Source organism: Ostreiculturibacter nitratireducens (assembly GCF_032670585.1).
Classification (GTDB): Bacteria; Pseudomonadota; Alphaproteobacteria; order Rhodobacterales; family Rhodobacteraceae; genus Ostreiculturibacter; species Ostreiculturibacter nitratireducens.
The window spans coordinates 276,079-387,729 of the sequence record NZ_JAVQHL010000003.1 but is presented as its reverse complement, the minus strand read 5'-3'; the positions used below and the strand labels follow the sequence as shown (position 1 = coordinate 387,729).

105 protein-coding genes (2 of these 105 cut by a window edge) are annotated in these 111,651 nt (G+C 67.9%); 42 read left to right on the top strand and 63 right to left on the bottom strand.

What is annotated here, in order from left to right:
- Nucleotides 1–93: the 5' portion of a DUF1285 domain-containing protein gene (locus ABCN56_RS16190; RefSeq protein WP_425466114.1), read on the bottom strand. The gene continues 483 nt to the left of window position 1, outside the view; the window shows 93 of its 576 coding nt (coding positions 1–93); its start codon is at nt 91–93; the stop codon falls past the left edge of the window.
- A gap of 84 nt (nt 94–177) precedes the next feature.
- Here ABCN56_RS16190 and ABCN56_RS16185 point away from each other — a divergent pair, with 84 nt between their 5' ends.
- The 4 genes from ABCN56_RS16185 to ABCN56_RS16170 are packed head-to-tail and all read left to right on the top strand — an operon-like array spanning nt 178 to nt 6,946.
- A complete protein-coding gene (locus ABCN56_RS16185; protein ID WP_343081858.1) occupies nt 178–1,203 on the top strand; it encodes an AAA family ATPase in 1,026 nt (341 codons plus the stop codon).
- Nucleotides 1,200–2,087: a DUF58 domain-containing protein gene (locus ABCN56_RS16180; protein WP_343081857.1), complete on the top strand. Its 888-nt coding sequence runs from the start codon at nt 1,200–1,202 to the stop codon at nt 2,085–2,087. Before ABCN56_RS16185 ends, ABCN56_RS16180 begins: the two co-directional genes overlap by 4 nt.
- Complete coding sequence (locus ABCN56_RS16175) at nt 2,087–4,861, top strand: DUF4159 domain-containing protein (RefSeq protein ID WP_343081856.1); 2,775 nt, start codon at nt 2,087–2,089, stop codon at nt 4,859–4,861. The genes ABCN56_RS16180 and ABCN56_RS16175 overlap by 1 nt, the downstream gene beginning before the upstream one ends.
- 3 nt (nt 4,862–4,864) lie before the next feature.
- Nucleotides 4,865–6,946, top strand: coding sequence for a hypothetical protein (locus tag ABCN56_RS16170; RefSeq protein ID WP_343081855.1), 2,082 nt, complete (start codon nt 4,865–4,867; stop codon nt 6,944–6,946).
- Nucleotides 6,947–6,993: 47 nt separating this feature from the next.
- Here ABCN56_RS16170 and ABCN56_RS16165 read toward each other — a convergent pair whose 3' ends face one another.
- Nucleotides 6,994–7,356, bottom strand: coding sequence for a hypothetical protein (locus ABCN56_RS16165; protein ID WP_343081854.1), 363 nt, complete (start codon nt 7,354–7,356; stop codon nt 6,994–6,996).
- Nucleotides 7,357–7,494: 138 nt separating this feature from the next.
- Here ABCN56_RS16165 and ABCN56_RS16160 point away from each other — a divergent pair, with 138 nt between their 5' ends.
- The 5 genes from ABCN56_RS16160 to ABCN56_RS16140 all read left to right on the top strand — a co-directional run bounded on the left by ABCN56_RS16160 (nt 7,495) and on the right by ABCN56_RS16140 (nt 12,848).
- Nucleotides 7,495–8,928, top strand: coding sequence for an FAD-linked oxidase C-terminal domain-containing protein (locus ABCN56_RS16160; protein ID WP_343081853.1), 1,434 nt, complete (start codon nt 7,495–7,497; stop codon nt 8,926–8,928).
- A gap of 60 nt (nt 8,929–8,988) precedes the next feature.
- The gene (gene glcE, locus ABCN56_RS16155; RefSeq protein WP_343081976.1) at nt 8,989–10,098 is read left to right on the top strand and encodes a glycolate oxidase subunit GlcE; all 1,110 of its coding nucleotides are present in this window, start codon (nt 8,989–8,991) and stop codon (nt 10,096–10,098) included.
- A 3-nt stretch (nt 10,099–10,101) separates the two neighbouring features.
- A complete protein-coding gene (gene glcF / locus ABCN56_RS16150; RefSeq protein WP_343081852.1) occupies nt 10,102–11,394 on the top strand; it encodes a glycolate oxidase subunit GlcF in 1,293 nt (430 codons plus the stop codon).
- A gap of 48 nt (nt 11,395–11,442) precedes the next feature.
- Complete coding sequence (locus ABCN56_RS16145; protein WP_343081851.1) at nt 11,443–12,243, top strand: trypsin-like serine peptidase; 801 nt, start codon at nt 11,443–11,445, stop codon at nt 12,241–12,243.
- A 140-nt stretch (nt 12,244–12,383) separates the two neighbouring features.
- Nucleotides 12,384–12,848: an Hsp20 family protein gene (locus ABCN56_RS16140; RefSeq protein ID WP_343081850.1), complete on the top strand. Its 465-nt coding sequence runs from the start codon at nt 12,384–12,386 to the stop codon at nt 12,846–12,848.
- Between the two features lie 64 nt (nt 12,849–12,912).
- Here ABCN56_RS16140 and ABCN56_RS16135 read toward each other — a convergent pair whose 3' ends face one another.
- The 3 genes from ABCN56_RS16135 to ABCN56_RS16125 form a co-directional block, all read right to left on the bottom strand.
- Entirely contained in the window at nt 12,913–14,790 is a 1,878-nt protein-coding gene (locus ABCN56_RS16135) for a vWA domain-containing protein (protein ID WP_425466116.1), read from the bottom strand.
- Between the two features lie 137 nt (nt 14,791–14,927).
- A complete protein-coding gene (locus tag ABCN56_RS16130) occupies nt 14,928–15,467 on the bottom strand; it encodes an RNA polymerase sigma factor (RefSeq protein WP_343081975.1) in 540 nt (179 codons plus the stop codon).
- Nucleotides 15,468–15,564: 97 nt separating this feature from the next.
- Nucleotides 15,565–17,043, bottom strand: a complete 1,479-nt coding sequence (locus ABCN56_RS16125; protein ID WP_343081848.1) for an NAD-dependent succinate-semialdehyde dehydrogenase — start codon at nt 17,041–17,043, stop codon at nt 15,565–15,567.
- Between the two features lie 92 nt (nt 17,044–17,135).
- On the opposite strand from ABCN56_RS16125, the gene ABCN56_RS16120 reads away from it, so the two are divergent.
- On the top strand, nt 17,136–17,924 hold the full coding sequence (locus ABCN56_RS16120; RefSeq protein WP_343081847.1) for an alpha/beta hydrolase: 789 nt from the start codon (nt 17,136–17,138) through the stop codon (nt 17,922–17,924).
- 11 nt (nt 17,925–17,935) lie between these two features.
- On the opposite strand, the gene ABCN56_RS16115 is transcribed toward ABCN56_RS16120, so the two are convergent.
- From ABCN56_RS16115 to ABCN56_RS16075, 9 genes are all read right to left on the bottom strand, one after another.
- The gene (locus tag ABCN56_RS16115) at nt 17,936–18,928 is read right to left on the bottom strand and encodes a P1 family peptidase (protein WP_343081846.1); all 993 of its coding nucleotides are present in this window, start codon (nt 18,926–18,928) and stop codon (nt 17,936–17,938) included.
- A gap of 49 nt (nt 18,929–18,977) precedes the next feature.
- On the bottom strand, nt 18,978–19,715 hold the full coding sequence (locus ABCN56_RS16110; RefSeq protein WP_343081845.1) for an SDR family oxidoreductase: 738 nt from the start codon (nt 19,713–19,715) through the stop codon (nt 18,978–18,980).
- 48 nt (nt 19,716–19,763) lie between these two features.
- Nucleotides 19,764–20,021 carry a hypothetical protein gene (locus tag ABCN56_RS16105; RefSeq protein ID WP_343081844.1) on the bottom strand — a complete coding sequence of 86 codons (258 nt, stop codon included), beginning with the start codon at nt 20,019–20,021 and terminating at the stop codon, nt 19,764–19,766.
- Between the two features lie 2 nt (nt 20,022–20,023).
- Nucleotides 20,024–20,635, bottom strand: coding sequence for a DUF2953 domain-containing protein (locus ABCN56_RS16100; protein WP_343081843.1), 612 nt, complete (start codon nt 20,633–20,635; stop codon nt 20,024–20,026).
- 6 nt (nt 20,636–20,641) lie between these two features.
- Entirely contained in the window at nt 20,642–20,998 is a 357-nt protein-coding gene (locus ABCN56_RS16095; protein ID WP_343081842.1) for a GerW family sporulation protein, read from the bottom strand.
- Between the two features lie 95 nt (nt 20,999–21,093).
- The gene (locus tag ABCN56_RS16090; protein WP_343081841.1) at nt 21,094–22,545 is read right to left on the bottom strand and encodes an aldehyde dehydrogenase family protein; all 1,452 of its coding nucleotides are present in this window, start codon (nt 22,543–22,545) and stop codon (nt 21,094–21,096) included.
- Nucleotides 22,523–24,136: an ABC transporter ATP-binding protein gene (locus ABCN56_RS16085; RefSeq protein ID WP_343081840.1), complete on the bottom strand. Its 1,614-nt coding sequence runs from the start codon at nt 24,134–24,136 to the stop codon at nt 22,523–22,525. The genes ABCN56_RS16090 and ABCN56_RS16085 overlap by 23 nt, the downstream gene beginning before the upstream one ends.
- A complete protein-coding gene (locus ABCN56_RS16080; RefSeq protein WP_343081839.1) occupies nt 24,133–24,945 on the bottom strand; it encodes an ABC transporter permease in 813 nt (270 codons plus the stop codon). The genes ABCN56_RS16085 and ABCN56_RS16080 overlap by 4 nt, the downstream gene beginning before the upstream one ends.
- Nucleotides 24,942–25,889 (bottom strand): ABC transporter permease, encoded by a 948-nt coding sequence (locus ABCN56_RS16075; protein ID WP_343081838.1) that lies wholly within the window; start codon nt 25,887–25,889, stop codon nt 24,942–24,944. The genes ABCN56_RS16080 and ABCN56_RS16075 overlap by 4 nt, the downstream gene beginning before the upstream one ends.
- A 264-nt stretch (nt 25,890–26,153) precedes the next feature.
- Between ABCN56_RS16075 and ABCN56_RS16070 the strand changes: the two genes are divergently transcribed.
- Entirely contained in the window at nt 26,154–27,359 is a 1,206-nt protein-coding gene (locus ABCN56_RS16070) for a M24 family metallopeptidase (RefSeq protein ID WP_343081837.1), read from the top strand.
- 31 nt (nt 27,360–27,390) lie between these two features.
- Here the strand turns inward: ABCN56_RS16070 and ABCN56_RS16065 are convergent, their stop codons facing one another.
- The 8 genes from ABCN56_RS16065 to ABCN56_RS16030 form a co-directional block, all read right to left on the bottom strand.
- Nucleotides 27,391–29,754, bottom strand: coding sequence for an aldehyde dehydrogenase family protein (locus ABCN56_RS16065; RefSeq protein ID WP_343081836.1), 2,364 nt, complete (start codon nt 29,752–29,754; stop codon nt 27,391–27,393).
- A 7-nt stretch (nt 29,755–29,761) separates the two neighbouring features.
- Complete coding sequence (deoC, locus tag ABCN56_RS16060) at nt 29,762–30,733, bottom strand: deoxyribose-phosphate aldolase (RefSeq protein WP_343081835.1); 972 nt, start codon at nt 30,731–30,733, stop codon at nt 29,762–29,764.
- 107 nt (nt 30,734–30,840) lie between these two features.
- Nucleotides 30,841–31,515: a DUF1523 family protein gene (locus ABCN56_RS16055; RefSeq protein WP_343081834.1), complete on the bottom strand. Its 675-nt coding sequence runs from the start codon at nt 31,513–31,515 to the stop codon at nt 30,841–30,843.
- Nucleotides 31,516–31,522: 7 nt separating this feature from the next.
- Nucleotides 31,523–31,801: a hypothetical protein gene (locus ABCN56_RS16050; RefSeq protein WP_343081833.1), complete on the bottom strand. Its 279-nt coding sequence runs from the start codon at nt 31,799–31,801 to the stop codon at nt 31,523–31,525.
- The gene (locus ABCN56_RS16045; RefSeq protein ID WP_343081832.1) at nt 31,798–33,156 is read right to left on the bottom strand and encodes a DUF6638 family protein; all 1,359 of its coding nucleotides are present in this window, start codon (nt 33,154–33,156) and stop codon (nt 31,798–31,800) included. Before ABCN56_RS16045 ends, ABCN56_RS16050 begins: the two co-directional genes overlap by 4 nt.
- Nucleotides 33,153–35,093 (bottom strand): AAA family ATPase, encoded by a 1,941-nt coding sequence (locus ABCN56_RS16040; RefSeq protein ID WP_343081831.1) that lies wholly within the window; start codon nt 35,091–35,093, stop codon nt 33,153–33,155. Before ABCN56_RS16040 ends, ABCN56_RS16045 begins: the two co-directional genes overlap by 4 nt.
- A gap of 99 nt (nt 35,094–35,192) precedes the next feature.
- A complete protein-coding gene (locus ABCN56_RS16035; protein ID WP_343081830.1) occupies nt 35,193–36,323 on the bottom strand; it encodes a hypothetical protein in 1,131 nt (376 codons plus the stop codon).
- On the bottom strand, nt 36,324–37,400 hold the full coding sequence (locus ABCN56_RS16030) for a hypothetical protein (RefSeq protein WP_343081829.1): 1,077 nt from the start codon (nt 37,398–37,400) through the stop codon (nt 36,324–36,326).
- A gap of 150 nt (nt 37,401–37,550) precedes the next feature.
- Here ABCN56_RS16030 and ABCN56_RS16025 point away from each other — a divergent pair, with 150 nt between their 5' ends.
- Entirely contained in the window at nt 37,551–38,834 is a 1,284-nt protein-coding gene (locus ABCN56_RS16025) for an acetylornithine deacetylase/succinyl-diaminopimelate desuccinylase family protein (RefSeq protein ID WP_343081828.1), read from the top strand.
- Nucleotides 38,835–38,844: 10 nt separating this feature from the next.
- Here ABCN56_RS16025 and panC read toward each other — a convergent pair whose 3' ends face one another.
- On the bottom strand, nt 38,845–39,699 hold the full coding sequence (panC, locus tag ABCN56_RS16020) for a pantoate--beta-alanine ligase (RefSeq protein ID WP_425466113.1): 855 nt from the start codon (nt 39,697–39,699) through the stop codon (nt 38,845–38,847).
- The gene (gene panB, locus ABCN56_RS16015; protein WP_343081827.1) at nt 39,696–40,523 is read right to left on the bottom strand and encodes a 3-methyl-2-oxobutanoate hydroxymethyltransferase; all 828 of its coding nucleotides are present in this window, start codon (nt 40,521–40,523) and stop codon (nt 39,696–39,698) included. The genes panC and panB overlap by 4 nt, the downstream gene beginning before the upstream one ends.
- A gap of 182 nt (nt 40,524–40,705) precedes the next feature.
- Between panB and ABCN56_RS16010 the strand changes: the two genes are divergently transcribed.
- Complete coding sequence (locus tag ABCN56_RS16010) at nt 40,706–42,178, top strand: ABC transporter substrate-binding protein (protein ID WP_343081826.1); 1,473 nt, start codon at nt 40,706–40,708, stop codon at nt 42,176–42,178.
- A 74-nt stretch (nt 42,179–42,252) separates the two neighbouring features.
- Entirely contained in the window at nt 42,253–42,594 is a 342-nt protein-coding gene (locus tag ABCN56_RS16005) for a cupin domain-containing protein (RefSeq protein ID WP_343081825.1), read from the top strand.
- Between the two features lie 19 nt (nt 42,595–42,613).
- Here ABCN56_RS16005 and ABCN56_RS16000 read toward each other — a convergent pair whose 3' ends face one another.
- The gene (locus ABCN56_RS16000; protein ID WP_343081824.1) at nt 42,614–43,453 is read right to left on the bottom strand and encodes a L,D-transpeptidase; all 840 of its coding nucleotides are present in this window, start codon (nt 43,451–43,453) and stop codon (nt 42,614–42,616) included.
- 222 nt (nt 43,454–43,675) lie between these two features.
- On the opposite strand from ABCN56_RS16000, the gene ABCN56_RS15995 reads away from it, so the two are divergent.
- Nucleotides 43,676–43,996: a c-type cytochrome gene (locus ABCN56_RS15995; protein WP_343081823.1), complete on the top strand. Its 321-nt coding sequence runs from the start codon at nt 43,676–43,678 to the stop codon at nt 43,994–43,996.
- A 9-nt stretch (nt 43,997–44,005) separates the two neighbouring features.
- Here the strand turns inward: ABCN56_RS15995 and ABCN56_RS15990 are convergent, their stop codons facing one another.
- The 14 genes from ABCN56_RS15990 to ABCN56_RS15925 all read right to left on the bottom strand — a co-directional run bounded on the left by ABCN56_RS15990 (nt 44,006) and on the right by ABCN56_RS15925 (nt 58,060).
- Nucleotides 44,006–44,896, bottom strand: coding sequence for a F0F1 ATP synthase subunit gamma (locus tag ABCN56_RS15990; RefSeq protein WP_343081822.1), 891 nt, complete (start codon nt 44,894–44,896; stop codon nt 44,006–44,008).
- Nucleotides 44,883–46,448, bottom strand: a complete 1,566-nt coding sequence (locus ABCN56_RS15985) for a F0F1 ATP synthase subunit alpha (protein WP_343081821.1) — start codon at nt 46,446–46,448, stop codon at nt 44,883–44,885. Before ABCN56_RS15985 ends, ABCN56_RS15990 begins: the two co-directional genes overlap by 14 nt.
- A gap of 3 nt (nt 46,449–46,451) precedes the next feature.
- Entirely contained in the window at nt 46,452–47,237 is a 786-nt protein-coding gene (locus ABCN56_RS15980; protein WP_343081820.1) for a F0F1 ATP synthase subunit delta, read from the bottom strand.
- Between the two features lie 3 nt (nt 47,238–47,240).
- Nucleotides 47,241–47,531: a F0F1 ATP synthase subunit C gene (locus ABCN56_RS15975; RefSeq protein ID WP_343081819.1), complete on the bottom strand. Its 291-nt coding sequence runs from the start codon at nt 47,529–47,531 to the stop codon at nt 47,241–47,243.
- Complete coding sequence (locus ABCN56_RS15970) at nt 47,524–48,225, bottom strand: F0F1 ATP synthase subunit A (RefSeq protein WP_343081818.1); 702 nt, start codon at nt 48,223–48,225, stop codon at nt 47,524–47,526. The genes ABCN56_RS15975 and ABCN56_RS15970 overlap by 8 nt, the downstream gene beginning before the upstream one ends.
- A 1-nt stretch (nt 48,226) precedes the next feature.
- The gene (locus ABCN56_RS15965) at nt 48,227–48,502 is read right to left on the bottom strand and encodes an N-ATPase subunit AtpR (RefSeq protein ID WP_343081817.1); all 276 of its coding nucleotides are present in this window, start codon (nt 48,500–48,502) and stop codon (nt 48,227–48,229) included.
- On the bottom strand, nt 48,495–48,800 hold the full coding sequence (locus ABCN56_RS15960) for an AtpZ/AtpI family protein (protein WP_343081816.1): 306 nt from the start codon (nt 48,798–48,800) through the stop codon (nt 48,495–48,497). The genes ABCN56_RS15965 and ABCN56_RS15960 overlap by 8 nt, the downstream gene beginning before the upstream one ends.
- On the bottom strand, nt 48,797–49,186 hold the full coding sequence (locus ABCN56_RS15955; RefSeq protein ID WP_343081815.1) for a F0F1 ATP synthase subunit epsilon: 390 nt from the start codon (nt 49,184–49,186) through the stop codon (nt 48,797–48,799). Before ABCN56_RS15955 ends, ABCN56_RS15960 begins: the two co-directional genes overlap by 4 nt.
- Nucleotides 49,183–50,616: a F0F1 ATP synthase subunit beta gene (gene atpD / locus ABCN56_RS15950; RefSeq protein ID WP_343081814.1), complete on the bottom strand. Its 1,434-nt coding sequence runs from the start codon at nt 50,614–50,616 to the stop codon at nt 49,183–49,185. The genes ABCN56_RS15955 and atpD overlap by 4 nt, the downstream gene beginning before the upstream one ends.
- A 76-nt stretch (nt 50,617–50,692) precedes the next feature.
- Nucleotides 50,693–53,038, bottom strand: coding sequence for a heavy metal translocating P-type ATPase (locus ABCN56_RS15945; RefSeq protein ID WP_343081813.1), 2,346 nt, complete (start codon nt 53,036–53,038; stop codon nt 50,693–50,695).
- Nucleotides 53,039–53,081: 43 nt separating this feature from the next.
- On the bottom strand, nt 53,082–54,392 hold the full coding sequence (locus ABCN56_RS15940) for a hemolysin family protein (RefSeq protein ID WP_343081812.1): 1,311 nt from the start codon (nt 54,390–54,392) through the stop codon (nt 53,082–53,084).
- A 72-nt stretch (nt 54,393–54,464) separates the two neighbouring features.
- On the bottom strand, nt 54,465–56,186 hold the full coding sequence (gene polX, locus ABCN56_RS15935) for a DNA polymerase/3'-5' exonuclease PolX (RefSeq protein ID WP_343081811.1): 1,722 nt from the start codon (nt 56,184–56,186) through the stop codon (nt 54,465–54,467).
- A gap of 10 nt (nt 56,187–56,196) precedes the next feature.
- Nucleotides 56,197–57,324 carry a CapA family protein gene (locus ABCN56_RS15930; RefSeq protein WP_343081810.1) on the bottom strand — a complete coding sequence of 376 codons (1,128 nt, stop codon included), beginning with the start codon at nt 57,322–57,324 and terminating at the stop codon, nt 56,197–56,199.
- Nucleotides 57,325–57,409: 85 nt separating this feature from the next.
- Entirely contained in the window at nt 57,410–58,060 is a 651-nt protein-coding gene (locus ABCN56_RS15925) for a dienelactone hydrolase family protein (protein WP_343081809.1), read from the bottom strand.
- 136 nt (nt 58,061–58,196) lie between these two features.
- On the opposite strand from ABCN56_RS15925, the gene ABCN56_RS15920 reads away from it, so the two are divergent.
- Entirely contained in the window at nt 58,197–59,249 is a 1,053-nt protein-coding gene (locus ABCN56_RS15920; RefSeq protein WP_343081808.1) for a hypothetical protein, read from the top strand.
- On the opposite strand, the gene ABCN56_RS15915 is transcribed toward ABCN56_RS15920, so the two are convergent.
- Genes ABCN56_RS15915 through ABCN56_RS15900 form a run of 4 tightly spaced genes read right to left on the bottom strand, consistent with a single transcriptional unit; the run spans nt 59,246 to nt 62,662 of the window.
- A complete protein-coding gene (locus ABCN56_RS15915) occupies nt 59,246–60,229 on the bottom strand; it encodes a ribose-phosphate diphosphokinase (RefSeq protein WP_343081807.1) in 984 nt (327 codons plus the stop codon). The genes ABCN56_RS15920 and ABCN56_RS15915 overlap by 4 nt on opposite strands.
- A 4-nt stretch (nt 60,230–60,233) precedes the next feature.
- Nucleotides 60,234–60,758, bottom strand: a complete 525-nt coding sequence (locus ABCN56_RS15910; protein WP_343081806.1) for a YbhB/YbcL family Raf kinase inhibitor-like protein — start codon at nt 60,756–60,758, stop codon at nt 60,234–60,236.
- Nucleotides 60,759–60,787: 29 nt separating this feature from the next.
- Nucleotides 60,788–62,218, bottom strand: a complete 1,431-nt coding sequence (locus ABCN56_RS15905; RefSeq protein WP_343081805.1) for an RtcB family protein — start codon at nt 62,216–62,218, stop codon at nt 60,788–60,790.
- 12 nt (nt 62,219–62,230) lie between these two features.
- Complete coding sequence (locus ABCN56_RS15900) at nt 62,231–62,662, bottom strand: archease (protein ID WP_343081804.1); 432 nt, start codon at nt 62,660–62,662, stop codon at nt 62,231–62,233.
- Nucleotides 62,663–62,782: 120 nt separating this feature from the next.
- Here ABCN56_RS15900 and ABCN56_RS15895 point away from each other — a divergent pair, with 120 nt between their 5' ends.
- Nucleotides 62,783–63,535: a BON domain-containing protein gene (locus ABCN56_RS15895; RefSeq protein ID WP_343081803.1), complete on the top strand. Its 753-nt coding sequence runs from the start codon at nt 62,783–62,785 to the stop codon at nt 63,533–63,535.
- Nucleotides 63,536–63,544: 9 nt separating this feature from the next.
- Here the strand turns inward: ABCN56_RS15895 and ABCN56_RS15890 are convergent, their stop codons facing one another.
- The 3 genes from ABCN56_RS15890 to ABCN56_RS15880 all read right to left on the bottom strand — a co-directional run bounded on the left by ABCN56_RS15890 (nt 63,545) and on the right by ABCN56_RS15880 (nt 66,667).
- The gene (locus ABCN56_RS15890; RefSeq protein ID WP_343081802.1) at nt 63,545–64,798 is read right to left on the bottom strand and encodes an ABC transporter permease; all 1,254 of its coding nucleotides are present in this window, start codon (nt 64,796–64,798) and stop codon (nt 63,545–63,547) included.
- Nucleotides 64,795–65,601 (bottom strand): taurine ABC transporter ATP-binding protein, encoded by an 807-nt coding sequence (locus ABCN56_RS15885; protein WP_343081801.1) that lies wholly within the window; start codon nt 65,599–65,601, stop codon nt 64,795–64,797. The genes ABCN56_RS15890 and ABCN56_RS15885 overlap by 4 nt, the downstream gene beginning before the upstream one ends.
- 67 nt (nt 65,602–65,668) lie before the next feature.
- Complete coding sequence (locus ABCN56_RS15880; RefSeq protein ID WP_343081800.1) at nt 65,669–66,667, bottom strand: taurine ABC transporter substrate-binding protein; 999 nt, start codon at nt 66,665–66,667, stop codon at nt 65,669–65,671.
- Between the two features lie 273 nt (nt 66,668–66,940).
- Here ABCN56_RS15880 and tpa point away from each other — a divergent pair, with 273 nt between their 5' ends.
- The 9 genes from tpa (at nt 66,941) to ABCN56_RS15835 (ending at nt 78,656) form a co-directional block, all read left to right on the top strand.
- Nucleotides 66,941–68,320 carry a hypotaurine--pyruvate aminotransferase Tpa gene (tpa, locus tag ABCN56_RS15875; protein WP_343081799.1) on the top strand — a complete coding sequence of 460 codons (1,380 nt, stop codon included), beginning with the start codon at nt 66,941–66,943 and terminating at the stop codon, nt 68,318–68,320.
- 132 nt (nt 68,321–68,452) lie between these two features.
- Entirely contained in the window at nt 68,453–69,919 is a 1,467-nt protein-coding gene (gene pdxR, locus ABCN56_RS15870; protein WP_343081798.1) for a MocR-like pyridoxine biosynthesis transcription factor PdxR, read from the top strand.
- Nucleotides 69,920–70,058: 139 nt separating this feature from the next.
- Nucleotides 70,059–71,837, top strand: a complete 1,779-nt coding sequence (gene xsc, locus ABCN56_RS15865) for a sulfoacetaldehyde acetyltransferase (protein ID WP_343081797.1) — start codon at nt 70,059–70,061, stop codon at nt 71,835–71,837.
- A gap of 4 nt (nt 71,838–71,841) precedes the next feature.
- Complete coding sequence (locus tag ABCN56_RS15860) at nt 71,842–72,588, top strand: sulfite exporter TauE/SafE family protein (RefSeq protein ID WP_343081796.1); 747 nt, start codon at nt 71,842–71,844, stop codon at nt 72,586–72,588.
- Nucleotides 72,585–73,748, top strand: coding sequence for an acetate/propionate family kinase (locus ABCN56_RS15855; RefSeq protein WP_343081795.1), 1,164 nt, complete (start codon nt 72,585–72,587; stop codon nt 73,746–73,748). Before ABCN56_RS15860 ends, ABCN56_RS15855 begins: the two co-directional genes overlap by 4 nt.
- A complete protein-coding gene (locus ABCN56_RS15850) occupies nt 73,745–76,528 on the top strand; it encodes a molybdopterin oxidoreductase family protein (RefSeq protein ID WP_343081794.1) in 2,784 nt (927 codons plus the stop codon). The genes ABCN56_RS15855 and ABCN56_RS15850 overlap by 4 nt, the downstream gene beginning before the upstream one ends.
- The gene (locus tag ABCN56_RS15845; protein WP_343081793.1) at nt 76,525–77,262 is read left to right on the top strand and encodes a 4Fe-4S dicluster domain-containing protein; all 738 of its coding nucleotides are present in this window, start codon (nt 76,525–76,527) and stop codon (nt 77,260–77,262) included. The genes ABCN56_RS15850 and ABCN56_RS15845 overlap by 4 nt, the downstream gene beginning before the upstream one ends.
- Nucleotides 77,262–78,128 carry a dimethyl sulfoxide reductase anchor subunit family protein gene (locus ABCN56_RS15840; RefSeq protein WP_343081792.1) on the top strand — a complete coding sequence of 289 codons (867 nt, stop codon included), beginning with the start codon at nt 77,262–77,264 and terminating at the stop codon, nt 78,126–78,128. Before ABCN56_RS15845 ends, ABCN56_RS15840 begins: the two co-directional genes overlap by 1 nt.
- A 285-nt stretch (nt 78,129–78,413) precedes the next feature.
- On the top strand, nt 78,414–78,656 hold the full coding sequence (locus ABCN56_RS15835) for a hypothetical protein (protein ID WP_343081791.1): 243 nt from the start codon (nt 78,414–78,416) through the stop codon (nt 78,654–78,656).
- A 158-nt stretch (nt 78,657–78,814) separates the two neighbouring features.
- On the opposite strand, the gene ABCN56_RS15830 is transcribed toward ABCN56_RS15835, so the two are convergent.
- Nucleotides 78,815–79,780: a LysR family transcriptional regulator gene (locus ABCN56_RS15830; protein ID WP_343081790.1), complete on the bottom strand. Its 966-nt coding sequence runs from the start codon at nt 79,778–79,780 to the stop codon at nt 78,815–78,817.
- A gap of 67 nt (nt 79,781–79,847) precedes the next feature.
- On the opposite strand from ABCN56_RS15830, the gene hisD reads away from it, so the two are divergent.
- From hisD to cuyB, 3 genes are read left to right on the top strand one after another with little or no spacing between them, the layout of a single operon-like run.
- Nucleotides 79,848–81,161, top strand: a complete 1,314-nt coding sequence (hisD, locus tag ABCN56_RS15825) for a histidinol dehydrogenase (protein WP_343081789.1) — start codon at nt 79,848–79,850, stop codon at nt 81,159–81,161.
- Nucleotides 81,158–82,159: a D-cysteate sulfo-lyase gene (gene cuyA, locus ABCN56_RS15820; protein ID WP_343081788.1), complete on the top strand. Its 1,002-nt coding sequence runs from the start codon at nt 81,158–81,160 to the stop codon at nt 82,157–82,159. The genes hisD and cuyA overlap by 4 nt, the downstream gene beginning before the upstream one ends.
- Nucleotides 82,159–82,848: a cysteate racemase gene (cuyB, locus tag ABCN56_RS15815; RefSeq protein WP_343081787.1), complete on the top strand. Its 690-nt coding sequence runs from the start codon at nt 82,159–82,161 to the stop codon at nt 82,846–82,848. The genes cuyA and cuyB overlap by 1 nt, the downstream gene beginning before the upstream one ends.
- Nucleotides 82,849–82,863: 15 nt before the next feature.
- Here cuyB and ABCN56_RS15810 read toward each other — a convergent pair whose 3' ends face one another.
- The 7 genes from ABCN56_RS15810 to ABCN56_RS15780 form a co-directional block, all read right to left on the bottom strand.
- Nucleotides 82,864–83,109: an acyl carrier protein gene (locus tag ABCN56_RS15810; RefSeq protein WP_343081786.1), complete on the bottom strand. Its 246-nt coding sequence runs from the start codon at nt 83,107–83,109 to the stop codon at nt 82,864–82,866.
- Nucleotides 83,106–84,344 (bottom strand): dihydrolipoamide acetyltransferase family protein, encoded by a 1,239-nt coding sequence (locus ABCN56_RS15805; protein WP_343081785.1) that lies wholly within the window; start codon nt 84,342–84,344, stop codon nt 83,106–83,108. Before ABCN56_RS15805 ends, ABCN56_RS15810 begins: the two co-directional genes overlap by 4 nt.
- 3 nt (nt 84,345–84,347) lie before the next feature.
- Entirely contained in the window at nt 84,348–86,348 is a 2,001-nt protein-coding gene (gene pdhA, locus ABCN56_RS15800; protein ID WP_343081784.1) for a pyruvate dehydrogenase (acetyl-transferring) E1 component subunit alpha, read from the bottom strand.
- Nucleotides 86,345–88,093 (bottom strand): acetate--CoA ligase, encoded by a 1,749-nt coding sequence (acsA, locus tag ABCN56_RS15795; protein WP_343081783.1) that lies wholly within the window; start codon nt 88,091–88,093, stop codon nt 86,345–86,347. Before acsA ends, pdhA begins: the two co-directional genes overlap by 4 nt.
- Nucleotides 88,094–88,176: 83 nt before the next feature.
- Nucleotides 88,177–88,374: a heavy-metal-associated domain-containing protein gene (locus tag ABCN56_RS15790; RefSeq protein ID WP_343081782.1), complete on the bottom strand. Its 198-nt coding sequence runs from the start codon at nt 88,372–88,374 to the stop codon at nt 88,177–88,179.
- A gap of 50 nt (nt 88,375–88,424) precedes the next feature.
- Entirely contained in the window at nt 88,425–89,081 is a 657-nt protein-coding gene (locus ABCN56_RS15785; RefSeq protein WP_343081781.1) for a Fe2+-dependent dioxygenase, read from the bottom strand.
- Nucleotides 89,082–89,087: 6 nt separating this feature from the next.
- Nucleotides 89,088–89,897, bottom strand: a complete 810-nt coding sequence (locus ABCN56_RS15780) for a hypothetical protein (protein ID WP_343081780.1) — start codon at nt 89,895–89,897, stop codon at nt 89,088–89,090.
- A gap of 137 nt (nt 89,898–90,034) precedes the next feature.
- Here ABCN56_RS15780 and ABCN56_RS15775 point away from each other — a divergent pair, with 137 nt between their 5' ends.
- Complete coding sequence (locus ABCN56_RS15775) at nt 90,035–90,610, top strand: hypothetical protein (protein WP_343081779.1); 576 nt, start codon at nt 90,035–90,037, stop codon at nt 90,608–90,610.
- A gap of 12 nt (nt 90,611–90,622) precedes the next feature.
- Here the strand turns inward: ABCN56_RS15775 and ABCN56_RS15770 are convergent, their stop codons facing one another.
- Entirely contained in the window at nt 90,623–90,904 is a 282-nt protein-coding gene (locus ABCN56_RS15770) for an acylphosphatase (protein WP_343081778.1), read from the bottom strand.
- Between the two features lie 121 nt (nt 90,905–91,025).
- Between ABCN56_RS15770 and lepA the strand changes: the two genes are divergently transcribed.
- Nucleotides 91,026–92,825 (top strand): translation elongation factor 4, encoded by a 1,800-nt coding sequence (gene lepA / locus ABCN56_RS15765; protein ID WP_343081777.1) that lies wholly within the window; start codon nt 91,026–91,028, stop codon nt 92,823–92,825.
- 82 nt (nt 92,826–92,907) lie between these two features.
- Entirely contained in the window at nt 92,908–93,303 is a 396-nt protein-coding gene (locus ABCN56_RS15760) for a putative zinc-binding protein (RefSeq protein WP_343081776.1), read from the top strand.
- 48 nt (nt 93,304–93,351) lie between these two features.
- Here the strand turns inward: ABCN56_RS15760 and ABCN56_RS15755 are convergent, their stop codons facing one another.
- Nucleotides 93,352–93,498: a hypothetical protein gene (locus ABCN56_RS15755; RefSeq protein ID WP_343081775.1), complete on the bottom strand. Its 147-nt coding sequence runs from the start codon at nt 93,496–93,498 to the stop codon at nt 93,352–93,354.
- Between the two features lie 271 nt (nt 93,499–93,769).
- Here ABCN56_RS15755 and ABCN56_RS15750 point away from each other — a divergent pair, with 271 nt between their 5' ends.
- Entirely contained in the window at nt 93,770–93,949 is a 180-nt protein-coding gene (locus ABCN56_RS15750; protein ID WP_343081774.1) for a hypothetical protein, read from the top strand.
- A gap of 75 nt (nt 93,950–94,024) precedes the next feature.
- Nucleotides 94,025–94,324 carry a hypothetical protein gene (locus ABCN56_RS15745; RefSeq protein ID WP_343081773.1) on the top strand — a complete coding sequence of 100 codons (300 nt, stop codon included), beginning with the start codon at nt 94,025–94,027 and terminating at the stop codon, nt 94,322–94,324.
- Here ABCN56_RS15745 and ABCN56_RS15740 read toward each other — a convergent pair.
- Complete coding sequence (locus tag ABCN56_RS15740) at nt 94,321–95,076, bottom strand: alpha/beta fold hydrolase (protein ID WP_343081772.1); 756 nt, start codon at nt 95,074–95,076, stop codon at nt 94,321–94,323. The genes ABCN56_RS15745 and ABCN56_RS15740 overlap by 4 nt on opposite strands.
- A 116-nt stretch (nt 95,077–95,192) precedes the next feature.
- Between ABCN56_RS15740 and ABCN56_RS15735 the strand changes: the two genes are divergently transcribed.
- Nucleotides 95,193–95,540, top strand: a complete 348-nt coding sequence (locus ABCN56_RS15735; RefSeq protein WP_343081771.1) for a hypothetical protein — start codon at nt 95,193–95,195, stop codon at nt 95,538–95,540.
- 42 nt (nt 95,541–95,582) lie between these two features.
- On the opposite strand, the gene glyA is transcribed toward ABCN56_RS15735, so the two are convergent.
- Together glyA and ABCN56_RS15725 are read right to left on the bottom strand one after the other, a co-directional pair.
- Nucleotides 95,583–96,878, bottom strand: a complete 1,296-nt coding sequence (glyA, locus tag ABCN56_RS15730) for a serine hydroxymethyltransferase (protein ID WP_343081770.1) — start codon at nt 96,876–96,878, stop codon at nt 95,583–95,585.
- 106 nt (nt 96,879–96,984) lie between these two features.
- Complete coding sequence (locus ABCN56_RS15725; RefSeq protein ID WP_343081769.1) at nt 96,985–98,442, bottom strand: multicopper oxidase family protein; 1,458 nt, start codon at nt 98,440–98,442, stop codon at nt 96,985–96,987.
- 114 nt (nt 98,443–98,556) lie between these two features.
- On the opposite strand from ABCN56_RS15725, the gene ABCN56_RS15720 reads away from it, so the two are divergent.
- Nucleotides 98,557–99,345 carry an NAD kinase gene (locus ABCN56_RS15720; RefSeq protein WP_343081768.1) on the top strand — a complete coding sequence of 263 codons (789 nt, stop codon included), beginning with the start codon at nt 98,557–98,559 and terminating at the stop codon, nt 99,343–99,345.
- A 73-nt stretch (nt 99,346–99,418) separates the two neighbouring features.
- Here ABCN56_RS15720 and prpE read toward each other — a convergent pair whose 3' ends face one another.
- Complete coding sequence (prpE, locus tag ABCN56_RS15715; RefSeq protein ID WP_343081767.1) at nt 99,419–101,311, bottom strand: propionate-CoA ligase PrpE; 1,893 nt, start codon at nt 101,309–101,311, stop codon at nt 99,419–99,421.
- A 121-nt stretch (nt 101,312–101,432) separates the two neighbouring features.
- Nucleotides 101,433–103,715, bottom strand: a complete 2,283-nt coding sequence (locus tag ABCN56_RS15710) for an NADP-dependent malic enzyme (RefSeq protein ID WP_343081766.1) — start codon at nt 103,713–103,715, stop codon at nt 101,433–101,435.
- Nucleotides 103,716–103,853: 138 nt separating this feature from the next.
- On the opposite strand from ABCN56_RS15710, the gene ABCN56_RS15705 reads away from it, so the two are divergent.
- Genes ABCN56_RS15705 through upp form a run of 6 tightly spaced genes read left to right on the top strand, consistent with a single transcriptional unit; the run spans nt 103,854 to nt 109,514 of the window.
- Nucleotides 103,854–104,942, top strand: a complete 1,089-nt coding sequence (locus tag ABCN56_RS15705; protein WP_343081765.1) for a cupin domain-containing protein — start codon at nt 103,854–103,856, stop codon at nt 104,940–104,942.
- Between the two features lie 56 nt (nt 104,943–104,998).
- On the top strand, nt 104,999–105,391 hold the full coding sequence (locus tag ABCN56_RS15700) for a cytidine deaminase (RefSeq protein ID WP_343081764.1): 393 nt from the start codon (nt 104,999–105,001) through the stop codon (nt 105,389–105,391).
- Nucleotides 105,391–106,698, top strand: coding sequence for a thymidine phosphorylase (locus ABCN56_RS15695; RefSeq protein WP_343081763.1), 1,308 nt, complete (start codon nt 105,391–105,393; stop codon nt 106,696–106,698). The genes ABCN56_RS15700 and ABCN56_RS15695 overlap by 1 nt, the downstream gene beginning before the upstream one ends.
- Nucleotides 106,698–107,909, top strand: a complete 1,212-nt coding sequence (locus tag ABCN56_RS15690; RefSeq protein ID WP_343081762.1) for a phosphopentomutase — start codon at nt 106,698–106,700, stop codon at nt 107,907–107,909. The genes ABCN56_RS15695 and ABCN56_RS15690 overlap by 1 nt, the downstream gene beginning before the upstream one ends.
- Nucleotides 107,906–108,889 (top strand): adenosine deaminase, encoded by a 984-nt coding sequence (locus ABCN56_RS15685; protein ID WP_343081761.1) that lies wholly within the window; start codon nt 107,906–107,908, stop codon nt 108,887–108,889. Before ABCN56_RS15690 ends, ABCN56_RS15685 begins: the two co-directional genes overlap by 4 nt.
- Entirely contained in the window at nt 108,882–109,514 is a 633-nt protein-coding gene (gene upp, locus ABCN56_RS15680; protein ID WP_343081760.1) for a uracil phosphoribosyltransferase, read from the top strand. The genes ABCN56_RS15685 and upp overlap by 8 nt, the downstream gene beginning before the upstream one ends.
- Nucleotide 109,515: 1 nt before the next feature.
- On the opposite strand, the gene ABCN56_RS15675 is transcribed toward upp, so the two are convergent.
- Nucleotides 109,516–110,538, bottom strand: a complete 1,023-nt coding sequence (locus tag ABCN56_RS15675) for a hypothetical protein (protein WP_343081759.1) — start codon at nt 110,536–110,538, stop codon at nt 109,516–109,518.
- A gap of 84 nt (nt 110,539–110,622) precedes the next feature.
- Nucleotides 110,623–111,651: the 3' portion of an AMP-binding protein gene (locus ABCN56_RS15670; RefSeq protein ID WP_343081758.1), read on the bottom strand. The gene runs 597 nt beyond the window's last position; only the last 1,029 of its 1,626 coding nucleotides appear in the window; the start codon falls outside the window, past its right edge; it ends in the stop codon at nt 110,623–110,625.

The window sequence follows — 111,651 nt, the reverse complement described above, 5'->3', positions numbered from 1 at the left end:
GGGCGGGTTCCAAAGATGTACGGGCGGAGGCCCTTTCTTGCCTGCGGCCTTCGCGGCCGCTGCGAGGTTTTCTGCCGATGGTTTCACGATCATTTGTCCCGGCTCTGTTTTTGCCATTGGTGCCGCGGGGCTTATCTGACTTATGCTCGTGACTATAGCGAGGAAGGAGAGCTTGTCATGGCCGAGATCACCCCGGGCGCCGATGGCGCGGCACTTGTGGCGGAAATCGAGGCGCTGGGCGCGAAGCTCGCCGAGGCGAAGGAATCTATCAACCGCCGCTTCATCGGTCAGGAGCGGGTCGTCGAACTCACCCTCGCCGCGCTGCTCTGTGGCGGCCACGGTCTGCTCGTCGGTCTGCCGGGCCTCGGCAAGACGATGCTCGTCGATACGCTTTCGACGGTGATGGGGCTGAAGTCCAACCGCATCCAGTTCACGCCCGACCTCATGCCGGCTGACATTCTGGGCTCCGAGGTGCTCGAAACGGCCACCGACGGCAGCCGCGCCTTCCGCTTCATCGAGGGCCCGGTCTTCTGCCAGCTTCTGATGGCGGACGAAATCAACCGCGCCTCCCCGCGGACGCAGTCGGCGCTTCTGCAGGCGATGCAGGAACGCGAGGTGACGGTCGCGGGCGTGCACCGCCCTCTCGGCCGTCCCTTCCACGTGCTGGCCACCCAGAACCCGATCGAGCAGGAGGGCACCTATCCCCTTCCCGAGGCGCAGCTTGACCGTTTCCTGGTGCAGATCGATGTCGAGTATCCCGACCGCGGCACCGAGCGTGACATCCTTCTGGCCACGACGGGGGTCGAGGCCGCGACCTCGCACCAGGTCTTCACGGCCGAGGAGCTCATCGCCGCCCAGACCACCATCCGCCGGATGCCGGTGGGCGAGGGAGTCGTGGAACTGATCCTCGACCTCGTGCGTGCCTGCCGACCCGGAGAGGCGGAGGCGAGCGAGCGTGTCGCGCAGAACGTCAGCTGGGGCCCCGGTCCCCGCGCGGCGCAGGCGCTGATGCTGACAGTCCGGGCGCGCGCGCTTCTTGACGGCCGTCTGGCGCCCTCGGCCGAGGACGTCATGGCGCTGGCGCGGCCGGTTCTCACGCACCGCATGGCGCTTTCCTTCGCGGCGCGGGCACGCGGCGAAAGCCTGTCTTCGATCATCGATGTCGTGGCCGAATCCATCACCCGGGTCGAGGCCGCGGCATGAGCGAAGCCGCGCTCCGCCCCACCGGTCTCCGGCGGCGGGCCGAGGAGCTTGCCGCCGCGCTGCCGCCCTTGCTGGTGGCGGCGGAGCACCTCGCGGCGGCGGTGCAACTCGGCGAACACGGCCGGCGGCGCGCCGGGATGGGCGACGAGTTCTGGCAGTTCCGCCCTGCCCATGCGGGCGACGAGGCGCGCATGATCGACTGGCGCCGGTCCGCCCGGGCCGATGTTCATTTCGTGCGCGAAAAGGAATGGCAGGCGGCGCAGTCAGTGCAGATCTGGCTCGACGACGCGCGCTCGATGGAATTCACCGGCGCGAAGGACCGCCCGACGAAGGGCGACCGCGCCCGGCTTCTGGCGCTTGCGCTTTCGGTCCTGATGATCCGCGCGGGGGAGCGCGTGGGCCTTGCCGACGCCTCCGCCCCGCCGCGGCCCGGCGAAGTGCAGCTGATGCGTCTGGCCCAGACCTTCACCGCCCCGCCCGGCGAAGCGGATTTCGGCGCGCCGGTCGCCCGCGCGTTCCTGCCGCATGCCCGCGCCGTCTTCCTGTCGGATTTCCTCGGCGACCCGGCGCCCGTCGAGGCCGCGCTGACCGAGGCTGCGGACCGCGGCGTGAAGGGCGCGCTGGTGCAGATCCTCGATCCGGTCGAGGAGGCATTTCCCTTCGACGGCCGCACGATCTTCGAGAGCATGGCCGGAAGCCTGACCTACGAGACGCGCAAGGCCGGCGATCTCCGCGACCGCTACCTTCAACGCATCGCCGAACGGAAGGACCGGCTGGACCGCCTCGCTCGCGCGACGGGCTGGCTGTTCCTGTGTCACCACACCGGTGACAGCCCGCAATCGGCGCTTCTCTGGCTTTACCGCGCGCTGGAGCGCGTGCGCTGATGTTCGCGCTCGGTCCCATCGGGTTTGCCTCGCCCTGGCTCCTTCTGGGCCTCGTGGCGCTGCCGATCCTGTGGTTCCTCCTGCGCGCCGTCCCGCCCGCTCCGATCCGCCGCCGGTTCCCCGGTGTCGCGCTTCTTCTGGGTTTGAAGGACGAAGAGACCGAGGCCGAGCGGACGCCGTGGTGGCTCCTCCTCCTCCGCATGGCGGCGATCGCGGCGGCGATCATCGGCTTCGCGGGGCCGGTGCTCAACCCCGAGGATGCCGAGGCGGGCGATGGCCCGCTCCTCGTCCTGTTCGACGGAAGCTGGGCCGATGCGCGCGACTGGCAGCGGCGGCAGGACCGCGCGGCTTCGGCGCTGGCGGAGGCGGGCCGCAACGGGCGGCCGGTTGCGGTGCTTTCTCTCGCGGATCTGCCGCCCGAGGCGCCGGTGTTCCAGTCCGCCGAGGCGCAGGCCACCCGTCTGCCCGGGATTTCGCCCAAGCCCTGGGAACCCGACGCGGACGCGCTCGAAGCCTGGATCGGGGCGCTGGGCGACGCGCTGTTCGACACGGTCTGGATCTCCGACGGGCTTGCGCGCGATAGCCGCGCCGTATTGCTGGACGAACTGCGCGACCGGGGCGCGGTCACGGTCTTCGAAAGCGCCCGTGACGTCCGGGCGCTGCGGCCGGCCTCCTACGCCGATGGCAAGGTGAGCGTCGCGGCGCTCCGCGCCCGGGCGGAGGGCTCCGCGGAGGCCGAGGTGACGGCGCATGGCCTTGATCCCCTGGGTATCGAACGGGAACTCGCCCGTGTCCCGGCGGCTTTCGAACCCGGCGCGGTCGAGGCGGCGGCCGAGTTCGACCTGCCGCCGGAACTGAGGAACCGCGTGACCCGTTTCGAGATCGCGGGCGAAGCATCGGCCGGGGCCGTGGCGCTGGCCGACGACGCGCTGAAGCGGCGCGAGGTCGCGTTGATGGCGGGCGCGGCCGACCGCGAGGGGTTGGAGCTTCTCTCGCCCACGCACTACCTTTCCCGCGCGCTCGAACCGACGGCGGACCTGATCGAGGGCACGCTGGCCGACATTCTTCTCGCCGATCCGGACGTCATCGTCTTCGCGGATGTGGCCAAGGTCACGCAGGAGGAAACCGACGCGCTTCTCGAATGGATCGAGGAGGGCGGCCTTCTCGTCCGTTTCGCGGGCCCGCGGCTGGCGTCCTCTGACGTGGGCCGGCAGGGCGAGGACCCGCTGCTGCCGGTCCGCCTGCGCGTCGGCGGGCGTTCGGTCGGAGGCACGATGAGCTGGGGCGAGCCGAAATCGCTGGCCCCGTTCAGCGAGGATTCCCCCTTCTTCGGGCTGCCCGTCCCGGGTGACGTCGCCGTCAGCGCCCAGGTCATGGCGGAACCGGATCCGGAGCTTTCGTCCCGGACGATCGCCGCGCTCGCGGATGGCACGCCCCTCGTCACCCGCCGCGCGCTCGGACAGGGGCAAGTGGTGCTGTTCCACGTTTCGGCCAACGCCGAATGGTCCTCGCTCCCGCTCTCCGGGCTCTTCGTCCAGATGCTCGAGCGTCTCGCCGTCTCCACACGTCCCGCCACGCCTTCCGTCGAGGATCTGCGGGGCACGACCTGGGTCGCGGATCGCGTGCTCGACGGCTTCGGCACGCTCGAGGATGCCGGCGACCTGCCCGGCGTTCCGGGAGAGCGCATCGCGGAGGGGCATATCGGCCCGGATATCCCGCCCGGCCTCTATGCCGAGGGCGACCGGCGGATCGCGGTGAACACCATCGCGCCGGAACGGATCCTGATGCCGGCCAGCTGGCCAGAGGGCGTAAGGGTCGAGGGGCTCGCCGTCTTGCGTGAAATGGCGCTGAAAGGCTGGTTCCTCGGCGCGGCGCTCGCGCTTCTCCTCGCCGACATCATCGCCGCCCTCGCCGTTTCCGGGCGCCTGTCGGGGCCAAGACAGGGGATCGCGGCGCTTCTTCTCGTCGGGCTTCTCATGCCGATGGAAGCGCGGGCGCAGACCGAACCCGATTCCGCAGCGGCCTATGAAATGCAGGCGGCTTCGCAGGTGGCTCTTGCCCATGTCCTGACCGGGGACGCGGAACTCGACCGCGTTGCAGCGGCCGGACTCCGGGGGCTTTCGGACGTGCTGACCGCGCGCACCTCTGTCGAGCCGGGCGCGCCGATCGGCGTCGATCTGGAAACCGATGAGCTTTCCGTCCTGACCTTCCTCTACTGGCCGGTCACGCCTTCGCAGGCCGCGCCCTCGGCCCGCACCTACGCCAAGCTCAACCGCTTCCTGCGTTCGGGTGGCATGATCCTCTTCGACACGCGCGATGCCGACGTGACGGGCTTCGGCGCCGCTTCGGCGAATGGCCAGAAGCTCCAGGCGCTGGCCGCGCCGCTCGACGTCCCGCCGCTGGAGCCGATCCCGTCGGACCACGTGCTGACCCGGACCTTCTACCTTCTCCAGGATTTCCCCGGCCGCCATGTCGGCCGCGCGGTCTGGGCCGAGGCGGCGCCCCCCGATGCGGAACAGGCGGAGGGGATGCCCTTCCGGAACCTCAACGACGGCGTGACGCCGGTGGTGATCGGCGGCAACGACTGGGCTGCGGCCTGGGCAGTGGACGAACGCGGTCTTGCGATGTTCCCGGTCGGGCGGGGCCTCGCCGGCGAGCGGCAACGCGAGATCGCCTACCGCTTCGGCGTGAACCTCATCATGCATGTGCTGACCGGCAACTACAAATCCGACCAGGTCCACGTGCCCGCGCTTCTGGAACGGCTGGGGCAGTAACCGATGAACCAGCACGTGATCTTCGACCCGCTTCTGCCCTGGCCCGTCGTCTGGGCCGCGGCGGGTGTCGCGCTGGTCCTCGTCGCGCTCGCGCTCTGGCGCGGGCTTAGCGGCTGGTGGCTCCGCGCCCTCGCGGCGGTGGCGCTTCTCGCCGCGATCACCCAGCCCTCGCTTCAGACCGAGGATCGCAATCCGCTGTCCGATATCGTCCTTCTCATCGTGGACGAAAGCTCCAGTCAGCGGCTTCCCGGCCGGGAGGAGCAGACGGCCGCAGCCGTCGCCCGTGTCGAGGCGGAAATCGCTGCCCTGCCCAACACGGAGTTGCGGAAGCTCACCGTGCGCGACGGCGCCGAGGATGCGGGAAGCCTTGTCATGACCGCGCTTGCCGAGGCGCTGGCGGAGGAACCTCGCGCCCGGGTCGCGGGCGCGATCCTCGTCACGGACGGCCAGGTTCACGACCTCGACGTGGCGCCCTCCATGCCGGCGCCGCTTCATGTCCTCCTGACCGGGCGCGAAGCCGACTGGGACCGCCGCCTGGTGATCCAGACCGCGCCCGCCTTCGGGATCATCGGGGAGCCCGTCGCCATCCGCCTCATGGTGGAGGAGCAGGGCAACCTGCCGCCCGCCGAGAAGGGGCGCAGCGTGGATCTTTCGATCGCCATCGACGGGGCGGAGCCGAATACATACACGGTGCCGGTCGGGCAGACGTTGGAGCTTCCAGTGACGCTGGATCATGGCGGGCAGAACGTCGTCCAGTTCGGGTTCGAGGCCGCGGACGGGGAACTGACCGACCGCAACAACGCGGCCGTCGTGCAGATCAACGGCGTGCGCGACCGGCTCCGGGTGCTCCTGGTTTCGGGCGAGCCGCACGCGGGCGAGCGGACCTGGCGCAACCTCCTGAAATCCGACGCCTCGGTTGACCTCGTGCATTTCACGATCCTGCGCCCGCCGGAAAAGCAGGATGGGGTTCCGGTCACCGAGCTTTCGCTCATCGCCTTCCCGACGCGCGAACTCTTCGTCGAGAAGATCGAGGAATTCGACCTGATCATCTTCGACCGCTACCGTCTGAGGGGCATCCTGCCTTCGCTCTACCTCAACAACATCCGCGACTACGTGCTGAACGGAGGCGCGGTCCTGATCGCGGCCGGGCCGGAATACGCGACGGTCGAAAGCGTGTTCTATTCCGGGCTGGGCGGGATCCTTCCCGGTGAGCCGACAGGCCGCGTGGTGGAGGAGGGATACAAGCCCGCCATCACTGCCCTTGGCGCCCGCCACCCCGTCACCGAGGGACTCGAGGCATTCGCGCCGGAGCCTGCGGAGGACGGTGCGGAAAGCCCGGGCTGGGGACGCTGGCTCAGGATCGTTGATGTGGACGCGACGCAGGGCAATGTGGTGATGGAAGGGGCCGGGGGCCGGCCGCTCCTGATCCTCGACCGGGCGGGGGAGGGGCGCGTGGCGTTGCTGACCTCTGACCAGGCCTGGCTCTGGACGCGCGGCTATGAGGGTGGCGGCCCGCAGCTCGAGCTTCTGCGCAGGCTCGCACACTGGACGATGAAGGAGCCGGAACTCGAGGAGGAGGCGCTCTTCGCCGACGCCGAGGGCCAGACGCTGAAGATCACCCGCCGCAGCCTCGAGGAAGGCCCGCGTGAGGTCACGATCATCGGCCCCGATGGCGAGCCGGTCATCGTGCCGCTGACGGAAGCCGAGCCCGGCCGCTACGTCGCGGAATGGCCCGCGCCGGATGTCGGGCTGTACCGCCTGACGGATGGCGAGCTTGACCGCGTCATGGCGCTTGGCCCCGCAGCGCCGAAGGAGTTCGAGGAAACGATCGCCAGCGCCGAGAAACTCGCTTCAGTCATCGAGCCCACGAATGGCGGCGATCTGCGCATCGAGGAGGGGCTCCCCGATATCCGCGCTGTCCGTTCGGGTCGGACGGCGGCCGGACGGGGGTGGATCGGCATTACACCGCGCGACTCCTACCTGACTGCGGACATTCGGGTTTCTCCCCTGCTGCCGGCCTGGGCCTTCCTTCTGATCGCGACGGCTCTTGCCGTGGCCGCCTGGCTTCGCGAGGGCCGCCGCTGAGGCGCGTGGCGCGGCGTCCGCGTTTTTTGCCCTGCGGAGTCGGGCGCTTACGGAAGCGTCAGGGTGAAGCGGGCCGGAGCCCAGCCGTCGAGGTTGCATCGCGCGCGGATCGCCACCTCCTTCACGTCTTCCGGGATCGCAATGCCGGAAAGCGCGCGCGTGAAGGGCTGTTCGTCCACATGCGGATGCGCGAGTTCCCTGACCCCGAGACTGGTTCCGTCCGGCGCGAGGACTTCCCAGGCGGAGGCGTAATGGTCCCAGCCGCTGTCGGGGTGCGCGAGCGTCACCTCGATCCGCCAGAGGCCCTGCGCCCCATGCGCGGCCTTCGCCGCCACGACACGCGGCGCGTCCGCGGCCGAGGGGGTGGTGCCGGCGAGCACGAAAGCAAGGGCGGAAATGGCTGACCTCATGCTGCAAACCTTGCATGCATGGCGCGGGTCGTGCAGTCACATTCCTGTGGGACCGATCCGCCCGGCGCTTTTGCTTGCTCGGGGCGGCATTTGGTTATATTTTCTTACCAGTTCTATCGGCTGCGGGAGGATTCCGACATGCAGATGCCCGAACCGGATTCCTCGATCCTCGCGCGCAAGGCGGCGATCGTCGCGCGGCTGCGCGAGGTTCTTCCCGCGGATGCGGTGATCGACGACCCAGCCGAAACGCGCGCCTACGAATGCGACGCGCTGACCGCCTACCGTTGTCCGCCGCTCGCCGCCGTCCTGCCGCGCACGACGGAAGAGGTCGCCGCCGCGCTGAAGGTCTGCCACGAAGAGGGCGTGCCGGTCGTGCCGCGCGGGTCGGGCACTTCGCTCGCCGGCGGTGCGCTGCCCACCGCTGATTCGATCATCCTGGGCGTGGCGCGGCTCAACAGGGTGCTGGAGGTCGACTACGACGACCGCTTCATCCGGGTGCAGTCGGGGCGCACGAACCTTTCCGTCACCGGCGCGGTCGAGGCGGACGGGTTCTTCTACGCGCCCGACCCGTCCTCGCAGCTCGCCTGCGCCATCGCCGGCAATATCGGCATGAACTCGGGTGGCGCGCATTGCCTGAAATACGGGGTGACCACGAACAACCTGCTGGGCGTCACGATGGTCCAGATGGACGGCACTGTCGTGGAGATCGGCGGCGCGCATCTGGACGCGGGCGGGCTTGACCTTCTCGGCGTGATCTGCGGCTCGGAGGGCCAGCTTGGCGTCGTCACCGAGGCGACGCTGCGCATTCTCGCCAAGCCCGAAGGGGCGCGTCCGGTCCTGATCGGGTTCAATTCGAACGAAGTCGCGGGCGAATGCGTGGCCGACATCATCAAGGCCGGCGTCCTTCCCGTCGCGATCGAGTTCATGGACCGTCCCTGCATCCGTGCGACCGAGGATTTCGCGCATGCCGGCTACCCGGACTGTGAGGCGCTCCTGATCATCGAGGTCGAGGGCAGTCCCGAGGAGATCGACGAACAGCTCGGCCTCATCAAGCAGATCGCGGCCAAGCACGACCCGGTCCAGTTGCGCGAAAGCCAGTCCGAGGAGGAATCGAAGAAGATCTGGCTCGGCCGGAAATCTGCCTTCGGGGCGATGGGGCAGATCAACGACTACCTCTGCCTCGATGGTACGATCCCGGTTTCGTCGCTGCCATATGTGCTTCGGCGGATCGGCGAGATGTCGAAGGAATTCGGGCTGGACGTCGCCAACGTCTTCCACGCGGGCGACGGCAACATGCATCCGCTGATCCTCTTCGACGCGAACAAGCCGGGCGACCTCGAGAAATGCGAGGCATTCGGGGCCGAAGTCCTGAAGCTGTGCGTCGAGGTCGGCGGCTGCCTGACCGGGGAACACGGCGTCGGGATCGAGAAGCGCGACCTGATGACCGCGCAGTTCAGCGACGCGGACATGGAGGCGCAGCTGAGGGTCAAGGACGTGTTCGACCCGAAGTGGCTGCTGAACCCGGCGAAGGTCTTCCCGCTGGCCGTGACGGCCCCGCGCCGCGCCGCGTGATCGTCCTTCCACAGCCGCAACCCCAAAGCATCCGAACTAGAACGAAGTGAGAGCCCCTTGCTGACACCCCGCGACGAACAGGAACTGGCCGAGGCGATCGCATCGGCGCGGGAGCCGCTCCGTATCATCGGCGGCGGCACGAGACCCGTCGGGCGGACGGACGCCGCCGCCACGCTCACCACGGCAGACCTCGAGGGCATCACGCTTTACGAGCCGGGCGCGCTGACGGTGGTGGCGCGCGCGGGAACGCCGCTCGCCGAGATCGAGGCGACGCTTGCGGAGGAAGGGCAGCGGCTGCCCTTCGAGCCCGGCGACTGGCGCGCGCTTCTGGGGACCGAGGGAGAGCCCACGATCGGCGGCGCCGTCGCGGCCAACGTCTCCGGCCCGAGGCGTGTCCAGGCGGGTGCCTGCCGCGACAGCCTGATCGGAGTGCGCTTCGTCGATGGCACCGGGACCGTCGTCAAGAACGGTGGCCGGGTGATGAAGAACGTCACGGGCTATGACCTCGTCAAGCTCATGGCCGGAAGCTGGGGCACGCTCGGCGTCCTGACCGAAGTGAGCTTCAAGGTCCTGCCCGCGCCAGAGGCTTCTGCGCTCCTGACCGTCGAGGTGGATGATGCGACAGCCGCCGTCCGGGCGCTGGCGGCGGCACTGACCTCGCCTTGGGACGTCACCGGTGCGGCCTATCTGCCGGGGACCGGCGCGATGGTCCGCATCGAGGGCTTCGCGGCCTCGATCGACTACCGGACGGGCAAGCTCGCCGAACATCTCGCCCCGCATGGCGCGGTGACGGTCGAACGCGACCACATGAACGTGGCGGGCGCCTGGCGCGCGGTGCGCGACGTGGCCCCGTTCCACGGCCGCGCGGGCGACGTTTGGCGGATCTCCGTCAAGCCTTCCGACGCGCCCGCGATCGCGGAACGGCTCGGCGGAGAGCAGGTCTTCGACTGGGGGGGGGGGCTCATCTGGGCGCTTCTGCCCGAGGGCACGGATGCGCGCGCGCGCATCGGCCGGTTCTCCGGACACGCAACCCTCATCCGCGCCTCGGATGAGACGAAGGCGCGCATCGCGGCCTTCCAGCCCGAGCCCGCGCCCCTCGCGAAGATCGCGGCGGGCCTGCGCGCGAAGTTCGATCCGAAGGGCATTCTCAATCCGGGGCTGATGGGCTGACAGATGCAGACGAATTTCAAACCCGAACAGCTCGAGGACCCCGGCATCGCGCGCGCGAACGAGATCCTGCGCGCCTGCGTCCACTGCGGGTTCTGCACCGCGACCTGCCCGACCTACCAGGTTCTCGGGGACGAACTCGATTCCCCGCGCGGGCGCATCTACCTGATCAAGGACATGCTGGAAAACGACCGTCCCGCCGATGCGAAGACGGTGACGCATATCGACCGCTGCCTGTCCTGCCTCGCCTGCATGACGACCTGTCCCTCGGGTGTGCACTACATGCACCTCGTCGATCACGCCCGCGCCCATATCGAGAAGACCTATCGGCGGCCGTGGAAGGACCGCGCGCTGCGCTGGGTGCTGGCCCAGGTGATCCCCTATCCGGGCCGCTTCCGCCTTGCCCTGCTGGGCGCGAAGATCGCCCGCCCGTTTTCGCGCCTGCTGCCGGACGCGCGGCTGCGCGCCATGGTCGCGATGGCGCCGAAGCAGGTTCCGCCCGTCAGCCGCAACGACGATCCGCAGGTCTTCCCGGCGAAGGGAGAACGGCGGATGCGCGTGGCGCTGATGACGGGCTGCGCGCAGAAGGCGCTGAACACCGACATCAACGACGCGACGATCCGGCTCCTCCGCCGCCTCGGCTGCGAGGTCGTGGTCGCGAAGGGCATGGGCTGCTGCGGCGCGCTCACGCACCACATGGGCCGGACGGGCGACAGCCACGCGCAGGCCGAGGCGAACATCCGCGCCTGGATGGCCGAGAAGAACGCCGGCGGGCTCGATGCGATCGTCATCAACACCTCGGGCTGCGGCACGACGGTGAAGGATTACGGGCACATGTTCCGGACCGGCAGCCTCGCGGCCGAGGCGGCGGAAGTGTCGCGGCTCGCCTGCGACATCTCGGAGCTTCTGCAGCGCATCGGCATACCGAAGGGGGACGCGAAGGACCTGACCGTCGCCTATCACGCCGCCTGTTCGCTGCAGCATGGCCAGCAGGTGAAGACCGCGCCGAAGGACCTGCTGAAACAGGTGGGCTTCCGGGTCGTCGAACCGGTGGACAGTCACCTCTGCTGCGGCTCCGCAGGCACCTACAACCTCCTCCAACCGGAGATCTCGGCCGAACTCAAGCAGCGCAAGATCGCGACGCTGGAGATGCGCGACCCTGACCTGATAGCCGCAGGCAACATCGGCTGCATGATGCAGATCGGATCGGGCACTCGGGTCCCCGTCGTCCACACCGTCGAACTCCTCGACTGGGCGACCGGCGGGCCGAAGCCGCGCTCCCTCACACAAGGGCCTTAATCCCGTCAAAACTCCGCGCTAGGATCGTCGGGAAAGAAGGTTCTCACGATGCGCGCGCTCGCCGTCCTGATCGCTCTCCTCTCCGCGTCCGGGGTCATGGCCCAGGACACGAGTCTGCGCGCTCTCACGACCGCCAACGACAGCAAGGGATGGGAGGCGGTCGGAAGGCTCGACATCGCGGGGCGAGCCTTCTGCACGGGCGCGATGATCGCGCCGGACCTCGTTCTGACGGCTGCGCATTGCCTCTACGATCGCGCCTCCGGCGCCCTGATCGATGCCGGAGAGATCGAATTCCTCGCGGGCTGGCGCAATGGCCGCGCCGCCGCGTATCGCGGCGTCCGCCGGGCGATCGCGCATCCGGATTACGAATTCGAGGGGAACGACAAGGTCGACCGCGTTGCCTATGACCTTGCGCTTCTCGAACTCGACCATCCGATCAGGCTGCCCTCCATCCACCCTTTCGAAACCGACACGCGGCCGCGGAAGGGTGAAGACGTTGGTGTCGTTTCCTATGCCTTCGACCGGGCGGAAGCCCCCTCGCTGCAAGAGGCCTGCCGCGTCCTCGCGCGGCAGAGCGGCGTTCTGGTCCTGTCCTGCTCGGTCGATTTCGGATCCTCCGGCGCGCCGGTGTTCACGATCCGCGACGGGGTTCCACGCATCGTATCCGTCGTTTCGGCCAAGGCCGAGATGCATTCGGAACCGGTCTCTCTCGGCGCGGTGATCGCGGACCCGCTCGATGACTTGCGCGCCCTTCTCGCGGTGCCCATGGTTCCGCTGGACGCCGCCCCCCGCGTCCGCCGCTACGGCGAGGGCGCGCCCGCGGGCGGGGCGAAGTTCCTGCGGCCCTGAGCGGCCTGCCGGCGGGCCTTGAAACCCGCAATCCTGCCACCCAAATCAATCTTGCCGGGGCGCCGAATGCGGGCTTCGGCGGTTCAACTGCCCGTCCCTGACAGGGAGGGCGCGAAAACATCGCTCGATGGAGGATGACAATGCGCAATCTTGATTTCTCGCCGCTTTACCGTGCGACCGTCGGCTTCGACCGTCTTGCCGACATGATGGACAGGGTGCTGACCAGCGACGTCGCCCAGCCGACCTATCCCCCCTATAATATCGAAAAGCTCGACGAGAACGCCTACCGCATCTCGATCGCGGTCGCGGGCTTCTCGTCCGATGAACTCAACGTCGAAGTGAAGGAAGGCGCGCTCATCGTCTCGGCCCGCAAGGCTGCGGAGGAAGGCGAGCGGACCTACCTGCACCGCGGCATCGCCACCCGCGCGTTCGAGCGCCGCTTCGCCCTGGCCGACCACATGAAGGTCACGGGTGCCTCCCACGTCGACGGGATGCTCCACATCGATCTCGTGCGCGAAGTGCCCGAAGCGCTGAAGCCGCGCCGGATCGAGATCGCCAATGGCGAAACGATCGAAGCCAAGCCGGTGGAGAAGGCCAAGGCCTGATCCAGCCGCTTGCGGCCAACAGGAAAGGGCGCGCCGTGGGGCGCGCCCTTTTTCGTTCGTTGCGTCACCGCGACAGGCTCTCGGCCAGACGCATCAGCTGGACGGCCTCGGTGCGGTAGCCGAAGGGATCGTCCCCTTTCGCGCCGTTGGCGAGCGCGATGGCCTCGTCCCAGCCCCAGTCGCCGAGATACCTGGCCCCCGTCAGGAGCTGCCCGAACCCCGCCACCGCGATGGCGAAGCGGGCATCCTCGCCGGCAGCTTCCGGCTCCACCGGGATCGGCATCTCGATGAGCTGGCTGACACTGGCGCCCGGCTCCTTGTAGCGGAGTTTCAGGAAGCCAAGCTCCATGTCCTCCGCCGCCAGTTCGGGCTGCGCTTCGGCCGGTTGGTAGCGCAGCGGTTCGTTCAGAACGGCGGGGCTGCCGACCGGCGTCACCTCGTAGATCGCCGTGACGGTATGGCCAGCGCCGATATCGCCGGCGTCCACCTTGTCGTTGTTGAAATCCTCGCGCCGGAGGGCGCGCGTCTCATAGCCGATCAGGCGGTACTCGGCGACGACGGCTGGGTTGAACTCGACCTGCACCTTCACGTCGTTCGCGATCGGGAAGAGCGCGCCGGTCAGCTGGTCCACAAGCACCTTCTGCGCCTCCGACAGCGTGTCGATATAGGCCGCGGTGCCGTTTCCGTTCTGCGCCAGCGCCTGCATCGTCGCGTCGTCCAGGTTGCCCCGTCCGAAGCCCAGAACGGAAAGGTAGGTGCCCGACTTCCGTTTCGTCTCGATGTAGGACTTCAGCGCGTCGGGATCGGAGATGCCGACGTTGAAGTCCCCATCCGTCGCGAGGATCACCCGCGTGACCTCGCCATCGGCCGCCATCCCCTCGGCGACGGCATAGGCCTGTTCCAGGCCCTCCTGCCCGGCGGTAGAGCCGCCGGCCTCCAGCTGGTCGAGCGCGGCCATGATGGCGGCCTGATCGGATGCCGGGGTCGGGGCGAGGACCTGCCCGGCCGATCCCGCATAGGTCACGATCGCCACCTCGTCCTCGGGGCGCAGCTCGCCCAGCATCAGGCGGAAGGACTGCTTCAGCAGCGGCAGCTTGTTCGCGTCCTGCATCGAGCCCGAGGTGTCGATCAGGAACACGAGGTTCAGGGGCGGCCGATCCCCAAGCGCGGGCAAGCGTCCCTGGATGCCGATGTGGACGAGCCGCGTTCCCTCGTTCCAGGGCGTCGGAACAACGCTCACCTTCGGCCGGAACGGCGCATCGTCCGCCTCGGGCGCGGGATAGGCGTAGGGGAAGTAGTTCACCATCTCCTCGACCCGGACGGCATCGGCGGGCGGCAGATAGCCGGCCTTCAGCGAGGAGCGGACGACCGAATAGGACGCCGTGTCCACGTCGATGGAGAAGGTGGAAACCGGTTCCTCGGTCACGGACTTCACGGGGTTCGCGTCTTCGTTCGCGAAGACTTCGGTATTCGGTTCGGCAAGCGCCGGGGCGAAGGCGGCATCGGCCTTCGGTGCGGAACCGATCAGGGTACGGACGTCCATGTCGCTATCCGCCAGAGCACCCGCGCGGCCTTCCGCCATCTTCGCGGCCGGGGCGGCCGGGTCAGGGGCGGGCGCCGGTTCGGCAAGCGTCAGCGTTCGGACATCATCGGCCTGCGCGGCTTCCTCGTCGGCCGGAGCCGTCTGCAGCTCGGGTTCAGCCTGCGAAAGGGCGACTTCCGGGACCGAAGCATCGGCGGCACGCTCCCGCGCCGTCTCCGCCACTTCGGGAACGGCCACGGATCCCGGACGCTCCTTCTGGATCGCGGGCACGACGACGATCAACCCGACGCAGAGCGCCGCGACCGATGCGGTGGCAGTCAGCGCCGGGCGGGAGGTGAGGTTCATGAGCATCTTCAGCACTCCTGTCGGAAACCCCGTCCCTTTCGGACGGTCCGACATGGGACGCGCCTCACCCTCGGATTCTTGGTGCCGGTCGAAACTTTCCATGGCGCGCGCCATCGCGGCGGCCTTCGCGGCCGGATCGGGGTCCGGCGTGGCCGCCTTAAGGGCGGAGCGCAGCTTTTCCAGATCGTCGCTCATGGCATCCCTTCCGCCCGCGCCATCGCGCGGAGCCGCTTCTTCACCTCGCTCATGCGCCAGGCGACCGTTCCCTCCGAGACGCCGAGCACCTCTGCGGCCTCGGCCTGGCTCATCTCCTCCCCAAGTGTCAGGGCGACGGTGTCGCGCAGTTCGGGCGTCAGCGCCCGCATCGCCCCGATGAGCCAGTCCTGCGCCTTGGCGGCCTCCTCCGCTTCGGCGCGCCGGGCGATTTCCCAGTCGCCCCAGCCGTCGGCGGCACGCGTCCGCGCCGCCTGGCGTCGGCGGCGGTCATGCGCCGCGTTCACCGTGACGCGGTAGAGCCAGGTCGTGACCCTTGCCCTTCCGCCAAAGCTCGCAAGCTTCGCGGGCAGGCTCGCGCAGATGTCCTGGGCGAGGTCCTCCGCCTCAGCCCGGTCGCCGGTAAGCCGGAAGGCGAGGCCGAAGATGCGGTCGTAATGCCGGGACAGGAGCGCCGCGAAGGCTTCGCGGTCTCCCTTGGCGGCCGCCTGGGCCAGGTCCTCGTCGGCAGTCTCCATGCGCATGACAGAGACTATGACGTTTCCCGTGCGTCAATCCTTGGCGAGAATCCAAAAAAAAAGCGCGCCGTCATGCACGGCGCGCCTCGCCCTGCCGTCAGACCGACAGGCAGATGTATTTCATCTCCAGATAGTCCTCGACACCGTGGCGGGAGCCTTCCCGGCCGAGGCCCGACTGCTTGACGCCGCCGAAGGGCGCGACCTCGGTCGAGATGAGGCCAGTGTTCACGCCGACCATCCCGTATTCCAGCGCCTCTTGCACGCGGGTGATCCGACCCACGTCGCGGGCATAGAAATAGGAGGCGAGACCGAAGATCGTGTCGTTTGCGTAGCCGATCACCTCTTCCTCGGTCTCGAAACGGAACAGCGGCGCGAGCGGGCCGAAGGTTTCTTCCTGCGACACCTTCATCTCGGGCTTCACGCCGGTCACGACCGTGGGCTCGAAGAACGTGCCGCCAAGCTCGTGCCGCTTGCCGCCGGTCACGACCTGGCCGCCGCCCGCCAGAACGTCGGCGATATGTTCCTCGACCTTCGTCACCGCGCTTTCATTGATGAGCGGCCCGGTCTCCACGCCGGACGTGAGGCCGTCGCCGACGTTGAGCCGCTTCACCGCCGCCGCGAGCTTTTCGGCGAAGGCATCGTAGACGCCGGCCTGGACGTAGATCCGGTTCGCGCAGACACAGGTCTGGCCGTTGTTGCGGAACTTGGAGATCATCGCACCCTCGACCGCCTTGTCGAGGTCCGCGTCGTCGAAGACGATAAAGGGCGCGTTGCCGCCAAGCTCCATCGAGCATTTCATGACCTGGTCCGCCGCCTGGCGGAGCAGGATGCGGCCGACCTCGGTCGAGCCGGTGAAGGTGAGCTTGCGCACCAGCGGGTTCTCGCAGAACTCCTTGCCGATGTCGGAGGAGCGCGACGAGGTGATGACCGACAGGATCCCCTTCGGCAACCCTGCGCGTTCACCCAGAACCGCCATCGCCAGCGCCGAGAGGGGCGTTTCCGCCGCGGGGCGCGCGACGAAGCCGCAGCCCACGGCCAGCGCCGGGCCGGCCTTCCGCGCGATCATCGCGTTCGGGAAGTTCCATGGCGTGATCGAGGCCGCGACGCCGATCGGCTGACGAATGACGGTGATGCGCTTGTCGCGCTGATGGCCCGGAATCGTCTCACCATAGATGCGCTTCGCCTCTTCGCCGAACCACTCGATGAAGGAGGCGCCATAGGCGATCTCGCCCTTCGCCTCGGCCAGCGGCTTGCCCATCTCGGCCGTCAGGATCGTGCCGAGGTCGTCTTGGTTGGCCATCATCAGGTCGTACCAGCGGCGCATGACGGCAGCCCGCTCCTTGCCGGTGCGCGCCGCCCATTCCTTCTGCGCCGCGGCCGCCGCGTCGATCGCGCGGGCCGTTTCGACCCGCGAAAGGTCCGGAACGTGGCAGATAACGTCGCCGCGCGCGGGATTGGTCACGGGGAAGGTCGCCCCGTCGTCGGCATCGACCCATTCGCCGGCGACAAACGCCTTTGTTGCCAGAAGCGAAGGGTCCTTTAATAGACCGGAAAGATTTGTGACGGAATCGAGCATGGGAACCTCCCTCTGACTGGTGCATGATGCAAAGCATGTGACCTCGCGCATGTCCAGCGCGAGGGAAGGGTTGAGGGACCGGAGCAGAACCGATGGACTACGATACAGCCTACGCAAACGCGAAATTCATCCCCGGTGGAGACGCCTATCCGGCGCGCTGGGCCGAAAAGGCGGCCGCCTACCGCGAGAAACTGGGCCAGAGGGCACGGACCGGCCTGCGCTACGGACCTGGCCCCAAGCACTGGTTCGACCTCTTCCTTCCCGATGCGGCGCCCAAGGGGCTCGTCGTCTTCATCCACGGGGGCTACTGGCTGCGCTTTTCGCCCTCGGACTTCTCGCATCTGTCGGCTGGACCCCTCGCCCGCGGCTGGGCGGTCGCGATGCCCGCCTACACGCTGGCCCCCGCCGCGCATATCCCCGAGATCACGATGGAAATCCTCCGCGCCCTCCCCGCGATGGCGGCCGAGGTCGAGGGGCCGATCGTGATCTGCGGCCACTCGGCGGGCGGCCACCTCGCCGCGCGCATGGCCGCGGCGAGCGTTGCGTTGCCCGACAACGTCGCCGGACGACTGCAGCGCGTCGTGCCGATCTCGCCGGTCGGGGACCTCAGGCCCCTGATGCACACGGCGATGAACGCCGACCTCGGCCTCGACGCGGCCGATGCGCTCGCGGAAAGCCCCACGCTCATGCCGCCCCGGCGGGGCGCCCGCGTTCACGTATGGGTCGGCGGGGACGAACGCCCCGCCTTCCTGGATCAGGCCCGCCGTCTCGGCAACGCCTGGGCCTGCCGGGTCACGGTCGAGGCGGGCAAGCACCACTTCGACATCATCGAGGGGCTGGAGGACCCGGAAAGCCCGCTGATGCATGCGCTTCTGCCCTGAGGGGCCGCGTCCTACCGGCTGAACCGCGCGCGCCACGCCGGGACGATGTCGCCTTCCGCCGGTGCCGCCTCGTAGACCGCGCGCGCGATCGCACGGGCGAGACACGAGGCCGCCGCATGGCCCAGCCTGAACGGATCCGTCACAGGGTCCGCGAGCGGTCTTTCCCCGGTTGCCGCCGCAAAAACGAGGTCCCCGTCGAAGGGGGTGTGAGAAGGTACGATCGCGCGCGCCATCCCGTCATGCGCGGCGGTAGCCATCCTTTGCGCCTGGGCCTGCGTCAGAGCCGCATCCGTCGCGACGATGGCTATGGTCGTCGCCTCGCCGAGCCGCTTCTTGGGCTCGGGTTCGAGCCCCGGCACGAAACCGCGCGCCGGCCCGAGCCCGCCAAACTCCGCCCCGAGTTCCCATGGCGCTGCCCAGAATTCCGGCCCGTCGCCCACCGTGACGGACCCCAGCGCGTTGACCGCGACCAGTGCCCCGACCGTGATCCCGCAATCGAGCACTGCCGAGGCCGAGCCGAGGCCGCCCTTCAGCCGGTCCGTCGTCGCGCCGGTTCCCGCCCCCGCCGCCCCCAGCGCGAAATCCGCCGATGCCGCATCGAGGGCCCGCCGCCCGAGAGCCTTGTAAGGGTTTTCCGCCCAGTCCTTCCGGCCTCCGTTGAGCAGGTCGAAGAGGATCGCCCCCGGCACGATCGGCACGAGCTGATCGCCCACCGGGAAACCACGCCCCTCGGCGCGAAGAGCGTCCGCGACCCCGGATGCGGCGTCCAGCCCGAAGGCCGAACCGCCGGAGAGGACCAGCGCATCCACCTCCTGCACCAGCTTGTCGGGGGCCAGGAGGTCCGTCTCGCGCGTGCCGGGCGCACCGCCCATGACATGCACGGCCGACACGAATGGCCGCGCGCCCAGAAGCACGGTGACCCCGGTCCGGATGCCGTGATCCTCGGCATTGCCGACCGTCAGCCCCGCCACGTCGGTGATCAGGTTCCTCGGCCCCGGTCTCATCCTTCCGCCTCCAGAAATCCTTGGAGGGCTCCCACTGCCCCCGGCCCGTTCAGATGCAGCGACCGCCGTCCACTTCCAGCGCGGCGCCCGTGATCATCGACGCCTCGTCCGAACACAGGAACGCCGCCGCATTGCCCATGTCCGCGGGCGTGGAGAACCGGCCGATCGGGATCGTCGCGAGGAACTTCGCCCGCATCTCGGGCGTGTCTTCGCCGAGGAAGGACTTCAGGAGAGGCGTTTCGCCCGCCACGGGACAGAGCGCGTTGACCCTGACCCCGGCAGGGGCAAGTTCCACAGCCATCGTCTTCGTCGCGGTGATCATCCAGCCCTTCGACGCGTTGTACCAGTTCAGCCGCGGCCGGGGCGACAGGCCCGCGGTTGATGCGATGTTGAGGATCGCGCCGCCATGCGCCTTCATGTGCGGGACAAGCGCCCGCGCTGTCAGGTAGACCGATTTGCAGTTGACGGCGAAGACGCGGTCGAAATCCTCTTCGCTGACCTCCTCCATCGGGGCGGGCAGATGGGTTGTGCCGGCGTTGTTCACGAGGATGTCCACCCGCCCGAAGGTTGAAATCGCCTCCCGCGCCATCTCTTCGACGCTCGTCCGGTCGGACACGTCGACGCGCCTCCCGACGCCGCCGACTTCCGACGCAACCGTTTCGGCGGCATCCGCGTTGATGTCCGCGACAACCACCTTCGCGCCTTCCTCTGCGAATTTCCGTACGATCCCGGCGCCAAAGCCCGATCCGCCTCCGGTCACGATGGCCGTCTTTCCTGAAAGTCTCATCGCTGGCCCTCCCGTTTCCCGGACAGCCTGCCGATCACGGGGCGGAACTCAAGGGCGATCTTCGTCCGGGCCCGGCGTCAGCGCGGCGCGGAGGCCCGGAAAAAAGTCCTCCAGCGCATCGAGATCCAGCGGCTCGCCGTTCAGGCCGAAGGCTTGCAGCACCTCGCCCGTCCTGATCAGGACCGCGACGGGTATCTTTCGTGCGTGAAACCGCGCGCCGTGGCCCATCGGCCAACCCTCCGCCTCGCAGTCGCAGAGGACCGCCACCGCATGGCCGCCGAGGGCGACGGGGGGATCGAGGCGCAAGCTCATCGCCCCGCCACGAAGACGGTCCACGCGAAGCGGGCCACCGGCCAGGCCAGCGCCGCGGGCGTGAGGTGCAGCGCCGCCTCGGCCTGGCCGGAGAGGCACGCACGCGAGAAGTCTGGGCGCAGGTTCACCGACATGCGCCGCGAGGGTACGGCGTAGATGACTGGTGTGAGATAACCGTAGAGCCTTCCCGTATCCGCGGGATCGGCCAGTCCGAATTCCCCATCCACCGACAGGCAGTCGATATGGATCCGGCGCAATTCGCCGCTGATCAGGTCTGGCACGGCCCGGAGGATGCGCCGCCCGACACCCGGGCCCCCGGGCATCCGCCAGCCGCGCCGCTTGCGCCGGGCGCGGGGTTCTTCCCTGGCCTCGGTGACCGGCGGCGGTGGTTCCGTTCGCCCGCCGCCGCCAGAAAATCTCAAGGGCGGCGCGACCCCGCCGAAAAGCCGGACCTCGACGCTGATCCGCCCCTGTGCCGCGGAGCCGGTCCGGGCCTCGTCGCCGACCTCGGCCTTCAGCCGGAAATGGACCGGGAGAGCGATCACGCCGATCAGAAGGACGAGGACGGCAGCGACGAGCCCCAGGAACACCCAGAGCAGCGCCGTCATGGCTGATCAGCCGCCCTTCTTGGGCGTTGCCGCCGTCGCGGCCTTGTCGATCGCTTTCGAGGCGGCCTCGCCCAGGACCTGCGCGATCTCGGACACGGCGCCCTGCACGCCTTCGACGCGCGCGCCCTCCTTGTCTATGATGATCGCGCCCAGGGGCTTGATCCCTCCGCCGGCGCCGGCGCCGCCGCTCGTGGCGTTCTTCTCGCCCGTGCCGCCGCCCGCGCCGAAGCCGAAGCCGTAGCTCACGATCGGGATGATCGTCGCTCCATCCTTCTCGATCGGATCGCCCAGCACGTTCTTCGCGTTGAGAAGCCGGTCGAGTTCCTCGACGGTTCCCTTCAAGAGCCGTTCGACATCTTCCATGGCAGCCCCCTCATTCGGATTTCCTGAATGCGAAAAAACCTTCGCAGGTCACGAGCGGGGATGCATTGACGTGCGTCAATGGTGCGGCAGGACGCCTATCCGTGCCGGGCCGCAACCGTCTTCAGGACGGAGAAGCCGTAAAGCGCCTCGAATCCCTTCTCGCGTCCATGGCCCGATTTGCCCACGCCGCCGAAGGGCAGTTCCACGCCTCCGCCCGCGCCGTAATTGTTGATGAACACCTGGCCCGCGCGGATGCGCTTGACCATGCGCATCTGGCGCGCGCCATTCTCCGTCCAGATTCCTGCGACGAGGCCGTAGTCGGTGCCGTTCGCGATCGCCACCGCCTCGTCCTCGTCGTCGAAGGGGATCACGACCTGCGCCGGCCCGAAGATCTCTTCCTGAGCCAGCCGATGGCTCGCGCCGACATCGGCCAGAAGAGCGGGGGCGACGTAATGGCCACCCGCGGGCGCGTCCGCGATCACCTCGCCGCGCGCCGCCACACGCAGGTCGCCCGCGAGCGCGAGGTAGGACTCGACCACCGCCTTCTGCCGTGCCGAGATGAGCGGGCCCACGTCCAGGTCCGCCATCGCGGGCCCGGCCTTCAGCGCCTGGTAGCGCGCGGCCATGTGGTCCACGACCTGGTCGTACCGCGAACGTTCGACGAGGATGCGCGAGGCCGCCGAACAGGTCTGGCCCGCGTTCTGGATGCCTGCGTTGACGAGGAAGGGGAGGGCCGCGTCGAGGTCGGCATCGGCGAAGACGACCTGCGGCGACTTGCCGCCAAGTTCCAGCGTCACGGGGACGATGTTTCGCGCCGCCGCCACCTGGACGAGAGATCCCACGGCAACCGACCCGGTGAAGGAGAGATGCCGGACGCCGGGATGACCCGAAAGCGCCGCGCCCGCCTCTTCGCCGAGGCCCGGGACGACGTTGAGCGCGCCGGGCGGCAGCCCTGCCTCGGTCGCGATCGCGGCGAAGGCCAGCGCGGAGAGCGAGGCTTCCTCCGCCGGTTTCAGGACGCAGGCATTGCCCATGGCAAGCGCCGCGCCGACCGAGCGACCGATGATCTGCATGGGGTAGTTCCAGGGCACGATGTGGCCCGTGACCCCATGCGGCTCGCGCAGCGTGTAGACGGTGTATCCGTCGAGGTAGGGGATCGTTTCCCCCATCACCTTGTCCGCCGCGCCGCCGTAGAATTCCATGTAGCGGGCCAGCGCCAGGGCATCCGCGCGGGCCTGCTTCAGGGGCTTGCCGACGTCGGTCGCTTCGATCCGGGCGAGGTCGTCCGCCCGCTCCAGAACCATCCGCCCGATCCGCGAAAGGACACGCCCGCGTTCCGCCGCCGTCATCCGTCCCCAGTCCCCGGCAAGCGCCGCTTCCGCCGCGGCGACCGCGGCGTCCATGTCGGCGGAGGTTCCCCGTGCGATCGCCCCGATCTCGGACCCCGTCGAGGGGTCCTCGACCGGCAGGGTGTCGCCCGAGGCGGGCGCCACCCATTCGCCCCCGATCAGAACCTTCGCCGAATCAAACCACAGCATCTCGCGCATCCGTTCCTCCGTTCATCCACTCCGCCGGAATCACGGGCGTCGCGGCGATCAGCGTCTTCGTGTAGTCGTGCGCGGGGTCCGCGAAGACCTTCTCCGTCGCGCCCTCTTCCACGATCCTGCCAGCCTTCATCACCATCACCCGGTCGGTGATCGCGCGCACCACGGACAGGTCGTGGCTTATGAAGAGGTAGGCCAGCCCGTGGCTTTCCTGCAAGGCGGCGAGCAGGTCGAGGATCTGCGCCCGCACCCGCACGTCGAGCGCCGAGACCGCCTCGTCCAGCACGATGAGCCTTGGCCGCGCGATCAGCGCCCTCGCGATCGCGATCCGCTGGCGCTGCCCGCCGGAAAACTCGTGGATGTATTTCTGGGCGTCCGTGGCTTCGAGCCCCACTTCCTCCAGCGCTGCGGCGACGCGCGCGCGCCAGTCGGCGGGGCGGCCGGTCAGGTGGTAAGGCTCGGCCACGAGGCGCTCGACCTTCCAGCGGGGGTCGAAGCTGCCATAGGGGTCCTGGAAGACGACCTGCATCGCCGCGCGCAGGTCGTCCGGCATCCGCCGGTCGGCATGGACATCGCGCCCCAGAAGACGGATCCGTCCGCCCTGCACTTCGTCGAGCCCAAGGACAGCGCGCGTCAGCGTCGACTTGCCCGAGCCGGATTCGCCGACAAGGCCAAGGCTTTCGCCCTCGCTGAGCGTGAAGCTCACGCCATCCACGGCGCGCAGTTTCGGGTGCGGCGCGAAGGGCGAGGGGCGCGGCAGAAGGTATTCGCGCACCGCGCCCCGGACCTCAAGAAGCGGCTCGGCGCGGGTCTGCGGCTGCCGCGCCGGGACGTGGGACGAGGCGGCGAAGAGCCGCCGCGTGTAATCATGCCCGCGGGTGCGGAACAGGGCCTCCGTCCGGTCCGCTTCGACGATCCGGCCCTTCCGCATGACCGCCACATGGTCCGCGATCCCCGCCACCACGGCGAGGTCGTGCGTGATGAGCAGCATCGCCATCCGTTCCTCGGCGACGAGCCCCTTCAGGAGGTCGAGGATCTGCGCCTGGGTCGTGACATCGAGCGCGGTCGTCGGTTCGTCCGCGATCAGGAGCCTCGGGCGCAGCGCCACGGCCAGCGCGATCGACACGCGCTGACGCTGGCCGCCGGAAAGCTCGTGCGGGTAGAGCGAGAGCGGGAAGCGTTCCGCCGCGAGGCCCACGCGGTCGAGCTTTTCCCGCGCCACGCGCGCAGCGACGGACCGTGTGGCGCGGCCGTGGACGATCAGCGTCTCCGCCACCTGGTCGCCGATCCGCTGCATCGGGTTGAGCGCGGTCATCGGCTCCTGGAAGATCATGCCGATCTCGGCGCCGCGCACCTTGCACATCGCCTGTTCGGACAATTCCAGAAGATCGCGCCCGCCCATCACCGCCCGGCCCATCACGTCGGATCCGTTCGGCAGAAGCTGCATCAGCGAAAGCGCCGTCAGCGACTTCCCCGAGCCGCTTTCGCCGACGAGGCCGAAGACCTCCCCCTCCTCCATGCGGAAGGAGACATCCGAGAGGATTGGCGTCCCGTGGATCGCGAGTGACAGGTTCTCGACCGACAGAAGTGTCATCGCGCACGCCTCAGCCGGGGGTCCAGGAGATCGCGCAGACCGTCGCCCATCAGGTTGAGCCCGACGACCGTCAGCACGATGGCGAGGCCCGGGAAGATCGCGACATGCGGGGCCAGGGTGACCATGGTCTGCGCCTCGGCCAGCATCCGGCCCCACGACGGGGTCGGGGGCTGCGCGCCGAGGCCGACGTAGGAGAGGCCCGCCTCGGCGAGGATGCCGAGCGAGAACTGGATCGTGCCCTGCACGATCAGGAGGTTGAGGATGTTGGGCAGGATGTGCTCGACCGAGATCAGGGCGCGGCCCTTTCCCGCCACCTGCGCCGCGCGGATGTAGTCGAGCGTCCAGAGCGACAGCGCCCCGCCCCTCGTGACGCGGGCGAAGACCGGGATGTTGAAGATCCCGATGGCGAGGATCGCGTTGACCGCCGAGGGGCCGAAGACGGCTGTGATCAGGATCGCGATGACGAGGGAGGGGAAGGCAAAGACAAGGTCGTTGCCGCGCATTATGACCTCGTCCAGCCAGCCTCCGCGCCGCGCGGCGGCGAGAAGCCCGAGCGGCACGCCGACGCCCATGCCGATCCCGACGGCGACCAGCGCCACGGCGATCGAGGTGCGCGCGCCGACCATCAGCATCGACAGGATGTCGCGCCCGAAATGGTCGGTGCCGAGAAGGTGCGCCGCCGACGGCTCCCGGAGCTTCTCTGCGATGGCGAGCGCGGTCACGTCGTAGGGCGTCCAGACGGCCGAAACCGCCGCTGCCAGAAGCGCCACGCTGGCGAGCGCCGCGCCCAACGCCAGACCACCCCTCATGCCCGCCGCCTCAGCCGCGGGTCGATCGCGGCATAGCCGAGATCGACGAGGAAGGTGACGAGGATCACCGCGAAGACGAGGAGCATCACCACGCTTTCGACCACGATCAGGTCGCGCTGGGTGATGGCCTGGAAGATGAGCCGCCCGAGGCCCGGGATGTAGAACACGTTCTCGATGATGATCGCGCCGGCGAGGAGGAAGGAGAACTGCATCCCGAGGATCGTCAGCACCGGGATCAGCGCGTTGCGGAAGGCGTGCCCGAGGATCGCCTGCCGCCGCGACAGGCCTTTTGCACGGGCGGTGCGGATGTAGTCCTGCCCGAGGGTTTCCAGAAGCGCCGACCTCAGGACGCGGGCGAGGATCGATGCCTGCGGCAGGGCGAGCGCGACGGCCGGCAGGGTCAGCGCAACGAGGCCGGGCCAGAGCCCCGCCTCCCATCCCGGGAAACCGCCGGCCGGAAAGACCTGCCAGCGCACCGCGAGGAGGAGGACGAGAAGCATCGCGAACCAGAAATTCGGCACCGCGATCCCAAGCTGCGTCGCCCCCATGATCCCGAGGTCCGTCGCTGTCCCCCGCCGAGCGGCGGCGATCAGCCCGACGGGCAGGGCGATGATCGTCGAAAGCGCGAGCGCGTAGAGCGTCAGCGGCAGCGACACGGCGAGCCGATCGGCGACGAGGTCCGCGACCGGCACCTTGTAGGTATAGGAAATGCCGAAATCCCCGGTCAGCATCCCGCCCGCCCAGGCGAGGTAACGTTCCGGCGGCGAGCCTTCCAGTCCGAGCGTGTCGCGCAGCGCAGCGACTGTCTCGGGGCTCGCGTTCAGGCCCAGCATGTACGAGGCCGGGTCGCCCGGGACCACCTCGATCACAGCGAAGATGACGAGGCTCGACGCGATCAGGCTGACCGCGAGGGAAAGAAGGCGCCTCAGGAAATAGCGGAGCATCGCGCGGACCCTTTCAGGGCGAGGCTAGACGCGGCGGGGCGGCTGGTCCAGAGGCCGCGCGCGCCGGGACATTTGCGGGACCGCGAAGGGAAGGTGGCTTGCCGGGCGGACGGAAATGCGGCAATCATCCGCTCCGAGCCGCGGCGATGGCGTCGCCGCAGGGGAGGGCGCCTCCCCGCCGCTTGCGGGTTTCCCGCCACCGTCCTGTACGCCGGGACCTTTCGGGGTCCCTGCATGATACGGACCCCAGCAATGAGGTCTGATATGGAACGTCCCGAACAATACCGGTTCCACAACGGCACGAAGGCCGTCCTGCCCTTCGCGGCAGAGGAATACGAGGCGCGGCTTCAGGGCCTGCGCGACATCATGGAGATGCACGAGCTCGACGCGGTCGTGCTCACCTCGATGCACAACGTCGCCTATTACTCGGGCTTCCTCTACTGCACCTTCGGGCGGCCCTATGCCTGTGTCGTGACCAAGACCGACTGCGTCACGGTCAGCGCGGGGATCGACGCGGGCCAGCCCTGGCGGCGCTCCTACGGCGACAACGTCACCTACACCGACTGGAAGCGCGACAACTTCTGGCGCGCGGTCGCCTCGATCACGGGGACGGGGAAGAGCATCGGCTGCGAGGCCGATCACCTGACGCTGGAGCGTTCGGAGAAGCTCAACGCGTTCCTCCAGCCGAAGCGCGGAATGGACATCGCGCCAGCGACGATGCAGCAGCGGATGATGAAATCCTCGGCCGAGATCGAGCTGATCACGCACGGCGCGAACGTCGCCGATATCGGCGGCTACGCGATCCGAGACGCCGTGAGGGAGGGCGCGACCGAGATCGAGATCGCGATCGCCGGGCGCGACGCGATGGAGCGGGAGATCGCGAAGCGCTTCCCCGACGCCGAGTACCGCGACACCTGGGTCTGGTTCCAGTCGGGGATCAACACGGACGGCGCGCACAACCCGGTGACGAACCGCAAGCTGAAGCGCGGCGATATCCTCAGCCTCAACTGCTTCCCGATGATCTCGGGCTACTACACTGCGCTCGAACGGACGATGTTCGTGGGCGAGGTCGACGACGCTTCGCTGAAACTGTGGGAGGCGAACATCGCCGCGCATGAATACGGCATGTCCCTCTTGAAGCCCGGCGTCAGCTGCGCCGAGGTCACGCACAAGATCAACGAGTTCTTCGCGGAGCGGGAGCTGCTGCAGTACCGCACCTTCGGCTACGGCCATTCCTTCGGGGTGCTCTCGCATTATTACGGCCGCGAGGCCGGGCTCGAGTTGCGCGAGGACATCGACACGGTCCTGGAACCCGGCATGGTGATCTCGATGGAGCCGATGCTGACCATCGCCGAGGGCAATCCCGGCGCGGGCGGGTATCGGGAACACGACATCCTCGTCATCACCGAGGACGGGAACGAGGACATCACGAAATATCCTTACGGACCCGACTTCAACGTGGTCGGCTGAGGCAAGACGGGGGCGGCGGGAAGGCCGCCCCTCATTCCCCGTAGGGCACCCAGATGTTCTTAACCTGCACCGCGCGGGAGAGGTAGCGGCGGCCCTGGCCGTCGGGGCCGGTCCAGTCGCAGTTCGGGATGGCCCAAGTCACCTTGAGGTTCCCCGCGCTTTCGGCCTCCATGGCCTTCGCGCCTTCGGTCGTGCCGCAATACCAGAGCGCCGCCACGTCGTCGTGCTGGGCCAAGGTCTTGGTCAGTTCCTCGCGCGGGCCGGTCACGATGTTGACGACGCCGCCGGGCAGGTCCGAGGTGTCGAGGACCTGGTAGAGGTCGGTCGCGGACAGCGGCATGTCCTGCGCCGGTAGCGCGACGACGCGGTTGCCCATGGCTATGGCGGGCAGGACGAGGCTCAGGAAGCCCAGAAGCGGCGCTGCATTCGGGCAGGCGATCCCCATGACGCCGAAGGGTTCGTTCATGGCGAGCGTCACGTTCGCGGACTTCGTCGCGTGCACCGCGCCGTCGAACTTGTCGGCCTGCGCCGCGTACCAGAACGCGCGTTCGAGCGACACGGCCACTTCCCGCTCCGCCGCGCCCTTGGAGGCGCCCGCGGACCGGAGGCGATCCGTGAACTCCTGCGCGCGGGCCGAGAGATTCTCGGCGAGGTAATAGAGGACCTGCGCCCGGTTGTGGCCGGTAGCCTTGCCCCAGCCCGATGCCTTGTGCGCGGCCTCAACGGCGTTCCTTATGTCCTTGCGGTTCCCGAGCCCGGCGAGCCCGAGAAGCCTGCCCTTCGCCATCACAGCGTAGGAATAGCCGGAATCGGGGCGCTTCTGCGCGCCGCCGACATACATCTTCGCGGTCCGGTCGATGCCGTCGACGGCCTTCGCGCCGCTCTCCGGGACGGGCGAGGTTTCGGGCGCGTGAACGGGCGGTTCTGCCTTCTCCTTGGGCGCGGGGAAGGAGAGGTATTCGCCCATCCCCTCGCGCCCGCCCTCGCGGCCGAAGCCGCTTTCGCGGTAGCCGCCGAAGCCCGAGCCCGCGTCGAAGACGTTGGTGGAGTTCACCCAGACCACACCCGCCTTCACGCGCGATGCGACGTCGAGGCAGAGGTTCACGTTCTCCGACCAGATCGAGGCGGCGAGGCCGTAGCGGGTGTTGTTGGCAAGCTCGACTGCCTCGTCGGGCGTGCGGAAGCTCGTCAGTGTCGCGACCGGGCCGAAGATTTCGACGTCGGAAACGATATTGGCGGGTTCGACGCCCGTGAAGAAGCCGGGCGCGAAGAAGGACCCCTTCGCGGGCAGCTGGCATTCGGCCTGGTGAAGCACCGCGCCCTCGGCTTCGCCCCGGGCCACGAGGTCCCGGATGCGCTTCAACTGCACCGGGTGCACGATCGCGCCGACGTCGGTGCATTTGTCGAGCGGGTCGCCCACGCGCAGCTTCGCCATGCGTGTGCGCAGCTTCCGGGTGAAGGCCTCCTCCACCCCCTCCTGCACGAGGATGCGCGAGCCCGCGCAGCAGACCTGGCCCTGGTTGAACCAGATCGCATCCACGACGCCCTCGACCGCGGCGTCCAGGTCGGCGTCGGCGAAGACCACGAAGGGCGACTTGCCGCCAAGCTCCAGCGTCAGCTTCTTGCCCGATCCGGCCGTGGCCTTGCGGATGATCCGCCCGACCTCGGTCGAGCCGGTGAAGGCGATCTTGTCCACCTCAGCGGCAACCAGCGCCGCGCCGGTATCGCCGTCGCCGGTAACGATGTTCACTACGCCCTTCGGCAGACCGATCTCGGCGCAGATCTCGGCGAAGGCGAGGGCGGTCAGCGGCGTGTATTCGGCAGGTTTCAGCACGACCGCGTTCCCCGCCGCCAAGGCCGGCGCGATCTTCCAGGCGAGCATCAGGAGAGGGAAGTTCCACGGGATGATCTGGCCACAGACGCCGACCGGGCCTGTCCCCGGAAACTCGTCGGCCAGAACCTCGGCCCAGCCCGCGTGGTGGTAGAAGTGCCGCGCGACGAGCGGGATATCGATGTCCCGCGTCTCGCGGACGGGCTTGCCGTTGTCCATCGTCTCGAGAACCGCAAGGAACCGTTCGCGCTTCTGGATGTTCCGCGCGATCGCGTAGAGCCATTTCGCCCGCTGGTGCCCGGACAGGCGCGCCCAGTCCCGCTGTGCCGACCGTGCCGCCTTTACCGCAGCCTCCACGTCGGCCCGGGAGCCTTGCGAAACCTCCGCCAGCACCTCGCCCGTCGCCGGGTTCTCGACCGCGAAAGTCGCTTCGGGCCTCGTGAATGCGCCGCCGATGAAATGCCCGAACGCGCCCCGCGCCTTCAGCCATTTGACGACTTCGCCGTTGGCCTCCGGCGCCGGTCCGTAGTCCATCGTCTCCAGGATGTCTTTCACTGTCGGCATGGGACCCTCAGGCTAGCGCATGGCGCGAGGAGGACGCGTAGCGCCCGGTGACATGGTGTTCGAGCTGGCGTTCGATATCGCCGAGCATGGAGGAGGCGCCGAGCCGGAAGAGGTCCGGCCGGAGCCAGTCCGCGCCCATCTCCTCCTTCATCAGGATCTGCCAGGCGAGCGCGTCCTTCGCGGTCCGCATCCCGCCCGCCGGCTTGAACCCGATCCGGTATCCGGTCCGCTCGCCATAGTCCCTGAGCGCCCGCACCATGACGAGGCTCACGGGAAGCGTGGCGTTGACGCCCTCCTTCCCGGTGGAGGTCTTGATGAAGTCCGCCCCGGCCTGCATCGCGACCATGCTGGCCTTGTAGACGTTTCGCAGCGTCTTGAGGTCCCCGGTCGCGAGGATCGTCTTCAGATGCGCCGCCCCGGCCGCCTCCCGCATCGCCGCGATCTCGTCATAGAGCGCGTTCCACTCGGCGCCGAGGACATGGGCACGGGTGATGACGATGTCGATCTCGTCCGCGCCCTGGTCCACGGCATAGCGGATCTCCGCCAGCCGAAGGTCGAGCGGCATCAGCCCCGCCGGAAAGCCCGTAGCGACCGAGGCGACCGGAACGCCGGAGCCCCGGAGCGCCTTCACCGCGGCGGCGACCATCGTCGGGTAGACGCAGATCGCGCCAGTCGTAAGGTCATCGAGCCCCAGCCCCTTCATGATGTGATCGGCGAGGGGCTGCCGCCCCTTCGCGCAAAGCCGGGCGACGCGATCTTCCGTGTCGTCGCCGGAAAGCGTGGTCAGGTCCATGCAGCGGATCGCGTTGACGAGCCAGGCCGCCTGCCATTCCTTCTTCACGCTCCGCCGCGTCGTCAGGGTCGCCGCGCGCCGTTCGGCGGCTTGCGTGTTCACCGCGACATGTTCGAACCAGTCCAGCTGGAGCGGAACGCCGGGATTCCGGTCGTGGTTTGACAAGGCGGCCGGACTGGACTGCATGAGGAAACCCCGAACTCGGCGGGGCAGGGGCCCGCCCGGGTCACGCTATCCAATGTGCCGCTTTGTTTCAACGCGGTCCTTTGACCGGGCGGTCAAATCCGCGGCGCTCAGCGCCTCGGCTTGCCCTTCCAGGTGTCGAGCCATGCCTTGAACCGGCCCCAGATCCCGCGGGCCTTTTCGGCCGCCGCGTCGGCGGTGTCGTCCACCCGATCGATCGCCTCGCCGGCATCCTGAAGAACCGGGTCGATCACCCTCTCGCGGAACTGCAGCCACATGCGCCGGATCATGAAGAGGATCAGCGCGAGCGTCGTCAGGATGACGATGTTGACCCAGGGGATGATCCGCTCGTCGGGCCCCTCGGCCGGGCGGATCCCGACGGCGTTCGGGAAGATCGAGATGAACTCGTTCCGCCAGCCGTAATGTGTGACGACAACCCATTTCGGATCGGCCGCCGTCGACTTCGCGTCCTCCGCCTCGGTCAGAAGGCTGGCGGTGTCGAACTTGAAATAGGGCGGCCAGTTCCAGCCCGTGTCCTCGTTGCGGTAGACCATCGGCTTGCCGTTGGCCTTCACCGTCTGGATGAACTGCACGTCGCGGTTGACGAGGCCGCCGGACTGGTCGTCCGGGCTCGACCAGAACATGCGCGTCCAGTCGCCCAGGTCCTGGCGTTCCTGGTAGGTGTTCACCACGCGCACGATGTCGTGCTGCGGCAGGTTGTAGTGCAGGAAGGCGAAGACGATCAGCGCGAGGATCGTCCAGAAGGTCCATTTCACGTATCTCATCTTCGCCTCAGTAGATGTTCGTCAGATAGATCAGCGCCAGCACGACGATGACCGGGATCACGTATACGAGGAGGATCAGCTTCTTCCTCAGCCCGGACTCGTACTCCCTCATACCCGCCTCGATATAGGCGCGCCGGGCCGCTTCATCACCCCCCTCAGGGTGATCGGCATCCCATTCCTTCTCGAGCTCCTCGCGGGCGACGGACCGCGAATAGATGGACAGGAGGAAATAGATCACCGTGAGGCCGACGAATCCGAAGACGGCAAGGCGCAGAAAACCGATCATCTCTTGTCCCTCATCACGGCGCCCCAGGGGCCGACGATGTCGACAATATCACGCCGTGCCCCGCCGCGCGCGGGGGGCTCCTCCATCGAAGGCTCGGACCCGAACAGCGCGGCGCGCGCGCCGGCCTTGTCGACCTGGTATTCGCGGTCGAGGAAGTCCGCCACGTAGGCCTTCTTGGCCTCGTCCCAGCCCATGTAGAGCCTGTAGAACAGTTCCTTGTGACAGATGAAAAGCTGCCGAACGTCGAGCGGCGACAATTCCGCCAGGAGCATGTTCACGAGGTCACGGTCCGCATGCGGCTTCGACCGAAGTGTGTAGAAATACGCCGGATGCGCCGAGGTGATGCGCGGCCAGGCCCCGCCCGCCTCGACGTAGCGCAGAAGTGCCGCAAGCCCCTGGAACTCGTCTGGCAGCGCCGAGCCGAGCTTCGCCGCGACGATCCTGAGTTCCCGCCGTGTCCCCGCGCCCGCGTCGATCCCGAGGGATGCCGCGGCGTCCACAAGGATGAAATCCATCTTCTGCCGCAGGATCGCCGCCGCGTCCGCCCCCCGCGCGGTCACGATGGGCTCCACGAGGTCGTTAAGTTCCAGGAATTTCGCGATCCCGTTCCGGTCCCGCATGTCGAAGTGATACTTGATCGGAAGCGCGCCGACTTCCTCGCGCGGCGCGGCCGAGATCGCGGCCGGGTGGTCGAGATCGCGGAAGATGTAGATGCCGCCGAAATGCGAGGTCCAGAAATTCTGCTGGTCGAAGCTGGTGGATTTCAGCGCCACCGGGTTTCGCACCACGTCGCCCACGACCTTCGCGCGCCCGATCATGTCCGCGATCAGCACGTCGTCCCACCAGGCGTCCTCTTCCGTCCGGAACCGCTCGATCAGTTCCGAAAGCTTCCCGGCCTCGGCCACGTGGTTCCCGGTCGTGTCCGCCGCGACCGTCACCCGGCGGATGTCGAACAGCCGCGCCGGCGTGTCGATCTGGAAGACCGTGTTCTCAAGCTCCCCCGCCACGGCGTCGCGCGCGGTCAGGGTGAAAAGCTGCGCCTCGTTCTCCTCGATGAAGCGCCTGAGGATCCCGCGCGAGGTCGAGAACTTCGCGTTCAGCAGGGGCGCTTTCTTCTGCTCCGTCGTCAGAAGGATGAACTGCCGGTTGCAGCCGTTGCGGTTCAGGTAGAGGTGGTCGTCAAGCTCGTCGCCCACCTCCGGCGAATAGCCCGAGATGTCGACGTGGAAATCGGGAAGCCCCGTCACCTTCCCGGTCAGTGCCTTCAAGGCGCGGTTGTAGCGCTCCACCAGCGCCGGGCTCTCGATGTGGACGAGATTGCCGAACATCAGGCCTTTCTGGATGAGGCGTTTCATGGCGCCTTACCGTCCAGATACCGCCGCTTGGCCTCCTCCATCCGGCGCATCTCGCGCACGGCGTTCTCGATCGCGGCCTCGTCGGACTTGTCGGCATAGCGGAACTCGCTGTCCGCGTAGCGGTTGATCTCCTGCACGACCATCTCGACGGTGATCGGGCGGCGCAGCTCTCCGATCATCGCCTTCTTCGTCTCGTAGTCCTTGAAGAGGAAGAGCTCGGGTTCCTCCAGCCACTCGTCCGGCAGCTCGAAGTCCATCGCGCGGACCTTCACCGCGTCGGTGATGTTCTTGATCGCGCGGCCGGTGAAGCGTTCGTCCGCTGCCTGGATCGCCTTCAGGTAGGTCCCGAGCTTGGCCATGGTATCGAGTTCCCCGATTTCGTCGCGGACCCTGTCGAAGACGTTTTCAAGGCCATCCTCTAGGGGCCGCGAGTGCCGCTCGAAGCTTTCGGCCACCGCCCGCTTGATCTCCTGCGCGGCATAGAGGTCGTGGACCCCCAGGGGGATCGAGTGGTTCTTGCCCAGGAGCAGCGCGAGGATGTCGATGTAATCCTCCCGCGTCTGCGGCCCGTCGACGAGGAACCGGGCGCCGGCCCGCTGGCGCAGCGCGTCATCCACGTTCTCGGGGTAGTTCGAGAACATCCCGAAGCTGCAGTTTCCGCGAACGACCGTGTTCGCCCCCGAGAAGCTTTCCATCAGGACGGCGGTGATCTCCTGCTGGCCCGCGCTCGACTGGCGGTCCCCGCGCTTGCCCGCGATCTGGTCGATGTCGTCGATCGTGCCAAAGCCGATCACCGCGGGGTCCATCACGTTCCGGATGAAGGCCTTGGCGTTCTGCCCGGATTTGCCCTGGTAGGAATCCACGTTCTCGATCGACAGGTTCTGGTAGCGGAACGGGTATTCCGCCACCCGGCAGTAGCCATCAAGAAGCCCCGCCATCATCTGGATCAGCGTCGTCTTCCCGGTGCCGGGCTTGCCGTCGCCCATGAAGGTGAAGATGAAGCCGCCGAGTTCGGCGAAAGGGTTCAGCTTCCGCTCGAAGTCGTAGGCCATCAGCATCTTCGCAAGCCGCATCGCCTGGTACTTGGCGATGTGGTTGCCCACGACCTCCTCGGGCTTCTTGAACGCCATGACGAGCGCGGTGCCGCGCGCCTTCCGCGAGGGTGCGAAGCCCGCAATCGGGAAATCATCCGCCTCGATCCGATAGTTCGCCCCGGTGAACGCGCCAAGCCTGGGTGCCGTCTCGGCGCGCAGGCGCACGTTTTCCGTCAGCTGTTCGGCATAGGCGAGGACCGACGCGACCATCCGCGCCTCGTCGGTGCCGAAAACCGCGATGTCCTGATCCAGTTCCCATAGCGCCCCGTGCAGCGCGAGTTGCGCGTTGTCGGTCAGAACCTCTTCGACGGTCCCGATCTCCACCGTCTGCTCGGTCGCGTGCGGGGCGAGGAGGAAAGCGGTCGCGTTGGCGAAGACGGACAGCGTCACCAGAGCCTCCGCTGCGAGAAGCTCGGAAAATTCCGCACGCCGTGCATCGGGGAGCCGGCCTTCCAGGTTGGCCTTCTTCAGCTCCGAAAGCCCCGTCTGCGCCGAAAACATCTCTCCCACGGCGAGGGCGATGGCGAGCGCGCGGCGCAGGGACTGCATCACCGCCGCCTGAGCGGGCGAGGTGATCGGGTCGTCCCCGCCCACCGCCTCGATCCGCTCGATCAGCCGCACTCCCTCCGGCCGCGCGGTGGAGCGCGTGACGAGGCCCGGCGTGGTCGAGCGGAAACGCGGACGCGTCCCGATCCCCGGCGACCGCTCCGACGGCGCTGCGACGGCCTCGGCCTTCGCGAGGCGCGGCGTATGGTCGAGGCCGGAGAGCAGGTTCGCCGCCGCCGCGTAATGCTCGCGGATCGCCTCTTCCTTCAGTTCCATCTCATCGCGCGGCGCGTTCATTCCAGCCCCCTTGATTTGTCTCCGTCCGGGCGAAGAAGTCCTCCGCGGGTGCGGGGGTGGGAAATTCCCGCCTGCACCGCCTCCAGGAATGCGCGCGGATCATCCATAGACGCCAACCCGGCCTTCGGGGCCCACCACGTATTTCCGGACGGCGCGGAAGCCTTCGGGGTCCCGCTCAGCCAGCACCTGGAATGGCCGCTGAGGCAGGATCAGGCTCCGCGTCACCCGAGTCGCGCCGGTGTCCGCCCCGCGCCCCGAGAACGGATCGAGGCGGAAGACCTCCCGCTCGACCGTCGAGAACCAGCCGGATTTCTCCAGTTCCACCCGTTCGGATTCCAGCTCCTCGGTCGTCCATGCCAGTGCCCAGTCGTCTCCGGGCGGCGCCTTCGCGCCCTCCAGGACTTCCCGCAGGGGTCCCGTCTGAAGCGTGAAGGCGGAGGAATACATCGGGCCGAGGAACAGGCGCCGGAGCCGCTTCGGGTGCAGGTCGTCGAAGTCGGCATCCAGACCCTTGGCGATCGTGACGAGCTTCAGCCCGCTCACCGACTGCGCCAGAAGATGCGTCTGCGCCCGGGGCCAGCGGTATTCGTCGAGCGGCAGCGCCTTCCGCCCGGTGTCCTCCACCTCCAGAAGGTAGATCACCGGCACGTTCATCTGGGAATCGTAGACGCCCCAATGCACCAGGAACCGCCGCCGCCCTTCGGCAACATCCGCGACCCACTGAGCCTGGGGATGCATGTGCGCCCAGTAGAGCCCGCCCTGCGCCAGCGCCTCGAAGTAGAGCCGCTGGCTCATCGCGTACTGCAGCCGCGTGGGCACCGTCCTTTCCGACAGGATCTGGCGGATCATCTGGTCCCTGAGGGCTTCCGCCGACGGCATCCCCTCGAGATGCTTGCCCGCCTGCGCGGCGTCGTTCGCCATCGTGACGAGTTCCTGGTAGATCGGGAACCCGCTCTCGTGGAGGTCGATGGTCAGGTGGCGCCGCCCGAGTTCGGGCATCCGGCCGGCGACGAGGTACTTGAAGCTCAGGGCGCGGAATGTCGCGGAAATCGCGCCGACATAGGCGCCCAGGATCACGGCCTCCATCTTTGAAAGCGCGCGTTCCTCCTTCATCTCCTCCGCGATCCCGGCCATCAGCCGCGTGATCCGCTCGAACTTGGCGAAGTAGCGGCGGGCGGCGAGGTCGTCCTCCAGCGCCTTGTGGTCGCGGGTCAGGTCGGCCTTGTCCACTCAGCCACCGTAAAGGTTCTTGTCGTGCTTCTCGACGATCGCCGCGAAGCGGCGGGCGAACCGCTCGTCGGCCTTCGCCTTCTGCTCCAGAACCTTCCTCGCGAAGACCATCTGGTCCTCGTGCGCTTCCAGCATCTCGGCCATCCGCGTGTTGGTCGCCGCGCCAATCCCGGCCATCGCGGTCTGCGCCTCCTGGTCGGTCTTGACGCCGATCTCGTTGATCCGGTGCGCGACGTCCTGCTGCTGCGCGGTCTTGAGCGATTTCGTGAGCGCGTCGTAGAGGACGACGCGCTGCTTGGTGTCTGTCTGCAGCTTGTTGATCAGCACCATCTGGGTGGCCGCCTGGTTCTGCAGGCTGTCGATCCAGGTCTTGCCCTTCTCGATGTAGCGTTCCAGCGTCTGGGATTTCGCCACCTTCACCTGCTCGTCCTGCACCAGCGCGTTGTAGCGGGTGTTGAGCGCCGCGAGCTCGCTTTCAAGCTTCGTCCGCGCGGCCGCGTCCTGTTCCACGGCGATCTTGTTTTCCAGTTCGATGAGCCGGGGGTCCATCGCCAGGATTTCCGCCCTGACCGCTTCGAGGTCGCCCACCGTCGTCTCGCGTTCGGAGAGCGTCTCGGTCAGGTTCGTTTCGACCTTCGACTTGTGGGTGTTCAGCACGCCGAGCTGGCCCTCGAGCAGCTTCACGATGACGTCGGACTTGGAAATCAGGTCCTGGAGCTTGTCGTCGATGCTCGCCGCCCGCAGCCGCTCCTGCCGCATCGCCTCCGACTTGCCCTGGGAGAAGATGCCGACGAAGCTTTCCCACCCGGTCTTCGACCGCATCTCGTCGAAGTCCTTGGAAAACGCGGTCGTCACGTCGTCGAGCCCCATGATCAGTTCGGCGATGTTGGCGTTCATCAGTTCCGTGTGGTGGTGCACGTCCTCGAGCGTCGCGTTCTCGATGTCGAGCGCGATGTCCTCGCCCGCCTGCATCTTCTGTCGCGCCGTCTCGATCCGGCTCGTCAGTTCCGAAATCTTCGTCTGCGCTTCCGCGACCTGCTTCTGGCTTTCCAGGATCTGCGCGCCGAAATCCGCCATCTTCGCCCTCAATGTTAATCTCATTTACTATATTTGGGAGGCGCGCAGGCCTTTGCACCCCCGGCTATGCGGAATTTATTGCAAAATCCTCCAGCCACGTCACCCGCTTTCGGATTGCCCCCGGTCGGGGGCAGGGCTAGCTTTTCACGCATGGACGTATCCGGCCGGACCCTTTTGGACGAAGTCGCCGCCCGCCGCGCGGAGCTGATCGCGCTGACGCAGGACCTGATCCGCATACCCACGCTGAACCCGCCGGGACGCAACTACCGCGAGATCTGCGACTACCTCGCCGCGCGGCTTTCCGGCTCGGGCTTCCGCGTCGACCTGATCCGCGCGGAAGGCGCGCCGGGTGACAGCGACGCCCACCCCAGATGGAACCTAGTGGCCCGGCGCGAGGGTGCGGCGCCCGGCGACTGCGTGCATTTCAACGGCCACCATGACGTGGTGGAAGTGGGCCACGGCTGGACCCGCGATCCCTTCGGCGGGGAACTGGACGGCGACCGGATCTACGGCCGAGGCTCCTGCGACATGAAGGGCGGCCTCGCCGCCGCGATCAACGCCGCCGAAGCCTTCATCGCCGCCTGCCCCGGCCACCGGGGCGCGATCGAGATTTCCGCCACTGCCGACGAGGAATCCGGCGGTTATGGCGGAGTCGCCTACCTTGCCGAACGCGGATGGTTCGCGCCCGACCGCGTCCAGCACGTCATCATCCCCGAACCCCTGCACAAGGACCGTATCTGCCTTGGCCATCGCGGCGTCTGGTGGGCCGAGATCGAGACGAAGGGCCGAATCGCGCACGGCTCCATGCCTTTCCTCGGCGACAGCGCCATCCGCCACATGGGCGCCGTGCTGGAGGAGATGGAGGCCACGCTCTTCCCGCTTCTCGCGGGCAAGCGGACCGAGATGCCGGTGATCCCCGAGGGCGCGCGCCAGTCCACGCTCAACATCAACTCCATCCACGGCGGCGAGGCGGAGCAGGAGGATGGCTACACCGGCCTCCCCGCGCCCTGCGTCGCGGACCGCTGCCGGATCGTCATCGACCGCCGCTTCCTGATCGAAGAAGACCTCGCCGAGGTGAAGCGCGAGGTGACGCGGATGCTCGAAACGGTCAAATCGCGCCGCCCGAGCTTCGAATACGAGGTCCGCGATCTCTTCGAAGTGCAGCCCACGATGACCGAGAAGGACGCGCCCGTCGTCAGGACCACCGCGCAGGCGATCGAGAAAGTCCTCGGCCAGAGCGCGGGCTACGTCGTCTCGCCCGGAACCTACGACCAGAAGCACATCGACCGGATCGGGAAGCTGCACAACTGCATCGCCTACGGCCCCGGCATCCTCGACCTCGCGCACCAGCCCGACGAATGGGTGGGCGTGCAGGACATGCAGGACAGCGCGGGCGTCATGGCGCTGGTCCTGTCCGAACTCCTCGCGCCCTGAGCCACGGGTCTCAGGCCGGGTTCATCTCCGGAACCGCGATGTTGTCGATCAACCGGACCCCGCCCAGCCATGCGGCCGCGAAGATCCGCGCCGGGCGGTCCGGACGTTCCAGGGGCGCAAGATCCTCGGCGGCGCGGAGTTCAAGGTATTCCACCTCGGCAAAGCCTGCCTCGAGGATCGCCGTCCGTGCTGTGGCAAGCGCTTCGGCTGCCGTGCCGCCGGATGCGATGGCCGCCGCCGCGTCCTGCATCGCGCGGGGAAGCACGCAGGCCTTCGCGCGATCCTCGGGCGAAAGCCGCCCGTTCCGCGAGGACATCGCGACGCCGTCCGGATCGCGCAACGTCGGGCAGCCGGTGATCTCGACCGGCAGGTTCAGGTCCTTGACGAGCCGCCGGACGATCTGGAGCTGCTGCCAGTCCTTCTCTCCGAAGAAGGCCCGGTCGGCATTGGTCATGCCGAAAAGCTTGGTCACGACCGTGGCGACGCCGTCGAAATGCCCCGGCCTGTGCGCGCCGCAAAGTGGATCCCCCAGCCCTGCGACGCTGACCTTCGTGGCGAAACCATCGGGATAGACCTCGGACGCCGGAGGCGCGAAGACCACGTCGACACCATGGGGGTCGAGCAGCTCCGCGTCGCGTTCCTCGGTGCGGGGATATTTCGCGAGGTCCTCGGGGTTGTTGAACTGCTTGGGGTTCACGAAGATCGTCACGATCACCCGGTCACATGCGCCCTTCGCCGCCTCGACGAGGCTGAGGTGCCCCGCGTGCAGCGCGCCCATGGTCGGGACGACGCCGACGATTTCCTCCGCGCGGCGCCACGCCGCCACCTTCGCGCGCAGTTCCGCGACGCTACGGACGATCATCATGATTGCGCGGGCTCCTCGCCAAAGACGTGTTCGGGCGCCGGGAAGGTCCTTGCCCTGACTTCAGCCGCGTAGGCGGCAATCGCGCGGTCGGCCTCTGCCCCGAGATCGGCGTAGCGCTTGACGAATTTCGGCCGGAACTCTGTGAAGAGCCCCAGCATGTCGTCCACGACGAGAATCTGCCCGTCGCAGTCGGGCGATGCGCCGATCCCGATGGTGGGGACGGAAATGGCGGCGGTGATCTCGCGCGCGAGCGCGTCCGGCACCTTTTCCAGGACGACCGCGAAGGCGCCGGCCTCGGCGACGGCCGCCGCGTCTTCGCGGATGCGTTCGGCGTCCGGGCCACGGCCCTGAACCTTGTAGCCGCCGAGCGTGTTGACCGCCTGCGGCGTCAATCCGACATGGCCCATGACCGGCACGCCGCGCGCGACGAGGAACGCGACCGTTTCGGCCATGTGCGTTCCGCCCTCCAGCTTCACCGCCGCCGCGCCCGTCTCCCGCATCAGGCGCGCGGCGTTTCTGAACGCCTGCTCCGGCCCCTCCTCGTAGGCGCCGAAGGGCAGATCCACGACCATCATCGCCTTTGACAGGCCTCGGGCGACCGCCTGGCCGTGGAGGACCATCATCTCCATCGTCGCCTGCAGCGTCGAGGGAAGCCCGTGCACCACCATCGCCAGGCTGTCGCCCACAAGGACGATGTCGCAATGAGGATCGACGAGGCCGGCCACCGGCGTCGTGTAGGCGGTCAGGCAGACAAGCGGCGCGCCGCCCTTTTGCCCGCGGATATCCAGTGGTGTCGGGCGCCCGGTCGTCGCGGTGACACTCATTGCCTTCCTCCCCTGCAGCGGCGTCGCCCGCTTTCTAGCTGCGCTGCGGCATCGTTTCCAGTGGGCGCGTTCGCCGACGCAGAGAACCGGGGGCTCTGGCTGTCGCTTGATTGGTGTCGCGATCCGTCCAATGATGGGCCAATCGACCCCGCGTGTCGTGGGGAGGACGGAAAGGGGCCTTCATGTTGAACCACCTGAAAATCTCCGCAGCAGTTCTTGCGTTGTCCGCCGGCGCCGCGTTCGCCGCGCAGGACACGATCACCCTCGGCATGGTGCTCGAACCCCCGAACCTCGATCCGACGGCCGGCGCGGCCGCCGCGATCGACGAGGTTGTCTATGCCAATGTCTTCGAGGGCCTCACCCGCTTCGGACCCGACGGGTCGATCCGGCCCGCGCTCGCGGAAAGCTGGGATGTCACAGAGGAGGGCAAGGTCTACACCTTCCACCTCCATTCCGGCGTGACGTTCCATGACGGCACGACGATGGACGCCGAGGACGTGAAGTTCTCGCTCGACCGCGCCCGGGCCGAGGACAGCGCCAACGCCCAGAAGGCCCTCTTCGCCGGGATCGAAAGCGTCGAGGTCGTCGACCCACTTACCGTCAAGGTGACGCTGTCGAGCCCGAACGGCGCCTTCCCGTTCAACATGGCCTGGGGCGACGCTGTGATCGTCGCGCCGGAATCGGTCGGGAACGCGGCCACGAACCCGGTCGGAACCGGCCCCTTCAAGTTCGTCGAGTGGCTTCAGGGCGACCATGTGACGGTCGAGGCCTATCCCGGCTACTGGGGAGAGAAACCGGCGCTCGCAAAGGCGACGTTCAAGTTCATCTCCGACCCCACCGCCGCCTTCGCCGCGATGATGGCGGGCGACGTGGACGCCTTCCCGAACTTCCCGGCGCCCGAGACGCTGCCGCAGCTGGAGGCCGATCCGCGCTTCAAGGTGATCGTGGGCTCGACCGAGGGTGAGACGATCCTCGCCATGAACAACAAGAACGAGGTGCTGTCGAACGTGAAGGTGCGCGAGGCCATCGCCCATGCGATCAACCGCCAGGAAATCATCGACGGCGCGATGTTCGGCTACGGCACGCCGATCGGCACGCACTTCGCCCCGCACAATCCCGACTACGTCGATCTGACGGAGCTGTCGGCCTACGACCCCGAGAAGTCGAAGGCGCTGCTGGCCGAGGCCGGGGTGAGCGACCTCAAGCTCCGCCTCGCGCTGCCCCCGCCCACCTATGCCCGCCGGGGCGGCGAGATCATCGCGGCGCAGCTTCGCGCCGTGGGGATCGAGACCGAGATCTCGAACCTCGAATGGGCGCAGTGGCTTGAACAGGTGTTCAAGGGCAAGGATTTCGACCTGACCATCGTCAGCCACACCGAGCCCGCCGACATCAACATCTACGCCCGGCCGGAATACTACTTCCAGTACGGCAAGCCCGAGTTCGTGGCTCTGATGGACAAGCTCAACGTCACGGTGGACCCGGCCGAGCGTTCCGCGATCCTGAAGGATGCGCAGCGGATGATCGCCGAGGATTTCGTGAACGCGTATCTCTTCCAGCTTGCCAAGACCGGCGTCGCAAACGCGAAGATCGAGGGGCTGTGGGAAAACGCGCCCACGCAGGCCAACGATCTGACCGCGGTGCACTGGGTGGACTGAGACGCACCGACCCGCTACGACGCGACGGCGAGGCCCCGGACCATCTCCGGGGCCTTCTTCTCGAAAGGCCACTCATGACCAACTTCCAAAGCCTGATCTGCGACGCCGTCGAACCCGAAATCTCCCGCCCGGAGCCCGACGTGGTCCTGGCAGGCGATCCGGTCCACACCACCTGGAGCATCGAGGAACAGGACGACCTCTATGCCGGGATATGGGAATCGACGCCCGGAAAGTGGCGCGTTTCCTATGAAGAATGGGAGTACTGCCGCATCCTTTCCGGCGTCCTGATCATCGCCGAGGACGGCGGAGATACCCGCACCGTCCGCGCGGGCGACAGTTTCCTGATTCGCCCGGGCTTCACCGGCACCTGGGAAGTCGTGGAGACGATCCGCAAGGACTACGTCATCCGCCTGTGAAACGGCGGCGGGGGCGGGGTCAGACCCCGCCCGCGTCCGTATCCTCGTCCGCGGCGACGCCGAGCATTGCCGTGAACTTGGGCCACGGGATATTGCCGGCCCGGATTTCGGCCTGGACTTCCGGCGGGTAGCTCGACAGGGGCACCATCAGGCCGTGCTCGTTCTCCACCATCTCGCCTTCCATCGCGAGGGATTCCTCCAGCGTCCGCACCTTCACCGGCGAGCCGGGTTCGACGCGTTCGTAGAGATCGAGGATGTCCTGGTTGAAGAGCCGGATGCAGCCCGCCGACGTCGCGCGGCCGATGGTCGATGGGTTGTTGGTGCCGTGGATGCGGTAATAGGTGTCCCGGCCGTTCCGGTAGAGGTAGAGTGCGCGCGCGCCCAAGGGGTTCTCGATGCCGCCGGGCAAGCCCGCCGCGTAGGGGCCGTAAACCTCGGGGTCGGTGCGAATCATGTTCCGGGTCGGCGTCCAGCGCGGCCATTCGCGCTTCACCGAAATGACTGCCGAGCCGCGGAAGCCACGGCCCTCGCGGCCCACCGCGATGCCGTAACGCATCGCCGTGCCCCCTTCATCGACGTAGTAGAGAACGCGTGCATGGGGATCGACGACGACGGTTCCGGGACGCTCGCTTCCCGCGTAGGCGACACGGGTCCTCGCGTTCTGCCCGATCAGGTAGCCGGGATTGACTGCAGGGATGAGCGTGCCGTTGTCCTCGACCGCGGCGTAGCGCGCCACGACCTCGGGCTCGGGACCGGTCATCGTCACTGTCGTCTGGGGCGGCCCGCCACATGCGGCGAGGGCAAAGGTCAGGGCGACGAGCATCGTCGCGTGAAGCGTACGGCGGGCGGTGAAAAACATGTGTTCGCGCGGTCCTATGGAATCCTGGCAGCAGAATGGGGTGAACAATCTGCGCCACGTCCAGCCCTCGCGAGTCAACCCCTTGGCGGCAGCGCGGCCGTGCTTCGGGCGCCCCGGCAACAGTCGCGGGGGCGGGTGGTTCGACGGTTTGAGACAGATCAACCGGGGGGCCGCGTGCCCGTGCTAGCCTTCCGGGACGATTTTCGAGAGGGAGGAAGGACGATGCGCATCACTTCAACTTTGCTCGCGGCGGCTTTGGCCTGCGGGGCATTTCCCGCCTTGGCGCAGGGCGATGTCGAAGCGGGCCGCGCGCTCGCGGAGGAAAACTGCGCCCGCTGCCACGACATCGAGCCGGGCGGCGCCATGAAGACCATGCCGCCGAGCTTCGCCTCGATCGCGGCCTTCAGGACGGCCGACGAGATCACGGGCCGGATCTGGTTCCCGCCGATGCATTCCCGGATGCCGCCGATGCACATGATCCTGACGCCGCAGGACGTGGACAGCCTGACCGACTACATCGTCTCGCTGGAGGCAGCAGAGTAGTTCCCGGGTTCAGCGGTTCGCGCCAAGCGCCGTGGCGCCCGCGACGATGTCCAGAACCTCGGTCGTGATCTCCTCCTGACGGCGCCGCCGGTATTCGGCGTCCATCTCCTCGAGATGGTCGCGTATGCCCGCTTCCGCGCCCTGCATCGCGGCGAGCCGGGCCGCGTGCTCGCTTGCCTGCGCCTCGGCCAGCGCGCGGTAGATGCGGACGAAGACGTGTTCCCTCAGAAGCTGCGCCAGAACCACCTCCCGGTCCTCGGTGTAGGTGGGAAGGCGCCGCGACGGCCAGGGCTTCGCCGCCTGGTGGCGCAGGTATCCGGGCGAGATCGGCAGGATCTGCACCGCGACGGGCCGGATCGGGGTGTCGGGAGTTTCGACCGTGTGAACGATCCTGACCCGCCCGATTCCCCGCGCGCTTTGCCAGTCGTCGATCAGGGACAGAAGGGCCCCCGTCGTCTCCCTCAGCCCCGTGACCGACCCGGGCGTGGAGAACAGCGCCGTGGGCCTGTGTCCCGCCGATTCCAGCAGTTCCGCAGCGCGCCCGCCAACTGCTGAAACCATCACCTTTTCTTCGTGGAGATCCTGGATCTCGTCCAGCGCCGCGCGCACGGCGGCGTCGTTGAACCTGCCGCAGAGACCGTGGTCCGATCCGAGCACGATCACCCCGGCGCCCTCATGTACCGCGCGTTCGGAGGCCGCGATGGCGAGTTGCGCGACCTCCGGATCGCGCAGGAGGATCTGGAGCCCCATCCCCACGGTTTCGTCATAGGCCCTGACCGCGCGGCTCGCGCGTTCGGATCGCCGCATGGTCACGGCCGAAAGCGTCTTCATGGTCCGCACAATGGATTGCAGGTCGCGGCTGATCGCGATGCGCCGCTGGAGCGTCTCAAGCGTCTCCATGCGCTTCGCCCTCCAGCTGCGCGAGGCCCGCCTTCGCCGCCGACAGAAGCGCGTCCCGGTCCGCGTCGAGGAACGGCTCCCCCTCTTCGATCGCGCGGCAGATGTTGCCCGCCCGCTGCCGGATCGCCGCGCTCACCGCCGCCTCCGCCTCGCGCATCCGGGAAAGCGGCAGGTTGTCCAGCAGCCCCTCCTGAACGGCAAGCAGGATCGCGATCTGTTCGGGCGGGGCAGGGCGTTCGTCCTCGCGCTGCTTCAGCGCCTCGCGGGTGAGCCTGCCACGGGCGAGCTTCAGCTTCGTCTCCGCGTCGAGCCTCGTGCCGAAGCGGGAGAAGACCTCGAGTTCCTCGAACTGCGCGAAGGAAAGCCGCAGTTCCCCCGCCACCGCCCGATAGGCCGGCAGCTGCGCCTTCGCGCCGACGCGCGAAACCGAACGGCCGATGTCGATGGCGGGCAGTAGCCCCTTCTCGAAGAGCTCGGGCGACAGGTAGATCTGTCCGTCGGTGATCGAAATGAGGTTGGTCGGGATGTAGGCCGAGATGTTCTGCGCCTGCGTTTCGATGATCGGCAGCGCGGTCAGCGAGCCGCCGCCCAGATCCGGCCGGAGATGCGTGGCGCGTTCCAGAAGGCGCGAGTGGATGTAGAAGATGTCGCCCGGATAAGCCTCCCGCCCCGGCGGCCGACGGAGGAGGAGCGAGAGTTCCCTGTAGGCCCGCGCATGCCGCGTCAGGTCGTCGTGGACGATCAGCACGTCCTCGCCCCGGCGCATGAACCATTCGGCAATGGACGTCGCCGCGTAGGGCGCGATGAACTGAAGCCCCGGCGCGTCGTCTCCCCCGGCCACAACGACCACGGTCCGGGCGAGGGCGCCTTCGCGGCGCAGGGTCTCGATCACCCGGGCGACGCCCGCCGCCCTTTGCCCGACCGCGCAATAGACGCAGATGCCAGGCCGGGCGGCAAGGCTCTTGCCTCCCGGCCGCCCCGCCTGGTGCGACAGCATCGCCGCGACCGCGATCGCGGTCTTTCCGGTCTGCCGATCGCCGATGATCAGTTCCCGCTGCCCCCGGCCGATCGGGATCGCGGCGTCAACGGCCTTGATGCCGGTCTGCAACGGCACCTCGACGGGCGCACGGTCGAGGATCGCGGGCGCGGGCCTTTCCACGGGCCAGTGCTGGGCCTCACGGATCGGCCCCCCGCCGTCCAGGGGGCGTCCCAGCGCGTCCACCACGCGGCCCAGAAGCGCCTCGCCCACCGGCACGTCGATCACGCGGCGCGTCCGGCGCGCCTCCGCCCCTGCTTCGAGATGCGCCGAGGGGCCGAACAGGATCACGCCCGCGCGCCCCTCGCGGATATTCGCCGCCGCGCCCATGAGCCCGCCCGGAAAGCGGATCAGTTCGTCGGCGGAAAGGTTCGCGAAGCCTTCGACCTCCGCCACGCCCGCGCTGACATGCGTGACGATCGCGACCTGTTCCGAGCGCAGCGAAGGGCGCCGGTCCTCGAGGCTCCGGTCGAGCCCCGAGACGATATCGTCCGCAAGCCCCTTCAGCCCCGCCATCGCCTAGCCCGCCTTCTGCCCGGGCGCGTGTCCGCCCGCTTCCAGCCACTCGGCGGTCTGCTCCTCGAGGTCGTCGAGATAGGCGTCGATGCTCCACTGGAGCGTCCGCGCGCGAACGCGAAGCCTCAGCCCGCAGATCAGGTCCTCGTCCTTCTGGAACTCCACCTCCGCGCCCTCGTGCAGCACCTCGCGCAGCGCCTTTGACAACCGCTCCCGCGCCGCCTCCTGCAGGTCGAAGGCGCTCGAGATCGAAAGCTGCCCCCGCGCGTCCTTCGCTTCCGCCCTGAGCGCAACCAGATCCTCGCCCTCGAGCGCCCGGAGCCGGCTGATGAAGGTTCCGACCATCGCGTCTTCAAGGTCCGCCCCGGCGAAATCGGTCAGGACCATCCGCGCCACGCGTTCCACATGCCCGGCCGCGCGGCGGCGAAGCTCGGCCACGAAGGCGCCCTTTTCCTTGTCCAGCTGGTCTTTCCAGGCTTTGCGCCGGGCCTCGATCTCCTCGCGCGCTTCGTGCTCCAGCCGCTGGCGCAACTGGTTCGCCTCCGCCTCGGCCGCGGCAAGCTGCTCGCCCCGTGCCTCTTCCGCGGCTTCCCGCTCCGTCTTCAGCTTCTCGGCTTCCTCGGCGGCCTCACGCTCCCGCGCCTCGGCCTCCTCGAACCGCTCCCTGATCGCCGCCTCGCGCCGCGCCATCGCCTCGGTAACCGGACCGTAGAGGATCCGGTTCAGAAGCCAGACCAGAACGAGGAAGTTCACGATCTGCGCGGCGACGGTGATCCAGTCGATCTGCATGTGTCAGTTCCCGGCCGCAACGGCCCCTGCCGCGACCGCCGCGTCCCAGAACGGGTTGGCGAAGATCAGGATCATGGCCACGACGAAGCAGTAGATCGCGGTGGATTCGATCATCGCGAGGCTCACGAACAGCGTCCGCGTTATCACGTTTGCCTCGTCCGGCTGCTGCGCTATCGAGGCCAGCGCCTGCGCCGCGGTCCGCGCCTCGCCGAAGGCGGGGCCGAGCGAGCCTATGGCGATCGTGAGGCCCGCCGTGAGGATCGAGATCACTCCGATCAGGGTCGCGTCAATCATTCGGGTTCTCCCTCCTGTCGTTGTCGCCTTCATGCGCGCGGGTCGCGGAGGCGATGTAGACCATCGCGAGGATGGCGAATATGTAGGCCTGGATCACACCCGTCAGCAGCCCCAGCATCTGCATGGCGACGGGGAAGAAGAACGGCGCGATCGAGATCAGGATACCGGCGATGACGGTCCCGCTCATGACATTGCCGTAAAGCCGGATCGCGAGCGCCAGCGTGCGCGAGAGTTCCCCGATCACGTTGAACGGCGCCATGAGCGGCGTCGGTTCGAAATAGGACCTGACGTATCCCCCGACACCCTTTCGCGCCATGCCGTAGACCGGCACCGAGATCAGGACGCAGATCGCCAGCGCCGTCGTGGTGGACAGGGACCCTGTCGGCGGGGTGTAGCCCGGCACGACGGCAAGGATGTTCGCGGAGGCGATGAAGACGAAGAGCGTTCCGACGAAGGGCAGGTAGGGGCCCGGCTCCTGCCCGCTCACGTCGCGGATCTGGTTCCGCATCGTCTCGACGACCGCCTCCCAGAAATTCTGGGACCGGGTCAGGTCCCCCGTCGCAGAAAGCCGCAGCCGGACGAACAGGGCCGACAGGACGAGGATCGCCATCACCACCCAGGTGAAGACGATCGTCGCGTTGACCCTGAAGGGGCCGACCGTGAACAGGACCCAGTTGTCCGGGCTGATCTCCATCCTATCCCTCCCGCGCACCCCGGCGGATCATCACCTGGCGGGCCAGCGTGAAGCCGAGCGTTCCCACGAGGATCTCCGCCGCGCCGGCCCCGGCCCAGAGGGCGAGCCCGAGGACGCAGAGCACCAGGGCCATCCGGCCCGCGTATCCCAGAAGCATCCTTCCCGCGCTCGCACCATGCGTGATCGACTGCGCCGCGCGGGCGAGGAGGGTGAAGTAGAGCACCCCGAACCCCGCGCCGAGGGCGAAAGCCAGCGCCAGTATAAGGGCGTCAGTCATGCCGGCTCTCCTTCTTCACCCAGTACCACGCGTTCATGCAGCCGAGGAATACGCCCGCGAGCAGTAGCGCGAGCTTCCAGGAAAACCCGACCGGCGCGATCCGGTCGAGCCAGACGCCAAGCGCCACGCCGAGAAGCGTCGGCACCGCCACGGCCCAGCCGACGAGCCCGAACATGCCGAACCCGTACCAGACGCCACGGCCCTCGCCGCGCGCCCGCGCCGCCTCCATCCGCTCGGCCTTCCGCCGGATCGCCTCGGCGGCCGGGCCGGCCTTGTCGTCGTTCCCCTCGGCGTTCATGCCCGCCGCTCCAGTTCCAGCATCCGCCGCACCACGCCCGCCTCGAGCCGCGCCAGCGCTCCGCGCGCCGCCCTTTCGTGTTCATCGACCTCGGTCAGCACGTCGCGGACGATCCGGCGCAGATTGGCCAGGTCGTGCTCGACCACCGCCCTGCGCACCGCGACCGAGACGACATCGCCGCACTTGACGAGGATCCCTTCGTCCACCCCCACGAACCCCGGCTCGCCCGCCTTGTCCTCGTAGAAAAGGATGCCCGCCGTCAGTGGGGCAACGAGGTCGATGTGACGGGGCAGGATGCCGAACGAGCCGTTTGTCGCTTCCGCCACGATCTTCGTGACCTCGCCGTCGAAGACCCTTTCCTCGGGCGTGACGACCTCGAGCTTCATGCGCCGGCCCCCCGGGTTATGACGTCCTCTATCCCGCCGATCATGTAGAAGGCGCTTTCGGGCAGCTTCGAAAGCTCGCCCGAAAGGATCCGCTCGCAGCCGTCGAGCGTTTCCTGAAGCGTCACGAACTTCCCCGCCTTCCCGGTGAACTGGCCGGTGGAGAAGAAAGGCTGCGTCAGGAACCTCTCCAGCCGCCGCGCCTGCGCGACGATCTCGCGGTCGGCTTCCGACAATTCATCGAGGCCCAGCATCGCGATGATGTCCGAAAGCGCCTCGTATTCCGCCAGCACGCGGCGCACCTCGCGGGCGATCCGGTAATGGCGGTCGGGCACGGTTCCGGGCGTCAGCATCTTCGACGTGGACTTCAGCGGGTCGATCGCCGGATAGAGACCCTCGGCCGCGCGCTTCCGCGACAGGACGACAGAGGCCGACAGGTGCGAAAAGACATGCGTCGCCGCGGGGTCGGTGAAGTCGTCCGCAGGCACGTATACTGCCTGGATCGAGGTGATCGCGCCCGCGTCGGTGTTGCAGATCCGCTCCTCCAGCGCGCCGAGTTCGGAGCCCAGCGTCGGCTGGTAGCCAACCCGCGAGGGTATGTTGCCCAGAAGCCCGGACACCTCCGCGCCCGCCTGCACGAAGCGGAAGATGTTGTCGATCAGGACCAGCACGTCCCTGTGCCGTGCGTCGCGGAAATGTTCGGCGATGGTCATCGCCACATGCGCCACCCGGAAGCGCGCGCCGGGGCTTTCGTTCATCTGCCCGAAGACGAGCACGGCGCCGTCCAGGACGCCCGTTTCCCCCATCTCGCGGTAGATCTCCTCGGCCTCGCGGCAGCGCTCGCCGACGCCGCAGAAGAGGCTGACACCCTCGTAGGCCGAGACCATGTTGTGGATCATCTCGGTGATGAGCACCGTCTTGCCCACGCCCGCACCGCCGAAGAGCCCCGCCTTGCCGCCCCTCTCGATCGGGGTCAGGAGGTCGATCGCCTTGATCCCGGTCTCGAAGACCTCGCCGCCGGGTTTGCGACGCGAAAGCGGCACGGGCGTCCGGTGAATGGGCTCCCAATGCACGTTTTCGAGGGGACCCTTCCCGTCTATCGGCGCGCCGTAGACGTCGATCATGCGGCCTAGAACACCGTCTCCGACAGGCGCCTCCAGCGGGCCGCCGGTGTCCTCGCAGGGCATGCCCATCGCAACGCGCTCCATCGGGTTGAGCACGAGGCCGCGCACGGTATGAGTGTCGATCAGGCTCGCCACCTCGATCACGATCTTGCGGTGCGGCCCGGCGCGCAGCTCGGTGTTGATGGCGGGCGCGGGGCCGGGGAAGCGGATTTCCACCACGGCGCCGGAGATCGCGACGATGCGCCCGACGCGGCGGCCCGCCTCCGGTTCCTGCACCTTTTCCGCCACGGCCCCGACGGCCTCGTTCATCGCGTCGCCTCCTTGCGGACCCAGCTTCGCGTCGCGCTGGACGCACCGCCATGATCCATGTCAGGCCCTCTGGTCCTCACAGTTCCACCCGGCGCAGCCGGAGCGCGTTGGCGATGACCGAGACGGAAGACATGCTCATCGCCGTTGCCGCGATGATCGGGGAGAGGAGGAGGCCGGTCAACGGATAGAGGATCCCCGCGGCAATGGGCACGCCGGCCGCGTTGTAGACGAAGGCGAAGAACAGGTTCTGCCGGATGTTCCTGAGCGTCGCGCGGGCGAGCTTGCGGGCGCGCACCGCGCCGGTCAGGTCGCCGCCCGGAAGCGTGATGCCCGCGCTTTCCACCGCGACGTCCGCGCCGGTTCCCATCGCGATCCCGACCTCGGCCGCAGCGAGCGCGGGGGCATCGTTGACTCCGTCACCGGCCATCGCGACTTTCCGCCCCTGTTCCCGAAGCTCCTCGATCAGCGCCTTCTTGTCTTCCGGCAGGACGCCCGCGCGCACCTCGTCGATGCCGAGTTCGCGGGCCACCGCGCGTGCTGTCCGCTCGTTGTCGCCCGTGGCCATGATGACCCGGATGCCAAGCTCGTGCAGCGCCGCGATCGCCTTGGGCGTCGTGGGCTTCATCGGATCCGCGACGGCGACGATCCCGGCCAGTTCGCCGCCGATCGCCACGTGCATGACCGTCTTGCCGTTGTCGCGCAGAGCTTCCGCCTTCGCCTCCGCGGGCGTGGGATCGACGCCTACCTCCTGCATCATCGCAGCGTTGCCAAGCGCCACCTCGCGCCCTTCGACGGTGCCGCGCACGCCCTTGCCGGTAACGGCCTCGAATTCACCGGCCTTTCCGGCGGTCACGCCCCGCGCGGTCGCGCCCTCGACGATGGCCTCGGCGAGGGGGTGCTCCGATCCCTTCTCCAGCGTTGCCGCGACGGTCAGTATCTCTTCCTCCGCCGCTGCGCCGAGGCTGACGACGTCCGTAAGGCGCGGTCGCCCCTCGGTCAGCGTCCCGGTCTTGTCCACGATCAGGGTGTCGATCGCCGCCATGCGCTCCAGCGCCTCGGCGTCCTTGATCAGGACGCCGGCCTGCGCGCCGCGCCCCGCCGCCGTGGTGATCGATATCGGCGTGGCGAGCCCCAGCGCGCAGGGGCAGGCGATGATGAGGACCGAGACCGCCGCGGCAATGGCGAAGGCCAGAACGGGTTCGGGCCCAGCGATCAGCCAGGCGACGAAGGCGATGACCGCCACGGCGACCACCGTCGGCACGAAGATCGCCGAGACGCGGTCGGCGAGCCCCTGGATCGGCGCCCGCGACCGCCGGGCGCTCGCCACCATCTGGACGATCTGGCTCAGAACGGTATCGGCGCCCACGCGCTCTGCGTCTATCACCAGCGATCCCTGCTTGTTGATCGTCCCGCCCGTGACCTTGTCACCCTCTGCCTTCTCGACCGGAACGGGTTCCCCGGTGATCATGCTTTCGTCCACCGACGACCGGCCTTCGACCACGATGGCGTCCACCGGAACGGCGTCGCCCGGCCGCACCCTGAGCCTGTCGCCCGCCATGATGTTCTCGAGCGGCGCGTCATATTCCGTGCCGTCGGGCAGGATCCGCCGCGCCGTCTTGGGCGCGAGATCCATGAGCGCACGGATCGCGTCGCCGGTCCGGGCGCGGGCGCGAAGTTCCAGAACCTGGCCGAGGAAGACCAGCGCCACGATCACCGCCGCGGCCTCGAAATAGGTGCCGACCGCCTCGCCCATCCGGTATTCCTCCGGGAAGGCGCCCGGCAGGAACACGGCGAAGAGCGAGTAGACATAGGCCGCCCCCACGCCGAGCGAGATCAGCGTCCACATGTTGGGCGAGCGGTTGCGGATCGAGGCGATCCCGCGCGCGAAGAAGGGGAGCGCCGCCCAGAGAACGACGGGCGTCGCCAGAACGAACTCGACGTAGCCTGCGACCCGGTGGCCGATCCAGTCCTTCAGCGGCAGACCGACGTGATCGCCCATCGTCAGGATCACGAGGGGCGCCGCGCAGGCCGCGCTGATCCACATCCGCCGCGTGAAATCCCGAAGCTCGCCCTCCTCCTCCGTCGCCCCCGAGGGGACGACGGGTTCCAGCGCCATGCCGCAGATCGGGCAGTTGCCCGGCGCGTCGCGGATGATCTCGGGATGCATCGGGCAGGTGTAGGTCGTGCCCGGCGCCGCGGTGTCCTCGCGCTTTTCCGCCCGGCCGGAGGCGAAGAACCAGGGATCGGCGCGGAATGCCTCGCGGCATCTTTGCGAGCAGAAGTGGAAGGTTTCGCCGCCGAAGCTTTCGGCGAGCGTTTCGGGCGTGACCCGCACCGTCATGCCGCAGACGGGGTCCTTCGCCGTATCGCTGCCTTCCGGGATCGGTTCACCTTCCGGCATCGTATCGTGCGTCTGGCTCATTCCGGCCTCCTTTCAGCCCCGCGGCGCGGGACGGAGCGCCACGTCAGTCCTTCTTTTCAGCCTCCTCCGACGCGACGAACTTCTGGAGGAACAGCTTGTCGATCCGCCGCTCGTCCATGTCGAGCACCTCGAACCGCCAGCCCGCGATCGTCACCGCCTCGCCCTCGGCCGGGAGCCGCCCCATCCGGTCGATCACGAGCCCCGCCGCCGACTGGATGTCGGCGCTGGCCTTCGGTTCGATCCCGAACTCGCTGCGAAGCTCGTCCACCGGCGTCCGCCCCTCGACGATGAAGCCTTCGCCATGTGGCCGGATCAGCGTCGCGGCGGGTTCGAGGTCCTCCGCCAGTTCCCCGGTGATCGCCTCCAGGATGTCGGTCGGCGTCACGATCCCCTGAAGCCCGCCGTGTTCGTCGATCACCAGCGCGAGGTGCACCGGGCTTTTCCGGAACGCCTCCAGCGCGGCCACGATGTTCGCCGTGTCCGGCAGGATCGCCGCCGGCCGCACGAGCGCCGCGAAGTCCGGCGTCTCGCCCGTCAGCATCCGTGCCGCGATGTCGCGCGCCCGGATCACGCCCTCCGCCCGGTCGACCGTTCCCCGCGACGCGACGACCAGCGAATGCCCCGATGCCGCGATGGCGTCCGCAGCCTCCGCCTCCGGTTGGTCCAGATCGACCCATTTCACGTCGATGCGCGGCGTCATGATCGTCTGGACCGACCGGTCGGCCAGGCGGATCACCCGCTGCACCATCGCCTGCTCCGCCGGGTCGATCGCCTGGGCGCGCGTCGCCTCGGCCAGAAGGTGACGCAGGTCCGCCTCCGTCGCCCGGTGGCTCGCCGTCTCGGGCACGCGGAGCAGTCGCAGGATCGCCGCGCTGGACCCTGTCAGGATCGCCACGAAGGGCCTCAGTATCACTGCGACGGCGGCCAGCGGCGGGGCCAGGGCCGCCGCGATCGCCTCGGGGTTCGCCAGCGCGATGCGCTTCGGAACGAGTTCCCCAAGTATCACGGACACGAATGTAATCCCGAGAACCGTGAGGGCAAAGGCCACCGTCGTTCCGTGCGGCGCAATCCATGCGACCGCATCGAGCCGCGCCCCGAACCGGTCCGCGATCGTCGCGCCCGAGAAGGCCGAGGCGATGACGCCCACCAGCGTGATCCCGACCTGGACCGACGACAGGAATCGCCCCGGATCGCCCATCAGGCGCAACGCGGCCTCCGCGCCGCGCGATCCCCTTCGGGCCAACTCCTTCAGGCGGCTTTCCGACGCGGCGACGACCGCCATTTCGGCCATGGCGAAGAAGCCGTTGAAGAGGATCAGCGCCAGGACGATCAGGAGTATCAGGGCTGTGGACATGGGCCTCCCCGGCCGCTTGAAAACACGCAGACATTCAGCGCCCGGCCCCGGCGCGAAGTCAAGGAAACCGGCTCATCGCTTCCGCAGAAGCCCGAGCATCGCGTCGAGCCCGCGCGTGTTCAGCACGTCCTCGCGCGTCAGCCACCCCCGCCGCGCCTGCGCGACGCCATAGGACATGTAGTCGAGCCCACCCGTGGAATGCGCATCCGTCGAGATCGCGATCTGCGCGCCCATGTCCCGTGCGATCCGCGCCTCCAGGTCGTCGAGGTCAAGCCGCATCGGGTGGGCGTTGATTTCGAGCGCGACGCCCCGTTCCGTCGCCGCCTCGAAGACCTTCTCGAGATTCACGGAATAGGCCCCTCGTTCCCCGATCAGCCGCCCCGTCGGGTGGGCGAGGATGCCCACATGCGGGTTGTCGAGGGCCTTCAGGATGCGCGCGGTCTGCTTTTCCTCCGGCAGGGTGAACTGCGAATGCACCGCCGCGACGACGAGGTCCAGCCGCGCGAGCACCTTGTCGGGGTAGTCGAGGCTTCCGTCCTCGAGGACGTCCACTTCGCTCGCTTTCAGCAGCCTTATGCCCTTCAGCCTATCGTTCACCGCGTCGATTGCGTCGAGATGCTCCGCCAGCCGCTCGACGCTGAGCCCGTTGGCGATGCGCTGGCTTGGGGAATGGTCCGCGATCGCCAGGTATTCGTAACCCAGGGCCTTCGCCGCCTCGGCCATTTCCTCGATCGTCGCGGTTCCGTCGGACGCTGTCGTGTGAACGTGAAGGTCGCCCTTCATGTCCTCGAGCGAGACGAGATCGGGTAGCTTGCCACGTTCCGCCGCCGCCAGCTCGCCCCGGTCCTCGCGCAGCTCCGGCACGATCCAAGGCAGCCCCAGCGCCTTGTAGACCTCCTCCTCGGTCTTTCCCGCGACGCGCTTCTTGCCGCGGAAGAGTCCGTATTCGTTCAGCTTCAGTCCCTTCGCCTGCGCCCTGCGGCGAAGGACGATGTTGTGCGCCTTCGACCCCGTGAAATACATCAGTGCCGCGCCATAGCTTTCCTCGCGCACGACCCGGATATCGACCTGAAGCCCCGACCGCAGAAGCACCGTGGCCCGCGTCGGACCCTGTGACGCGACGCGCGCGATCTCGTCGTAGTCCAGTGCGGCCTTCGTGACCTTCGCGCCCTTCTTCGCGGTCACGAGGATGTCCAGATCGCCCACCGTTTCCTTCCGCCGCCGGTAGCTTCCCGCGACGAGGGCCTCCTTCACGCCTTCGATGCCCCGGATGAAGTCGAGGATGCTTTCCGCGAATTCCTCCGCCCGGTCGATGCGGAACCGCCGCTCGGTGATCCGGCCCTCCTCGATCTCCCTGAGGATCCGCGCCTGGAGCTTTTCACCGAAGCCCGGCACGTCCGCGATCCGTCCGTCCTCCGCGGCCTTCCTGAGGTCGTCCATCGACGCGACGCCCAGCGCCTCCATCAGCGCCCGGGCGCGTTTTGGCCCCACCCCCGGAACCCCGGTGATCTGCGCCACGGCCTCGGGTACCTCGCCTCTGAGATCGTCGAGGAGCTTCAGCCGCCCCGTCTCCACGATCTCGGCGATCTTGCCGGCAAGGTCGTGGCCGATATCGGGAAGTCTGGACAGGTCCTCCCCCGAAGCCACCATCACCGCGAGGTCGGAGGAAAGCTCCTCCACCGTCCGCGCGGCGTTTCGGTAGGCCCGCACCCGGAACGGGTTCGCCCCCTCGATCGCCAGAAGATCCGCCACCTGCCGGAAGATCGCCGCGACCTCGCTGTTGTGGACAGGCATCGCTTTCCCCTCAGCGCATCGGGGCCGCGCCGCCGGGAAGCGGTGCAAGCCGCAGGGCGCCTTCGCCCGTCAGCGAAACCAGCATCCCCGGCGCGACGGTCTCCCGCCGCACCAGCGCCTCGAGCCAGTCGCGGTCCCTGCCCTCGGCGCGCTCCAGCCGGAAGGCCCGGCGACGGTAGGGCAGCATGTCGAGCGTCCTGAGCCGCCCCTCCGCCCCGAATTCAGCCACGTAGCCGAGGCCGAGTTCGCCCCGGTATTCCTCGTAACCGCCGATCCCCTCGTAGTCGTTGATGAGGTCCCCGCAGCCGTAGAGCACGAGCTTGCCGTCGATTACCTCGATCCGCTTCGGGTGGTGCGAGGAATGACCGACTATGGCATCCGCGAGCCCCTCCGTGATCAGCGCCTTCGCCAGTTCCTGCTGTTCCGTCGCGACTTCGTAGCCCCAGTTCGGGCCCCAGTGCACGGTGTAGAGCACGAAATCCCCCGGCCGGCGCACCGGCTCCAGCGCCGCGCGCACGGCCGCGACCGCGTCCGGCACCGCGCGCGGCAGGAGGTTGACCCCCGGCCGGTCCGCCGCCGCGGCCCAGTTTGCCGGAACGCCACTCGACTTCGCCCCGTAGGCCAGGACGATCACCCTCCCGCGACCGGCGGCGTCGAGGACGAGGGGCGCTTCCGCCTGCGTGGCATTCCGCCCCGCGCCGGCGAGCCCGATCCCGGCACCGTCCAGGACGTCCAGCGTCTCCCGCAGGCCGCCGATTCCCCAGTCCAGAACGTGGTTGTTGGCCAGCGTGCAGGCGTCGATCTTCGCCGCGCCCAGAATGCCCACATTCCCCGGATGCATCCGGTAGTTGATCCCCTTGGGCTCCGCCCGGCCAGAGGTCGTCACGGCGGTCTCGAGGTTGATGATCCGCAAGTCCGGCTCCAGCGCGGCCAGGTCTTCAAGCAGGTGGCCCCAAATGTAATCCGGCGCGACATCGCGCGGGATCGGTCCGCAGAGCCGCTCGGCCAGCGTCACGTAATCCTCCGCCGACTGAACGTATCCCTCGTGGAGAACCGGGTCCGACCGGTGCGGCAGGATCTGGTCGATGCCGCGCCCGGTCATCACGTCGCCCGCGAGGAACAGCCTGAGCCCCCTCATCTCGCCCGTGCTCCCCGATGCGACCCGAACCAAGTTTCGCGATCCTCCATCATGCCCCCGATGCCTCGCCGCCGGTGGCGGCGGTTCACGTCCGCAGATGCGTCCCGAACCACTCCGCCGCCCGTTCCACGACCGTCTCGAGCGCCCCCTTCTCCTCGAAGAGATGCGTCGCCCCCGGCACGATATCGAGCCGCGCCTCGGAAGTGAGCGCGGCATAGGCCGCCTCGTTGAGTTCGATCACCCCGTGGTCCGCGCCGCCCACGATCAGCAGCGTCGCGGCCCGCACGCGCGGCAGCGCCTCCGCCGCGAGGTCCGGCCTGCCGCCCCGCGAGACCACGGCGGCAACGACGTCCGGCCGGTCCGCCGCCGCGACCAGAGCGGCCGCCGCGCCCGTGCTTGCCCCGAAAAGCCCGACGGCAAGGTCCTGAACCGCAGGCTCCGCGTCCGCCCAGGCCAGCGCGTGGCCGACCCGGGACCCCAGAAGCGGGATGTCGAAGACATTCGCGCGGTCCATCGCCTCGGCTTCGGTCAGAAGGTCGAAGAGAAGCGTCGCGAACCCCGCGCGCCGAAGTTCACCCGCGACGAAGCGGTTGCGCGGACTCATGCGACTGGACCCGCTGCCATGCGCGAAGATGACCAGTCCCTTTGGGTTTTCCGGCATTATCAGTTCGCCCGGCAATGCGATGTTCGCTTCGGGCACCGGAACGACGACGGGTCTGGCGGTTTCGTTCTCCATCCACGTAGTCTAGCCCACTTGCGCGCCGCCACCTTGACCACGGTCAAGGTCAGCGGCTCCGCCGCACTTGACCCCTGTCAATGACGCCTGGGTCTGCCCCGTGTTCTCCTGACCCCGAAACGCGAAACCCGGACCCATGCAGGCAGCGCCCCCATCCCCGCCCGGAACCGAGCCCGACCTTGCCGACAAGGTCCGCTTTCTCTCCGATCCGCGGAGCTATCGGCACGCGCCCGAAACGGTGGAGATCCGCGAAACCCACATGTCGATGGTCTTTCTTGCCGGGTCGCTCGTCTACAAGCTCAAGAAGCCCGTCAGCTACGCGGTGCTCGATTATTCGACCGTCGAACTCCGCCACGAGGCCGTCGAGGAAGAGGTGCTCCTGAACCGGCGTCTTTCGCCCGAAGTCTATCTCTCCGCCCTGCCGCTTCGCCTCGATGACGGGAGGCTGAGCCTTGGGCCGAGGGGCCGGATCGTAGACTGGCTGGTCGAGATGCGCCGCCTGCCAGACAGCGAAACGCTTTCCGCCCGCCTCGCCGCCGGGACGGTCGCGCGAGAGGACATCCGCCGCGTCGTCGACCGGCTCGCGGAGTTCTACCGACCGCTGCCACCCGCAGCCCTGACCGCCGAGGACTACCTTGCCCGCTACGAGACGGAGCACCGCAAGACCGCCGAGGTCCTGTCCGACCCGCAACTGGGTTTCGATGGGGCCCGCGTCGGCTCCGCGCTGACGGATTTCGAGAAAGCGCTGGAATCCGTCCGCCCGCTGCTCGCACGGCGCATCCGCGAGGGCCGCGTCGTCGAGGGACATGGCGATCTTCGCCCCGAACACGTGTTTCTCTGCGAACACCCGCTCATCATCGATTGCCTCGAATTCTCTCTGGACCTGCGTTCCGTCGATCCCTTCGACGAGATCACCTTCCTCGGGTTCGAATGCGCCCAGGCAGGGGCGGACTGGGTCTTTCCGGCGCTCCGTCAGGACCTTTCGAATGCGCTCTCGGACGACCCGCCGGCGCCGGTCCTGGCCTTCTACTGGCGCTACCGGGCCTTGTTGCGCGCGCGCCTCGCGCTCCTCCATCTCTATGAACCCGTGGTCCGCACGCCCTGGAAGTGGCGCCCCCTCGCCGCAAGCTGCCTCGACCTCGCGGCCGAGGCGGACGCGCGCGTGGCGACGTGGCAGGGCGGCGCCTAACCGCCGGCGGCCGGCAAGTCGGTAACGTCGCGTTCCTCGTAAAGCCGCGCGATCGCCGCCGCGATCAGTGGGGCGGCGCTGACGATCTCCACCCGTTTCCTCGCCTCCAGCCCTTCCAGTCGGAAGGGCGGCACCGTGTCCGTGACGATCCATCCCGCGATGGCGGGATCGCCCAGTGCATCTTCCGCGCCCTCGGTGAAAAGACCGTGCGCGGCCAGGGCCCAGACATCCCGTGCACCGGCGGCGTGCAGCGCCTCGGCCGCGCGCACCATCGTGCCGCCGGAGGCGATCATGTCGTCGACCACGAGGACCCGCGCGCCCTTTACGTCCCCCGCGAGGAGGCTCCCGGAGACGACGCCCCTGCTTCGCCGCTTCTCCATCAGCGCGAAGCCCACCGGCCGGCCGATCCGCGCCTCCAGCGCCTCGCGAAACAACTGCGCGCGCTTCACCCCGCCCGGATCGGGTGAGGCCACCGCGACCGGCTCCTTCCCGGCAAGCCCGCCGGCGCGGTCGATGAGAACGCCCCGCGTGTCGAGTGCAAGCGCCTCGCAGCGGAAGGCGTTCTGGAAGGCGACGACGTTGTGGGACTCGAGCGTGACCACGCGAGCCACCCCCATCGCCTCGAAAAGCTCCGCAATGTAGCGCGCGGTCAGCGGGTCGCGCGGCTTCGTCTGCCGGTCCTTCCGCGCATAGGCCATGTAGGGCACGACCGCTGTCACCCGCGCGGCGCCGTTGGTCCGAAGCGTCCCGACCAGGAACAGGAGCCGGCAGAGCTTGTCGTTCGGGCTTTCCTCCGGCCCGCCGTGCAGGCTCTGGATCACGTAGACATCCGCGCCCCGGACGTTCTCGAGCGGACGCGCCTTGTGCTCGCCGTCCTCGAAGCTCCGTTCCTCGAGCGGCGTGAGCGCTTGGCCGAGAGCCTTCGCCACCGCCTCGCCGAAGCTCCGCGTGGCTTCCGGCGCGATCAGGACCCGCCGCATCGCGTCAGCGCTCGTAGAGCGCGGTGAGTTCGGCCGTCGCGATCGCCAGTGCCTGCGCCTTCTCGGCGACCTCGGCGCAGCTCGCCGAACCGTCCGGCAGATCCAGGCGCCCGCTCAGCGCCATCAGGCGGAACTGGTAGCGGTGCGGGCCGTGGCCCCGGGGAGGGCAGGGGCCGCCGTAGCCGACCTTCCTGAAATCGTTCCGCGCCTGCGGGAATCCCGCCGACTGCGCCGCGCCTTCCGCGAGCCCCGCCTGGTCCGCGGGCATGTCGTAGATCGCCCAGTGGCGGAACAGGCCCACGGGTGCGTCCGGGTCTTCGCAGGTCAGCGCAAGCGCCACCGCATTGTCCGGCACGCCGGACCATTCAAGCGGGGGCGAAATGTCAGCGCCCTCGCAGGTGAATTTCCTGGGAACAGGATCGCCCTCCGCGAAGGCCGGGGATCGAAGCTCCATCGCCATGGCCACCTCCTTTGCGTAATGCACTCCATAGCGCCCCCGGCCGCGCCCTTCGTCCATGACACGGATCAACACGCGTCCTCCTTCGTCGCCGCGCTGCTTCAGCCCTTGATGCAGATGATCGGTTTCAGCCGCGCCACCCTGCGGGCGAGGCCCGCCTTTTCGGCCACCTCGACGACGCGTTCGACGCTCTTGTAGGCGCCCGGCGCCTCCTCGGCGATGCCGCGCTTCGAGGGGCTCTTGATGATGATGCCCCGCTCGGCAAGCTCCTGCTGCACCCCCGCCCCGGTCCAGGTCTTCGCCGCCTGGTGGCGGCTCATCGCGCGGCCCGCGCCGTGACAGGCGGAGGAAAGAGCCACCTCCTCCGAGCGCGCATCGCCTGCCAGCACCCAGGACTCCGTCCCCATCGAGCCGCCGATCAGCACCGGCTGACCGGCCACGTTCAGAGGCGGCGGCATGTCACCCATGCCCGGCCCGTAGGCCCGCGTGGCGCCCTTGCGGTGCACGAACAGCCGCCGCGACACGCCGTCGATCTCGTGGGTCTCCTCCTTGCAGGTGTTGTGGGACACGTCATAGAGCAACGGCGTCTCCACGCCGGGGAAGAACTGTTCGAACACGCCCCGCGCGATATGCGTCAGGATCTGCCGGTTCGCGAAGGCGCAGTTGATCCCCGCCCGCATCACGCCGAGATAGCGCTGGCCGAGTTCCGAGTTGACCGGCGCGCAGGCCAGTTCCCGGTCCGGCAGCTCGATCCCGTGGGCAGGCGCCTTCTGCGCCATCTCCTTCAGATATTCCGTCCCGATCTGGTGACCGAGCCCGCGCGAGCCGCAATGGATCATCGCCACCGCCTGCCCGGGCCAGAGCCCATAGGCTTCGGCCGCGGCCTCGTCGAAGATCGCGTCCACCTCCTGTACCTCGAGGTAGTGGTTGCCAGAACCGAGTGTCCCCATCTCGTTCCGCTGCCGCTTCTTCGCCTTGTCCGAGACGATGTCGGGCGTCGCGCCCTTCATCTTTCCCATCTCCTCGCAGCGCAGAAGGTCCTCCCGCGTGCCGAAGCCGCGCGCGACGGCCCATGCCGCCCCGCCTTCCAGCATCGCCGTCATCTCGTCGTCGTCGAGGTGGATCTTGCCGTGGCTTCCCACGCCGGCCGGAATGGATCGCGACATCTCGTGCGCGAACTCCTCCTGCTTCGCGCGCAGCTCCCGCGCCGTCAGGCTCGTCGCGAGGAGCCGAACGCCGCAGGAGATGTCGAAGCCCACGCCGCCGGCCGAGACGACGCCACCCGCCTCCGGGTCGAAGGCGGCGACGCCGCCGATCGGGAAGCCGTAGCCCCAATGCGCGTCCGGCATCGCGTAGGCCGCGCGCACGATCCCGGGCAGGCAGGCGACGTTGCGGATCTGCTCGCCCACCTTCTCGTCCATGTCGCGCATCAGCTCCTCGTCGGCGAGGATATGAGCCGGCACCAGCATCCTTCCCGTCTTCGGCATCTGCCAGACATAGGGTCCGATCCGCTCGAACTGGGTGAGGTCCATGATCCTTCTCCCTCAGACATCCACGACGCATTGGGCGACCCAGCGCCCGTCAACGCCCTGCGCCACGCGAAGCTCGGTCAGCGTCGCCCCCTTCGGTTCGACAGAGGGTTCATGGCGCGTCACGTCCACCGGTTCCCCCCGCATCTCGCCGCGAAGGCCGTTTCCGGTGATCTCGACGGTGAATCCGGAGAAGAGCGCTCCCCGCGTCGCCATTTCGAAGATCACCGCGTTGAGCCAGTCGAGAAGCAGGTAGTCCGGGTCCGAGCCTTCGCAGGTCACGGTCACGCCCTCTCGCTGCTCGACCAGATCGAGTGGCACGATGATCGAGGTCAGCGCGCGGGCCGCGTTCTCGAACGCCTCGGCCAGCGTGTCACCGTAGCCGCGCACGCCGACATCCCCCTCGTGGGGGAAATGATCCCATCCCGTCGCCTGGGTCTCGGCCATGGCAGCCCCTCCGCACCTCGGCAATCTAGCCGGTCGAGCGCCCTCAGGCATTGAGCGAAGTCAATGCGGGCGCGGCGCGGCGGGCCTACCTTGGCGCGGTGCAGCCGGGGGAGGTGAGCCATGACCGCGACCGAGAAGGAGATCGAAGACCGCGTCCGCGCCGCAATGAGAAGCGACAGGCGCCTTGGCGCGGGCTTCCGGCTTGCCCGGATCGAGCAGGCCGCCGACGGTACGCTGACGCTGGAGGGGGAGGTCGACAACGTCGCCCAGAAGAAGATCGCGCTGGAACGCGCCGCCGCCGTCGACGGTGTCGCGGCAATCGCCGACCGCATCAGCGTCACGCCTGCTTCCACGATGGGCGACCGTGAGATCCGCGCCCGGCTTCGCGACTATTTCATCCAGGAGCCGGCATTTTCCGACTACGCTGTCCGGCAGCTGCGGATCGACGAGGCGATCCCGGCCAAGGAGGATTACGAGCTTCTCGGCGGCGATCCGGCGACCGCCCGGGCGCAGATCGACATCGAGGTGCGGAACGGCATCGTGACGCTCAGCGGCCGGGTTCCCGGGCTCGCCTCGAAACGCCTCGCGGGTGTCATGGCCTGGTGGGTCCCGGGCGCGCGCGACGTCATCAACGGCCTGGCCGTCGAGCCGCCCGAGGACGATGCCCCGATCCGTATCGAGGAGGCCGTGCGGCTCGTCCTCGACCGCGACCCCCTGGTCGACGACACCCAGATCCGCGTGGGCGTCCGCCACCGCACGGTCCGCCTCACCGGGGCTGTCCCGAGCGAGGCGATCCGCGGGATGGCGGAACGAGATGCCTGGTGCGTCTTCGGCGTGGACGACGTCGTCAACGAGATCGTCGTCGCCATATAGGCCGCGGGATCAGCCGCGGCCCTTCCATGGCACCAGCACCCGCTCGGCCATGCGCATCAGGATGTCGATGCCGTAGCCGATGATGCCGATGAGGATGATCCCCATGACGACGATGTCGGTCAGCTGGAACTTCGAGGCCGCGATGATCATCATCCCCGCGCCCTTTTCCGCCGCAACGAGTTCGGCGGCGACGACGGTGCCCCAGCAAACGCCCATCGCCACCCGCGCGCCCGTGAAGATCTCGGGCAGCGAGTTGGGGATGATGACGTGCCGCATGATCTGCGACTTCGAGGCGCCCAGCGAATAGGCCGCGTGGATCTTCGAAATCCTCACGCCCGACACGCCGGCCCGCGCCGCGATCGTCATGATCCAGAGCGCGGCGAGGAACAACAGGACGATCTTGCCCGTCTCCCAGATGCCGAACCAGATGATGACCAGAGGGATCAGGGCGAGCGGCGGCACCGGCCGCATGAACTCGACGATCGGGTCGAACCACCCGCGGAACCAGTTGGACAGGCCCATCGCGTAGCCAAGCGGAATCCCGACGATCGAGCCGAGCGCGAACCCTGCCAGAACCCGCAGGAGCGACGATCCGAGATGCTCCCACAGAGAGGTGTTCTGATAGCCGTTGGTGGCGATCTCCACGACGCGCGCGGCAACGGCCTCGGGCGCGGGCAGCCAGATCGGCTCCATCTGCCAGCCCTTGCGAGGCTCGAAGTTCAGCGACCCTTTCGCGGTGAGCGTCACGCTTCCGTTCGCGACGGAAACCGTCTGCTCCGGCTGCACGGGATTGCCGTCGATGGCGACGATCCGCGTCTCGCCCTCGTCATTGTTCGACGGGCGAAGAAGGACGCTCCGCCAGGCCTGCACCGTGCCCGCATCGTCCTTGGCGAAACCGTCGCCCGGCGCGACCTCCGGTGCGGCGGGCCGTTCGCCCGTCTCGTGCACGGCGACGACGACCCGCGCGGTGTCCTGCGCGCCCGTGGCGTCCTCGGCGGTGTAGGTGAATTCCGTCTGGCCCGTGAAAGGCCCCGGCACATGCAGCGGCACGAACTTCGAGCCGGTGAAGGCGCCCCAGATCAGGAAGATCGTCAGGATCGAGATGACCGAGGCGACCCGGTCGGGGCTGATCGCGCTTTCATCGCCGAAGGTGACGGTCTTCAGCGAGGTGAAATCGTGCCTCGCCGCCCGCGAGTGGCGGAGGAATTTCACGATCAGATAGGAAATGACGAAGAGCGCGACGTAGAAGACGAGGACGGTCATTCCGCAGCCTCCTTACGGCCCATGATCTCTTCCTCCATGCCCCAGATCATCTCGAGTATCTCGTCGCGCGTTTCGGCGAAGCCTTCGGACTTCTTGACCTTGCGCAGGTCCTGCCCCACGCCCCGGTCGGCGAAGGGCAGTCGGTATTCGCGGAAGATCCGTCCCGGCCTCGGCGCCATCACGAGGAGCCTTTCGCCCAAAAGCAGCGCCTCCTCGACCGAGTGCGTTATCAGGATCACGGTCTTGCCGGTTTCCTTCCAGAGCTTCAGCACGAGCCCCTGCATCTTTTCCCGCGTCAGCGCGTCCAGGGCACCCAGGGGTTCGTCCATCAGGACGACATCGGGGTCGTTCGCCAGGCAGCGGGCCAGCGCCACGCGCTGCTGCATGCCGCCGGAAAGCTCATAGACCGCCTTGTCGCCGAAATCGTGCAGGCCCACGGTTTCCAGAAGGTGATCCGTGATCTTCTGCCGTTCCGCCTTCGGCATCCCTTTCATGCGGGGGCCGAAGTCCACGTTGTGGCGCACGCTCATCCATTCGAAGAGCGCGCCCTGCTGGAACACCATCCCCCTCTCGGCTCCCGGCCCGTTCACCGGCTTGCCGCCGAGAAGCACGCGTCCCTCAGTGGGCGCGAGGAACCCCGCGAGTATGTTGAGCAAGGTCGTCTTGCCACAGCCCGAAGGGCCGAGCACGGATAGAAGCTCCCCCTCCTTCAGTTCCAGTGACACGTTCTTCAGCGCTTGCACCGAACTTCCGTTCGGCAGGTCGAAGCGCATCGATATGTTGTCGATGATCAGGCCGGACACGGCACTCCCTTCCCTGGGCAGAAATGCAAAGGCGGCCCGGGCGTGCCCGGACCGCCTTCCTCGGGACTTACATCCCGGAAACGGCCTGAAGCGGACCGGTGTTCACCGCGTTTTCATAGGTGTCGAGCGCGGCGGGGATCGATCCCGCCTCCACGAAGACCTGCGCGACGCCCTTCATGAATTCCTGCGCGCCGCCGCCCAGCCACTTCGCGCCCAGCTGGTCCTCGACCGAGGGGAACACGAAGGTCGCGATGGTGTCGGCCGTCGCCGCCTCGTCCATGCCCGCGTCCTTGGCGATCACGGGGAGCATCTCGGCCTGCTTGGAGCCTTCGTTCCACATCGCGTTCGCGTCGGCCGTGACCTTGAGGAACTTCGCCACGAGGTCCGGGTTCTCGGCGATGAACGACGCGGGCGCCGAGGTCACGTCGAAGACGAGGATGCCCAGCTCCTCCTTCTCCGCGCCCGTGAGCAGCACGTTGCCGTGCTCCATCATCCGCCGCAGCGCGCCGCCCCAGCCGCAAGCCATGTCGAGCGAACCCTGCGCGAAGGCCGCCGCGCCGTCCGGCGGCGCCATGTCCACGATTTCCATCGAGGCGATGTCGACGCCGAAATGCGACATCTGCTTGAGGAAGCCGTAATGCGCGGCCGTCCCGATCGGCACCGCGACCTTCTTGCCGGCCAGTTCGCCCGCGTTCTCCTTGGTGATCTCGAGGTCGGAGCGCACGACGCAGTTGTCGTTGTCCGAGTAGGACACGGCCACGTCGAGGACCTGGAGGTCCTGGCCGGCCGAGGTCGCCACCACGAAGGGCGGCACGCCCTGGCTCACCGAGATATGGACGTCGCCGGAAGCCATGGCTGCCGACATGGCGGTGCCGGTGTCGAACGAGCGCCAGTTGATCTTGACGCCCATCTCCTCTTCGTAGGTGCCCATGACCTTCGCGTATTCGAAGGGCATCGGCCATTCGAGGAAGTAGGCCACCGTGATCTCGTCCATGGCCTGCGCCGCCTGCGCGCCCGCAACCATCGCGACCGCGGCAGCGGCTCCCATGAGTCTCGCTCTCGTCATTCTTGTATTCTCCCTGTTGCTTCTTTGGTCCGGCGCCTCTGTTGTGCGCCTTTCCATCACTATGCGATTCGAGCGCGGCACGGTATAGGTCCAGATCGGGCGGGCTACATAAGTCCAGGGGGATTACCCGCCGCCGCCCCGCAAGAAGCTGCCCAAAACTGGCCCTATACCGTGCGGTCCTCTGGCCCTACGAGCGGCCTTTCTCCTGTGTGATTTCTGCGTCCTGCGGCGGGCGGGGCTCGCCAGGGCCCTTTTGTCCGGGAAGACTGCAACATGAACGTGACGCTCAATCAGAACGACCTCAGCGAAGTGATCGAGGCCGACCGCGCCCATCTCTGGCACCACCTGATCCAGCACAAGCAGTTCGAGAGCACCGACCCGCGCGTGATCGTCGAGGGCAAGGGGATGCGCGTCTGGGACGCGCGTGGCCGCGAACATATCGACGCCGTTTCGGGCGGGGTCTGGACCGTCAACGTAGGCTACGGCCGCGAGAGCATCGCGAACGCCGTCCGCGACCAGCTCATCAAGATGAACTACTTCGCGAACTCCGCGGGCTCGATCCCCGGCGCGCAGTTCGCGAAGCGCCTGATCGAGAAGATGCCGGGCATGTCGCGCGTCTACTATTCGAACTCCGGTTCCGAAGCGAACGAGAAGGTCTTCAAGATGGTGCGCCAGATCGCGCACCGTCATCACGGCGGGCGCAAGCACAAGATCCTCTACCGTGAGCGCGACTACCACGGCACCACTATCGCCACGCTTTCGGCCGGCGGCCAGCCGCAGCGCGTCATGCAATACGGACCGCTGACGCCGGGCTTCGTCGAGGTTCCGCACTGCCTCGAATATCGCAAGCAGTGGGACGTCGAGGATTACGGCCGCCGCGCCGCGGACGCGATCGAGGACGTGATCCTGCGCGAAGGGCCCGATACCGTTGGCCTTCTCTGCCTCGAGCCGATCACGGCGGGCGGCGGCGTCATCACTCCGCCCGAGGGCTACTGGGAGCGCGTGCAGGAGATCTGCAAGAAATATGACGTGCTTCTGCACATCGACGAGGTGGTCTGCGGCGTCGGCCGCACCGGCACCTGGTTCGGCTACCAGCATTACGGCGTGAAGCCCGATTTCGTGACGATGGCGAAGGGCGTCGCCTCCGGTTACGCCGCGATCTCGTGCACCGTCACGACCGAGGCGGTCTTCGAGATGTTCAAGGACGACGCCTCCGATCCGCTGGGCTATTTCCGCGACATCTCGACCTTCGGCGGTTGCGCCTCGGGTCCGGCGGCCGCGCTAGAGAACATGCGGATCATCGAGAACGAGGGGCTCCTGGATAACACGGTCGCGATGGGCGAGCGGGTGCTTTCGAATCTCCGCGCGCTTCAGGAAAAGCACCGCGTGATCGGCGACGTTCGCGGCAAGGGCCTGTTCTGCGGAGCCGAACTCGTCTCCGACCGCGCGACGAAGGAGCCCGCCGACGAGAAGCTGGTCCAGGCCGTCGTCGCCGACTGCATGGCGCAAGGCGTCATCATCGGCGCGACCAACCGCAGCATTCCGGGCATGAACAACACACTCTGCCTCTCGCCCGCGCTGATCGCCACGGCGGAAGACATCGACGCGATCACCGCGGCGATCGACAACGCGCTGACGAAGGTCTTCGGCTGAGGCGGCCGGGGGGCGAGCCCCCCGGATCCCTCAGGGAAACACCTGGCACAAGACGGGCAGGGGCGCTTGACGCGGCCCCGCCTCTGCGCGAAGTGGGTATAGGTCCAGTTGTGTCCGCCCATAAGGCCAGAGATGTCGATTCCGCCCGAAACCTTCTTCCTCGCTCCCGGCGGTTCCGGGACGCTTCAGCAGCGTATCCAGCAGATGGTGGCGGAGGGGATCCTCGCCGGCCGGTTCCGGCCGGGGGAGAAGCTCCCGTCGTCGCGCCGCCTCGCCGCGCATCTGGGCGTGAGCCGGATCACCGTGACCCTCGCCTATACCGAACTCGTCTCCAACGACTATCTGAGCGCGCGGGGGCGGTCGGGCTACTACGTGTCCGAGAACGCGCCGCAGCCGCCCGATTTCGACAGGCCCCCGGCGCCGCGAGAGGGCGGGGTGGACTGGGGGCGGGTGACCGGGTGGCGATTTGCATCGCTGGAACTCCTGTCCAAGCCGCAGGACTGGCGCAGCTATCCCTATCCCTTCATCTACGGACAGGCGGATGCGACGCTGTTCGACCACCAGAACTGGCGGCTTTCGGCGCTGCGTGCGCTCGGCAAGCGGGATTTCGAGGCGCTGACATCGGACTATTACGAGCGCGACGACCCGATGCTCATCGAATACATCGTCCGTTCGATCCTTCCCCGGCGCGGGATCGACGCGCGGCCCGAGGAAGTGCTTTTGACGATGGGGGCGCAGAACGCGCTCTGGCTCGCCGCCGAAGTGCTGCTGCCGGAGGGCCGCACTGCGGCGGTGGAAAACCCCTGCTATCCAGGCCTTCGCGCCATCCTCGCGGCGCGGGGCTGTCAGACCGTCCCGGTGGACGTGGACGAGGAGGGCCTGCCGCCCGACGCGCTGCCGGAAGGCGTGAACGTCGTGTTCACGACGGCGAGCCACCATTGCCCGACGAACGCCACCATGCCCATCGGGCGGCGCGCCGCGCTTCTCGACCGGGCGGCGCGGGAGGACTTCCTGATCGTCGAGGATGACTACGAATTCGAGATGTCCTTCCTGAAGGCCGCCTCGCCATCGCTGAAGTCGCTCGACCGGGACGGACGCGTGATCTACGCGGGGTCGTTCTCGAAGTCGCTCTTCCCCGGTCTCCGGCTTGGCTACCTCGTCGCACCCGAGCCCTTCATCCGCGAGGTGCGGTCGCTCCGCGCGGTGCAGTTGCGCCACCCGCCGGGCCACATCCAGCGCACGGCGGCCTATTTCCTCTCGCTCGGCCATTACGACGCCCAGATCAACCGGATGAAGGCCGCCTACAAACGGCGGCGGATGATCATGGAGGAGGCGATCGGCGAACATGGCCTCACGCTCGCCGGTCGCGGAGAATTCGGAGGTTCGAGCTTCTGGATGCAGGCGCCGGAACATGTCGACACCGAGGTTCTGGCCCGGGACCTCCGGGCCGAGGGCGTTCTGATAGAGCCCGGGCGGATCTTCTTCGCGCGCCAGCATGCGCCACGGAACTTCTACCGGCTCGCCTATTCCTCGATCGCGAATGCGCGCATCCCCGACGGTATCGCGCGGATCGCGGGCGCCATGAGGGCGATGGGATGATCGGCCCGTCCGTGGGGCTTCGTTCCCGTCGGGCCGCGCGGCTATCTGGACCTAAGCCGCCGCCCTGACTGGCCCTAACCGGGACGGGCCGGGGCGGCGTAAAACGTCGCCGTTCGCGCGAGAAAAAGGGAGACGAGCCATGAAGATGACCACCGAGGAAGCCTTCGTCAAAGTGCTGCAGATGCACGGAATCGAACATGCCTTCGGCATCATCGGCTCGGCGTTCATGCCGATCTCGGACCTTTTCCCGAGAGCCGGCATCACCTTCTGGGACTGCGCGCACGAAGGTTCGGGCGGCATGATGGCCGACGGTTTCACCCGTGCGTCCGGCAAGATGAGCATGATGATCGCCCAGAACGGCCCGGGCATCACCAACTTCGTCACGGCGGTGAAGACCGCCTACTGGAACCACACACCGCTTCTTCTCGTCACGCCGCAGGCGGCGAACAAGACGATCGGGCAGGGCGGCTTCCAGGAAGTGGAGCAGATGGCGCTGTTCAAGGACATGGTCGCCTACCAGGAGGAGGTCCGCGATCCCTCCCGCGTGGCCGAGGTCCTGAACCGCGTGATCCTGAACGCCAAGCGCCATTCCGCGCCGGCGCAGATCAACTTCCCGCGGGACTTCTTCACCCAGGTCATCGACATCGAGCTTCCGGCGATCGTCGAATTCGAGCGCCCCTCGGGCGGCGAGGCCGCGCTGGACGAAGCGGCGAAGCTTCTGTCCGAGGCGAAGTTCCCGGTCATGCTGAACGGCGCGGGCGTCGTCATCGGCGGCGCGATCCCGGCCTCGATGAAGCTCGCCGAACGGCTCGATGCGCCGGTCTGCGTCGGCTACCAGCACAATGACGCCTTCCCGGGTTCGCATCCCCTTTTCGCCGGGCCGCTCGGCTACAACGGCTCCAAGGCGGGGATGGAACTCATTTCCAAGGCCGACGTGGTGCTCGCGCTCGGCACGCGGCTCAACCCGTTCTCGACGCTTCCGGGCTACGGGCTCGACTACTGGCCGAAGGACGCGAAGATCATCCAGGTGGACATCAACCCCGCCCGGATCGGCCTGACGAAGAAAGTCACGGTGGGCATCGTCGGCGACGCGGCGAAGGTGGCCGACGGGATTCTCGCCCGACTTTCCGGCACGGCGGGGGACGCGGGCCGGGCGGAACGCAAGGCCCTCATCGCCACGACGAAATCCCGCTGGGCGCAGCAGCTCGCCTCGATGGATCACGAGGACGACGATCCCGGCACGACCTGGAACGAGCGTGCTCGCGCCGCGAAGCCTGACTGGATGAGCCCGCGCATGGCCTGGCGCGCGATCGAGTCCGCGCTGCCGAAAGAGGCGATCATCTCCTCCGACATCGGCAACAACTGTGCCATCGGCAACGCCTACCCGACCTTCGAGAAGGGGCGGAAATACCTTGCCCCCGGCCTCTTCGGGCCCTGCGGCTACGGGCTTCCCTCGATCATCGGCGCGAAGATCGGCTGCCCGGACACGCCGGTCGTCGGCTTCGCGGGCGACGGCGCCTTCGGCATCGCGGTGACGGAACTCACCGCCATCGGCCGGGAGGAATGGCCCGCCGTCACGATGGTCGTCTTCCGCAACTACCAGTGGGGCGCGGAAAAGCGGAACTCGACGCTCTGGTTCGACGACAACTTCGTCGGCACCGAGCTTGACGAGCAGGTGTCCTACGCCGGCATCGCCAGGGCCTGCGGGCTGCAGGGCGTGCAGGCGCGCACGATGGACGAACTGCGCGACGCGCTGAACAAGGCCATCGACGACCAGATGAAGCACGGCAAGACGACGCTGATCGAGGCGCTCATCAACCAGGAGCTGGGCGAGCCGTTCCGCCGCGACGCGATGAAGAAGCCGGTGGCGGTCGCAGGGATCGACCCGGCCGACATGCGGCCCCAGAAGGGCGCCTGAGCCCATGCCGCTGCCCTTTGACCTTTCGGCTGGGGCGGCGGCCATCCTCGCCGGGATCGTTCTGCTCGCCGCGTTCGTGCGGGGCTATTCGGGCTTCGGCTTCCCTGCCCTCGTCGTCACCTCGTCGAGCCTCATCACCGATCCCAGGCACATGATACCGGTCGTCATCATCTCCGACCTGGTGATGACCGTCCAGCAATGGCCAAGCATCCGCCGTCACATCGACTGGCGCCGGGCTCTCTGGCTGTCGGTCGGTGCGATTGCGGGCGTCCCGCTTGGCCTCTGGGCGCTGGCCGGCGTCGGGGCCGATGCCGCGCGCGCCCTGATCGCGGGCTTCGTCCTGTGCATGTGCTTGCTTCTCCTTTCCGGCTGGTACCTTCGCCGCCGTCCTGGCGACGCGGGACACGCGGGCGCGGGCCTGGTATCGGGGATCGCCAACGCCGCGGCCGTGGGAGGGCTGCCCGTCGTCGTCTTCTTTGCCGCTCAGGGTATCGGCGCAGCCGCCTTCCGCGCGACGCTCGTGGCCTATTTCACATTCCTCGACATCTGGACCGTGCCCCTGATGAATGCCGCGGGCATGGTGGGGCGGGACACGTTCATCGCGGCGGCCCTCACGGTGCCCCTGATCCTCGTTGGCGCGAGGGCCGGGGGGAAGCACTTCCTGCGCACCTCGCCCGAAAGCTTCCGCCGCTTCGCCATCCTTCTCCTCACTTGCATCGCCACGCTGGCGCTTGGAAAGTCGATCCTATGACCGGCCCGGCCCAAGATATCCTAACGGTCAACGCGGGGTCCTCCTCGATCAAGATCGCCGTGTTCGACCGGACCCTGACGCAGACCGTTTCCGCGAGCGTGAGCGAGATCGCCGGCGCCTCGCGCCTGCGCATCGCGGGGGAGGACCGGCCCTGCGAGGCCCCCGATCACGATGCCGCGGTCGCGGTCCTCCTCGCCGCGCTCGGCGAGTTGGGCCACGGCGTCGACAGCTTCTCGGCGGCCGGACATCGGGTGGTCCACGGCGGGCGCGGTTTCACGGAGCCCTGCCTCGTCACGCCCGACGTCATCGCCCGGATCGAGGAGGCGATCCCGCTCGCCCCCCTGCACAACCCCGCGAACCTCGCGGCGATCAAGGCGCTCGCCCGCCGCGCGCCCGACCTGCCGCAGACGGCGAGCTTCGACACCGCCTTCCACGCGACGAACCCCGAAGTCGCGCGGCGCTACGCCATCCCCGAAGCCGAGGATGCCAAGGGCATCCGCCGCTACGGCTTCCACGGCATCAGCTACGCGAGCCTCACCGAACGCCTCCCCGGCCTGACTGGCGAACCGCTTCCGAAGCGCCTTCTCGCGCTTCACCTTGGCAACGGCGCCTCGCTCTGCGCGATCCTCGACGGCCGGTCCGTCGCCACGACGATGGGCTACTCGCCCCTGGACGGCCTCACGATGGGCACACGCTCGGGCGGGATCGACGGCAACGCCGTTCTCCGGCTGGCGCAGGACCACGGAATCGACGGCGCCGCGAGGCTTCTCAACCGGGAAAGCGGGCTCCTCGCGCTGGGCGGCGCCTCCGACATGCGGGAGCTGCACCGCGCCGATACGCCGCAGGCCCGGTTCGCGATCGAGCATTTCTGCTACTGGACAGTCAGGAACGCTGGTTCCATGATCGCGGCCATGGGAGGAACAAATGCGCTCGTTTTCACGGGCGGCATAGGCGAAAATGACGCCTATGTCCGCGCAGCCGTAATGTCCGGCCTCGCCTTCACGGGGCTGGAGTTCGACGCGTCCGCCAATGCGGCGGGCGACATGCGCCTGCATGCGCCCAACTCCCGCGTCAAAGCCTTCATCGTTCCCGCCGCCGAAGAAGCGCATATTGCGGCCGAAGCGGCCCGCGTCCTCGGCCTTGCCCCCGGATCGACATGACCCTGTTCGCACGCCCGACACTCGACACCTCGCCGAAGGTCTCGGACGAAGTCCGCAAGACGACCTGCTACATGTGCGCCTGCCGCTGCGGGATCAACGTGCACATGAAGTCAGGCCGCGTGACCTACATCGAGGGAAACCGCGACCACCCGGTGAACAAGGGCGTTCTTTGCGCCAAGGGTTCCTCCGGCATCAAGCAGGTCTTCGCGCCCTCGCGTCTTCGCGCGCCGCTGAAGCGCGTGGGTCCGCGCGGCTCCGGCGCATTCGAGGAGATCTCCTGGGACGAGGCGCTCCAGATCGCCGTCGACTGGATGAAGCCCCTGCGCGACACGCAGCCCGAGAAGCTTGCCTTCTTCACCGGCCGCGACCAGAGCCAGAGCCTCACGAGCTACTGGGCGCAGATGTTCGGCACCCAGAACTACGCCGCGCATGGCGGCTTCTGCTCGGTCAACATGGCGGCCGGCGGCATCTACACGATGGGCGGGGCGTTCTGGGAATTCGGCCAGCCCGACTGGAAGCACACGAAGCTCTTCGTTCTCTTCGGCGTGGCCGAGGACCATGACTCCAACCCGATCAAGGCGGGCATCGGACGCATCAAGAGCCGCGGCGCCCGGGTGATTTCCGTCAACCCGATCCGCACCGGCTACAACGCCGTCGCCGACGACTGGCTGGGGATCACGCCGGGGACGGACGGGCTGCTGATCCTCTCCGTGATCCACGAATTGCTGAAAGCGGGGAAGGTCGACATCGACTATCTCGCCCGCTGGACCAACGCCCCCTGCCTCGTCGACAGCCGGGAAGGGGAGACGAAGGGCCTTCTCCTGCGGGATGCCGACGGCAAGCTCCTGGTCATCGACCGCGCCACGGGGAAGCCCACGCCCTTCGACACGCCCGGAGTGCAGCCTGACCTTGGCGCGACGCATGAAGGCCACCGCACGGTCTTCCAGCACCTCGCGGAGCGCTACCTTTCGCCCGACCACGCGCCGGAGGCGGTGGCCGAGGCGACCGGCATACCCGCCGCCAGGATCAAGGCGCTGGCCGCCGAGCTTGCCCGCGTCGCCTTCGACGAGGCGGTCGAGATAGAGCAGGAATGGACCGATTTCCGCGGCGAGACGCACAAGACCATGCCCGGCCGCCCCGTCAGCTTCCACGCGATGCGCGGGCTTTCGGCGCATTCGAACGGGTTCCAGACCGCCCGCGCGCTTCATCTTCTCCAGATCCTTCTCGGCACGGTCGAGACGCCCGGCGGCTACCGCCTGAAGCCGCCCTACCCGAAGGCCCCGGCGGCCCATCCGCGCCCGCACTGGCGGCGCAAGGAGGACGGCACGCTTGAAGGCCCGCATCTCGGCTACCCGATGGGGCCCGAGCATCTATGCCTGAAGGAAGACGGCACTCCGGCCCGGATCGACAAGGGGTTCTCCTGGGAAAATCCGCTCTCGGCGCACGGGCTCATGCACATGCTGATCCCGAACGCGCACGCGGGCGACCCCTACAAGATCGACACGATGTTCCTCTACATGGCCAACATGTCGTGGAACTCGTCGATGAACACCTCGGCGGTCATGGACATGCTGACCGAGAAGGATGAGGCGGGCGATTACGTCATTCCGCGGATCATCTATTCCGACGCCTACGCCTCCGAGATGGTGGCCTACGCGGACCTGATCCTGCCCGACACGACCTACCTCGAGCGGCACGACTGCATCTCGCTTCTCGACCGCCCGATCTCGGAACCTGAGGCGGCGGCGGATTCGATCCGCTGGCCGGTGATCGAACCCGACCGCGACGTTCGCGGGTTCCAGTCGGTCCTGATCGACCTCGGCGCGCGGCTCGGCCTGCCGGGCTTCGTCAACGCGGACGGCAGCGCGAAATACCGCGACTACGCCGACTACATCGTGAACCACGAACGCCGCCCCGGTGTCGGACCCCTGATCGGGTTCCGCGGCGCGGACGGCAGCGAGTCTGGACGCGGCGCCCCGAACCCCGCGCAGATCGATCGCTATATCGAAAACGGCGGCTTCTTCATGGCCCACATCCCGGAGGAAGCGCAGTACTTCAAGCCGTGGAACAGCGCCTACCAGGACTGGGCGGTGACGATCGGCCTCTTCGACAAGCCCTCGCCCTACCTCTTCGAGATCTGGTCCGAGCCGATGCGCCGGTTCCAGCTCGCGGCCGAGGGCCACGGCGAGCGCCAGCCGCCCGAGCATCTGCGCGCGCGCCTGAAACAGGCGCTGGACCCGCTGCCCACCTGGTATCCCCCGTTCGGCGAGGACGCGGGCGAGGGCTATCCGGTCCACGCGCTGACCCAGCGTCCGATGGCGATGTATCACTCCTGGGGGTCGCAGAACGCCTGGCTCAGACAGATCCACGGCCGAAACCCCCTATATGTCCCCACGAAGGTCTGGGAGGACAACGGGTTCGAGGAGGGCGACTGGGCCCGCGTGACCTCGCCCAATGGCGAGATCATCGTTCCCGTCGCGCACATGGCCGCGCTGAACCCGAACACGGTCTGGACCTGGAACGCCATCGGCAAGCGCGCCGGGGCCTGGGCTCTCGACCCCGCCTCGCCCGAGGCCACGAAGGGTTTCCTCCTGAACCACCTGATCTCGGAACTTCTGCCGGAGAAAGGTGACGGTATGCGCTGGTCGAACTCCGACCCGGTGACCGGGCAGGCCGCCTGGTTCGACCTCAGAGTGAAGATCGAGAAGGCGCCTCCGCAGACGCAGACCCACCCGGCCTTTCCGGCCCTGAAGCCGCCGCACAAGGGAGGTGCAGCATGACCGTCCTCCCGAATGCGACCGAGAAGAAGCTCGGTCTCGTCATCGACCTCGACATCTGCGTCGGCTGCCACGCCTGCGTCACGGCCTGCAAGGGCTGGAACGACCAGGGCTACGGCGTGCCGCTTTCCGACCAGGAGCCCTATGGCGCCGATCCTTCCGGCACCTTCCTGAACCGCGTCCACAGTTACGAGATCGCGCCCCCCGCGGGCGCGGCCCAGCTTGTCCATTTCCCGAAATCCTGCCTGCACTGCGAGGACGCGCCCTGCGTCACGGTCTGCCCCACGGGCGCGAGCTACAAGCGCACCGAGGACGGGATCGTTCTCGTGAACGAGGATGCCTGCATCGGCTGCGGCCTCTGCGCCTGGGCCTGCCCCTACGGCGCGCGCGAGCTCGACCAGGCGGCGGGCGTGATGAAGAAATGCACGCTCTGCGTTGACCGGATCTACAACGAGAACCTTCCTGAGGTCGACCGTGTCCCCGCCTGTGTCCGTACCTGCCCCGCGGGCGCCCGGCACTTCGGCGACTTCGCCGACCCCAACAGCAACGTGAGCCGCTTGACCGCCGAACGCGGCGGGATGGAGCTCATGCCGGAAATGGGGACGAAGCCCGTCAACCGCTACCTTCCGCCGCGCCCGAAGGACCGCGCCCCCGTGGACGCGCCCCTCGCGCCGCTTCTCGAAGGCAAGGCGACCGGCCTCGCCGGCTGGCTCGACAAATTGCTCGGACGGTTCTGATGCACCCCGCCCCCTCCCTCATCCTCTTCACCACGCTCTCGGGCCTCGGCCTCGGGCTTCTGGCCTGCCTCGGCCTCGGCTTCGCGCATCCCGAAGGGATCGCCGCCTTCTTCGCCTACGGCGCGGGCTACGCGCTTACGGGCGGCGGCCTCGTCGCGGCGGCTTTCCACCTGGGCAATCCGCAAAGGGCGCTGCGCGCCTTCACGCAGTGGCGCACGAGCTGGCTCTCGCGGGAGGCATGGGCTTCCTCCATCACGCTTCTCGTATTCGCACCGGTTGCGCTCGCGGCGCTCTTCGGCGGGCGGGTCCCGGTTCTCGGTTTCCTCGGCGCGGTCCTGGCTATCCTGACGGTGATCGCGACCGCGATGATCTACGCCCAGCTGCGCACGGTCCCTCGCTGGCATCACTGGACGACGCCTGCAACGTTCCTCGGGTTCGCCCTGACCGGGGGCGCCATTCTCGCGGCGCCGCCCGCGCTTTCCGCGATCCTGTGCCTTGTGCTCGCCGCCCTCATCGCCTTCGGCCACCGGATCGGCGACGGCCGCTTCGCCGGTTCCGGCACGACGCTCGCCACGGCGACGGGGCTCGGCCCCCGCATCCGGGCCTTCGAGCCGCCCCATACCGGGTCCAACTACCTGACGCGGGAGATGATCCACCAGGTTGGCCGCAAGCACGCGCAGAAACTCCGCCGCATCGCCGTCGCCGCCTCGGGGCTCTTGCCCGCGCTCGTTCTTCTGGTGCTGCCCTACCACTGGGTCACGGTCCTCCTTGCGATCGCGCTGCACTTCACCGGGGCTCTCGCCCAGCGCTGGCTTTTCTTCGCGGAGGCGGAACACGTCGTCGGCCTGTACTACGGCCGGCGCTGACCCCATCGGCAACCCGTCGCGCGCAACTGTCCGGGCGCCGCCGCTTCCTGAGGAGGGCGGGGTTGCCCGGTGGCTCGAAACACGGCAGTATTTTCCACATTGGACCTGTTTTCGAGTGTGTGTGTTCCAGATCATGAAGGTCGAAGTTCCTGTCGCCGGACGTCTCCGGCAAAACAACCGCAAGGCCATTTCGCATCGTTCCCGCGCGGATCGCGGGTGCGGCGGGCGGTTTCGCAGTCGCGCTGCCGCAGGGCGCGCATTTCGCGGTTCGGTCGGATGAACCAGATGTCTGAGCCCTCCGACCCGCTGTCGCCCGCCCAGTTGATCGCGGCAATCCGTCGGGACCTTTCGGAACTGCGCGCGGCCACGGCAATCGCGGCAGAGACGGAGGATCTGGCCGTCGCAGCGAGTCATGCGCTCGCCGCGGAGGCGGCGAAGAGCCGGATCATCGAAAACCTGTCCAAGGCCGAGGATCGCGGCTTTCTCGCCGGCTTCGAGGATTTCCTGAAGCTCGTCTACGGCACCTGAACGCCAGTCCGGAAACCGGGGGTCGGATTTCACTTTCCGAAACTCGTTCTTCGTCTTCCCCAAACCTGCAACGGCGGGCTTGCCCGGTCGCCGGGCTCACATGCCAATGTTTCCATATCGCCGAACTCTTCGCATGGGAAAAGGACGTGACTCGCGCCTCAGGCTTCGATGACCCGGAACGCCTCGCCGAGCCAGGGCACGTGATCGCGCCCCGGCCCGATCACCCGCGCGACGAGCATGGCCCTGAGCGTCCCCGCGATTTCCGCGCCCACGTCGCGCATCCGGTCGGCCTGCGTGAACAGCGACACCGTGCGCGACATGGCGGCGAGCGGAAGCGGGTGGATGTCGACCTCGCCCAGGAACATCCGCGCGCGCAGGTAGGCCAGCGGCGTGGTGATCGACCAGCCGGCGCCACTTGCGACCAGCCCCATGATCGACTGGTTGCTGTCGATCTCGATCCGCCCCTCCGGCGCGATCCGGTGGCGCGCCAGATGCGCTTCGATCTGCCGGCCCATCAGCTGGCCCCGGTCGTAGCGCAGGAACGGCAGCGGGGCCAATGCCTCGATCTCCCGCCCCTTGGGAAGCGAAAATCCCCGCGGCACGGCAAGGACATAGGGATCGCGCAACAGGGGGAACCCGGTCACGCCCTGCCTGGTCTCGGGCGGTTCCGCCGCGATCCCGACATCGAGCTGACGCGATGCCACCGCCTGCACGATCTCGTGCGAGGGCAGGGTGAGCAGGCGGAACTCGCAATTCTTGAGGTTCTTGGCCAGCGCGATCGCCAGTTGCGGCGTCACCTCCGCGTCGAAATCGTCGATTACGCCAAGCCGCAGGCTGCGCAGATGCGAGATGTCGAGGACGTGGAGCTCGGCCTGCGCCTGCCGAATCTGCCGGAGCGCGTCCCGCGCCCGCGCCAGGAACATGCGACCGGCCGGGGTCAGCCGGAGGGGGCGGTGCGCCCGGTCCAGAAGCTGCGTGCCGAGCGAGGTTTCGAGATTCGCCAGTTGTTGCGATACGGCGGGCAGGCTGAGGCCGGTCCGCTCGGCGCCCTGCGCCACGGTTCCCGTTTCGGCCACCGCCTCGAAGATTTCGAGGGCCTTGAGCGTAATCCCCTTGCCCAGCATTCCCGTATCCTGCCAGTTTCCGGAAAGGTGAACCTGTGATCCCGAACCGTCAACCCGGAGCCCGGCCATGACCGTCCGATACCTCAAGCGCGAAAACCCCCCGGCCCCCGCCGAGCAGGCCGAGATCACGAGCCGTGTCGCGGCCATGCTGACCGAGATCGAGGCCGGCGGCGAAGATGCCGCCCTCCGCTACGCACGCGATCTCGACGGCTGGGAGGGCGACATCGTCCTTACCGAGGCAGAGATCGAAGCCGCCTCCGCGAAGGTCCCCGGCCAGCTCAAGGACGACATCCGGTATGCCCACGAAAACATCCGCGCCTTCGCGGAAGCCCAGCGCGCCTCCTGCCGCGACACCGAGGTGGAACTCCGCCCTGGCCTTCGCGCCGGGCAGCGGCTGATCCCGGTTTCCGCCGCGGGCGCCTACGTGCCGGGCGGGCGATACAGCCACATCGCGTCCGCGCTGATGACGGTGACGACGGCGCGCGCCGCCGGCGTGGGTCACGTCGGCGCCGTGTCTCCCCCGCGCAAGGGGGAGGGGATTCCGCCCGCGATGCTCTACACGATGCGCCTTGCGGGCGCCGACAGGATTCTCGCGCTGGGCGGGGTGCAGGGCGTGGCAGCTATGGCCTTCGGGCTTTTCGGCCTGCCGCAGGCCGACATCCTGGTCGGCCCCGGCAACGCCTACGTGGCCGAGGCCAAGCGGCTTCTCTTCGGTCGCGTCGGCATCGACATGATCGCGGGACCCACCGACAGCCTGGTCATCGCGGACGCGAACGCCGATCCCGAGCTCGTCGCCTGGGACCTCGTGGGGCAGGCCGAGCATGGGCCAACCTCGCCCGTGTGGCTCGTCACCGACAGCGCCGAGCTCGGCGAGGCCGTTCTCGCGCGGATCCCGCAATGCGTCTCCTCGCTCCCGCCCCTCAACCGGGACAGCGCCGCGGCAGCCTGGGCCGCTCTCGGGGAAATCGTCATCTGCGACACGCGCGAAGAGATGGCGGCCCACGCAGACCAGGTCGCGCCCGAGCATCTCCACGTCCAGGCCGCGGACCTTCCATGGTGGCGGGAGCGCCTGCGCTCCTATGGATCGCTGTTCCTCGGAGCGGCCACGACCGTCGCCTTCGGCGACAAGGCATCGGGACCCAACCATGTGTTGCCCACATCGGGGGCGGCGCGCTACACCGGGGGCCTCAGCGTCCACAAGTTCCTGAAGACCGTGACCTGGCAGGAAGTCGAACCCGAGGCGCTCCGCGACCTCGCCACCGCGACGGCCCGCATCTCCCGCCACGAGGGGATGGAGGGGCACGCACGAACGGCCGATATCCGGCTCGCCAAGTATTTCCCCGGCGAAACCTTCGCCCTCAGCCCGGAAGAGAACCAATGAACTTCGCCCGTTTCCCCCGCATCCGCCTCGGCCACCTCCCTACGCCGCTGGAGCCCATGCCGCGCCTCACGAAGGCGCTCGGCGGGCCCGAAATCTGGATCAAGCGCGATGACTGCACCGGGCTTTCCACCGGCGGCAACAAGACGCGCAAGCTCGAATTCCTGATGGCCGAGGCCAAGGCACAGGGCGCGGACATCGTCCTGACGCAAGGCGCGACGCAGTCGAACCACGCCCGCCAGACGGCCGCTGCGGCGGCGAAGCTCGGGATGGACTGCCACATTCTGCTCGAGGACCGCACGGGGATCGAGGATCCGAACTACAAGCTGAACGGCAACGTGCTGCTCGACCGTCTGCACGGCGCAACGATGGAACATCGCCCCGCGGGCCTCGACATGAACGCCGAACTTGAAAAGGTCGCCCAGCGGTTCCGCGACGAGGGCCGGAACGCCTACGCCATCCCCGGTGGCGGCTCGAACCCGACCGGGGCGCTCGGCTACGCCCTCTGCGCGCTCGAACTCCTGAACCAGCTGACCGAGACGGGGCTTGCCGTCGATCACATCGTTCATGCCACGGGGTCCGCCGGGACGCAGGCGGGGCTCGTCACGGGCCTCAGCGCGCTCAACGCGCAGATCCCGGTTCTCGGCATCGGCGTCCGCGCCCCGAAGCCGAAGCAGGAGGAGAACGTCTTCAACCTCGCCTGCGCCACAGCCGAGAAGCTCGGCTGCGCCGGCGTGGTGAAGCGCGAGGACGTGGTGGCGAACTGCGACTACGTGGGCGAGGGCTACGGTATCCCGGCAGAATCGACGCTGGAGGCGATCGACCTCTTCGCCCGGACGGACGGCATCCTCCTCGACCCGGTCTATTCGGCCAAGGGCGGGGCGGGTCTGATCGACCTGATCCGCAAGGGCCACTTCGGGAAGGAGGAACGCGTCGTGTTCCTCCACACCGGCGGCGCGATCGGCCTGACCGCCTACACGAAGGCGCTGGGCGTGATCTGATGCGGCTCACGGGCATCCTCGGCGGAATGGGGCCCGAGGCGACCGTCCTTCTCATGCAGCGCCTGATCGAGGCGCAGCCGGCGAAGGACGACGCCGACCACGTTCCAGTTCTCGTCTTCTCGAACCCGCAGGTGCCCTCCCGCATCAAGGCGCTGATCGAGCGCACGGGGCCGAGCCCCGCGCCGGTCCTGGCCGACATGGCCCGCAGGCTGGAGGCCGCCGGGGCCGAGGCGTTGGCGATGCCCTGCAACACGGCCCATGCCTATGCGGACGATATCCGCGCCGCAGTGAAGGTTCCCTTCATCGACATGGTGGCCGAAACGGCCGGCCACCTCGCGGCCCGCCACGGGGCCGGCACCCGCGTGGGGTTCCTCGCCTCGCCGGCCGTCCGTCTCACAGGCGTCTTCGACGCGCCCTTTGCGGATCGGGGGCTGGTGCCGGTCTACCCGGAGGATGACGCGCCGGTCCTCGCCCTCATCCGCGCCGTCAAGGCGGGCCGAGCGGGCGCTGAGGAGCGCGCGGAACTGGCACGCCTCGCCACGCGGCTTGCGAACGATCAGGACTGCGCGGCGATCCTCGTCGCCTGCACGGAACTTTCGCTGCTTACGGGCGGCCTGCCCGAGGGCATGGACTGGACCGACAGCCTCGACTGTCTGGTCGAGGCGATCCGGCGGTTCGCGACGCGGTGAGCCGGCGGGAATTGCTCAGCCCAGCCGCGCCGCCAGGTATTTCGCCGCGAGGTTCAGCGTCGCGATCTGCGGGTAGTCCGTCTCGGGGACATTGACGCCGAGCCGCTTGTGCAGGGCCTCCACGAGGTTCAGGAAGTCCATCGAATCGATTTCCAGGTCGTCCTGCAGATGGTCGTCCGGCCCGACGTCGGAGGGAGCGATGTCCGGCGCGACCTTGGTCAGCTCCTCGATGAACGCCTTGCGGATTTCTGCGTCGGTCATAGTGCCTCCGGTTCCTGCAACAGTCTGTCGATCTCGGCGAGGAATTTCGCCCCCCGCCGCCCGTCGCTTACCCGGTGGTCGGCCGACAGCGTCACCGTCACCACCGCGCGCGGCGCGATCTTCCCATCCACGATCCAGGGCCGCTCCACCGGCGCGCCGAAGGCGACGATGGAGACCTGCGGTGGATAGATCACAGCCGTCATCGCCTCCGCCCCGGTCTCTCCCATCGAGGAGACGGTGATCGTGCCGTCCGTCATCTCCGACGAGCGGAGCCGCCCGGTCCGCGCCCTTGCAACAAGGTCCTTCATGGCCGCCATCAGGTCTTCGAGCGTTATCCCTTCCGCATCATGGATCGCCGGTGCGATCAGCCCGCCGCCCCGCAGCGCCACCGCCACGCCGGCGTGCACCCCCTTGGACGGCTCGAACCCGTCGGCACCGTATTGCCCGTTCATCTCCGGCACCTTCGCGGCGGCGAGCGCGGAGGCCTTCACGAACAGGGCCCCCATCAGCACCCGCTCTTCCGGCGGACGATCGGCATTCCGCGCGGCAAGCCAGTCGGTCGCCTTCTGAAGGTCGACGGTCTGCGTCAGGTAGTAATGTGGAATTTCACGCTTCGACCGCGCCATCGCGTTGGCGATCGCCACCCGCATCTGATCGAGGTCGAGCCCCGGTTTCGCCTTGGGCGGGGCCTCCGCCTTCGCCGCCGCGGGAGCGGCGCCGGAGGGCGCCTCGACGTCCGCCAGCACGATCGCGCCGCCGGGCCCGGTGCCGGTTATCCCGGACAGGTCGATCCCGCGCTCCGCCGCCAGCGCCCTCGCGGCGGGCGAGGCGGGCGGGGCTTCGCCCGGGACATGTGCGGGCGGCTTCGGCGGGGCCGGGGGCGGGGCTTTTGCAGGGGGCGGAGCTTTCGCTGCGGGTCCGGGCGCGGGCTCAGGTTTCGCCTCGGGCTCGGGCTTCTCCTCCTTCGGGGGAGGGGGCGCGGCCTCCGCCGGCGCCTCGCCCTTGCCCCGGATCGTCGCCAACGGCGCGCCGACGGCGAGCGTCTCACCCAGTTCCGCTTCGAGGCTTTCGACCATGCCCTCCTCGAAGCATTCGATCTCGATCGCGCCCTTCTGTGTTTCGACCACCGCCACGACGTCGCCACGCTTCACCGCGTCGCCGGGCTTCACCATCCATTCGACGAGCTTGCCCGATTCCATGTCGGCGCCGAGCGAGGGCATGGCGAAGACGGCCATGGTCTAACCCTTCCCCACCGCCGCCTTCGCGGCGGCGACGATTGCCGGAACCTGCGGGATCGCTGCGTCCTCCAGGTGCTTCGGATAGGGGATCGGCACCTCCGCCGAACAGACGCGGCCCACCGGTGCATCGAGCCGCCAGAAGACGCCTTCCATGATCCGCGCGGACACCTCGGCGGCAAGCGAGCCAGATCGCCAGCCCTCGTCCACCACGACCGCCCGGCGGGTCTTCGAGACGGAGGCGAGGATGGTTTCCTCGTCGAGGGGACGCAGGCTGCGCAGGTCGATCACTTCCGCGTCGATGCCATCCCTGGCAAGTTCCTCGGCCGCCTCCAGCGTCTTGAAGAGTGACCCGCCATAGGTGATGAGCGAGATGTCCTTGCCCTCGCGCCGCACCGCAGCCTTGTCGATCTCCACCGCGCCGGCGTTGGCCGCGATCTTTCCGGCCATGTTGTAGAGCATCACGTTCTCGAAGATCAGCACCGGGTCCGGCTCCTGAAGCGCGGTCAGGAGCATCCCGCGCGCATCCTCCAGCGTCGCCGGGGCGAGCACCCTCAGCCCCGGGATATGCGCGTACCATCCTTCCAGCGAATGCGAATGCTGCGCGGCAAGTTGCTTGCCCGCACCGGTCGCCATCCGGATCACCACGGGGATGCCGAACTGGCCCCCCGACATGTGCCGGATGGTGGCGGCGGTGTTCAGGATCTGGTCGAGCGCCAGCATCGAGAAGTTGACGGTCATCAACTCCACGATCGGCCGCATCCCGGCGGCCGCCGCGCCGATCCCGGCGCCGGTGAAACCGGACTCGGACAAGGGCGTGTCCCGGATCCGGTCCTCGCCGAACTCCGCCATCAGGCCCTTCGAGACCGCGTAGCAGCCGCCGTAGGCGCCCACGTCCTCGCCCATGAGGAACACGCGCTCGTCGGCGGTCATCGCCTCGCGGATCGCCTGCTTGACACATTCCCGGTAGGTCGTGTCCTCCATCTCCCCGGATGGTGCGGGGGGCTTCGGCGGTGCCGGCCGCTCCTCGGCCATGACATGCCTCGTCAGGTCCTCCAGCGGCTCCCACTCGCCTTTTTCGGCAAACTCCACGGCTTCCGCGATCTCTGCATCCGCCTCCGTCTCGATCTTCGCCACGTCCTCATCGTGGATCAGCCCGTTCTCCAGAAGCCAGGTCTGGAACCTCAGGATCGGGCCCTTCTGGCGCCACTCCTCGACCTCGGCCTTGTCACGGTAGAGCTGCGCGTCGAACATCGAATGCGCCCGGAACCGGTAGGTCCGGCATTCGAGGAAATGCGGCCGGCCCGTCTCGCGGATCTTCGCGACCGCCCGCCGCGCCGCGGCCTCCACCGCGACCACGTCCATGCCGTCCACGACCTCGCTTTCGATCCCGTAGGCGGCGGCCTTGGCGTGGATGTCCGTCTCGGCCTCCGTCCGCGCCAGAGCCGAGCCCATCGCATAGCCGTTGTTCTCGCAGACGAAGAGCACCGGCAGGTCCCAGAGTTCCGAAAGGTTCATCGTTTCGTGGAACTCGCCCTCGGCCACCGCACCTTCGCCGAAGAAGCAGGCCGTGACCGTCTTCGCCCCCGTCATCCTGTCGGCAAGGCCAAGCCCCGCCGCCAGGGGCAGCCCCCCGCCCACGATCGCGTTGCCGCCGTAGAAGTTGCGCGCGGCGTCGAAGAGGTGCATGGACCCGCCCCGACCGCCGGAGCAGCCATTCGCCTTCCCGAACATCTCGGCCATCGTGACCGTCATCGGAACGCCGCGCGCCAGTGCGTGGCCATGCTCGCGGTAGGTCGCGACGATCCGGTCCTCCGGGCCGAGGACGGGGATCACCCCCACCGCCACGGCCTCCTCGCCGTCATAGAGATGCAGGAACCCCCGGATCTTCTCCTTGGTGTAAAGTTCCGCGCATTTGTCCTCGAACCGGCGGATACGGATCATCCCGCGCAGAAGTTCCAGCACATGGTCCCGCGTCAGATGCGGCTTCAGGTCAGCGCTCATTTTTCATCCGACTCCAGCGTGGAAATGTCGCCTTCGGGCAGTCCAAGTTCGCGGGCCTTGAGAAGCCGCCGCATGATCTTGCCCGACCTCGTCTTGGGCAGCTGCTTGCGGAACACGATCTCGCGCGGGGCCACGGCGGGGCCGAGCTTCTTGCGCGCATGTCCGCGGATCTCGCGTTCGAGTTCCTCCGAGGGCTCGAAGCCCGGCTTCAGCGCGACATAGGCCTTCACCACTTCGCCCGCCGTCTCGTCCGGGATGCCGATCACGGCGGCCTCGGCCACCGCGTCATGCTCGATCAGCGCGCTTTCCACTTCGAAAGGCCCGATCAGGTGGCCCGAGGACTTGATCAGGTCGTCGGCGCGGCCAACGAACCAGAAATACCCGTCCTTGTCCTTCATCGCGAGGTCGCCGGTCAGATACCAGTCCCCGACGAAGCACTTGTCGTAGCGCGCCTGCTCGTGAAGGTAGGCCCGCATCATCGAGGGCCAGCCGGGCCGAAGCGCCAGTTCTCCGATCTCGCCCGGCTTGCACTCCTCGATGCCGCCATCGTCCCGCGACACGATACCGGCCTTGATGCCCGGCAGCGGCATCCCCATCGAGCCGGGGCGAATGTCCATCGCCGCCGTGTTGGCGATCATGATCCCGCCAGTCTCGGTCTGCCACCAGTTGTCGTGGAAGGGGCGGCCGAAGACCTCTTTGCCCCAGACGACGCCTTCCGGGTTCAGGGGCTCGCCCACGCTCGCCATGAACCTGAGGTTCGAGAAATCGAAGGGTTCGGCCGCCTCCTTGCCCGCCCGCATCATCATCCGGATCGCGGTGGGGGCCGTGTACCAGACCTGCACCTTCTCTTCCTGGAGGATGCCGTACCAGCGTTCGAGGTCGAATTCCGCCTCGTCGACGATCATCGTCACCCGGTTCACGAGCGGAGAAATGATGCCGTAGGATGTCCCCGTCACCCAGCCCGGGTCGGCGGTGCACCAGTAGATGTCGCCGGGCTTCAGGTCGAGCGCGAAGCGCCCCGTCGCGACATGGCTCATCACCGCGCCGTGGACGTGGACGGCGCCTTTGGGCCGGCCCGTGGTGCCCGAGGTGAAATGGATCAGCGCCATGTCGTCTTCGGTCGTCCGTGCCGTGTCGAACTTGTCCGACGCCGCCGCCATCGCGGGCTTGAGCGCCACGCAGCCCTCCGGCGCATCGCCATCGTCCACGATCAGCACCAGCCTGAGCGAAGGAACTTCCTCCCGCCAGGCGGCGACCTTCTTGCGATAAAGCGATTCCGTCGTGACGAGGACGTTGCCCTCGCCGATCTCCATCCGGGCCTTGATTGGTTCCGGGCCGAAGGCCGCGAAGAGGGGGGTGAAGGTCATCCCGGCCTTCAGCGTGCCAAGCGCCGCGGCGTAAAGCTCCGGCACCCGGCCCATCAGGCCATAGACCCGCTCGCCCGGCTTCACGCCGTTCGAGACGAGGACGTTGGCGAACCGCGCCGCGTCGGCGGCCAGCGAGGCATAGCTCAGGTCCCTCCGCGTCCCGTCCTTGCCGAGCCACCGGATCGCGACCTGGTCGCCATGCCCGGCCGCGACGTGCCGGTCCAGCGCCTCGTGCGCGATGTTCAGACCGCCGCCCGGCAAGCCGTCCAGCATCGCCCGAGCGTCATCCCAGGAGAACTCCGCCCGCGTCCGCTCGGGATCAGGCATGTTGGCCGACGCCCTGTCGGCAGCGCTTTTCGTGATCGTTGCCCAAGCCATGATGTTCCTCCCGTGGGAGGAAGGCTAAGCCCGGCAGCGCAAGGCGGGCATTGACCTGCATCAAGCCCGCGAGGACTGTGTCCTCAGCCGGCGACCTCGGCCTCGTAGCCCTCGGCGCGCAGCGCTTCGATCAGCCGGGCCGGGTCGGCCGAGGTCTCCACTTCCGCCACGCGCTCCGTCAGGTCGATCGCGACCTTCGCCGAGGGGTCCTCGGCCGAGATCGTCTTTTCCACGACCGCCTTGCAATGGCCGCAGCTCATGTCCGGAATCGAGAGTTTCATCGGCGCCCTCCGTGGTCACGCTCCCTAGATCGCGCCGCCGCGCGGCGCCGTCAAGTCGCCCACATCCTGAGAAGGTTGGACCGGCTCCTCTGCAGCCGCAGGATCTGCGCCTGGTCGCCGCCCCGGTCCGCCTCGGCCGCGATGGCTGCATCCAGGTCGAAGAGAATCTCGCGCTGGGCGGGATCGCGCACCCAGCTCGTGATCCAGCCGACGATGGCCAGGCGTTCGCCCGTCGTGACCGGCTCGACCCGGTGCAGCGTGTCGGACGGGTAAAGGATCGCCTGCCCCGGCGGGAGCTTGAAGCCGCGTTCCTCCACCCGGTCCGCGACGACGAGCGCGCCACCCTCGTAGCTTTGCGGGTCGGACAGGAACAGCGTGAAGGACAGGTCGGTGCGCGCGCCCGCCATCAGTGCGTCATCGACGTGAAGGCCGTACGCCTGCCCGCCCGCATAGCGCGACACGGCAAGCCGCGCGAAGGCTTTTGGGCGTGCGGCCGACTGAACGACGGGATGGGCGCGCAGCGCCGCCTCGACCTTGGCCAGGACCGCGTCACGCTCTGGCGAGGCCGCGGCCTGGGCGTTGTTCTTGACGCCCCGCGCCAGCGGTCCTGCCGTCTTCCGCCCATCCTCGAAGGGAAGGGCGGCCGCAGCGTCGGTCAGCGCGGCGAGGGTCGGGCCGTCGAAGAGCCCCTCGATCAGGTGGAACATCTCGGCTCAGCTCCGCAGCCGGTAGGACGCCAGCTCGATCCGCGCGGCCGCGCCCAGAAGCACCGAGACATCGCCCGGCACTTTCGTCGCGGAAACGCCGGGCAGCTGCTCGGCCGCCGGTTCGAGCGCCGCCAGCCCAGCCTCGGCCGCCCCCGCCACCGTCGCGTCCGACGATGCCGCCAGAGCCTGAAGCCGGCGCTTCGCCACTTCCGCAAAGCCCCAGGCATCCCGGTATTCCTGTGGCGCAGTGACCTCGCCATCGGTCAGCGAAGCTTCGTAGTCCGCCGCTGCAATGCGCACCAGCGTCTCGACCGCCTTCATGGCGTTGGCAGGCTCCGCGCCGGCCTGTGCCGCCGTTATCGCCGCCAGAACCGCATCGGCAAGGGCCGACACCTCGGCCGCGTCGCGGCCTTCCCTGACTGCTGCGGCGAAGGCTTCGGCCTCGGCCTCGAACTGGGCCGCGCCGTGTTCGTTCAGGTCATCTTCGATGTCCTCGTAGTAGGCGTGGTGCGACTGTTCCAGATGCTCCTGCGCCGCCGCCACGTCGCCCTCGGCATAGAGCGCCGCGACGATCACATGGGCCGCCTCGAAGAGACCCAGTTCCGAGAGGAACTCCGCATCGCCTTCAAGCGCCGCGACCGCCGCGCCTTCGCCGCCCTCTCCGCCCTCGGCGGGAGCGGCCTTCGTTTCGTCGCTCTGGCCGCCGCTGGCCAGCACCGGGCCCGCCGCGAGCGCGCCAATGGTCACCATCGTGGAGGCGATCAGCCAGCGCCTTGGCACCACCAGCCGCACCTTCGTTTCATTGTCGTCAGACATCGCGCGTCTCTTCCTGAGTGTTTTGGTCGGAATAATTCTCGGCGCCAACATTGTCAAAGTGTTTTTATCGGGAATTCCCGCTCCCGCTATTCGCGTCGACGCTGTGTTTCGTCGTGAGTCCGAGCTATCCTTTCACTATGGCACGACGCTGGATCATTGCCACCGCGGCAGGCGAAGCCCTCGGCATCGCCGGTGTCTCCCTCGCCTATGCCGCCTCCGGTCGGGGTCTTCTGCCTGAAGCCCCGGCGATTCTCGCCGCAGGGGCATGGGAGGGCGCCTGTCTCGGCTCCGCTCAGGCTCTCGTTCTCGCCCGCCGCGGTGTTTCCGCTCCCCGATGGATCGGCGCGACCGTCACCATCGCCGTCCTTGGCTACGCGGGCTCCCTCGCCGCCGGGACGGGCGGAGGCGCTTCCGACGCTGCCGCTCCGCCGCTTCCGGCGATGTTTGCCGCCGCGGCCGCCCTTGGCGCGGTTCTCGGGGCCCTCATGGGATGCGTTCAATGGGCCGCCGCCGGACATCGTATCGCCTTCCGGCCCTGGCTCTGGCGTTCGACGCTCGGCTGGGCCCTGGCAATGTGCGCGATCTTCGCGGGCTCCGCCATCGTGACGGACGCCTGGCCTCTTGCCGCCATCGCTCTCACCGGAGCCGGCGCCGGAGCACTCGCGGGCCTCTTTCTGGGCGCCGTCACTGCGCCGGCGGTTCCGAAAGCCTGACCGTTTCGAACCTTACCTTACGATCTGGAACCCGTGGAGTTCTGCGGGCGCCTCGACCTCCCGCGCCTCGACCTTCTCGACCCTTGCCGCCGGGGGGCCGTCATGAAGCGCCTCCAGCATCCCCCGCACCGCCTCCTCCGGGCCGGAGAGCAGCGCGGTCACCGAACCGTCGGTCTCGTTGCGAACATGGCCCCGCAATCCGCGCGCCAGGGCCTCTTCCTGCGTCCAGGCGCGGAACCAGACACCCTGCACCCGGCCCTCCAAGCGCACGGCGACAGTTTTCTCGTCTGTCATCACTTCTCCCCCACCCTCCGTTTCGCTTATACAACAGCGCAACGCACAAGGCTCCATCCACGCCGGTCATGCCCATCAGGCCCGCTTGACCGCCCATCAATTCCCGATCATATCCGCGCCCATGACCGAGCTCGCCCAGATCCGCAACTTCTCCATCGTGGCCCATATCGACCACGGCAAATCCACGCTCGCCGACCGGCTGATCCAGCTGACCGGAACCGTGGCCGAACGCGACATGAAGGCCCAGCTTCTCGACTCGATGGATATCGAGCGCGAGCGCGGCATCACGATCAAGGCCAACACCGTGCGGATCGAGTATCCGGCGCGGGACGGCAAGAAATACGTCCTGAACCTGATCGACACGCCCGGCCACGTCGACTTCGCCTACGAGGTCTCGCGGTCGATGCGCGCGGTCGAGGGTTCGCTCCTCGTCGTGGACGCGACGCAGGGGGTGGAGGCGCAGACGCTGGCCAACGTCTACCAGGCCATCGACGCGGATCACGAGATCGTCCCCGTCCTCAACAAGATCGACCTGCCCGCCGCCGACCCCGACGCGGTGAAGGCCCAGATCGAGGACGTGATCGGCATCGACGCCTCCGAGGCGATCCCGATCTCCGCCAAGACCGGCCTCGGCATCCCCGACGTGCTCGAAGCCATCGTCCAGAAGCTGCCGGCGCCCAAGGGCGACCGCGACGCGCCCCTGAAGGCGATGCTGGTGGACAGCTGGTACGACCCCTACCTCGGCGTCGTGGTCATGATCCGCGTGATGGACGGCGTGATCCGCAAGGGCGATCGCATCAAGATGATGCAGACCGGCGCTGTCTACGGCATCGACAAGCTTTCCGTCCTCAAGCCCCAGATGGTCGACATCGCGGAGCTTGGCCCCGGCGAGATCGGCGTCTTCACCGCCTCGATCAAGCAGGTCCGCGACACCCGCGTCGGCGACACGATCACGCACGAGAAGAAGCCCTGCGACAAGGCGCTTCCGGGCTTCAAGCCCGCGCAGCCGGTGGTCTTCTGCGGCCTCTTCCCCGTCGACGCCGCCGACTTCGAAGGCCTGCGCGACGCGATCGAGAAGCTCGCCCTCAACGACGCCTCCTTCAGCTACGAGATGGAGACCTCGGCCGCGCTCGGCTTCGGCTTCCGCTGCGGCTTCCTCGGGCTGCTCCACCTCGAGGTGATCCGTGACCGGCTCGAACGGGAATACGACCTCGACCTCATCACCACCGCGCCCTCGGTGGTGTTCCACCTCCACATGCGCGACGGCGAGGTGCGGGAGCTTCACAACCCCGCCGACATGCCCGACCTCACCCATGTCGACCACATCGAGGAGCCGCGCATCAAGGCGACCATCATGGTCCCCGACGACTACCTCGGCGACGTCCTGAAACTCTGCCAGGACCGCCGCGGCATCCAGATGGACCTGACATACGCCGGTTCCCGCGCGATGGTCGTCTACGACCTGCCGCTGGCCGAGGTTGTCTTCGACTTCTACGACCGGCTCAAGTCCGTCACCAAGGGCTACGCCAGCTTCGACTACCAGATGATGGGCTACCGCGAGGACGCCCTCGTGAAGATGTCGATCCTCGTGAACGACGAACCCGTCGACGCGCTCTCGATCATGGTCCACCGCGACCGGGCCGAATCCCGCGGCCGGGTGATGTGCGAGAAGCTGAAAGAACTCATCCCCCGCCACATGTTCAAGATCCCGATCCAGGCCGCGATCGGCGGCCGCGTGATCGCCCGCGAGACCATCGCCGCGCTCCGGAAGGACGTGACCGCCAAGTGCTACGGCGGCGACGTGACCCGGAAGAAGAAGCTTCTGGAGAAGCAGAAGGCCGGCAAGAAGAAGATGCGCCAGTTCGGGAAGGTCGAGATCCCGCAGCAGGCGTTCATCAATGCGCTGAAGATGGACAGCTGAGCCGGACCGGACTGCGGCCTTTTGTCCTGCGGGCGGAGTCGATCGACGCTGATAGCGTCCTCCCGATTCAAGGAGGACTGCCATGCCGTCGCGCGATCATCTGCCGCTCGTTTATTCCTGTTCGGGCTGTTCCAGCGCCGCGCAGATGGCCAACCATCTGGCCATCCAGCTTGACCGGCGCGGGCTCGCCGAGATGTCCTGCATCGCGGGTGTCGGAGGCGACGTGCCCAAGCTCGTGCGGATCGCCAAGTCCGGCCGCCCGGTCATCGCGCTCGACGGCTGCGCGCTGGCCTGCGTGAAGAACTGTCTTGCCCGTCAAGGTGTGGCGCCCGACCGCTACCACCTCCTGTCCGATCTCGGCGTCCGCAAGCGCTACGGCATGGATTTCGATCCGGAGGAGGCGGCGCAGGTGCTCGCGACCATTGCCGAAGGTCTGGCCGTCGGTCCCGAATCGGCGGACGCGGGGTCTTCGGCCTGACGGCCCACGTGGCCAACGTGCGCACCGGCACTGTCCCGCGGCCGTGGCTCAGAACAACCCGTCCCCGCCGCCCTTCTCCTCCATCACCTCGTCGGCCACCACCGCCCCGGCGCCGGCGATGACCAGCGGGGCGCAGCCGGATAGCGCCGTGCCCGCCGCCATCATCGCCAGGACCATCCAGAGTTTCTTACCCATCGACTTCCTCCCTCGCCCTTCCGGCTGAAATCATCCGTGGCGTCCTTGTCCTCGTGACAGCCGCGCCCGGTCGAATCGAGGCTAGCGCAGGCGGCGCGCTCTGCCCAGTATTCTTCAACGTTTTCGAAAACATAGCCTCCGGCCCGCCGCGCCGGGCGCGGCCGTGCAGGCCGGACGACCTGTCGCACCAGCGGCTTGACCCAAATCAACGCCCCGCGTCCCGCTCCGCAGCATCGTCCCGCCGTCCGCAACGGTTTCGGAGCTTCCGCGCATGACGCGTCTTTTCTTCCTGATCTATTCGCTCGCCGGAACCGTGCTGGCCGGATCCGGCCTCATCGCCGTGCTTGTGATCGGCTGGGTGGACCTCACCTCCATCCTCCTGGGCGCGGGGATCGGCGCGGCCGCCGCGGTTCCGGTCGCCTGGGGGATATCGCGACGCCTCGCCGCCTGAAACGGGGCCCCGATGGGACAGGGTCGCGCGAAGATCGCGGTTGCGGAGTTGCGCGGCCTCACGCATGATCAACCTATGCGTGTTCTTGCCCCCCTCGTTCTTCTCGCCGCCTGCGGCGCATCGCCCGCCCCGGAGTTCTTCGGGGCGGCCCGGCATCAGATCACCCTGTCGGGGATAGACTTCGTGGTCCTTCACAAAGACGACCGGGCGGAGGTCGTCCGCCTCGGTTACCTCACGCGGAAGGAACGCGCGCCGGTTCCGCGGCTGATGATCGAGGCCGCCGAGAGCGCGACGGGCTGCCGGGTCATCCCGGACTCGGTCGTCACGGGGCTTCCCGGCGATACCGGTGAGGCGCGGATGGACCTCGCCTGCTAGCCCAGGAACGCCCGCACCGCCGCCTCGAACTCCCTTGGCTTCTCGGCGTGGAGCCAATGCCCCGCGCCGGGGATCTTCGCGAATTTCGCGGCGGGGAAGAGGCTCTTGATCGCCTCCCGGTACTCGGGCTTCACGTAGTCGGACAGCGCGCCCGAGAGGAACAGGGTGGGCCCGTCGAACCGGCCGCCGGTTCCCGGCCAGCCGACGATTCGCGCCATCTCGCGTTCGAGAACGTCGAGGTTCAGCCGCCAGCGCCCCGCCTTGACGTCAAGCGACTGCAGGAGGAAGGCGCGCACCGACTTGTCCTCGACGGAGGCCGAAAGCCGACGGTCGGCCTCCATCCGGGTGTCGAGGCCGGAGAGGTCCAGCCCCCGCATGGCCGCGACAAGATGGTTCTGGGAGTGCCCGTAGGCCACGGGCGCGATGTCGGCGACGACGAGCCGCCGGACAAGCTCCGGGCGCGTTAGCGCAAGCTGCATCGCGGCCTTGCCGCCCATGGAGTGCCCGAGGACGTCCGCCTCGCCGGCTTTCGCCGCGATGACCTCTGCGAGGTCGCCCGCGAGGTCCGCGTAACCGTGGCTGTCGAGCCAGGGGCTTTCGCCGTGGTTGCGCATGTCCACCGCGATCACGCGGCGATCTTCCGACAGCCGTTTCGCGATCGCGCCCCAGTTCCGCGCAGAGCCGAACAGCCCGTGCGCGATCAGGAGCGGGGGGCGCTCCGTCTCCTCTCCGTGGATGACGCAAGTCAGCATGGGCCTCTCGTAGCGTAGCCCGGCCGCCCGCGCCAGAGCGGTTGAGCGGCCCTCTGGCCCGGGTTAGTCTTCCCTTACGGTTCGCGAGGGGCGTGGCGGTTGTGACTGTTGAGGAAATGGCCGACGAGGTCGCGGCGCTCATGGCGGACCGGCTGCGCATTCGCGGTTCCGGGCTCGCGGAAAAGCTCCGGCATTCCCGGCGGGTGCTGCCCCGACGTATCCGGCAGGAGGCCGAGATGCTCGCCCGCGCCGCCTACCAGACGCAGGTGCCGAAGCTCGCCCATCAGCTCGACCGGGTGCGGATCGAGAAGGCCCACGCCGCCTGCCTGAAATACCTGAAGCCACTGGGCGCGACGGAACGCACCAAGGATCTGGTTCTCGCCATGATGGGGGGGATCGCGCTCGCGGTTCTCGGAACCTTCGCGCTCGTGGTCACCGTGCTGGTGTGGCGCGGCTACCTCTAGAGAAAGGCGGGCGCCCTCTGGCGCCCGCCCCTACTGTTCGGATCAGAGGCCCGGGTAGAGCGGGAAACGGGCGCAGAGCTCCGCGACCTCGGCTTTCACCTTGGCTTCGACGGCGTCGTTGGAACCCTCACCGTTCGCGGCAAGACCGTCCACGACCTCGACGATCCAGTCGGCGATCTGGCGGAACTCGGCCTCGGTGAAGCCGCGGGTGGTGCCCGCCGGGGTGCCGAGACGAACGCCGGAGGTCACCGTCGGCTTCTCCGGGTCGAAGGGGATGCCGTTCTTGTTGCAGGTGATGTGAGCGCGGCCGAGAGCCTTCTCGGTCTCGTTGCCCTTCACCTTCTTCGGGCGCAGGTCGACCAGCATCACGTGCGTGTCGGTGCCACCGGTGACGATGTCGAGCCCGCCCTTCATCAGCTGGTCGGCCAGAGCCTGGGCGTTGAGGACGACCTGACGCGCGTAGGTCTTGAATTCCGGGCGCAGCGCCTCGCCGAAGGCCACGGCCTTGGCGGCTATGACGTGCATCAGGGGGCCGCCCTGGATGCCCGGGAAGATGGCCGAGTTGACCTTCTTCGCGATCTCTTCGTTGTTGGTCAGGATCATGCCGCCGCGCGGACCGCGAAGGGTCTTGTGCGTCGTCGTGGTCGCGACATCGGCGTAGGGGAACGGCGAGGGGTGCATGCCGCCGGCGACGAGACCGGCGAAGTGCGCCATGTCCACCATGAGGTAGGCCCCGACCTCGTCAGCGATCGCACGGAAGCGCGCGAAGTCGATCACACGCGGAATCGCCGAGCCGCCGGCGATGATCAGGCGCGGCTTGTTCTCTTTCGCCAGACGCTCGACTTCGTCGTAGTCGATGCGGTTGTCCTGGCGGCGCACTCCGTACTGGACCGCGTTGAACCATTTGCCCGACTGGTTCGGGGCCGCGCCATGGGTCAGGTGACCGCCGGAAGCGAGGTTCATGCCGAGGATCGTCTCGCCGGGCTTCAGGAGCGCGTTGAAGACGCCCTGGTTCGCCTGGCTGCCGGAATGCGGCTGGACGTTCGCGAACGAGCAGCCGAAGAGCTGGCAGGCGCGGTCGATCGCAAGCTGCTCGGCCACGTCGACGAACTGGCAGCCACCGTAGTAGCGCTTGCCGGGGTAGCCCTCGGCATACTTGTTCGTCATCACCGATCCCTGCGCTTCCATGACGGCGGCAGAAACGATGTTCTCGGACGCGATCAGTTCGATCTCGTCGCGCTGGCGGCCAAGCTCGTCCTGGATGGCGCCAAAGAGTTCAGGGTCGCGGGACTTCAGGCTTTCGGTGAAGAATCCGGCGTCGCGTTGCGGGGCGTTCATAAGGCGTCTCCTCCTGGCGGGAACACACGCGCTCTTTAGTCGAGGAGAGGGGGGGCGGAAAGGGCGGAATCCGACGCAATCGCTGTGATTGGCGAAACATGGCCTCTCAGACGACCGTGAATTGCCCCATCATGCCCCCGTCTTCGTGTTCGAGGATGTGGCAGTGATACATGTAGGGCCGGTCCGGATCGGTGAAATCGGCGAAGCGGACCTGCACCGAAACGCTCTCTCCCGGCGCGACGACGACGGTGTCCTTGAGCCCCGCCTCGTGCGGCCCCGGCTTCTGTCCCGACCGGTCGAGGATGCGGAATTGCGTGTTGTGGATGTGGAAAGGGTGGAACATCGGTGTCGGGTTCTCGATCACCCAGGTCTCCGTCGTGTTGACCGGCACCACCTCGTCGATCCGCTGCGGGTCCATGGCCTTGCCATTGATGGCGAAGCCGCCGCCCATCATGCCCCTGCCCATCCCCATCCCGCCCATTTCGAGCACGAACCTGCGCGTCGTGGCAGACGCCTCGGGCTCCGGAAGATCCAGAAGCTTGTCGGGCATCGCCCCTGCCGCCCTCGCGGCGCCCGTGGGGCGCAGTTCCAGAAAGTCCGCGGTGCCGCGGCCGCCCATCATCCGCACTTCGGCGGAAAACACGTCCGCCAGAAGCGACACGGCCGCACCGTCGTCGCAGTCGACGACGATCTCGGCCCGTTCGCCCGGCGCCAGAATCGCCTCGGCCAGCTCGACCGGGGCCGGGAGGAGCCCGCCATCGCTCGCCACCTGCCAGAACCGGCGCCCGTCCGAGAATCGCAGGTTGTAAAAGGAGGCGTTCGAGCCGTTCAGCAACCTGAGCCGGATCCGCCCCGCCGGAACCTCCATGAACGGCGCGATGAGCCCGTTCACCAGCGCCGTGTCCCCGGCGATCCCGGCCATCGCGTCGTGCATGGAGAGTTCATAGGGCATCTGGAAATCGCGGGTGAACCTCCGGTCTTGCAGGACCAGCGTGAAATCGTCCTCGCCATGCGTCGAGGGCAGGGGAACCGCGTCGGCTTCCGCGTCCTCGACCCGGATCATCCCTGCCATCCCGGCCCAGACATGCGCGCCGGTCCGGTGCATCATGTGGCCGTGATACCAGTAGGTCCCGGCCCTTTCGCGCATCTCGAATTCGGGCGACCATGTGCTGGCGGGCGCGATCACCTGGTGCGGCCCGCCGTCGGTCGCGGCGGGCAGGTTCAGGCCGTGCCAGTGCAGTGTCATCGGCTCACCGAGGCCGTTCGCCACGTTCATGCGCACCGCATCGCCCTTCCGCACCTTCAGGATCGGGCCGAGGTAGGACTGGTTGAGCCCGATCGTGGCGGTCTTCTCGCCGGGAAAGAATTCCGTCTCTCCGGCGGCCACTGCAAGATCATAGACCCGCCGACCCTCCGCCAGCGCTCCCTCCAGAAGCGGAGGCATCACCAGTTGCGGCCGGGCACCCTGCGCGAAAGCGGGTCCCGCGCGGCCCAGCAGCGCGGGTGCGCCGAGCGCCGCGCCCAAGGCGGCAAGGGTCTGGCGGCGGGTCAGGCGGTTCGGCATGAATCGGTCTCCTTTCGGGCTTCCGGCCAGAATGACAGGCAAAGGCTGCCGCCGCAAAGGGTCCGGCGGCCATTCCGGATTGGGGGTTGAGTTCCTTCCGGCAAGCGCGGAACAATGCGCCCATCGGGCAGGGGGAAACGTGTGGTGCAGCGCATCCATTTCAGGGCAAGCGACGCCGAGGACGCGCAGACGGCATTCAAGCGCCTCGTCGCGCGCTATGGCAACGCGCCGATCGAAGAAGCCGACGTGATCGTCGCGCTCGGCGGTGACGGGTTCATGCTGCACACGCTGCATTCCACCGAAGGGCTGTCGCTGCAGGTCTACGGCATGAACTGCGGCACCATCGGATTCCTGATGAACGAATACGCGGAGGAGGGGCTGCCCGAACGGCTCGCCAACGCAGAGGAGGCGGTGGTCAACCCGCTCCGCATGCGCGCGGAGGACGCCCAGGGCCGCATTCATTCGGCACTGGCGATCAACGAGGTGAGCCTCCTGCGCGCGGGACCTCAGGCCGCGAAGCTCAGGATCAGCATCGACGGCAAGGTGCGGCTCGAAGAACTCGTCTGCGACGGCGCGCTGGTCGCCACGCCCGCGGGATCCACGGCCTACAACTACTCCGCCCACGGCCCGATCCTTCCCATCGGCTCGGATGTGCTCGCGCTGACCGCGATGGCGGCCTTCCGGCCCCGTCGCTGGCGCGGGGCGCTTCTGCCGAAGACAGCCAAGGTCCGGTTCGATGTGCTCGACGCGGCGAAGCGCCCGGTCATGGCCGATGCCGACGGCCGGTCCGTCCGCGACGTGCTCTGGGTCGAGGTCGCGACCGAACCGGGCGTCGCGCACCATATCCTCTTCGACCCCGGCCACGGGCTCGAAGAACGTCTGACGCGGGAGCAGTTCGTCTGAAGCCGTCACCGGGCGACGCAGACGGCGAAGAGCCGGCGGACGCCGAAAAGCGCCGCCGGCCCGCGAAGGCCGGTCAGGCCTTCGGGTATCCCAGTTCCTTGAGCGCCACCGCGATCTCGTCGAGGATCGCCGGGTCGTCGATCGTCGCCGGGGTCTTGAACGGCGCGCCGTCGGCGATCTTGACCATCGTGCCCCGCAGGATCTTGCCTGACCGCGTCTTCGGAAGCCGGTCGACCACGCAGGCGAGCTTGAACGCGGCGACCGGACCGATCTGGTCGCGCACCAGCTTCACGCATTCCTTGACGATTTCCTCATGCGGCCGGTTGCAGCCCTTGTTGAGGCAGAGGAAGCCCAGCGGCAGCTGACCCTTCAGATCGTCCGCGACCCCGATCACGGCGCATTCCGCGACGTCCTCATGGGACGCGAGGACCTCTTCCATCGCACCGGTCGACAGGCGGTGGCCCGCGACGTTGATGACGTCGTCGGTGCGGGCCATGATGTAGAGATACCCGTCCTCGTCGATGTAGCCCGCATCCCCGGTCTCGTAGTAGCCGGGGAAATGCTCCAGGTAGCTCTTGCGGAACCGCGCCTCGGCGTTCCAGAGCGTGGGCAGCGTGCCGGGGGGCAGGGGCAGTTTCACCGCGATGGCGCCGAGCGTGCCGGGCTTCACCGGGTGCCCGCCCTCGTCCAGGACCTGCACGTCGTAGCCCGGCATTGCGACCGAGGGCGAGCCGATCTTCACCGGCAGCTTTTCGATACCGAGCGGGTTCGCGGCGATGGCCCAGCCGGTTTCGGTCTGCCACCAGTGGTCGATGACCGGGACGCCCAGTTTCGCTTCGGCCCATTTGATCGTGTCGGGGTCCGCCCTTTCGCCTGCGAGGAACAGTGCCTTCAGAGACGACAGGTCGTAGTCCTTGACGAGCCTGCCCTCCGGGTCGTCGCGCTTGATCGCGCGGAACGCGGTGGGCGCGGTGAAGAAGCTCTTGACCTTGTGATCCTGGATCACGCGCCAGAAGGTTCCGGCGTCAGGCGTGCCGACGGGTTTGCCCTCGAACACGATGGTGGTGCAGCCGGCGATGAGCGGGGCGTAGCAGATGTAGCTGTGGCCCACGACCCAGCCCACGTCGGAGGCCGCCCAGAAGGTATCGCCCGCCTCGACATCGTAAATGTGCTTCATCGACCAGTTCAGCGCAACGAGGTGCCCCCCGGTCGCACGGACGACGCCCTTGGGCTGGCCGGTCGTGCCGGAGGTGTAGAGGATGTAGGCGGGGTGGTTCCCTTCGACCGGAACGCAGTCGGCTGGGGCGACGCCGTACTGGAACGCGTGCCAGTCGAAATCGCGCCCCTCGGTCAGCTTCGCCACTTCCTCCTCGCGCTGAAAGATGACGCAGAAGTCGGGCTTGTGCTGGGCCTGTTCGATCGCCGCGTCGAGGAGCGGCTTGTAGTGGACGACGCGCCCCGGCTCGATCCCGCAGGAGGCTGCGATGATCGCCTTCGGCTTTGCGTCGTCGATGCGCACGGCGAGCTCATGCGCGGCAAAGCCGCCGAACACGACGGAATGGATCGCGCCGAGACGCGCGCAGGCGAGCATCGCTTCCAGCGCCTCGGGCACCATCGGCATGTAGATGATGACGCGGTCGCCCTTCTCGACGCCCTTTTCGCGGAGCGCGCCGGCGAGGCTCGCGACGCGGGCCTTGAGCTCGGCATAGGTGATCCTGTGGATCGTGCCGGTGACGGGGCTGTCGTGGATGATCGCGGTGCGGGCGCCATGGCCAGCTTCCACGTGACGGTCGACGGCGTTCCAGCAAGTGTTCACGAACCCGTCCGAGAACCATTCGTAGAGCGGGGCGTTGTCGGCGAAGAGCGCTTTCGAGGGCTCCGTGTCCCAGTCGATCTCTTCCGCGGCGCGCATCCAGAACGCCTCGGGATCGGCCTTCCACGCGGCGTAGACGTCCTTGTACTGCATCCCTGTCCTCCTCGTCAGACTCGTGCCCGGTGTATCTTCCGGGCGCGGGTTGGCACAAGAATGTTGCGCGATTGTTGCGGCGCAGCATTTGCGCCGGATGTTATCGCTCGCAGGGTGGCGATCAGCCGTAATGGGCGACCGGAGTGCCGGCGACGGCCGACATGTTGAGAAGCCCGCGCGCCGTGATCGAAGGCGTGACGACATGCGCCCTGTTGCCCATCCCCATCAGGATCGGCCCGACCTCGATCCCGTTCGCCTTCATCTTCAGGATGTTGCGCACACCCGAGGCTGCATCCGTGTTCGCGAAGACGAGGACATTGGCCGCGCCCTCGAACCGGGAACCGGGGAAGATGCGTTCCCGCAGGTCCGGATCGAGCGCGGAGTCGATGTGCATCTCCCCATCATAGGCGAAGTCGGCCTCGCGCCGGTCGAGAATCTCCATCGCGGCCCGCATCTTCTGACCGGAAGCCGTGTCGAGGTTGCCGAACTGCGAATGCGAGCAGAGCGCCACCTTTGGCGTGATGCCGAAGCGGCGGGCATGGCGGGCGGCTCCGATGGCGGCGTCGGCCACCTGCTCGGGTGTCGGGTCGGGGTGAACCTGGGTGTCGGCGATGAAGAGCGGGCCATCCTCGAGGATCATCAGGGAAAGCGCGCCGACCGGGCGCAGACCACCCCGGGCGAGAACCTGGCGGACGTAATTGAGGTGCCACAGGAACTGGCCGAAGGTCCCGCAGATCAGGCTGTCGGCCTCGCCCCGGTGGACCATGACAGCGGCAATGGCGGTGGTGTTCGTCCGCATCACGGCGCGCGCAATGTCGGGCGTGACACCGCGCCGCGCCATCAGTTCGTGATAGGTGCCCCAGTAATCGCGGTAACGGGGATCGCTTTCGGGGTTCACCACCTCGAAATGTGTGCCCGGGCGGATCGGCAGGCCCGCGCGGTCGCAGCGCATCTCGATGACTTCCGGGCGACCGATCAGGATCGGCTTGTCGGTCGTCTCCTCGATCATGGCGTTCGCAGCGCGCAGGACCCTTTCGTCCTCGCCCTCGGCGAAGACGATGCGGCGCGTGGCGGTGGCTGCGGCCTCGAACACCGGCCGCATCAGGAGCGCGGAACGGAACACCGATCCGTCGAGCCTCTGCTTGTAGGTCACGAGGTCCGGGATCGGCCGCGTGGCGACGCCGGATTCCATCGCGGCGCGGGCGACGGCCGACGCCACCACGCCCATGAGGCGCGGGTCGAAGGGCTTGGGGATGAGGTAATCGGCGCCGAAAGACAGTTTCTCCCCCCGGTAGGCCGCGGCGGCCTCGGCCGAGGTGGTGGCGCGGGCCAACGCGGCGATCCCTTCGATGCAGGCGAGCTGCATCTCGTCGTTGATGGTCGTCGCACCCACGTCGAGCGCGCCGCGGAAGATGAAGGGGAAGCAGAGTACGTTGTTGACCTGGTTCGGGTAGTCGGACCGGCCGGTCGCGATGATCGCTTCGGGCGCGACGGAGCGGACCTCGTCGGGCAGGATTTCCGGGGTCGGGTTGGCGAGCGCGAAGACGATCGGGCGAGGCGACATCTTCGCGACCATCGCGGGCGTGAGGACACCGGGACCCGAAAGGCCGAGGAACAGATCCGCGCCCTCGATCACGTCGTCGAGTGTGGCGGGGGTATCGCCTTGCGCGAATTCCGCCTTCTGCGGCGTCATCTGTGCCTCGCGCCCCTTGTAGACGAGCCCCTCGAGGTCGCAGAGCCACACGTTCTCACGCTTGACGCCGAGCTTCAGGAGCATGTTGAGGCAGGCGATGCCCGCGGCGCCGCCACCGGTTGAGACGACCTTGATCTCGTCGAACTGCTTTCCCGCGACATGAAGCGCGTTCGTCGCGGCCGCGCCGACGACGATGGCGGTGCCGTGCTGGTCGTCGTGGAAGACGGGGATGTTCATCCGCTCGCGGCAGATCTTTTCGACGATGAAGCAGTCCGGTGCCTTGATGTCTTCAAGGTTGATCGCGCCGAAGGTGGGTTCCAGCGCGCAGACGATCTCCGCCAGCTTCTCCGGGTCGGGCTCGTTCAGTTCGATGTCGAAGCAGTCGATATTCGCGAATTTCTTGAAGAGGACGGCCTTCCCTTCCATCACCGGCTTCGATGCGAGCGCGCCGATGTTGCCGAGGCCGAGCACCGCCGAGCCGTTCGTGACCACCGCGACGAGGTTGCCGCGCGCGGTGAAGCGCGACGCGGCCGCCGGATCCGCCTTGATGTCGAGACAGGCTTCGGCCACGCCGGGGGAATAGGCGCGGGACAGGTCGCGCCCGTTGGCAAGGGGCTTCGTAGCGCGGATCTCGAGTTTTCCGGGCTTGGGGAATTCGTGGTAGTCGAGCGCCGCCTGACGCGCGTTCTCCTGCCTTGCTTCGTCGGCCATGCGCCCCTCCAGGGAAATTTGTTTAAGGTTAAACTATCTTTCCTCGTATCGGAAGTGCACTAAACCCGCGGCCCTTTCAAGGGGAACTTGCAAATCCGCTGCGCCGCGCTCAGGCTGGCGCCGCGGAGGAGAAGAGCCATGACCGAGACCCGTGCCGAGATCAGGTTGCCGACGACGAGCCTGGCGAAAGACCTGCCGTTCTTCACAAAGGTGCTGAAGATGCGGCTCGACATGATCTACCCGGCGGACAACCCGGCGATCGCCGTCTTTTCCGGGCACGGGCTCCGGGTGCGCCTCGATCAGTCGGCTGGGGAAGCACCCGGCACGATCCGCATTCTCACGGATGACCCCGACGGCGTCGCGGAGGGCGCGCGCGAACTGACCTCCCCCGGAGGAACGCGGGTGGAGATCGACGTCCTCAACCCGCCTCTGGTCCTGCCGCCCACCGAGCACGCCTTTGTCGTGCGCCGGCTTGCCGACCAGGCGCCCTGGATCATCGGCCGGGCGGGCATGCACTACCGCGACCTCGTGCCCTCGCGGCTCGGCGGCGCGGTGATCGCGAGCCACATCCGCATCCCCGACGGTGGTCCGGTGCCCGACATGGTGCATTTCCACAAGGTCGGGTTCCAGCTGATCTTCTGCTACAAGGGCTGGGTCGACGTCGTCTACGAGGACCAGGGCGGTCCGATCCGGCTGAAGGCCGGGGACTGCTTCATCCAGCCGCCGGAGATCCGGCACCGCGTGCTCGAAGCCTCGGACGGGATCGAGGTGATCGAGATCGGCGTTCCCGCCGAGCACATCACCGAGATCGACCATGAAATGACGCTTCCCACCCCCAATGTCCGGCCTGACCGCGAATGGCAGGGGCAGAAATTCGTTCACAACGTGGGCTCAGAGGCCGCGTGGGGGCCGTTCCGTTTGCCTGGCTACATCTGCCGCGACACGACGATCGCCGCGAACACGAAGAACGTGGCTGGCGTCCAGGTCGTCCGCAAAGGGGAGGGAGAGCCGCTTTGGGCGAAGCACGACGCCGACATCCTCTTCGGTTTCGTCATGGACGGGTCGATGACGCTTGAAGGCGAGGGGAAGGACCCCTACCGCCTCGGCGCGGGTGACGCCTTCGTGATCCCGCCGGGGATGTGGACGTGCTGGGCCGATCCGACGGATGAATTCGAGCTTCTGGAAGTGACGCTGCCCGGTACTTTCGCCACGGAAACGCGCGGCTGAGCTTGCATCGCGCGCGCCGCGGACGCAGCATGGACAGAAGTCCGAGGAGGTCCGCCATGAGCCTGCTGAAAGCTGCCACAGACGTTCGCGAAAACGCCTATGCCCCCTATTCGCATTTCAAGGTCGGCGCGGCCGTCCGGGGCGCCTCGGGCAGGGTCTACGCTGGCTGCAACGTGGAAAACGTGGCCTACCCGGAGGGCACCTGCGCCGAAGCGGGCGCCATCGCCGCCATGATCGCCGCCGGCGAGACCGAACTGACCGAGGTCTGCGTGATCGCCGACAGCCCGGAGCCTACCTCCCCCTGCGGCGGCTGCCGCCAGAAGCTCGCGGAGTTCGGGCGGCACGACGTGAAGGTCATCATGGCGACCGTAAGCGGCAAGACGAGCGAGTCGACGATCGGCGACCTGCTGCCGGCCGGCTTCAACTCCCGCCACATGGACAAGGCGTGATGGACGCCCGGTCGATCATCGCGGCGGTCCGGGACCGAAAGGGGCTTCGGCCGGAGGCGGCGAAATGGTTCGCCGACGGGCTCGCCTCGGGCGATGTCACGGACGCGCAGGCCGGGGCATTCGCGATGGCTGTCCTGCTGAACGGCCTTGGGGCCGAAGGCAGGGTCGCCCTGACCGAGGCGATGCGCGACAGCGGGCAGGTGCTGACCTGGGACCTGCCGGGACCGGTGGTGGACAAGCATTCGACGGGCGGGATCGGGGACTGCATCTCGCTTCTTCTCGCGCCTGCGCTCGCGGCCTGCGGCGCCTATGTGCCGATGATTTCCGGCCGCGGGCTCGGCCATACCGGGGGAACGCTCGACAAGCTCGAGGCGATCCCGGGCTACCGGACCGACGTATCGGTCGAGGATCTTCACCGGATCGTCGCGGAAACGGGCTGCGCCATCGTCGGCGCCAGCGCGAACATCGCCCCGGCGGACCGGCGGCTCTACGGCATCCGCGACATCTCAGGGACCGTCGAAAGCATCGACCTCATCACCGCCTCCATCCTGTCGAAGAAGCTCGCCGCCGGGCTCGAGGCGCTGGTCCTCGACGTGAAGTGCGGCTCGGGCGCTTTCATGAAGACGAAGGAGGATGCGAAGGCGCTGGCCATTTCCCTCGTCGACACGGCGAACGGCGCGGGGTGCAGGACGGCGGCCCTGATCACGGACATGGACGAGCCTCTCGCGACCGAGGCGGGCAACGCGCTGGAGGTCATCGCCGCGCTCGAAACGCTGACCTGCGACGAGGTGAACCCGGCGCTCTGGGATCTGACCGTCGATCTCGGGGGCGAGGCGCTTGCTCTCGCTGGACTGGCCAAGGACGCCGAGGAAGGGGCAAACCGTGTCTCCGAGGCGATGGAATCGGGCCGTGCCGCCGAGATTTTCGGCAAGATGGTCGCCGCGCTCGGCGGACCCAAGGACTTCATCGAACATTACCGCGACCGGCTGCCGGCGGCGCCCGTGCTGCGCGAGGTGTTCGCTGACGAGGCCGGTCACGTCGCCAAGATCGACGCGGAGGCTCTGGGCCACGCGGTCGTGCACCTCGGCGGGGGACGGCTGAAGGGCGGGGAGAAGATCAATCCTTCCGTCGGGCTCTCCGCACTGGCCAAGGTCGGCGACACCATCGACGAGGGAGAGCCGATAGCCCTCGTCCACGCCGCGACCGAAGCGGAGGCGCAGAAGGCCATCGCGGAGGTGCGCCGGGCCTACAGGCTGAGCGAGAGCCCGGTCGAACCCTGGCCGCTGGTCCTGGAAAAGGTCGGCTGATGGCGCGTGCCTTCCTGATCGTCATGGACAGCGTCGGCTGCGGCGGCGCGCCGGACGCCGCGAACTTCTTCAACGCGGGTAGGCCCGATACCGGGGCAAACACGCTCGGGCATATCGCGGAAGCCTGCGCCGCCGGACGCGCGGAGGAAGGGCGCAGCGGGCCGCTCAGGATGCCCAATCTCGACGCCTTGGGCCTTGGCGCGGCGCTGCGGCTTGCGTCCAGCATGGAGGTCGAAGGGCTCGGGGCGGAGCCCGCGGGCCTGTGGGGCGCGGCGACGGAAGTCTCGAAGGGCAAGGACACGCCATCGGGCCACTGGGAGCTGGCCGGGGTGCCCGTGCCCTGGGACTGGACCTATTTCCCGAACGAAGACCCGGCGTTTCCGCAAGACCTGATGGACGAGGTCGCGCACCTTGCCGGGGCGGAAGGAACGCTCTGCAATCGCCACGCCTCGGGCACGAAGATCATCGAGGAACTCGGGGCCGAACACATGCGGACGGGATGGCCGATCTGCTACACCTCGGCGGACAGCGTCTTCCAGATCGCCGCGCATGAGGAAACCTTCGGACTGAAGCGCCTGCTCGACCTCTGCGAAAGGATCGCGCCGAAGCTTCACGCAATGAAGGTCGGCCGCGTCATCGCGCGGCCCTTTGTTGGCGAACCGGGCAGTTTCGAACGTACGGGCAACCGGCACGACTACGCCATCGCCCCACCGGAACCCACGCTCTGCGACTGGGTGCAGGCGGCGGGCGGAAAAGTCTGCGCGGTCGGCAAGATCGGAGACATCTTCTCGGGCAAGGGCATCGACGAAGTCCTGAAGGGACCGGACGACGCCGCCCTTTTCGACCACATGATGGATCTCGTCGATGGCGCCCCGGACGGTTCCCTGACCTTCGCGAATTTCGTGGAATTCGACAGCAAGTATGGCCACCGCCGCGACGTGTCGGGCTATGCCCGCGCGCTCGAGTGGTTCGACGCCCGGGCGGGGGAGTTCCTGGCCCGCCTCAGGCCCGGCGACCTCGCGATCTTCACGGCCGATCACGGCAATGATCCGACCTGGTTCGGCACCGACCACACGCGGGAACGGGCCCCGGTGGTCGGCGCAGGTGTCGGCGCCCGCGCCGTCGGCCAGGTCGGCTTCGTCGACGTCGGCGCCTCGGTCGCGGCGCATCTCGGCGTGCCGGCGCAGGGGAAGGGACGGAGTTTCCTGTGATGTTGCCGAAGGTGGAACTTCACCATCATCTGGAAGGCGGCGCGCCGCCCGCCTTCATCCGCGGGCTCGCTGCCCAAAAGAAGATGGACATAGGCGGCATCTTCGACGAACGCGGCAACTATGCGTTCCGCGATTTCCTGCAATTCCTGAAGGTCTACGAGGCCGCGACAGGGACCTTGCGGACGCCGGAGGACTATCACCGCCTGACGCTCGCCGTGCTGGAGGAGGCCGCGGCCAGCGGCGTGATATACTTGGAATCCTTCCTGTCCCCCGATTTTTGTGGCGGGCGCGACCTGTCGGCGTGGCGCGAATACCTCCACGCCATCCGCGAAGCGGCCGAGGCGGCGGAGCGGAAGGACGGTATCGTCCTGCGCGGCATCGCCACGGTCATCCGGCATTTCGGCCCGGACAAGGCGCGCGAAACCGCGCTTTGCGCGGCGGAGACAGCAGGCGACTTCCTGCGGGGCTTCGGCATGGCCGGAGACGAGATGCGTGGCAAGCCGAAGGATTTCGCCTGGTCCTTCGACATGGCGCGCGAGGCGGGGCTGAGGCTCACCTCCCATGCCGGGGAATGGGGCGGGCCGGAAAGCGTCCGCGACACGATCCGCGACCTGCGAGTGGAGCGCGTCGGTCACGGCGTGCGGGCGATCGAGGACCTCGCGCTGGTCGACGAACTGGCCGAGAAGGGCATCGTCCTCGAATGCTGCCCGGGCTCGAACATCGCGCTCGGGCTCTATCCCTCGTGGCGCGCGCATCCGATCGCCAGACTCCATGACCGCGGGGTCAAGGTCACGATCTCGACCGACGATCCGCCCTTCTTCGGCACCTCGATGGAACGCGAATACACGCGGCTCGCCGAAGCCTTCGACTGGGACGAAGGGATGTTCATGTCGCTGGCCCGCACCGCGGCGGATGCAGCGTTCTGCGACGATGAGACCCGTGACAAGATATTGAAAAGACTGGAGAAGGAAGTTGTCTGAGCATCTGACAGTGGTCAATCACCCGCTGGTGCAGCACAAGCTGAGCATCATGCGCGACAAGAACACCTCGACGGCCGGCTTCCGCCAGCTGCTGCGCGAGATCAGCCAGCTCCTGGCCTATGAGGTCACGCGGGAGATGCCGCTGACGATGCGGGCGATCGAGACACCCCTCTGCGAGACGATGGTCCCGGTGCTCGCGGGAAAGAAGCTCGCTCTCGTGTCGATCCTGCGGGCGGGCAACGGGCTTCTGGACGGGATCCTCGATCTCGTTCCCTCGGCTCGGGTCGGCTTCATCGGGCTCTACCGCGACCACGAGACGTTGCAGCCCGTGCAGTACTATTTCAAGGTTCCGTCGGAACTGGACGACCGGCTGGTGATCCTGGTCGACCCGATGCTCGCTACCGGGAATTCTTCGGCGGCGGCGGTCGATCTTCTGAAAAAGGCGGGGGCCACGAACATCCGGTTCCTCTGCCTGCTCGCCGCCCCGGAGGGCGTCGCGCGGATGAAGGAGGCGCATCCCGACGTGCCGATCATCACTGCGGCGGTCGATTCGCACCTCAACGAACACGGCTACATCGTTCCCGGCCTCGGCGACGCGGGCGACCGGATGTTCGGCACGAAATAGGCTATTCGCCGCAGATGCCCTGAAGCGAGACCCAGTCCCCGTCCGACAGCAATGGCGCGGGCGGGGGCGCGGATCTGAACGGATCCGCCTCGATCAGGCCGAGGACGCTCTCGCCCGAGATGTCCACGGCGTAGGCATAGGGGGAGGACGGGACGCCCGCCGCCTCGAACCAGGCAAGCAGATCCTCGTCGGCAACCCGTCCGGGCTGCGTCGCGAGGAGCGCCTCGCCGTAGCCCGCGATTGAATCCCCGGGCAGGTTGCCTGTCGTCAGGAGCCGGAACGTGGCGCCGAAGCCTGCCCAGTGAAGAAGCTCCTCGAGGGGATCGGATGCCTCGGCCCGGAGCCGTTCGGCGAGGATGTAGCCGGCGGCGACCTCTGGCGATTCATGGTCTTCCACGAGGTCGCGGCCCATGAGGATGATCTTGCCCGGCAGGTGCCGCGTGCCGCTGAGCGCGCTGGGCACGATCACGAGTTCGCCCCCGACCGGGCCGATGAGCCTTTCGGAAAAGCTCGCCAGCGCGCGCTGTCCCGGCCCGGAGGCACAGGGGGCGCCCGAAATCCGCGCGACATCCGCCAGAATCGCCTTTCCGATCTCGCTGCGCTTAGCGAAGGGGACGACAGAGGCCGTGTGGCGGACAAGCTCCCCCGGCAGCCAGAAGATGCCGAGGCCGAGAACGGTCACGAGCCCGACGCCGAGAAGGATCGACCGCAGCCGCCCCGGATGCGGCTTGCGCGCCTCGATCAGGCGGTGGACCTTCTCGATCGCGGCGATCATGGTCTCGTCGGTCAGTTCCAGCGTTTCGCCGTCGTCGTCTCCTGGCGCGTAGATTGCGGGCATCTCTCCGGGGTTCACCCGCCTGACCGCCGGAAGCGACCAGTGCGAAAGAGGCACGTCGTTGCGACTGTCCGACAGCACGAGAGAGGCGTCGCGGAATCCCACGATCACCTCGCGGCGCTGCCGTTCCGGCCCCTCGCGCCAGAGGCCGGTCGTCTCCAGCCGCTGATATTCGGAAAGCGCGGTCATGCGCGTTGCGGGCCTGCTCCTGCCTCTGTTGACAGCAGAATAGCCGAGCCGCGCCCCGCTAACAATCCGCGCTTCGCGGGTGGGTCAGAGCATCTTCGCGACGGCCCGAAGCTCGAACTTCTGGATCTTGCCCGTCGAGGTTTTCGGAAGTTCCGAAAAGACCACGCGCTTCGGCGTCTTGAAGCCTGCGAGCTTCGTCCGGGTGAATGCTATCAGCTCCTCCTCCGTGGCGGTCTCGCCGGGCTTCAGTTCGACGAAGGCGCAGGGAACCTCGCCCCATTTTTCGTCCGGCTTCGCGACGACGGCGCAGAGCGAGACGGCAGGGTGGTGCATGAGAGCCCCTTCCACCTCGACGGAGGAGATGTTCTCGCCGCCCGAGATGATGATGTCCTTCGCGCGGTCGGTGATCTTGATGTAGCCGTCGTCGTGCAGGTAGGCGATGTCGCCGGAATGGAACCAGCCGCCCTTGAAGGCATCCTCGGTGGCCTCCGGGTTGCGGTAGTAGCCCTTCATGACGGCGTTGCCGCGCATCACGACCTCGCCGAGGTGATGGGCGTCGCGCTGGACCTCCTTGCCATCGTCGTCGACGACCGTCGTCGCCTCCATCATTGGCAGCCGGACCCCGGTGCGTGCCTTGAGCGCGGCGCGCTCGTCGCCGGCGATGCCGTCCCATTCGGGCTTCCAGATGCATTCGGTGACGTGACCGTAGGTTTCGGTCAGGCCGTAGACCTGGGTGACGTTGAAGCCCAGGGGCTCGATCTTGGCCAGCGTGGCGGCCGCCGGGGGAGCGCCGGCCGTGAAGACCTCGACCACGTGATCGAAGGAACGGCGGTCCTCGGCCCGGGCGTTGATGATCATGTTCAGGACGATCGGCGCACCGCCGAAATGGGTGACGCCCTCGTCCGCGATGGCGTCGTAGATCGCCTTCGCCGTGATGTCGCGGCAGCAGACCAGCGTCCCGCCGACCGACGGCATCATCCAGGTGTGGCACCAGCCGTTGCAGTGGAAGAGCGGCACGATCGTAAGGAGCTTCGGATAGAGCACCATGCGCCAGCTGATCACCGTGCCGAGCGTGATGAGATATGCGCCCCGGTGGTGGTAGACGACGCCCTT

Excerpts from the sequence above, each read along its gene's own strand:
- ABCN56_RS16185 (WP_343081858.1), top strand. The coding sequence starts at position 178 with ATGGCCGAGATCACCCCGGGCGCCGATGGCGCGGCACTTGTGGCGGAA.
- ABCN56_RS16180 (WP_343081857.1), top strand. The coding sequence starts at position 1,200 with ATGAGCGAAGCCGCGCTCCGCCCCACCGGTCTCCGGCGGCGGGCCGAG.
- ABCN56_RS16175 (WP_343081856.1), top strand. The coding sequence starts at position 2,087 with ATGTTCGCGCTCGGTCCCATCGGGTTTGCCTCGCCCTGGCTCCTTCTG.
- ABCN56_RS16170 (WP_343081855.1), top strand. The coding sequence starts at position 4,865 with ATGAACCAGCACGTGATCTTCGACCCGCTTCTGCCCTGGCCCGTCGTC.
- ABCN56_RS16165 (WP_343081854.1), bottom strand. The coding sequence starts at position 7,356 with ATGAGGTCAGCCATTTCCGCCCTTGCTTTCGTGCTCGCCGGCACCACC.
- ABCN56_RS16160 (WP_343081853.1), top strand. The coding sequence starts at position 7,495 with ATGCAGATGCCCGAACCGGATTCCTCGATCCTCGCGCGCAAGGCGGCG.
- glcF (WP_343081852.1), top strand. The coding sequence starts at position 10,102 with ATGCAGACGAATTTCAAACCCGAACAGCTCGAGGACCCCGGCATCGCG.
- ABCN56_RS16145 (WP_343081851.1), top strand. The coding sequence starts at position 11,443 with ATGCGCGCGCTCGCCGTCCTGATCGCTCTCCTCTCCGCGTCCGGGGTC.
- ABCN56_RS16140 (WP_343081850.1), top strand. The coding sequence starts at position 12,384 with ATGCGCAATCTTGATTTCTCGCCGCTTTACCGTGCGACCGTCGGCTTC.
- ABCN56_RS16135 (WP_425466116.1), bottom strand. The coding sequence starts at position 14,790 with ATGTCGGACCGTCCGAAAGGGACGGGGTTTCCGACAGGAGTGCTGAAG.
- ABCN56_RS16130 (WP_343081975.1), bottom strand. The coding sequence starts at position 15,467 with ATGGAGACTGCCGACGAGGACCTGGCCCAGGCGGCCGCCAAGGGAGAC.
- ABCN56_RS16125 (WP_343081848.1), bottom strand. The coding sequence starts at position 17,043 with ATGCTCGATTCCGTCACAAATCTTTCCGGTCTATTAAAGGACCCTTCG.
- ABCN56_RS16120 (WP_343081847.1), top strand. The coding sequence starts at position 17,136 with ATGGACTACGATACAGCCTACGCAAACGCGAAATTCATCCCCGGTGGA.
- ABCN56_RS16115 (WP_343081846.1), bottom strand. The coding sequence starts at position 18,928 with ATGAGACCGGGGCCGAGGAACCTGATCACCGACGTGGCGGGGCTGACG.
- ABCN56_RS16110 (WP_343081845.1), bottom strand. The coding sequence starts at position 19,715 with ATGAGACTTTCAGGAAAGACGGCCATCGTGACCGGAGGCGGATCGGGC.
- ABCN56_RS16100 (WP_343081843.1), bottom strand. The coding sequence starts at position 20,635 with ATGACGGCGCTGCTCTGGGTGTTCCTGGGGCTCGTCGCTGCCGTCCTC.
- ABCN56_RS16095 (WP_343081842.1), bottom strand. The coding sequence starts at position 20,998 with ATGGAAGATGTCGAACGGCTCTTGAAGGGAACCGTCGAGGAACTCGAC.
- ABCN56_RS16090 (WP_343081841.1), bottom strand. The coding sequence starts at position 22,545 with ATGCGCGAGATGCTGTGGTTTGATTCGGCGAAGGTTCTGATCGGGGGC.
- ABCN56_RS16085 (WP_343081840.1), bottom strand. The coding sequence starts at position 24,136 with ATGACACTTCTGTCGGTCGAGAACCTGTCACTCGCGATCCACGGGACG.
- ABCN56_RS16080 (WP_343081839.1), bottom strand. The coding sequence starts at position 24,945 with ATGAGGGGTGGTCTGGCGTTGGGCGCGGCGCTCGCCAGCGTGGCGCTT.
- ABCN56_RS16075 (WP_343081838.1), bottom strand. The coding sequence starts at position 25,889 with ATGCTCCGCTATTTCCTGAGGCGCCTTCTTTCCCTCGCGGTCAGCCTG.
- ABCN56_RS16070 (WP_343081837.1), top strand. The coding sequence starts at position 26,154 with ATGGAACGTCCCGAACAATACCGGTTCCACAACGGCACGAAGGCCGTC.
- ABCN56_RS16065 (WP_343081836.1), bottom strand. The coding sequence starts at position 29,754 with ATGCCGACAGTGAAAGACATCCTGGAGACGATGGACTACGGACCGGCG.
- deoC (WP_343081835.1), bottom strand. The coding sequence starts at position 30,733 with ATGCAGTCCAGTCCGGCCGCCTTGTCAAACCACGACCGGAATCCCGGC.
- ABCN56_RS16055 (WP_343081834.1), bottom strand. The coding sequence starts at position 31,515 with ATGAGATACGTGAAATGGACCTTCTGGACGATCCTCGCGCTGATCGTC.
- ABCN56_RS16050 (WP_343081833.1), bottom strand. The coding sequence starts at position 31,801 with ATGATCGGTTTTCTGCGCCTTGCCGTCTTCGGATTCGTCGGCCTCACG.
- ABCN56_RS16045 (WP_343081832.1), bottom strand. The coding sequence starts at position 33,156 with ATGAAACGCCTCATCCAGAAAGGCCTGATGTTCGGCAATCTCGTCCAC.
- ABCN56_RS16040 (WP_343081831.1), bottom strand. The coding sequence starts at position 35,093 with ATGAACGCGCCGCGCGATGAGATGGAACTGAAGGAAGAGGCGATCCGC.
- ABCN56_RS16030 (WP_343081829.1), bottom strand. The coding sequence starts at position 37,400 with ATGGCGGATTTCGGCGCGCAGATCCTGGAAAGCCAGAAGCAGGTCGCG.
- ABCN56_RS16025 (WP_343081828.1), top strand. The coding sequence starts at position 37,551 with ATGGACGTATCCGGCCGGACCCTTTTGGACGAAGTCGCCGCCCGCCGC.
- panC (WP_425466113.1), bottom strand. The coding sequence starts at position 39,699 with ATGATGATCGTCCGTAGCGTCGCGGAACTGCGCGCGAAGGTGGCGGCG.
- panB (WP_343081827.1), bottom strand. The coding sequence starts at position 40,523 with ATGAGTGTCACCGCGACGACCGGGCGCCCGACACCACTGGATATCCGC.
- ABCN56_RS16010 (WP_343081826.1), top strand. The coding sequence starts at position 40,706 with ATGTTGAACCACCTGAAAATCTCCGCAGCAGTTCTTGCGTTGTCCGCC.
- ABCN56_RS16005 (WP_343081825.1), top strand. The coding sequence starts at position 42,253 with ATGACCAACTTCCAAAGCCTGATCTGCGACGCCGTCGAACCCGAAATC.
- ABCN56_RS16000 (WP_343081824.1), bottom strand. The coding sequence starts at position 43,453 with ATGTTTTTCACCGCCCGCCGTACGCTTCACGCGACGATGCTCGTCGCC.
- ABCN56_RS15995 (WP_343081823.1), top strand. The coding sequence starts at position 43,676 with ATGCGCATCACTTCAACTTTGCTCGCGGCGGCTTTGGCCTGCGGGGCA.
- ABCN56_RS15990 (WP_343081822.1), bottom strand. The coding sequence starts at position 44,896 with ATGGAGACGCTTGAGACGCTCCAGCGGCGCATCGCGATCAGCCGCGAC.
- ABCN56_RS15985 (WP_343081821.1), bottom strand. The coding sequence starts at position 46,448 with ATGGCGGGGCTGAAGGGGCTTGCGGACGATATCGTCTCGGGGCTCGAC.
- ABCN56_RS15980 (WP_343081820.1), bottom strand. The coding sequence starts at position 47,237 with ATGCAGATCGACTGGATCACCGTCGCCGCGCAGATCGTGAACTTCCTC.
- ABCN56_RS15975 (WP_343081819.1), bottom strand. The coding sequence starts at position 47,531 with ATGATTGACGCGACCCTGATCGGAGTGATCTCGATCCTCACGGCGGGC.
- ABCN56_RS15970 (WP_343081818.1), bottom strand. The coding sequence starts at position 48,225 with ATGGAGATCAGCCCGGACAACTGGGTCCTGTTCACGGTCGGCCCCTTC.
- ABCN56_RS15965 (WP_343081817.1), bottom strand. The coding sequence starts at position 48,502 with ATGACTGACGCCCTTATACTGGCGCTGGCTTTCGCCCTCGGCGCGGGG.
- ABCN56_RS15960 (WP_343081816.1), bottom strand. The coding sequence starts at position 48,800 with ATGAACGCCGAGGGGAACGACGACAAGGCCGGCCCGGCCGCCGAGGCG.
- ABCN56_RS15955 (WP_343081815.1), bottom strand. The coding sequence starts at position 49,186 with ATGAAGCTCGAGGTCGTCACGCCCGAGGAAAGGGTCTTCGACGGCGAG.
- atpD (WP_343081814.1), bottom strand. The coding sequence starts at position 50,616 with ATGAACGAGGCCGTCGGGGCCGTGGCGGAAAAGGTGCAGGAACCGGAG.
- ABCN56_RS15945 (WP_343081813.1), bottom strand. The coding sequence starts at position 53,038 with ATGAGCCAGACGCACGATACGATGCCGGAAGGTGAACCGATCCCGGAA.
- ABCN56_RS15940 (WP_343081812.1), bottom strand. The coding sequence starts at position 54,392 with ATGTCCACAGCCCTGATACTCCTGATCGTCCTGGCGCTGATCCTCTTC.
- polX (WP_343081811.1), bottom strand. The coding sequence starts at position 56,186 with ATGCCTGTCCACAACAGCGAGGTCGCGGCGATCTTCCGGCAGGTGGCG.
- ABCN56_RS15930 (WP_343081810.1), bottom strand. The coding sequence starts at position 57,324 with ATGAGGGGGCTCAGGCTGTTCCTCGCGGGCGACGTGATGACCGGGCGC.
- ABCN56_RS15925 (WP_343081809.1), bottom strand. The coding sequence starts at position 58,060 with ATGGAGAACGAAACCGCCAGACCCGTCGTCGTTCCGGTGCCCGAAGCG.
- ABCN56_RS15920 (WP_343081808.1), top strand. The coding sequence starts at position 58,197 with ATGCAGGCAGCGCCCCCATCCCCGCCCGGAACCGAGCCCGACCTTGCC.
- ABCN56_RS15915 (WP_343081807.1), bottom strand. The coding sequence starts at position 60,229 with ATGCGGCGGGTCCTGATCGCGCCGGAAGCCACGCGGAGCTTCGGCGAG.
- ABCN56_RS15905 (WP_343081805.1), bottom strand. The coding sequence starts at position 62,218 with ATGGACCTCACCCAGTTCGAGCGGATCGGACCCTATGTCTGGCAGATG.
- ABCN56_RS15900 (WP_343081804.1), bottom strand. The coding sequence starts at position 62,662 with ATGGCCGAGACCCAGGCGACGGGATGGGATCATTTCCCCCACGAGGGG.
- ABCN56_RS15895 (WP_343081803.1), top strand. The coding sequence starts at position 62,783 with ATGACCGCGACCGAGAAGGAGATCGAAGACCGCGTCCGCGCCGCAATG.
- ABCN56_RS15890 (WP_343081802.1), bottom strand. The coding sequence starts at position 64,798 with ATGACCGTCCTCGTCTTCTACGTCGCGCTCTTCGTCATTTCCTATCTG.
- ABCN56_RS15880 (WP_343081800.1), bottom strand. The coding sequence starts at position 66,667 with ATGACGAGAGCGAGACTCATGGGAGCCGCTGCCGCGGTCGCGATGGTT.
- tpa (WP_343081799.1), top strand. The coding sequence starts at position 66,941 with ATGAACGTGACGCTCAATCAGAACGACCTCAGCGAAGTGATCGAGGCC.
- pdxR (WP_343081798.1), top strand. The coding sequence starts at position 68,453 with ATGTCGATTCCGCCCGAAACCTTCTTCCTCGCTCCCGGCGGTTCCGGG.
- xsc (WP_343081797.1), top strand. The coding sequence starts at position 70,059 with ATGAAGATGACCACCGAGGAAGCCTTCGTCAAAGTGCTGCAGATGCAC.
- ABCN56_RS15860 (WP_343081796.1), top strand. The coding sequence starts at position 71,842 with ATGCCGCTGCCCTTTGACCTTTCGGCTGGGGCGGCGGCCATCCTCGCC.
- ABCN56_RS15855 (WP_343081795.1), top strand. The coding sequence starts at position 72,585 with ATGACCGGCCCGGCCCAAGATATCCTAACGGTCAACGCGGGGTCCTCC.
- ABCN56_RS15850 (WP_343081794.1), top strand. The coding sequence starts at position 73,745 with ATGACCCTGTTCGCACGCCCGACACTCGACACCTCGCCGAAGGTCTCG.
- ABCN56_RS15845 (WP_343081793.1), top strand. The coding sequence starts at position 76,525 with ATGACCGTCCTCCCGAATGCGACCGAGAAGAAGCTCGGTCTCGTCATC.
- ABCN56_RS15840 (WP_343081792.1), top strand. The coding sequence starts at position 77,262 with ATGCACCCCGCCCCCTCCCTCATCCTCTTCACCACGCTCTCGGGCCTC.
- ABCN56_RS15835 (WP_343081791.1), top strand. The coding sequence starts at position 78,414 with ATGTCTGAGCCCTCCGACCCGCTGTCGCCCGCCCAGTTGATCGCGGCA.
- ABCN56_RS15830 (WP_343081790.1), bottom strand. The coding sequence starts at position 79,780 with ATGCTGGGCAAGGGGATTACGCTCAAGGCCCTCGAAATCTTCGAGGCG.
- hisD (WP_343081789.1), top strand. The coding sequence starts at position 79,848 with ATGACCGTCCGATACCTCAAGCGCGAAAACCCCCCGGCCCCCGCCGAG.
- cuyA (WP_343081788.1), top strand. The coding sequence starts at position 81,158 with ATGAACTTCGCCCGTTTCCCCCGCATCCGCCTCGGCCACCTCCCTACG.
- cuyB (WP_343081787.1), top strand. The coding sequence starts at position 82,159 with ATGCGGCTCACGGGCATCCTCGGCGGAATGGGGCCCGAGGCGACCGTC.
- ABCN56_RS15810 (WP_343081786.1), bottom strand. The coding sequence starts at position 83,109 with ATGACCGACGCAGAAATCCGCAAGGCGTTCATCGAGGAGCTGACCAAG.
- ABCN56_RS15805 (WP_343081785.1), bottom strand. The coding sequence starts at position 84,344 with ATGGCCGTCTTCGCCATGCCCTCGCTCGGCGCCGACATGGAATCGGGC.
- pdhA (WP_343081784.1), bottom strand. The coding sequence starts at position 86,348 with ATGAGCGCTGACCTGAAGCCGCATCTGACGCGGGACCATGTGCTGGAA.
- acsA (WP_343081783.1), bottom strand. The coding sequence starts at position 88,093 with ATGGCTTGGGCAACGATCACGAAAAGCGCTGCCGACAGGGCGTCGGCC.
- ABCN56_RS15790 (WP_343081782.1), bottom strand. The coding sequence starts at position 88,374 with ATGAAACTCTCGATTCCGGACATGAGCTGCGGCCATTGCAAGGCGGTC.
- ABCN56_RS15785 (WP_343081781.1), bottom strand. The coding sequence starts at position 89,081 with ATGTTCCACCTGATCGAGGGGCTCTTCGACGGCCCGACCCTCGCCGCG.
- ABCN56_RS15780 (WP_343081780.1), bottom strand. The coding sequence starts at position 89,897 with ATGTCTGACGACAATGAAACGAAGGTGCGGCTGGTGGTGCCAAGGCGC.
- ABCN56_RS15775 (WP_343081779.1), top strand. The coding sequence starts at position 90,035 with ATGGCACGACGCTGGATCATTGCCACCGCGGCAGGCGAAGCCCTCGGC.
- ABCN56_RS15770 (WP_343081778.1), bottom strand. The coding sequence starts at position 90,904 with ATGACAGACGAGAAAACTGTCGCCGTGCGCTTGGAGGGCCGGGTGCAG.
- lepA (WP_343081777.1), top strand. The coding sequence starts at position 91,026 with ATGACCGAGCTCGCCCAGATCCGCAACTTCTCCATCGTGGCCCATATC.
- ABCN56_RS15760 (WP_343081776.1), top strand. The coding sequence starts at position 92,908 with ATGCCGTCGCGCGATCATCTGCCGCTCGTTTATTCCTGTTCGGGCTGT.
- ABCN56_RS15755 (WP_343081775.1), bottom strand. The coding sequence starts at position 93,498 with ATGGGTAAGAAACTCTGGATGGTCCTGGCGATGATGGCGGCGGGCACG.
- ABCN56_RS15750 (WP_343081774.1), top strand. The coding sequence starts at position 93,770 with ATGACGCGTCTTTTCTTCCTGATCTATTCGCTCGCCGGAACCGTGCTG.
- ABCN56_RS15745 (WP_343081773.1), top strand. The coding sequence starts at position 94,025 with ATGCGTGTTCTTGCCCCCCTCGTTCTTCTCGCCGCCTGCGGCGCATCG.
- ABCN56_RS15740 (WP_343081772.1), bottom strand. The coding sequence starts at position 95,076 with ATGCTGACTTGCGTCATCCACGGAGAGGAGACGGAGCGCCCCCCGCTC.
- ABCN56_RS15735 (WP_343081771.1), top strand. The coding sequence starts at position 95,193 with ATGGCCGACGAGGTCGCGGCGCTCATGGCGGACCGGCTGCGCATTCGC.
- glyA (WP_343081770.1), bottom strand. The coding sequence starts at position 96,878 with ATGAACGCCCCGCAACGCGACGCCGGATTCTTCACCGAAAGCCTGAAG.
- ABCN56_RS15725 (WP_343081769.1), bottom strand. The coding sequence starts at position 98,442 with ATGCCGAACCGCCTGACCCGCCGCCAGACCCTTGCCGCCTTGGGCGCG.
- ABCN56_RS15720 (WP_343081768.1), top strand. The coding sequence starts at position 98,557 with ATGCGCCCATCGGGCAGGGGGAAACGTGTGGTGCAGCGCATCCATTTC.
- prpE (WP_343081767.1), bottom strand. The coding sequence starts at position 101,311 with ATGCAGTACAAGGACGTCTACGCCGCGTGGAAGGCCGATCCCGAGGCG.
- ABCN56_RS15710 (WP_343081766.1), bottom strand. The coding sequence starts at position 103,715 with ATGGCCGACGAAGCAAGGCAGGAGAACGCGCGTCAGGCGGCGCTCGAC.
- ABCN56_RS15705 (WP_343081765.1), top strand. The coding sequence starts at position 103,854 with ATGACCGAGACCCGTGCCGAGATCAGGTTGCCGACGACGAGCCTGGCG.
- ABCN56_RS15700 (WP_343081764.1), top strand. The coding sequence starts at position 104,999 with ATGAGCCTGCTGAAAGCTGCCACAGACGTTCGCGAAAACGCCTATGCC.
- ABCN56_RS15695 (WP_343081763.1), top strand. The coding sequence starts at position 105,391 with ATGGACGCCCGGTCGATCATCGCGGCGGTCCGGGACCGAAAGGGGCTT.
- ABCN56_RS15690 (WP_343081762.1), top strand. The coding sequence starts at position 106,698 with ATGGCGCGTGCCTTCCTGATCGTCATGGACAGCGTCGGCTGCGGCGGC.
- ABCN56_RS15675 (WP_343081759.1), bottom strand. The coding sequence starts at position 110,538 with ATGACCGCGCTTTCCGAATATCAGCGGCTGGAGACGACCGGCCTCTGG.